The sequence below is a fragment of the Paenibacillus sp. MY03 genome (assembly GCF_002165585.1).
Classification (GTDB): Bacteria; Bacillota; Bacilli; order Paenibacillales; family Paenibacillaceae; genus Pristimantibacillus; species Pristimantibacillus agaridevorans.
In genome coordinates this window covers 1-115,343 of record NZ_MXQD01000010.1, presented here as the reverse complement: position 1 = coordinate 115,343, position 115,343 = coordinate 1, and the positions used below count along the sequence as shown (strand labels likewise).

93 protein-coding genes and 2 pseudogenes (1 of these 95 running past the window's edge) are annotated in these 115,343 nt (G+C 54.1%); 36 read left to right on the top strand and 59 right to left on the bottom strand.

Annotated elements, in window-relative coordinates; translation table 11 throughout:
* On the bottom strand, positions 1 to 295 hold the 5' portion of the coding sequence (locus B1748_RS12140; protein WP_087568286.1) for an ABC transporter permease. The gene continues 590 nt to the left of window position 1, outside the view; the window shows 295 of its 885 coding nt (coding positions 1-295); its start codon is at positions 293 to 295; the stop codon falls past the left edge of the window.
* Positions 296 to 543: 248 nt separating this feature from the next.
* Here B1748_RS12140 and B1748_RS12135 point away from each other — a divergent pair, with 248 nt between their 5' ends.
* From B1748_RS12135 to B1748_RS12125, 3 genes are all read left to right on the top strand, one after another.
* Positions 544 to 2,277, top strand: coding sequence for an extracellular solute-binding protein (locus tag B1748_RS12135; protein ID WP_087568177.1), 1,734 nt, complete (start codon positions 544 to 546; stop codon positions 2,275 to 2,277).
* Positions 2,278 to 2,356: 79 nt separating this feature from the next.
* The gene (locus B1748_RS12130) at positions 2,357 to 4,057 is read left to right on the top strand and encodes a sensor histidine kinase (protein WP_087568176.1); all 1,701 of its coding nucleotides are present in this window, start codon (positions 2,357 to 2,359) and stop codon (positions 4,055 to 4,057) included.
* A gap of 15 nt (positions 4,058 to 4,072) precedes the next feature.
* On the top strand, positions 4,073 to 5,722 hold the full coding sequence (locus B1748_RS12125) for a response regulator (RefSeq protein ID WP_087568175.1): 1,650 nt from the start codon (positions 4,073 to 4,075) through the stop codon (positions 5,720 to 5,722).
* Positions 5,723 to 5,785: 63 nt separating this feature from the next.
* On the opposite strand, the gene B1748_RS12120 is transcribed toward B1748_RS12125, so the two are convergent.
* Positions 5,786 to 6,805 carry a glycoside hydrolase family 2 protein gene (locus B1748_RS12120; RefSeq protein ID WP_087568174.1) on the bottom strand — a complete coding sequence of 340 codons (1,020 nt, stop codon included), beginning with the start codon at positions 6,803 to 6,805 and terminating at the stop codon, positions 5,786 to 5,788.
* Between the two features lie 56 nt (positions 6,806 to 6,861).
* Here B1748_RS12120 and B1748_RS12115 point away from each other — a divergent pair, with 56 nt between their 5' ends.
* A complete protein-coding gene (locus B1748_RS12115) occupies positions 6,862 to 7,710 on the top strand; it encodes a substrate-binding domain-containing protein (protein ID WP_087568173.1) in 849 nt (282 codons plus the stop codon).
* Positions 7,711 to 7,720: 10 nt separating this feature from the next.
* On the opposite strand, the gene B1748_RS12110 is transcribed toward B1748_RS12115, so the two are convergent.
* Positions 7,721 to 8,545: a S1 family peptidase gene (locus B1748_RS12110; protein ID WP_087568172.1), complete on the bottom strand. Its 825-nt coding sequence runs from the start codon at positions 8,543 to 8,545 to the stop codon at positions 7,721 to 7,723.
* 117 nt (positions 8,546 to 8,662) lie between these two features.
* On the opposite strand from B1748_RS12110, the gene B1748_RS12105 reads away from it, so the two are divergent.
* The 6 genes from B1748_RS12105 to B1748_RS12085 all read left to right on the top strand — a co-directional run bounded on the left by B1748_RS12105 (position 8,663) and on the right by B1748_RS12085 (position 14,341).
* Positions 8,663 to 10,198: an AraC family transcriptional regulator gene (locus B1748_RS12105; protein WP_087568171.1), complete on the top strand. Its 1,536-nt coding sequence runs from the start codon at positions 8,663 to 8,665 to the stop codon at positions 10,196 to 10,198.
* A gap of 150 nt (positions 10,199 to 10,348) precedes the next feature.
* The gene (locus B1748_RS37450) at positions 10,349 to 10,474 is read left to right on the top strand and encodes a hypothetical protein (RefSeq protein WP_256975634.1); all 126 of its coding nucleotides are present in this window, start codon (positions 10,349 to 10,351) and stop codon (positions 10,472 to 10,474) included.
* 10 nt (positions 10,475 to 10,484) lie between these two features.
* Positions 10,485 to 11,441: an ABC transporter permease gene (locus tag B1748_RS12100; RefSeq protein WP_087568170.1), complete on the top strand. Its 957-nt coding sequence runs from the start codon at positions 10,485 to 10,487 to the stop codon at positions 11,439 to 11,441.
* Positions 11,428 to 12,384 carry an iron chelate uptake ABC transporter family permease subunit gene (locus B1748_RS12095; RefSeq protein ID WP_087568169.1) on the top strand — a complete coding sequence of 319 codons (957 nt, stop codon included), beginning with the start codon at positions 11,428 to 11,430 and terminating at the stop codon, positions 12,382 to 12,384. The genes B1748_RS12100 and B1748_RS12095 overlap by 14 nt, the downstream gene beginning before the upstream one ends.
* Complete coding sequence (locus B1748_RS12090; protein ID WP_087568168.1) at positions 12,381 to 13,142, top strand: iron ABC transporter ATP-binding protein; 762 nt, start codon at positions 12,381 to 12,383, stop codon at positions 13,140 to 13,142. Before B1748_RS12095 ends, B1748_RS12090 begins: the two co-directional genes overlap by 4 nt.
* A 146-nt stretch (positions 13,143 to 13,288) precedes the next feature.
* Positions 13,289 to 14,341: a siderophore ABC transporter substrate-binding protein gene (locus tag B1748_RS12085; protein ID WP_087568285.1), complete on the top strand. Its 1,053-nt coding sequence runs from the start codon at positions 13,289 to 13,291 to the stop codon at positions 14,339 to 14,341.
* A gap of 77 nt (positions 14,342 to 14,418) precedes the next feature.
* Here B1748_RS12085 and B1748_RS12080 read toward each other — a convergent pair whose 3' ends face one another.
* The 5 genes from B1748_RS12080 to B1748_RS12060 form a co-directional block, all read right to left on the bottom strand.
* Complete coding sequence (locus B1748_RS12080) at positions 14,419 to 14,790, bottom strand: STAS domain-containing protein (RefSeq protein WP_087568167.1); 372 nt, start codon at positions 14,788 to 14,790, stop codon at positions 14,419 to 14,421.
* A 9-nt stretch (positions 14,791 to 14,799) separates the two neighbouring features.
* A complete protein-coding gene (locus B1748_RS12075) occupies positions 14,800 to 15,231 on the bottom strand; it encodes an ATP-binding protein (RefSeq protein WP_087568166.1) in 432 nt (143 codons plus the stop codon).
* A gap of 286 nt (positions 15,232 to 15,517) precedes the next feature.
* Positions 15,518 to 17,134 carry a PP2C family protein-serine/threonine phosphatase gene (locus tag B1748_RS12070; protein ID WP_179215546.1) on the bottom strand — a complete coding sequence of 539 codons (1,617 nt, stop codon included), beginning with the start codon at positions 17,132 to 17,134 and terminating at the stop codon, positions 15,518 to 15,520.
* Positions 17,118 to 18,635: a PP2C family protein-serine/threonine phosphatase gene (locus B1748_RS12065; RefSeq protein ID WP_087568165.1), complete on the bottom strand. Its 1,518-nt coding sequence runs from the start codon at positions 18,633 to 18,635 to the stop codon at positions 17,118 to 17,120. The genes B1748_RS12070 and B1748_RS12065 overlap by 17 nt, the downstream gene beginning before the upstream one ends.
* Positions 18,632 to 20,434 carry an AfsR/SARP family transcriptional regulator gene (locus tag B1748_RS12060; RefSeq protein WP_087568164.1) on the bottom strand — a complete coding sequence of 601 codons (1,803 nt, stop codon included), beginning with the start codon at positions 20,432 to 20,434 and terminating at the stop codon, positions 18,632 to 18,634. The genes B1748_RS12065 and B1748_RS12060 overlap by 4 nt, the downstream gene beginning before the upstream one ends.
* A gap of 246 nt (positions 20,435 to 20,680) precedes the next feature.
* Here B1748_RS12060 and B1748_RS12055 point away from each other — a divergent pair, with 246 nt between their 5' ends.
* Positions 20,681 to 22,225: a copper amine oxidase N-terminal domain-containing protein gene (locus B1748_RS12055; protein WP_087568163.1), complete on the top strand. Its 1,545-nt coding sequence runs from the start codon at positions 20,681 to 20,683 to the stop codon at positions 22,223 to 22,225.
* A 172-nt stretch (positions 22,226 to 22,397) separates the two neighbouring features.
* On the opposite strand, the gene B1748_RS38005 is transcribed toward B1748_RS12055, so the two are convergent.
* The 5 genes from B1748_RS38005 to B1748_RS12035 all read right to left on the bottom strand — a co-directional run bounded on the left by B1748_RS38005 (position 22,398) and on the right by B1748_RS12035 (position 28,182).
* Positions 22,398 to 22,484, bottom strand: a complete 87-nt coding sequence (locus B1748_RS38005; RefSeq protein WP_373271272.1) for a family 4 glycosyl hydrolase — start codon at positions 22,482 to 22,484, stop codon at positions 22,398 to 22,400.
* A 28-nt stretch (positions 22,485 to 22,512) separates the two neighbouring features.
* Positions 22,513 to 24,204 (bottom strand): alkaline phosphatase, encoded by a 1,692-nt coding sequence (locus B1748_RS12050; protein WP_256975633.1) that lies wholly within the window; start codon positions 24,202 to 24,204, stop codon positions 22,513 to 22,515.
* 106 nt (positions 24,205 to 24,310) lie between these two features.
* The gene (locus B1748_RS12045; RefSeq protein WP_087568162.1) at positions 24,311 to 24,904 is read right to left on the bottom strand and encodes a YkoP family protein; all 594 of its coding nucleotides are present in this window, start codon (positions 24,902 to 24,904) and stop codon (positions 24,311 to 24,313) included.
* A 318-nt stretch (positions 24,905 to 25,222) separates the two neighbouring features.
* A complete protein-coding gene (locus B1748_RS12040) occupies positions 25,223 to 26,956 on the bottom strand; it encodes a cache domain-containing sensor histidine kinase (protein ID WP_087568161.1) in 1,734 nt (577 codons plus the stop codon).
* Positions 26,953 to 28,182 carry a response regulator gene (locus B1748_RS12035; RefSeq protein WP_087568160.1) on the bottom strand — a complete coding sequence of 410 codons (1,230 nt, stop codon included), beginning with the start codon at positions 28,180 to 28,182 and terminating at the stop codon, positions 26,953 to 26,955. Before B1748_RS12035 ends, B1748_RS12040 begins: the two co-directional genes overlap by 4 nt.
* Before the next feature lie 329 nt (positions 28,183 to 28,511).
* Between B1748_RS12035 and B1748_RS12030 the strand changes: the two genes are divergently transcribed.
* Genes B1748_RS12030 through B1748_RS12015 form a run of 4 tightly spaced genes read left to right on the top strand, consistent with a single transcriptional unit; the run spans position 28,512 to position 33,179 of the window.
* Positions 28,512 to 29,324, top strand: coding sequence for an ABC transporter permease (locus B1748_RS12030; protein WP_246608392.1), 813 nt, complete (start codon positions 28,512 to 28,514; stop codon positions 29,322 to 29,324).
* Between the two features lie 20 nt (positions 29,325 to 29,344).
* The gene (locus B1748_RS12025) at positions 29,345 to 30,235 is read left to right on the top strand and encodes a carbohydrate ABC transporter permease (RefSeq protein ID WP_087568158.1); all 891 of its coding nucleotides are present in this window, start codon (positions 29,345 to 29,347) and stop codon (positions 30,233 to 30,235) included.
* A 24-nt stretch (positions 30,236 to 30,259) separates the two neighbouring features.
* Complete coding sequence (gene melA, locus B1748_RS12020; protein ID WP_087568157.1) at positions 30,260 to 31,552, top strand: alpha-glucosidase/alpha-galactosidase; 1,293 nt, start codon at positions 30,260 to 30,262, stop codon at positions 31,550 to 31,552.
* Positions 31,553 to 31,574: 22 nt separating this feature from the next.
* Positions 31,575 to 33,179, top strand: coding sequence for an extracellular solute-binding protein (locus tag B1748_RS12015; protein WP_087568156.1), 1,605 nt, complete (start codon positions 31,575 to 31,577; stop codon positions 33,177 to 33,179).
* Between the two features lie 220 nt (positions 33,180 to 33,399).
* Here the strand turns inward: B1748_RS12015 and B1748_RS12010 are convergent, their stop codons facing one another.
* The 15 genes from B1748_RS12010 to B1748_RS11940 all read right to left on the bottom strand — a co-directional run bounded on the left by B1748_RS12010 (position 33,400) and on the right by B1748_RS11940 (position 55,321).
* A complete protein-coding gene (locus B1748_RS12010; RefSeq protein ID WP_087568155.1) occupies positions 33,400 to 34,149 on the bottom strand; it encodes an SDR family NAD(P)-dependent oxidoreductase in 750 nt (249 codons plus the stop codon).
* A gap of 31 nt (positions 34,150 to 34,180) precedes the next feature.
* A complete protein-coding gene (locus B1748_RS12005; RefSeq protein WP_087568154.1) occupies positions 34,181 to 35,134 on the bottom strand; it encodes a helix-turn-helix transcriptional regulator in 954 nt (317 codons plus the stop codon).
* 46 nt (positions 35,135 to 35,180) lie between these two features.
* Positions 35,181 to 36,701: an MDR family MFS transporter gene (locus B1748_RS12000; RefSeq protein WP_087568153.1), complete on the bottom strand. Its 1,521-nt coding sequence runs from the start codon at positions 36,699 to 36,701 to the stop codon at positions 35,181 to 35,183.
* A gap of 455 nt (positions 36,702 to 37,156) precedes the next feature.
* Positions 37,157 to 38,164: an NAD(P)/FAD-dependent oxidoreductase gene (locus B1748_RS11995; protein ID WP_087568152.1), complete on the bottom strand. Its 1,008-nt coding sequence runs from the start codon at positions 38,162 to 38,164 to the stop codon at positions 37,157 to 37,159.
* A 17-nt stretch (positions 38,165 to 38,181) separates the two neighbouring features.
* Positions 38,182 to 38,544, bottom strand: coding sequence for a Rieske (2Fe-2S) protein (locus B1748_RS11990; protein ID WP_087568151.1), 363 nt, complete (start codon positions 38,542 to 38,544; stop codon positions 38,182 to 38,184).
* A gap of 3 nt (positions 38,545 to 38,547) precedes the next feature.
* The gene (locus B1748_RS11985) at positions 38,548 to 39,663 is read right to left on the bottom strand and encodes an amidohydrolase family protein (RefSeq protein WP_256975632.1); all 1,116 of its coding nucleotides are present in this window, start codon (positions 39,661 to 39,663) and stop codon (positions 38,548 to 38,550) included.
* 167 nt (positions 39,664 to 39,830) lie between these two features.
* Positions 39,831 to 41,528, bottom strand: a complete 1,698-nt coding sequence (locus B1748_RS11980) for a glycoside hydrolase family 2 protein (RefSeq protein WP_087568149.1) — start codon at positions 41,526 to 41,528, stop codon at positions 39,831 to 39,833.
* A complete protein-coding gene (locus B1748_RS11975) occupies positions 41,525 to 42,577 on the bottom strand; it encodes an alpha/beta hydrolase family protein (RefSeq protein WP_087568148.1) in 1,053 nt (350 codons plus the stop codon). The genes B1748_RS11980 and B1748_RS11975 overlap by 4 nt, the downstream gene beginning before the upstream one ends.
* Before the next feature lies 1 nt (position 42,578).
* A complete protein-coding gene (locus B1748_RS11970; protein WP_087568147.1) occupies positions 42,579 to 44,207 on the bottom strand; it encodes an extracellular solute-binding protein in 1,629 nt (542 codons plus the stop codon).
* Between the two features lie 70 nt (positions 44,208 to 44,277).
* Complete coding sequence (locus B1748_RS11965) at positions 44,278 to 45,141, bottom strand: carbohydrate ABC transporter permease (protein WP_087568146.1); 864 nt, start codon at positions 45,139 to 45,141, stop codon at positions 44,278 to 44,280.
* Between the two features lie 12 nt (positions 45,142 to 45,153).
* Positions 45,154 to 46,014: an ABC transporter permease gene (locus tag B1748_RS11960; RefSeq protein ID WP_087568282.1), complete on the bottom strand. Its 861-nt coding sequence runs from the start codon at positions 46,012 to 46,014 to the stop codon at positions 45,154 to 45,156.
* 300 nt (positions 46,015 to 46,314) lie between these two features.
* On the bottom strand, positions 46,315 to 50,484 hold the full coding sequence (locus tag B1748_RS11955) for a right-handed parallel beta-helix repeat-containing protein (RefSeq protein WP_179215544.1): 4,170 nt from the start codon (positions 50,482 to 50,484) through the stop codon (positions 46,315 to 46,317).
* A gap of 343 nt (positions 50,485 to 50,827) precedes the next feature.
* Entirely contained in the window at positions 50,828 to 53,158 is a 2,331-nt protein-coding gene (locus tag B1748_RS11950; protein ID WP_256975643.1) for an AraC family transcriptional regulator, read from the bottom strand.
* Positions 53,159 to 53,276: 118 nt separating this feature from the next.
* The gene (locus B1748_RS11945) at positions 53,277 to 54,110 is read right to left on the bottom strand and encodes an AraC family transcriptional regulator (RefSeq protein WP_087568143.1); all 834 of its coding nucleotides are present in this window, start codon (positions 54,108 to 54,110) and stop codon (positions 53,277 to 53,279) included.
* A gap of 185 nt (positions 54,111 to 54,295) precedes the next feature.
* Positions 54,296 to 55,321: a LacI family DNA-binding transcriptional regulator gene (locus tag B1748_RS11940; protein WP_087568142.1), complete on the bottom strand. Its 1,026-nt coding sequence runs from the start codon at positions 55,319 to 55,321 to the stop codon at positions 54,296 to 54,298.
* Positions 55,322 to 55,471: 150 nt separating this feature from the next.
* Here B1748_RS11940 and B1748_RS11935 point away from each other — a divergent pair, with 150 nt between their 5' ends.
* The 3 genes from B1748_RS11935 to B1748_RS11925 all read left to right on the top strand — a co-directional run bounded on the left by B1748_RS11935 (position 55,472) and on the right by B1748_RS11925 (position 60,922).
* A complete protein-coding gene (locus B1748_RS11935; protein WP_087568141.1) occupies positions 55,472 to 56,842 on the top strand; it encodes an FAD-dependent oxidoreductase in 1,371 nt (456 codons plus the stop codon).
* 566 nt (positions 56,843 to 57,408) lie between these two features.
* Entirely contained in the window at positions 57,409 to 59,124 is a 1,716-nt protein-coding gene (locus B1748_RS11930; protein WP_087568140.1) for a proline--tRNA ligase, read from the top strand.
* Positions 59,125 to 59,227: 103 nt separating this feature from the next.
* Positions 59,228 to 60,922, top strand: a complete 1,695-nt coding sequence (locus B1748_RS11925) for a M3 family oligoendopeptidase (RefSeq protein WP_087568139.1) — start codon at positions 59,228 to 59,230, stop codon at positions 60,920 to 60,922.
* A 307-nt stretch (positions 60,923 to 61,229) separates the two neighbouring features.
* Here the strand turns inward: B1748_RS11925 and B1748_RS11920 are convergent, their stop codons facing one another.
* Both B1748_RS11920 and B1748_RS36815 read right to left on the bottom strand, forming a co-directional pair.
* Positions 61,230 to 61,739: a hypothetical protein gene (locus tag B1748_RS11920; protein ID WP_087568138.1), complete on the bottom strand. Its 510-nt coding sequence runs from the start codon at positions 61,737 to 61,739 to the stop codon at positions 61,230 to 61,232.
* Positions 61,740 to 61,800: 61 nt separating this feature from the next.
* Entirely contained in the window at positions 61,801 to 61,956 is a 156-nt protein-coding gene (locus B1748_RS36815) for a hypothetical protein (protein WP_179215542.1), read from the bottom strand.
* 223 nt (positions 61,957 to 62,179) lie between these two features.
* Here B1748_RS36815 and B1748_RS11915 point away from each other — a divergent pair, with 223 nt between their 5' ends.
* Positions 62,180 to 62,647 (top strand): hypothetical protein, encoded by a 468-nt coding sequence (locus B1748_RS11915; protein ID WP_087568137.1) that lies wholly within the window; start codon positions 62,180 to 62,182, stop codon positions 62,645 to 62,647.
* 38 nt (positions 62,648 to 62,685) lie between these two features.
* On the opposite strand, the gene B1748_RS11910 is transcribed toward B1748_RS11915, so the two are convergent.
* From B1748_RS11910 to B1748_RS11890, 5 genes are all read right to left on the bottom strand, one after another.
* Entirely contained in the window at positions 62,686 to 64,362 is a 1,677-nt protein-coding gene (locus tag B1748_RS11910) for a helix-turn-helix domain-containing protein (RefSeq protein ID WP_087568136.1), read from the bottom strand.
* A 118-nt stretch (positions 64,363 to 64,480) separates the two neighbouring features.
* A complete protein-coding gene (locus B1748_RS11905; protein ID WP_179215541.1) occupies positions 64,481 to 65,551 on the bottom strand; it encodes an ABC transporter substrate-binding protein in 1,071 nt (356 codons plus the stop codon).
* 621 nt (positions 65,552 to 66,172) lie between these two features.
* On the bottom strand, positions 66,173 to 68,347 hold the full coding sequence (locus B1748_RS11900) for a carbohydrate-binding domain-containing protein (protein WP_087568134.1): 2,175 nt from the start codon (positions 68,345 to 68,347) through the stop codon (positions 66,173 to 66,175).
* 38 nt (positions 68,348 to 68,385) lie between these two features.
* Entirely contained in the window at positions 68,386 to 69,078 is a 693-nt protein-coding gene (locus tag B1748_RS11895; protein WP_087568133.1) for a DUF4956 domain-containing protein, read from the bottom strand.
* Positions 69,071 to 69,901 (bottom strand): polyphosphate polymerase domain-containing protein, encoded by an 831-nt coding sequence (locus B1748_RS11890; protein WP_087568132.1) that lies wholly within the window; start codon positions 69,899 to 69,901, stop codon positions 69,071 to 69,073. The genes B1748_RS11895 and B1748_RS11890 overlap by 8 nt, the downstream gene beginning before the upstream one ends.
* Positions 69,902 to 70,164: 263 nt before the next feature.
* Between B1748_RS11890 and B1748_RS11885 the strand changes: the two genes are divergently transcribed.
* Together B1748_RS11885 and B1748_RS11880 are read left to right on the top strand one after the other, a co-directional pair.
* Entirely contained in the window at positions 70,165 to 70,842 is a 678-nt protein-coding gene (locus B1748_RS11885) for a response regulator transcription factor (protein WP_087568131.1), read from the top strand.
* A gap of 1 nt (position 70,843) precedes the next feature.
* A complete protein-coding gene (locus tag B1748_RS11880; RefSeq protein WP_087568130.1) occupies positions 70,844 to 72,130 on the top strand; it encodes a sensor histidine kinase in 1,287 nt (428 codons plus the stop codon).
* Between the two features lie 53 nt (positions 72,131 to 72,183).
* Here B1748_RS11880 and B1748_RS11875 read toward each other — a convergent pair whose 3' ends face one another.
* Genes B1748_RS11875 through B1748_RS11865 form a run of 3 tightly spaced genes read right to left on the bottom strand, consistent with a single transcriptional unit; the run spans position 72,184 to position 75,111 of the window.
* Positions 72,184 to 73,185, bottom strand: coding sequence for an SGNH/GDSL hydrolase family protein (locus B1748_RS11875; protein ID WP_087568129.1), 1,002 nt, complete (start codon positions 73,183 to 73,185; stop codon positions 72,184 to 72,186).
* 23 nt (positions 73,186 to 73,208) lie between these two features.
* Entirely contained in the window at positions 73,209 to 74,219 is a 1,011-nt protein-coding gene (locus B1748_RS11870) for an alcohol dehydrogenase catalytic domain-containing protein (protein ID WP_087568128.1), read from the bottom strand.
* A 1-nt stretch (position 74,220) separates the two neighbouring features.
* Complete coding sequence (locus tag B1748_RS11865) at positions 74,221 to 75,111, bottom strand: MDR/zinc-dependent alcohol dehydrogenase-like family protein (RefSeq protein ID WP_143810289.1); 891 nt, start codon at positions 75,109 to 75,111, stop codon at positions 74,221 to 74,223.
* Positions 75,112 to 76,014: 903 nt separating this feature from the next.
* Here B1748_RS11865 and B1748_RS11860 point away from each other — a divergent pair.
* Both B1748_RS11860 and B1748_RS11855 read left to right on the top strand, forming a co-directional pair.
* A complete protein-coding gene (locus tag B1748_RS11860) occupies positions 76,015 to 76,866 on the top strand; it encodes a helix-turn-helix transcriptional regulator (protein ID WP_087568126.1) in 852 nt (283 codons plus the stop codon).
* A 12-nt stretch (positions 76,867 to 76,878) separates the two neighbouring features.
* The gene (locus B1748_RS11855) at positions 76,879 to 77,982 is read left to right on the top strand and encodes an alpha/beta hydrolase family protein (protein WP_087568125.1); all 1,104 of its coding nucleotides are present in this window, start codon (positions 76,879 to 76,881) and stop codon (positions 77,980 to 77,982) included.
* A gap of 77 nt (positions 77,983 to 78,059) precedes the next feature.
* Here the strand turns inward: B1748_RS11855 and B1748_RS11850 are convergent, their stop codons facing one another.
* The 8 genes and pseudogenes from B1748_RS11850 to B1748_RS11820 form a co-directional block, all read right to left on the bottom strand.
* A complete protein-coding gene (locus tag B1748_RS11850) occupies positions 78,060 to 79,949 on the bottom strand; it encodes a CotH kinase family protein (RefSeq protein ID WP_256975631.1) in 1,890 nt (629 codons plus the stop codon).
* Positions 79,950 to 80,132: 183 nt separating this feature from the next.
* The gene (locus B1748_RS11845; RefSeq protein WP_087568123.1) at positions 80,133 to 80,975 is read right to left on the bottom strand and encodes a sugar phosphate isomerase/epimerase family protein; all 843 of its coding nucleotides are present in this window, start codon (positions 80,973 to 80,975) and stop codon (positions 80,133 to 80,135) included.
* 29 nt (positions 80,976 to 81,004) lie between these two features.
* Positions 81,005 to 81,370, bottom strand: a complete 366-nt coding sequence (locus B1748_RS11840) for an MGMT family protein (protein ID WP_087568122.1) — start codon at positions 81,368 to 81,370, stop codon at positions 81,005 to 81,007.
* 237 nt (positions 81,371 to 81,607) lie between these two features.
* A complete protein-coding gene (locus B1748_RS11835; RefSeq protein ID WP_087568121.1) occupies positions 81,608 to 82,120 on the bottom strand; it encodes a C40 family peptidase in 513 nt (170 codons plus the stop codon).
* Positions 82,121 to 82,316: 196 nt separating this feature from the next.
* Positions 82,317 to 82,712, bottom strand: a pseudogene (locus tag B1748_RS37445) (SRPBCC family protein); the annotation flags it as partial.
* Positions 82,713 to 82,784: 72 nt separating this feature from the next.
* Positions 82,785 to 83,210: pseudogene (locus tag B1748_RS37440) on the bottom strand (SRPBCC family protein); the annotation flags it as partial.
* On the bottom strand, positions 83,210 to 83,713 hold the full coding sequence (locus B1748_RS11825; protein ID WP_087568119.1) for a MerR family transcriptional regulator: 504 nt from the start codon (positions 83,711 to 83,713) through the stop codon (positions 83,210 to 83,212). The gene B1748_RS11825 and the pseudogene B1748_RS37440, both read right to left, overlap by 1 nt.
* Positions 83,714 to 83,793: 80 nt before the next feature.
* Complete coding sequence (locus B1748_RS11820; RefSeq protein WP_087568118.1) at positions 83,794 to 85,353, bottom strand: SAM-dependent methyltransferase; 1,560 nt, start codon at positions 85,351 to 85,353, stop codon at positions 83,794 to 83,796.
* Positions 85,354 to 85,470: 117 nt separating this feature from the next.
* Here B1748_RS11820 and B1748_RS11815 point away from each other — a divergent pair, with 117 nt between their 5' ends.
* From B1748_RS11815 to B1748_RS11805, 3 genes are all read left to right on the top strand, one after another.
* Positions 85,471 to 88,602, top strand: coding sequence for a hybrid sensor histidine kinase/response regulator (locus B1748_RS11815; protein ID WP_306299321.1), 3,132 nt, complete (start codon positions 85,471 to 85,473; stop codon positions 88,600 to 88,602).
* A 474-nt stretch (positions 88,603 to 89,076) separates the two neighbouring features.
* Complete coding sequence (locus B1748_RS11810; RefSeq protein ID WP_087568116.1) at positions 89,077 to 90,054, top strand: phosphodiester glycosidase family protein; 978 nt, start codon at positions 89,077 to 89,079, stop codon at positions 90,052 to 90,054.
* Positions 90,055 to 90,067: 13 nt separating this feature from the next.
* Entirely contained in the window at positions 90,068 to 91,087 is a 1,020-nt protein-coding gene (locus tag B1748_RS11805; RefSeq protein WP_087568115.1) for a bifunctional glycosyltransferase family 2/GtrA family protein, read from the top strand.
* 89 nt (positions 91,088 to 91,176) lie between these two features.
* On the opposite strand, the gene hxlB is transcribed toward B1748_RS11805, so the two are convergent.
* The 11 genes from hxlB to B1748_RS11750 form a co-directional block, all read right to left on the bottom strand.
* On the bottom strand, positions 91,177 to 91,737 hold the full coding sequence (gene hxlB, locus B1748_RS11800) for a 6-phospho-3-hexuloisomerase (protein WP_179215540.1): 561 nt from the start codon (positions 91,735 to 91,737) through the stop codon (positions 91,177 to 91,179).
* A gap of 2 nt (positions 91,738 to 91,739) precedes the next feature.
* Positions 91,740 to 92,375 carry a 3-hexulose-6-phosphate synthase gene (hxlA, locus tag B1748_RS11795; protein ID WP_087568114.1) on the bottom strand — a complete coding sequence of 212 codons (636 nt, stop codon included), beginning with the start codon at positions 92,373 to 92,375 and terminating at the stop codon, positions 91,740 to 91,742.
* Positions 92,376 to 92,897: 522 nt separating this feature from the next.
* On the bottom strand, positions 92,898 to 93,248 hold the full coding sequence (locus B1748_RS11790) for a winged helix-turn-helix transcriptional regulator (RefSeq protein ID WP_087568113.1): 351 nt from the start codon (positions 93,246 to 93,248) through the stop codon (positions 92,898 to 92,900).
* 253 nt (positions 93,249 to 93,501) lie between these two features.
* Positions 93,502 to 94,161, bottom strand: coding sequence for an AlkZ-related protein (locus B1748_RS11785; RefSeq protein WP_087568112.1), 660 nt, complete (start codon positions 94,159 to 94,161; stop codon positions 93,502 to 93,504).
* Positions 94,162 to 94,173: 12 nt separating this feature from the next.
* Positions 94,174 to 94,554 carry a VOC family protein gene (locus B1748_RS11780; protein WP_087568111.1) on the bottom strand — a complete coding sequence of 127 codons (381 nt, stop codon included), beginning with the start codon at positions 94,552 to 94,554 and terminating at the stop codon, positions 94,174 to 94,176.
* 113 nt (positions 94,555 to 94,667) lie between these two features.
* Complete coding sequence (locus B1748_RS11775; RefSeq protein ID WP_179215539.1) at positions 94,668 to 95,492, bottom strand: helix-turn-helix transcriptional regulator; 825 nt, start codon at positions 95,490 to 95,492, stop codon at positions 94,668 to 94,670.
* A gap of 380 nt (positions 95,493 to 95,872) precedes the next feature.
* Positions 95,873 to 96,376, bottom strand: a complete 504-nt coding sequence (locus tag B1748_RS11770) for a hypothetical protein (RefSeq protein WP_087568109.1) — start codon at positions 96,374 to 96,376, stop codon at positions 95,873 to 95,875.
* Between the two features lie 26 nt (positions 96,377 to 96,402).
* Entirely contained in the window at positions 96,403 to 96,933 is a 531-nt protein-coding gene (locus B1748_RS11765; RefSeq protein ID WP_087568108.1) for a hypothetical protein, read from the bottom strand.
* A 181-nt stretch (positions 96,934 to 97,114) separates the two neighbouring features.
* Complete coding sequence (locus B1748_RS11760) at positions 97,115 to 97,456, bottom strand: zinc ribbon domain-containing protein YjdM (RefSeq protein ID WP_087568107.1); 342 nt, start codon at positions 97,454 to 97,456, stop codon at positions 97,115 to 97,117.
* A gap of 85 nt (positions 97,457 to 97,541) precedes the next feature.
* Positions 97,542 to 98,024, bottom strand: a complete 483-nt coding sequence (locus B1748_RS11755; RefSeq protein WP_087568106.1) for an SRPBCC family protein — start codon at positions 98,022 to 98,024, stop codon at positions 97,542 to 97,544.
* Positions 98,025 to 98,041: 17 nt separating this feature from the next.
* A complete protein-coding gene (locus B1748_RS11750) occupies positions 98,042 to 98,365 on the bottom strand; it encodes an ArsR/SmtB family transcription factor (protein WP_087568105.1) in 324 nt (107 codons plus the stop codon).
* A gap of 104 nt (positions 98,366 to 98,469) precedes the next feature.
* Between B1748_RS11750 and B1748_RS11745 the strand changes: the two genes are divergently transcribed.
* The gene (locus tag B1748_RS11745) at positions 98,470 to 98,856 is read left to right on the top strand and encodes a DnaJ family domain-containing protein (RefSeq protein WP_087568104.1); all 387 of its coding nucleotides are present in this window, start codon (positions 98,470 to 98,472) and stop codon (positions 98,854 to 98,856) included.
* 62 nt (positions 98,857 to 98,918) lie between these two features.
* On the opposite strand, the gene B1748_RS11740 is transcribed toward B1748_RS11745, so the two are convergent.
* Entirely contained in the window at positions 98,919 to 100,118 is a 1,200-nt protein-coding gene (locus B1748_RS11740) for an MFS transporter (protein ID WP_087568280.1), read from the bottom strand.
* A 135-nt stretch (positions 100,119 to 100,253) separates the two neighbouring features.
* On the bottom strand, positions 100,254 to 100,823 hold the full coding sequence (locus tag B1748_RS11735) for a methylated-DNA--[protein]-cysteine S-methyltransferase (RefSeq protein ID WP_087568103.1): 570 nt from the start codon (positions 100,821 to 100,823) through the stop codon (positions 100,254 to 100,256).
* A gap of 238 nt (positions 100,824 to 101,061) precedes the next feature.
* Between B1748_RS11735 and B1748_RS11730 the strand changes: the two genes are divergently transcribed.
* From B1748_RS11730 to B1748_RS11690, 9 genes are all read left to right on the top strand, one after another.
* Positions 101,062 to 101,727 carry a rhamnogalacturonan acetylesterase gene (locus tag B1748_RS11730; RefSeq protein WP_087568102.1) on the top strand — a complete coding sequence of 222 codons (666 nt, stop codon included), beginning with the start codon at positions 101,062 to 101,064 and terminating at the stop codon, positions 101,725 to 101,727.
* Positions 101,728 to 101,851: 124 nt separating this feature from the next.
* Positions 101,852 to 104,179, top strand: a complete 2,328-nt coding sequence (locus B1748_RS11725) for an AraC family transcriptional regulator (RefSeq protein WP_087568101.1) — start codon at positions 101,852 to 101,854, stop codon at positions 104,177 to 104,179.
* 206 nt (positions 104,180 to 104,385) lie between these two features.
* Positions 104,386 to 105,312 (top strand): ABC transporter permease, encoded by a 927-nt coding sequence (locus tag B1748_RS11720; protein ID WP_246608902.1) that lies wholly within the window; start codon positions 104,386 to 104,388, stop codon positions 105,310 to 105,312.
* Positions 105,313 to 105,333: 21 nt separating this feature from the next.
* On the top strand, positions 105,334 to 106,218 hold the full coding sequence (locus tag B1748_RS11715; RefSeq protein ID WP_087568099.1) for a carbohydrate ABC transporter permease: 885 nt from the start codon (positions 105,334 to 105,336) through the stop codon (positions 106,216 to 106,218).
* Between the two features lie 60 nt (positions 106,219 to 106,278).
* A complete protein-coding gene (locus B1748_RS11710) occupies positions 106,279 to 107,841 on the top strand; it encodes an extracellular solute-binding protein (RefSeq protein WP_087568098.1) in 1,563 nt (520 codons plus the stop codon).
* 184 nt (positions 107,842 to 108,025) lie between these two features.
* Entirely contained in the window at positions 108,026 to 109,297 is a 1,272-nt protein-coding gene (locus B1748_RS11705) for a hypothetical protein (RefSeq protein ID WP_087568097.1), read from the top strand.
* 17 nt (positions 109,298 to 109,314) lie between these two features.
* Complete coding sequence (locus tag B1748_RS11700) at positions 109,315 to 110,016, top strand: DUF1961 family protein (protein WP_087568096.1); 702 nt, start codon at positions 109,315 to 109,317, stop codon at positions 110,014 to 110,016.
* Positions 110,013 to 112,631: an exo-rhamnogalacturonan lyase family protein gene (locus B1748_RS11695; protein WP_087568095.1), complete on the top strand. Its 2,619-nt coding sequence runs from the start codon at positions 110,013 to 110,015 to the stop codon at positions 112,629 to 112,631. The genes B1748_RS11700 and B1748_RS11695 overlap by 4 nt, the downstream gene beginning before the upstream one ends.
* Complete coding sequence (locus B1748_RS11690; RefSeq protein WP_087568094.1) at positions 112,628 to 114,844, top strand: rhamnogalacturonan lyase; 2,217 nt, start codon at positions 112,628 to 112,630, stop codon at positions 114,842 to 114,844. Before B1748_RS11695 ends, B1748_RS11690 begins: the two co-directional genes overlap by 4 nt.
* Positions 114,845 to 115,343 lie beyond the last annotated feature (499 nt).

The following is a 115,343-nucleotide window of genomic DNA, read 5'->3' as shown; positions in this document are numbered from 1 at the left end:
AAAAGATGTGGCGCAGCTCATTTAACAACAATGAAAAAATAAATGGAACAAACAATCCGAAAATGATTTTGAGACCCGCAATAAAGAAGGTGTTGCGAATGACCTGGAGACTGTCCTCCCGGTCCAGCATGCGACGGAAGTTATCCAGACCAACCCATGGCGAATCAAAAAAACCTAGCCACGGCTTAAAATCTTGAAACGAGATGACCAGTCCAAACATCGGCAAATAAAGAAAAATAACAGCCAAAACGATCCCGGGAATAAGCATCACATGGAGCTGCCACATCCGCATCATATTTGATGTTTTTTTGTTTAAATTCAAATTTCCTTCCCCCTAAGCGTATGTTATTTTTATTGTATAGGACGACGTTTTAGGCAGATACGCCAATCTTTCAATAAAAAAAGCAATCTGTTAACTTTATTTTTTCGATTTTTCATTCCCGTTAAGGAATTGCTTTTTTTCTTGATTTTGTTTTCTATTTTCGATATTCATTTTTCGCTATGCTTGGTTTGCACTTACAAAATACATGAGGAGGTCAACAAATGATCAGATTCAAAAAAGGGCTCTCAGCCGCTTTGACCTTGATGTTAACGGTCTCTGTTCTAGCTGCATGCTCAGACAATTCCAACAGTCCTGCCCCTCAGGAAACCAAAGCAAGCGAGACCCAATCCCCCGGAAATGAAGGCGCTCCCAATCAAACCGACGAACAAGGTGTAGAGACCGCGCCGTTTAAGGACGGGAAATACGATCCGGCTATTCCAATGAATATCGTCGTTCCGATCGGCGATGATACGATGTATTTCAACGGAGAAACGGCCGAAAAAAACATATTGTTCGATCAGTTCAAGGAAAATCTGGGTTTGGACATTAATGTGTTGTGGACGGCCCCTACTAAAAATGAAGGCTTTAAAACAAAGTTATTGCTATCTCTGTCCTCCGGCGAGAAGCTGCCCGATGTCATCAATACCATGGGAGATGTCGAATTAACGAATCTATTAATCGAATCCGGAAAATTTATGGATCTGACCGATCACATCGACAAGTATGCATCCGAAGGTGTCAAACGAGTGTATGACGAAAACCCGGAATTGTTCCATTCCGTCACTCGCGACGGCAAGATCATGGCATTGCCGATTCCTGCCTGGGGACCAAACGGAGCGCCAAACATGTATGTTCGCCAGGATTGGTTAGACAAACTGCAGTTGAAAGCGCCAACAACAATTAAGGAATTGGAAGCCGTTATGGAGGCGTTTGTCAACAACGATCCGGATGGCAACAACGTCAAGGATACGGTTGGTTTGGCTGTTCAGCTTAAAAATCCAACCAGCGAAGTCATAGCGGATGCAACCGCTTTGTATGGAGCCTTCGGAGTGCTTCCAAGCAACTGGGCCAAATCGGAGGACGGACAATCATTGATATACGATCCGATCCAGCCGGAAATGAAAACCGCGCTCAGCACATTTAGAAGCTGGATGGAAAAGGGCTATATCTCCAAGGATGCACCACAGCAAGATGGAGGAACTGCCGCACAGCTGTTCACCTCCGGCAAAGCCGGCATTATATTCGGACCGAACTGGCTGCCGTATTGGCCGCTGCCGGATTTGGCAGTCAACGTTCCCGGAGCCGAATTCAAAGTGTATCCTATTCCAGTTGGCGAGAACGGCAAAGCGGAACGCCGCGTATTCTCTCTTGTCGGCGCAAGCGTCTTGGTCAACAAGGATTACAAACACCCGGATGCCGTATTCAAGTATGCCGATGTCATGTTCACGCTTGCCAATGTTGGCGGGATTTGGGATCTGGACACGAAGTCTTTAATGGATAAAGGGTATATGGAGGAGGGGGCAGGCTCTAACTACCATGTAGTTAAATATGGATTTATGCCCAATTATTTCGTCGATCCATGGTATCAGATTGATGGATATTTGGATTTAATGCTGGCAGGAAAACCAGGAAGATCGCCTGGTGAACAGGAAGGGTTCGACAATTGCTTAAGCAATCCGCAATGTATTGACGGGCAAATCGAATCCATGAAGGTTTGGAAGGCACAACAAGATGCCGACGTTATGAGCTTGTACTCGGGGCCAGTGACGCCTACTCAGAAGACGCAAGGCGATTTCCTGAGCAAAATGGAATATGAAACGCAAATGAAAATTATTTTCGGCACGGCTCCGGTTGAGGAATTCGACGTGTTCGTAGAAAAATGGAAGTCCGGCGGCGGAGATAAAATTACAGAAGAAGTCAATGAGTGGTATAGAGCAAATATTTTAAAACAATAGATTGCAATAGGGAGGCGAAAACATCATTCGCCTCTCTTGTTCACATTTAAGAATAAAACATAGATGAGGCGGTTCCTTCATGATTAGAATGAACAATTTCACCAAAGTCAATATATTGATTCTCATTCTGTTGGTCCCCGTCCTCATTTTGTATATCTACTCCAACCAGAAAAACATTGGCGTTATGGAGCAGCATATCCGCGATTCCCAAATAAATCGGTTGTCTTCCCTGCACAAACAGTTGGACGACAACGTAAAACAAATATCGATGATGGCGTACGTGCTTCTCAGAGATCCGAACGTAAAGGAGTTCCGCGACCTGGACTTGTATGCCAAGGACGCTAATTATACCGCGTTCAAGACGGAGCAAATCATTAGCCAGAAGCTGAATTTGCAAAGTGTCGCCAACGCGTTCACGAATTCCATTACGATCTATGCCCCTAGAATTCAAAAGGCGATCGGCCAGCACTCGCTTGTTCATTATAACCAAAATGAGATTGACCGATATGCCATGCCAGACTGGCAGTATAGCCAAACTGATAAGCAATTTACATTATACGCCTTTGATCCCATCCATGAGCATAACCTCGTGGCCAATGCCAGTCTAATCGCCAAGGTCGGTTTCTCGGTGGATAATATTGTAAAGCTGCTGGACAACTTTCATGGCGAAGGGAACGGCGGAACGTTCCTGTATAACCCCGCAGACAGAACTGTGATTCCATCGGGTAGCACGGCAAAGTTGGCAGATGGAATCGCGAATGAGATTTCGAGCTGGGATTTAGGAAATCAAGGCTACGAAACGGTTGATATCGATCAAAGCAATTATTTTATCAATTACGTGAAGTCGGATGGGCTTGCGTGGTATCTGGTCGATTACGTGCCGATGCAAGAAATTATTACCCCCATCACCTCCAGCAACCGTTATTTCTTTTTATTTCTTGGCATTTTAATGTGCGTCAATCTGCTCATTTTATATATATTGCACTCGAATATCCGAAGGCCGATCAAGGAATTGATTCGCGGCGTCCAGCAGATGAAGAAAGGCAACTATGCTGCGAGAATTCAAATAGAATCCGAAAATGAGTTCAAGTTTTTGTTTCAGCGGTTTAACGAAATGGCCGGGGAGATCGAGAATTTGATCGGCAAGGTGTACGCGGAGCAAATCTATTCGCGCGAGGCGACATTAAAGCAATTGCAGTCGCAGATCAACCCCCACTTCTTGTACAATTGTCTGGCTTTCATTAAAAGCATGGCGGTGTTGGAAGAAAAAGAGTCGATCATCGCCATGTCCGTCAGCCTCAGCAAATATTATCGTTATAATACAAGAAACGAGAAGCAGCTCGTTACGATTCGGGAAGAAATGGAGCTTGTAAACAGCTATCTAAAAATTCAGGGTCTCCAGATGAAAAGATTACAGGTGATAGTCGACATCCCTGATGACATGCTAGACCTCGCCATACCGAGGCTGCTGATTCAACCCATTATCGAAAACGCGATCATTCATGGCATAGAGCCGCACCCGGATGGGGGACAGCTTACGATTCGCGGCGAGCGCCGAGAAGGAGAAAACCGCATTATCGTCGAGGATGATGGCCCCGGACTGGATGAACAGGGAAGACTCATGCTGTCGAAAAAGATCAATATGCCTCTGTCAGATGAAATTGGCTGCGGGTTATGGAACGTGCATCAACGGCTGCGGCTTCAATTTAGTCCAGAGTCTGGCTTGCAATTTGAGTCTAATTCTTCCGGAGGTTTAAGGGTTATTCTTTATTGGACATAAAAGGAGGAGATTCGAATGTTTCAAATCCTGATCGTGGATGATCATGAGCATTTGGTCGAAAGCCTGGCGAAATCCATTCCGTGGGAGGAGCTGAATATCGGCCAAGTCTATAAAGCCTTCTCAGGCAAGGAAGCGTTGCAAGTACTGGATACGTATCCTATCGAGATCGTTATTACGGATATCCGAATGCCGGGAATGTCGGGGCTGGAACTGATCGAACGCATTCGGCAAAAGCGGAAAAGAATCAAGTGCATTTTATTAAGCGGCTATTCCGATTTCGAATATGCCAAGCAGGCGATCCTCTATCATACCGCCGACTATATCCTCAAGCCCGCCGACGATGAAGAGATCATCGCATGTTTGCAGAGAGTAACCGAATCCATTAACAAGGAATGGGAGGAGATCAGCTCACATCAACGTACGCTCTACACCCTAAAGGAGAACTTCCCAAAGCTGAGAGACGGCTTGCTCAACGAGCTGCTTCAAGGTCGCAGCTTTCCGCCAGCGGTATTGGAGCAGCAGCTGGAGTCGTTCGAAATTCCGTTTGCAGCAGGAGACGGGGTTACGCTTATGATCGTCCGTATGGACGAATCGTTCTACACTTATAACCGCCGGGATTTTCACTTAATGGAGTATGCGATAGGCAATATGGCCGAAGAAATATTTCAAGATGATTACATGCTGTGGACGTGCAGAGATCCCCATGATTACCTGATTTTTTTGATCAAAGAGAAGGCGGAGCCGCATGATCACCCTCATGCTGGTCATACCTCCACCCCTCTCAGACCTTTGAAACTGGAACGCGAGGCAAGCGAGCTGCAAAACAGTGTCGGAGCGTTCCTTCATGGCCGTATATCCATATTAATCAGCAATAAAGGCCTATTTCCGCAAGATATTCCGAAGCTGTACCAATCGTCTCTGAGCCTGGTCAGACAACGCTTCGGAAGAAACGAGGAATTTCTTATATCAGCGGGCTCGTTTAGCGATTCGCTGCCCGTCGACTCTTCCATCGGTTTGTACGATTCTCCGACGCTTGTTCAGCTTTTGGAATCGGGGCGCTGGGATGCGATAGAGGAAAAGCTGCAAACGGTGTTTCAGATCCATGATCCGGATAACGGGCAGCCCTCTCAAGAGCATATTATGGAAATTTATTTTGCCGTGGGGAGCGCGCTGATTCATCTGTCCCACAAAAACGGGAAGCGGCTCGAGGACATCATCGGCGAAGATTTCGGTTTGCTCCTGCAGCCTGTGCCCTTTCGAAACATCGATCAGCTGCAAGTATGGGTGTCGCGAGTGCTAGAAAAAGTAAAAGCGGATATGAACAGCGAACAAGGCGAAACGTCTGCCTTCCTTGTCAGGCGGGCTCAGGAATATGTCGAGTCGCATCTATCGGGGGATACTTCCCTGCAAGCAGTCGCAGATTTCGTTTATGTTCATCCCGTCTATTTATCCCGCATCTACAAATTCGAGACCGGCGAAGGGCTAAGCGCCTACATTTTGCGTCTGAAGATGATCAAAGCGGAAAAGCTTCTGCTGGAAAGCAATAAAAAAGTCCATGAAATCGCCGAAGAATTAGGTTATGATAATCCGCCCTATTTCATTAAAGTATTCAAAAAACATTCCGGGCTGACCCCGAAGGAATTTCGTGATCAAAGAACAGGGTAAGGCACGCGATAGCGGCTCTCCGCCACCATGGGTGAACACGGAGAGCCTTTTCTTTTTTTCGCCTTAATTCCAAGCGTGCAGCTCGATCTCCCGTTTTTCTTGAGCCCCGGCAATCGAATAGTATGGAACGGTCTTGGACTCTCCTGGCAACAACTCGAAGTAATTGTCGGAGAACACATACTCTCCATGCAGCATAACCGAGTGAGCATAGCGATTTGCGGTGACGATCAATGTGCCGCCCCCTTCTGCGTCCGTCCTCTTTGCGATGCGCGCTTCGGATGGCGCAAGCTGCAGCTCCGCAGGCCGTCCCGTAAACCATACGGAACGGTCAGTGCCGAATGTTCCTTCGATTTCCATAACAAGAACATGACGATTGTCCAAGAACGATCTCAGCTCGGCATCATCAAACGTCGCTGCCGCCGCCGAAGAACCCGGAGCAACAGCGAATTCAAACTCGCTGGACCACATTGCCTTATCGGTTGCTTCCGCATCCAGAGAAAGTACGAACAATCGGCCGATTCCGTTTGATTGCTCCAGTCGTTCATTGCATACCCAACATAGGATGGAACCGTTCGTCCGATCCCGCTCCACCGAAGCGATTACCGGTTTGGAGGCAGCCTTTATTCCATAGTAGCCGCCTTTCGGATAACCATAGTAATCAACCAAACTCCAGCCGCTGGCCGGCCAACAGTCGTTGTACATCCAAAAGAGCAGTCCGCCTGTATAGAAACGGTTGCGCCGATAAGATTCGACGACGATTTGGGTTAGTTCCCGCTGCACGAACGACATGCGGCGAATGCGCTCGACTAGAGTATCCGTGGACGGAGTCAGCTTTTCGCCCAGCAGCTCCAACGCTTTGAATAATGAAAAATCCGTTAGGCCGGGATGGTTTTTTGTATGATATTCAATCATTTTGAAAGTCGGGTCTTGCAATTGCTCCTCGCTCATAAAGCGCCGCATAGAATGAATTTCCGGCGTTCCGAACATCGGAAACTCCGGGCAAAACCGGCTTATAAACGATGAGAAATAGTCGCGGTAATCATCCATGTCATGCGTTCGCAAATATTCGATCATCTCCAACATAATACCGGTCACATGAGACGTGCCGACCGGACGAATCAGAGGAACAACTAGTTGTTCTGCTCGTCGTCGAACGGCACAATTTGACCGATCCGCATTTCACTTCTGTTTATTTGTCCCTCGATCGCGAATTAAAAGCCGGCGGTTGCCGACTCGATCTGCTTCCGGTCGACCTGGCAACGGACACGCCATCAGAATTGAGGCTGCCCGCTGTCAAACCGCATGTGAACTTGCTGTTCGGCTTAATCCCGGAGGGGATTGCGGCTAAGCTGATTCAATCCGGCATACCGTCAATCGCCTTCGACAATGAATATCATCTTGCCCCGCATATCGATTCGATCGGCGCAAACGATTATGCAGGCGCCTATTTAGCCGTACGCCATTTGTTCGAAAACGGACATCGCCATATCGGTTTCATCGGGGATCATAACCTTTCGCCAAGCTTCTGCCAGCGCGGTCACGGCTTCCTGGACGCTATGCGCCGTTTCGGACTGCCGATTGACGAACGATGCATCATAAATTTGCAGCTGCGAAACGCCGATGGGAGCATTAATTTGGATAGCATTCACGAATCGCTCCTGCTGGAGCATATGCCGACGGCCTTCTTTTGCGCAAATGACCCGCTCGCCATTCACGTAAGCCAAAAGCTGGTCGCGCGCGGAATCGACGTTCCCGGCCAAGTGTCCTTAATCGGTTTCGACAATTTGGAAGCGGCCAAGTGGAATGCACCGCCGCTGACCACGATACATTTTCCAAGGGAAAATGTAGGTATACTCGTCATGGAGATGATTCGCCGCCGCCTGGCCGAGCCTAATGGCACTACCATTCGTACACTGCTCAATCCGCATCTCGTCGTTCGACAGTCGGTTGCCGCGCGGCCTCAATCTTCACATCAGTCCGATCATTAAGCGTCAGAGCCTAATCCTCTTCCGGCGGCAACAGTTTTAGCAGCAAGCTCTCGAAGTCGGCGACCGGCACGGCCAAACCGGCCCGCATCATTTGGTCTTGATGCGAGATATCGGTAGTGGCGTAAACAACGGCGATGGCTTTGCCATGCTCGTTGATGACGGGAGAGCCGCTATTGCCGCCATAAATCGGCGCATCAAGGGCCAGGGCCGGCTGTTGACGGCCTTGAATCGGAACCAAGCCGATTACAGCGCCTTCTATGGCGATTTGCGTAAAAAACAGCGGATTGCCAATCACGTTGATAGGATCGCCAGGCTCCCATTGCTTTTGATTCCGCTCCATTTCAATAAACGGCAGCTGTTGATTCCCGATGTCCACCTTCAGTATGGCGATATCCAGATCGGGATCGCTGCCCGACAGCTCCGCTTTATAACTCTGGCTATGCTCCGGAAATTTCACTATGATATAGCCGTTGTCTTCGATTACATGATAGTTTGTCACGATATATCCGCCGTTAATGTGAAATCCCGTGCCTTTGCCATTGTCCGTGCTGACTAAGACAACCGCTTCTTTATAGCTTTGGATTTTTGCCTGGCTGGATAATTCCTTCGATTTGAACAAGAGGGGCAGCGTCTTCATGTTGTAGATTTGCGGCCAAAATGCCAATATATTGCCGACCAGAGCGGCCACCAGCAGAAAAATGATCGTATTTCTGATCCACTTGCGCCGCGTGGCAGATGAACCTCCGTCATCTTCCTCCTCTTCCGACTCAAAGTCCCACTCCTCGTCCTCATATGGGTTGTGATCCTCTTTGTTGTGATTCGGATGATTTTCCATGCGTATCCCCCCTACTCGCCGTTGCCTTGTCCCGTTATTGTAACATCAATCCCGCAGCGATTTGGTTAAAAAAATAAAAGGCGGTACAATTGGGATAACAACACTTCCTTTAGGAGGATGAACGATATTTCTGGATCGCAAGCAACAGCTTTACTTTCATTCCTGCAATCCGAATCCTTTATTCTGAAGGAGGGGGAACGGGTAGACATTGACTGTGGACGTACTTCGGCGTTCGGCTTCGTGCTGCGGGAGAGTGTGCATTGCCTTGCCGAAAATGAAGCCGCCCTGTTCGAGGCAGCGGTGGATGAATGGTTTTATGTCCCGCATCTTTCCGGGTTCTCGATTCGTAACCGGGAGGTAGGCACGGCCGAGGTGCTGATTATCCGATTCGAGGAGTCCGGAGCGCTCGCGCTGGGGGAGCAAAGAACTTACTCTTGCCGTCTGCCGCACTCCCGCATGTGGGCCGAGGCGTTCGCGGCGGCGGTTGACGCTCCCTTCGAGTCGTTGCCGGACGTAACGCGGCTTACGCTGCAGTCGCATCTCTATGCGCTGACAGCCGCTTGGCTGCTGCGGTCGAAGGAGAACGAAGCGGACGGCGCCAAAGCGTTGCTCCGACTGATGGAGAGGACGTACCGCCTGATCGGCAATCGTTTCAACGAGCCGCTGAACCTGGAAGAGATGGCTCGCGAATCAGGAGTCGCAGCAAGTCGATTTTATCAAGCGTTCAAGGAGTATACGGGTTTCACTCCTCACAAGTGGATCACCGCCACGCGTCTTAACGCGTCGTTATCCCTGCTGTCCAATTCGCCTGCCTCGATTATGGATGTGGCGCATTCCGTAGGGTACGCCGACGAGTTGTACTTCAGCAGAGTGTTCAAGAAGCATATGGGGTTATCTCCTACGGAATATGTGGCCCGCGCAAACCGACGTATCGCAAATTTATGTCCGGTCTTCGAAGGGGATTTCAAGGCGCTTGGCATTACGCCCGCATTCTCGCCGCCAAGAGGCTGGACCGAGCGTTGGCAAGAGCTGATGCCAAGACTTCGGGACGCTCAGCCGGACATCATCTTTACGCAGCCGGTGTCGGAGGAAATTTTACTGGAGCTGAAACACATTGCACCGGTCGAGATGATCATCTGGAAAAATTCGAATCTCTCCTGGCGGGATCGGCTTCACCGCATCGGGCAATTGCTGGAGCTCTCCGGCGTCGCGGACCACTGGCTTACGCAATTCAAGCTGAAGGCAGCTAACGCCAGACGACTTGTCCAGCTTGCGCTCGGCCATACCCCTTTCCTCATTGTATCCGCACATTCGAGCGGGTATCGCGTATACGGCCGGCGAGCGAAAAAAATGAGCGATCTGTTCTACGACGCGTTGGGCCTGACATCTCCTGCTGCAGTGCAGCAGATCCGAATTCTCGATACCGAACGGCTGGAGGACATTTCTACGCTTTGCGACAATGCGCTGCTGCTCGTCCCCGACACCTTCTCCGAATGGCAAGAGAGCAAGCTGATAGCAGACTGGAATATCCTGCATCCAAACCGGGCAGAATGTCTGATTATCCGACATCCGGTACCGTCCTTATATAACGCATCGTTTTACGGCGGTCTTGTGGATGAGACGGTGAGCCGGCTGATGGAGGACGAAAAATAATCGCGCAAAAGAAAAATCCATCCCGGCGAAAGGGAAAATCCATTCCTCGGCGTAGAAAAAGATGTAGAATAGGAAATGGTGATAATGATTATCACTAACGAGAAGTCGTGTTTTTGAACGACCGCATAGAGGTAAGGAGAATGAGAACGTATGGCATTAACAGATATAATGAAACATTGGCGTTCTGCCCATAAGTTCCAGGCCGGAGAAAAAATCGCAGGCAGCCTCCATGCCGGTTATCCGGCAGCACTGCTGCTCACGGTAATCGAGAGCTGAAGAGCCGCTCATGAGACTATGGATTGTCATTGTCGCCGCGGTCTTGCTGTCCTTCGTATCCTTATTTCTAGGCGCTATCGATATTAAGATTAGCGATCTTATCAATGGAGATACAGATAAGATTGATATTTTCTTAGTTAGCCGGGTGCCTCGTTTGATGGCCATCATTTTGGCTGGAGCCGGCATGAGCATAGCGGGCTTGATTATGCAGTCCCTGAGCCGCAATAAGTTTGTATCTCCTACGACTGCAGGCACATTGGATGCAGCCAAGCTAGGCATTTTAATATCCATGCTGTTTTTTACGAATGTCACCTACACGGGGCAGATTTTATTTTCATTTGCATTTGCTTTGGCGGGGACCTTCGTCTTTATGCAGATCCTGGATCGAATTAAATTCAAGGATGTCATTTTCGTTCCGCTCATCGGCATTATGTACGGGAATATCTTATCGTCCATCACGACGTTTTTCGCTTACGAGGCCGATCTTCTCCAAAATATTTCGGCTTGGCTGATGGGCAGCTTTACCCTTGTTATTTCCGGCAGATATGAGCTGTTATATATAAGTGTTCCAGCTTTTGTTCTAGCTTATCTATATGCGAACAAGTTTACGGTAGCGGGCATGGGCGAGGATTTCGCAAAAAACTTGGGCTTAAGCTACAAAGCCGTCATGAACATCGGTCTTATATTAGTGGCCATCATCTCCACAACGGTGGTGCTGACTGTCGGAGTTATTCCGTTCCTGGGTTTGATCGTTCCGAACATTGTGTCGCTTTATCTAGGCGATAACTTGCGCAAAACGATCCCTCACACTGCTGCGATGGGCGTCGTTTTTCTGCTCGTTTGCGATATTATCGGGCGGATCGTGATCCATCCTTATGAAATCCCGGTTAATGTAACGGTTGCGGTGATTGGCAGTGCGATCTTCTTAGTGATGTTGATTAGGGGGAGAGCATATGCCAAAAAATAGTATGAAGCTTGTTATTCTCGCGATATTATCGATCGTCTGCATCTTGTTATACGCGTTTTATGATATCAAGGGCGGCTTTGATTACGCTTTTCCCAGACGGATGCTTCGTATTGCGGCTATGGTCGTAACGGCAATCGCGATTGCCTACTCTACCGTCGTATTCCAAACCATCACGCGGAACCGGATATTGACGCCATCGGTGATGGGCCTTGATTCCATGTACGAAGTGGTGCAAACGTTCATTTATTTTTTTGCGGGCTCCTTATCCGTTTGGGTCCTCAACAAGTATTTGAATTTTGGCGCCGCAATAGCTGTCATGGTGTTGTTTGCGCTGATTTTGTACCGGTTTTTGTTCCGGGCCGATAAACATCCGATTTATTTGCTGCTGTTGATCGGGATGATTTTAGGCACGCTGCTGGGCAGTTTCGTCACTTTCCTGCAGGTGCTGATCGATCCGGTCGATTATTTGAGCCTGCAAAATCGATTATTCGGCAATTTTATGAATGTGAAGAAGGATCTTCTGTACATTTCCGTTGGCATCTTGTTTATCGCGTTTATTTACGGATACAGGATCATGGATAAGCTGGATGTCATGTCGCTCGGTCGGGAAAATGCAATGAATTTGGGCATTCCCTATGACCGGATGGTCATGAATATTTTAATCCTCTCCTCCGTGTTGATTGCAACCTCGACCGCGCTCGTGGGACCGATCACCTTCTTTGGACTCATTGTAGCGAATTTGGCTTATCAATATTTAGTGACGTACAGGCATTCTATACTCATCCTGGGAGCCAGCTTGATTGGTATTGTCGCGCTGGTGGGAGGGCAGTTCCTCGTCGAGCATATTTTCGAATTGACGACGACGCTCAGCGTCATCATCAACTTTATCGGCGGGATTTATTTCATCTACTTATTACTTAAAGAAAGCAGGGCAGCGGGATGATCGAGATCAAGGGTTTAACCAAGTTGTTCGGCAAAAAGCCGGTTGTAGAGGATGTTTCCATTACGATTGAACCGGGTACGATTACTTCGTTCATAGGCCCGAACGGCGCCGGTAAATCCACGTTGCTCTCTATGGTGAGCCGGTTATTAGATGCGGATACGGGAGAAGTATTGCTGGATCGCAACAATGTCAAGAAGTGGAACTCCAGCGAATTCGCCAAACGGGTTTCCATTTTGAAGCAGGCCAATCATATCAATGTCCGATTAACGGTACGAGAGCTTGTCGCATTCGGACGATATCCGTATTCCAAGGGACGGCTGACCTCGGCAGACGAAAAGTTTGTGGATCAAGCGATCGCTTATATGAATCTCGGCGAAATGCAGGATAAATTTCTGGATGAATTGTCGGGCGGCCAGAAACAGCGGGCTTTTATCGCCATGGTCATTGCTCAGGATACTGAATATATTCTTCTCGATGAGCCGCTTAACAATCTGGATATGAAACATTCCGTGCAAATCATGAAGATTCTTCGCAATCTTGTAGATGAGCTGGGGAAAACCGTCATTATCGTGCTGCACGATATTAATTTCGCCTCCGTTTATTCCGACCGTATTGTGGCGCTCAAAAATGGCCGTTTGGTCAAGGACGGCCCGACGCACGAGATTATTAAGACGGATTCGCTGCGAGATATCTTCGATATGGATATTCCGATTCAAGATCAAAACGGATGCCGAATCTGCGTCTATTTTAATTCCTAGACGCAAGAGAAGCGGCGGATGCGTAGCCGTAGTTCTAGTGACCATCGAGTGGATTCCTACTTTTCGCGCACCCTTTTTTTGGATGATATTGATAATTGATATCAATTATTTTATATAAAATGATAAACAAGGAGAGATTCGTAATGATGAAAAAATGGAAATTGGTAAGTGCAATCACGGTGATGTCGCTTATGTTGGCAGCCTGTGGCGGAGGTAACAATAATGAGGCCGATCAGAACGCCTCAGGCGGTTCTGCCGCAAGCAATCCGCCTGTTACAGAACAGCCGCCTGCCGACAATGACGCATCGGCTCCCGCATATCCCATGACGATTAGCTCAACTATCGCTTCTACAGAGAACGAAGAAAAAGGAACGATCGCATTCCCGGACGTAACGTTCGAGAAGATGCCCGAAAAAATCGTCGTATTCGATTACGGGTTCCTGGATACATTGGATGCGCTCGGCGTAGAAGGCGTCGTAGGTCTCGCTAAGGATTCCAGCTTGCCGGCTCATCTCGAACATTTTTCGGGAGACGAGTATACGAATATCGGCACGCTAAAAACGCCTTTGTTCGAGGACATCGCCGAACTGGACCCGGACGTTATCTTTATCTCCGGCCGTCAATCCACCTTTTATGAGGAACTGAAAGAAATTGCGGATGTCGTATTTGTCGGAACACAGCAAAACGACTACTGGAACACCTTCCTGGCTTCCGTAGACATCGCAGCTAAGATGTTTGGCAAGGAAGCAGAGGCTGCCGAGTATCTTGCCAGCTTCGACGAAGCCCTGAAAAACATTAATACGTTAGCCGGCAATTATGAAACATCATTGGTTACCATGTATAACGAAGGAAATCTGTCCGGCTTCGCCTCCAACTCCCGCTTCGGCTACATGTATGAAGTATACGGCTTTAAGCCGGTGACGGACGATATCGAAGCTTCTTCCCATGGCTCCAACTTCGGCTTTGAAGCCGTGCTCGAGTTCAACCCGGAAGTGCTTCTCGTCATTGACCGTACCGCGGCAACGGCGGGCAATACATCGAATATCGAGGCCGACATGGAGAACGCGATTATTAAGAAAACAAAAGCGTATCAAAACAACCGCATCGTTTACCTTGATGGTCCGCTCTGGTACCTGGGCGGCGGCGGCTTGCAATCCGAGCTTGCCAAAATCGAAGAAGTATTGGCTGAACTGAAATAATAACAACGCAACAAAGCTGCTCCGAAGTTATGAATCTACTTCTGGGGCAGCTTTTTAATTTGCTTGCCACAACCTTATTAGCGGTTGTCCTGCAAAGCCTCGATACGCTGACCAATGGAATATTCGTCCGGATAGACGGCCATAAACTCGGTTAAGCCCACCATCCGGAACAGCTTCTGGTAATGCGCGGTAACGCCAAAGGCAAAGGTTTGGCAGCCGGCTTTGGCAAGCGATCTTACGATACGGATCAATACGGCTATTCCCATGCTGTTAATGTAATCCACGTGCACGAAGTTGAGTATAAGAAACCTTCTGCCATCCTGCAGCCCTAGTTCCCAATCCTTCATGCCGATCAGGTATTCCTCGGATTGGTTGGACAAGTCGCCGTAAAGGTCCAGGATGAAGGCGTGCGCATTCAATCGGCTTTCCGCTCGGAACGGGTTGTTCATAATGGCCTCCTACCAATAAAAGATAATGTCCAAACAGGTTTTTCCTTCGCATTGCCCAAACTCGCAATGATCGGATAGCCGGCTAATAATCGTCAGTCCCCAGCCCCGAGGGCGGGGCAGCTCCCATTTATCCGAAAGCGGAACATCCGCGTTCTGGTCGATGACAGCCGTGGCGGCGCCTTGATCGTAGATCCGGAACGAAACTTTATCCCGCTCCGCAGTCAATTGAATCGTCACCGTCAAATTCGCATCGCCTCCGTTGCCATGTTCGATGGCGTTCAAGCAAGCTTCGGCGATGACCGTTTTGATATCGTCCAATCGGCTCGGGCTTCTCTCCGGGAAAAGCCGCATCATTTCGGCGGCAGCCTCCTGCATGACCGTTTTTTCGAAGCCATAAACGCTTGGAATGTCCCACCGCTTGAAAACCGGAAATTTATCCACAGCCGCCCTCCTCTCCGCCTCGTCCCGATATCGCGATTATCCCGAACAAAGCTAACAAAATGATTACAAGTTCGTGTTCAAAAAGTTCGGTTTTCAGCACCGAGAAGATGGAATGCAAGTAGAAACTGAGGAGCGGAGCGTAGTGGAAGCTACGTGAGCACCTGCAATGTTTCCGGAGGAAACATACTTCGAAAGCATACGCTTAGTTTCGCTTGCGTTCCATATTCGATGTCGATTAGGCTTCCTGGTATACTTCGTGATCAAAAGCGGACTTTTTGAACAACCTCTACAACCGTCCTTTCCATCGCAGCAGTATAACGGTGCGGTCGTCGTGAAGCTCTCCTTCATGCTCAGAATGCTCCAGCCGCCCGAGCAAGGCTTGAAGCTGATCTTCCGCATGGCGCTCGGGGGACAACCGCCTCAGTTCTTGCTCCCATCGCTCGAAACCGAGCATGTCTCCCGCCGCTTGTCCGCTCTCAATGATTCCGTCCGTATACAAGAGGAACATGTCGCCGGGCGCCCATGCGCGAGACGCTCCATGGTACGCCGTATCTGGGAACATACCGAGCGGGAGCGAGGAGCACGGCCAATCGATCAGCTCCCCTTGCCGAATCCAATAAGGGTCCAGATGGCCTGCGGCGGCATATTCCAGGGAAGCGGCGGACACATCCAGGATGGCAAGCCCCGCCGTCGTGTACATCCGGCCTCTTGTCATCTGATACATGTACAGATTCAACCGGCCAAGCATGTCGCCTGCCGTTCCCCCTTGCGCAACCACCGTGCGAAGCCCTGTCATGGCAGCCGACATCAGCAGGGCGGCGGGCATCCCTTTGCCGGATACATCGCCTATGGCTATACAATAACGATGTTCTCCCAAAGGAATGACATCGTACCAATCTCCGCCCACCTCATGGCATTGCTGGCAAGAAGCGGCGATGTCGAACTCCGGCGTGACCGCCAGCCTTTTTGGAAGCAGCTTCTGCTGCACCGCGTAAGCAAGCCGCAACTGCCGCTCCACCTCCAAATAGGATTGGCCGATCCGCGTTTGAATCTCGTTGACGGCAGACGCCAATCTGCCGACCTCATGGACGGATAAGACCGGAAACGTCCGATGCAGGCTGCTTTTCTCACCGTCGGCCAGCTTCCGCAAGCCGTCGATCAGCAGACGCAGCTCCTTTCTAAGCTCAAGCGCATAGAAGGCAAGAATGCTGGTGGAGAAAACGGCGTATAAGGCGGGCAAGCCCAGTATGGACATGGCGCTCCAGCCCTCTTCGGCCTTGGGAAGAATACGAATTGCGGCGGAAAAGGTGATGATGAAGCCGATTATCGCACCAAGCGTAAGAAGTCTGACCGCCGAATGTTTACGGTTTGCGGGCAGCTTGTCCATTGCAAGGCGGGCGGCATAGGAGCGCAGCCATCTTCTCGTCATGACAAATAGCAGAACCGCCAGTATAAGCGCCAGACTTACCTCCGACAAAACGCTTTGCGCCAAATGTACGACATGCTCCCAGGAATCGACCCTTCTCTGCAAAGAAACTATCTCGATGCCGTGATGCAGGGCGATAAACGCAAGCGCGAGCAAAATCATGCCGCCGGATAACTCCCCGGGAAAGCGCATTAACTTCTCAAAAACAACCTGCTTCGGCAGATCCGCGCCCAGTCTTCGAAAAGAGCGAAATACCGCGCCCAAACGCCAATAGGTAATGGCGTACAGCAGGAAAGCCAAGAAAATATCGCTAATAATCAAAAAAGGGATATTAAACTTCAGGAGTTGCTCGAACGCAATGCCATGAATCACCAAGTTGTTGATCGTTATAAACAACGTGCCTCCGATGAATACGGCGATATAAGCGCCAAAAAGCCGCAAGGGCAGTAAGTCCGCCTTGTTACTGCTCCTCCTCATGTCGCTTCCCCTCTCCGTTTCTGCATGCGGTAATGGAACTGCTGTCCTCGGGAAACATCGCGTCATCCAAAGCCTCTCCGGCCGAAACATCCCCGCCTTCCGTCATTTGCAGCGTAACGCGGCATGCCCCGGCGAGCGGGTATATTTTTTCTGTAACAGAGGCCGGGCTCCTCCTTCCAAGCGGTTCCGCGCCCGACTCCGTCCCCGATGTACTCCCGTTGTGCTCGAGCAGCAGCTGCATTTGTCCCGCCATCGCAACATGCAGCGTTTCGCGATCGTTGTCGATCATTCCAATTCCAATATGAACCCGCATATCCTCCTGCATAATCGGCTTGCACTCCTGATCCAGCCTCGTCAACCACTCGCCCGCCGTTGCCGCATCTTGCATGCGCGAGCGCAGCAGCATCAGAACGGAAGACATCACAAGCGCCGAAGGAAGCCCGTTGCCCGTCACGCAGCCGGCGACAATCGCAGCGCGTCCGCCGTCGAGGGGGATAACGTCATAGAAGCCGCCGCCTACCTCCGTCGCTCTGCGGCATTCTCCGTTAAATCGCCAGTCTCCCAGCGCCGGCTGGAGATTGGACAGCAGCTGCTGCTGCACTTGAACCGCCAGTTGAATATCACGGTCAAGACGCGCATACTCTCGTTCAAATCGGCCTTGCAATGCATTAAACGCCAATGTCAGCTCCCCTGCTTCATACGGCGAACCGATGGGAAGATGCCGCAGCAGCTCGCCCCTCCGAAACCCGGCCAGTTCTCGCAGTCCTTCCGTCAGTCGCTCAATATCACGGAATAAATAACGGGACATGCCGTACACCACGATTAGCGTTACTACGGAGACGATGACTCCGATGGCCGCGAATGTCACGAAATCGGGGGAGTCCCCTTCGCGCCGGGCGGTCCCCGCGTAACGCACCAGACGCAGGAGCATATAGACCTGGCCGCAGACGGCCGCCAAAATGAAGCTCCAGGTCGCGCTTTTAAAGCGAATGTCCTCATGCCGATACAAACGCAGCTCCATAATAAACGGCCGCAAAACCCATCGCGCCGTGCTGTAGAAAATTAAGCCGAGAGCCAAATAAGTCGTCAAATTGGAAAGCGTGCTTTGCGCATATTGATTCGCGGTGTCCATGCTCCACGGAGGCAACCCCAAAAGAATCATATGGCAAATCTGGGCAACCGCCATACTGCTGATAAACGTAAACCAAAGCAATTGTTTTGGAAAACCCGTCAGCAGCTTCCATTGCCGCAGCTCCGCATCCATCGATTTATGCTGCAGCTCTTCCGGACCTCTGTTTTCTAGCCGTTGGAAAGTGAACAAACAGAGCAGCAACAAAATGCCGGCATGACCGGCCAACACCACGGCAACAAGCGTTTGCAGCTCGTCTCCCTCGTGTCCGACCACATATTTGCTTGACAGAAGCATGCCTGCCGATACTGCGGCAAGGATCAGCGCATATAGGACAACCAAACGATTCCCCGGACCGGAGAAGAGACTCATGACCTCCGCTCCTCTAATAGTTGCGCCGTCTCCGCGGAAGGCTCCAAACCAAGCTCCTCCCTGTAATGCCGGGCAAAACGTTCATACAACTGTCTCGCCTCCTGATGCCGTTTTGTCCTTGTCAAAATGCGCAGTTGCTGCTGACAGGCTTCTTCTTGATCCGGCCGCAGCCGCAGCCACTCCCGGCAATAATGCTCCTCCATTATCGCGTCTTGCTTTTCCTCCGCAGCCCGACATAGCTTTCGAACGATGGCCGTCTGCTTATCCAACGCATGCTCCCGCACATTGGCCAGCCACGAAATATAAGGCAGCTCAGGCAGCAGCTCATCGTACAGCGCGTGCGCCTCCTCGTACAGCTCGCAAGCGAGCGGCCGATCTTTGATCCACAATTGATCCGCAGTCCGTATAAGTGCGTAATATTTTTCTACGTCCACATACTCGATGGCATTTTCGCGCAGAGAAACGAGCCCTTCACGAATAAAGACGATGTCCCGAATCCCCAGTTCATCCAGAAAGGTTTGCCGTAACTGATGGGTAATGACGTGCAGCAACCGCACCGCCTTATCGGGAACTTCTCCAAGCTGTAAAATGTCGATAAGCTGATCCCTTGAGCTCATGTAATTGGGCTGCAAAAGCAAATAAACGCAAAGCTCCTGCGCTTTTTTTCGCTTCCACCGCATTCCCCGCACCTCTCTAAAACCGTTCTGGAACGCCAAGCCCCCAAACAATCGAATGCGCCAGACGGCGCCCTCTTCCTCTGCATTCGCCCGGAACGGCCCAACTGGCACCGGGCTGGAGACCTCGCGGACTGACGGCCGGGGCAGCTTTAAATGCCGGGCCAGCCTGTCGAGCTCGGTCGCGGCCTCCTCCGCCTGGGGCGTCTTCCCTGCGCGCCTCAGCCCATCGGCCAAAGCCTGCAAGAGCCTATACTGCAGCAAATAATCCGCACAATGCTTTTGTTGCAGTGCCCGCAAAGCATCGCCGGAGCGGAGAGCCTCCTCGACATTTAACTCCAGCATGGCCCGATAGACGGCAATTTGAATCTCCGCTATATGATAATAGGGCAGTTGTCCGGCCGAGCTTTCGTTTAAAAATTTTCTCAGCGACACGATGGATGGCTCCCCATATCCTTGCCTCAGGTCCCAAAGCGATCCGATCCAAGGATAGAGGTCGCGAACATCATCTGCAGCGGCCGACCATTGACGCAATCTCCATGCCAAATCCTTCCACTCATGCTCCTGTATGGCGTCGCCGCATTGAACGATAAGTCGGGCCAGCGTGCTTGCCGCTTCCGCAAGCCGGCCCTTGCGCTCAAATTGCCCGATCGCCCCGATATACCAGCTTTTTGCGCTCGCTTCCGAATCGACAAGTCGGGCTCCGGCCGCCAGGGCGCGAGGCAGCCTGCCGGCGGCGTCCCCATCGTCATCAGGCCGTTTGTCATATTCGTGCTTCAGAAAAAGGAGCAGCGTTTCCGCAGAAGCGATGTCTCCCGTTCGAAGCTGCAGCTCGGCCAGGGCGCACATGGCTCCAATGAGCCGATCAGGCAGGGATTGCGCAGCAAAGCCTTTCACGGCTGCTTCCAGCCGTTGTTTGGCCTCGGACAGCCTGCCGATGTCGCAGTCGATCTCGGCCACGGCCTGGAGGAGCAACGGCGATGCCTGCAGATGGGTTTCCGGCAGCCGTCTGAGCAGCTGCTCCGGCAATGCCCGACCTTCCAGAATCACGCATTCCATGCGAATGACCGCCTCCCGCATGCGCCCTTGCCCAAGCAGTCCGTCCAGTTCTTCTACCCATGCCATCCTATCGTTTCACCGCCTTCTTGTCCGCCATCCGTTGTCTGTCAATCGTACATTTTCGGTACTTAAATTATAACAGAAGAAGCGCTGCGGAATCCCACCGTTCAGCGCTTCTTCTCTTTCATTTTATTCTTTTTCCTTACAAAAAACTGACAAACAACTACCCTCTCCGCATGTTAGCATCCTGTAATATCCATTCGATATAGTGATGGCAAGAAAGTTACTATACCATTTAGGAGAGACGAAAACATGCGCAAATGGATTACCTCGATTACACTCCTGTTTCTGATCGGCACGCTGTTCTCCGGCGCGTTGTTCCCCGGGAAAGCCCGGGCTGCCGATACGATCGCCTGGAGTGCAAAGCAAAGCGCGGTATATGACCAGATTCATCCGTACACCTTGAACTGGAGCGGCAATCCGCTCGATCGCGGCGGGCTCAACCTGTTGAAGATGGCGTATACAACAAAAAGCGCAGAGACGGATATGGTGATCAACCAATACGGAGACATTGGAGCGGCCGCGATTCTGGATCTGGACGGCGAAGGATTAACGGATCCGACGGATGCGAGCCTTGGCGGCTTCGCGAATTCGCTTAAAATCAAGAAAGGCGCCGTTTATCTCATCGTTCTGCATGACGGCAGTCTTGCGAAAATTCAGATCGACCGCGTTTTGCCGGACAACGGTTCTTCGATAACCAAGGTGATGTTTTCGTATGTACTGGAGCAGCCCGAAGAAGAGAGCCCTACGTCCCCCGGGTCCGGCGGTCTTGAAATAGGCTCCCCTGCCCAGGATGCCAAAAATCCCGCGGCAACCTATGAATTTGTGGGAGACGGCAGCATTACGGTGCCTTGGGCGAAACAAACCGGGCATGTGTCATGGGATATTTACCGTTCCGACAACCAAGCGGCTTATGTAAAAATGACCGACTTCAAGCTGACCAAGCCGGAATTCACCGACCATTACACGTTTGTCGGCCATACTTACCTGTACAAAGTCGTAGCCTATGACAAGAGCGGCAACATCGCGCTCATTTCCGAGGCCATCAAAGTCGTCATCGCGGAGGAGGAAGCGGCTTCGGGCAATCAGATCGTCCTACAAATCAACAATCCTGCCGCTTGGATCAACGGCGACGAGTATAAGCTGGAGGTTGCGCCGTTTATTCATAACGGCAGAACGCTCATTCCGCTGCGTTTTGTCAGCGAGGCGCTTGGCGCCAAGCTGGACTGGGACGGCGCTGCACGAAGAATTACCTTGACCCGGGGAGAAGACGTCATCGTCCTGGTCATCGACAGCTCGGAAGCGACGGTAAACGGAAAAAGAGTTACGATGGACGTGCCAGCCACGATTTATAAAGGCAAGACCATGGTGCCGATCCGTTTCGTCAGCGAGCAATTCAATCAAAAGATTACGTTTGACGATGCCACGCGCAAAATTTACATTGCAGGCCACAGCGGCGAGACCTCAGACGCAAGCGACGACGAGGACACGGACAGCGACAAAGAACCGCTCCCTTCCTTATCGGGCGATTATGAATACTTTATCGGCTCGTGGAATATGTGGGTGCCGGCCGGGCAACAAAGCGCCAGCGGCGGCGTCTTGCAAATTGAAAAGGACGGTACGTTTTCCTATTATTGGAACGGACCGAAAACCGGCACCTGGACCTTCGACGATACTACCGGCAAGCTGCAGCTCGCCAACTATAAGAGCGGCTGGGATTGGACGGCAACCAGAACGAAGGAGGGCATTACAGTGTCGACCTTTGGAGTTTACGAGACAGGCACGCGCAGCCGATGAGAAAAACGCCTATCGGAGACCTTCGGGGCTGAGCGACCGCGTTTACACAAGGCGAAGCGACTAGGCCGTCCTCTGGCGGCGCCTGTTGGCACTAATGGACATCAGCGACTCTTACAGCTTCAAACCAGGGGCATTTCTCCCCATTTGAGCTTCTAAGAGTCGCGTATGTCCGTTACATCGCTTGCGTCTCGACGACCAAGTCGTCCGGCAGTCCCTGGATCGCGCCCCGGTTCGGCAAATTGGCCGCATGGATCTCTATTTCGACGCCGAAGAAGATGCTCTCGCCATTACTCGGTTCTTCTCTTCTCCAGCTTCTCCATAAATGACTCTTCGTTGTCGAACAAGTCGACGCCCATGAGATACGAGAGGATACGCGGAAGGTCGATATTGTCGATCAGGCCTACGAATTCCCCGGAGCCTGCGCCGTATGCGTACACCGGCAGCTCTTCACCCGTATGGTTGCGGGAGCCCCAGCTGATGAGCGCATGCGCGGATACGACCGTACCGATCTCATTCGTCAGCGTCGTGTTGTTGTTCCAGTTGACGCTCGTCAGATAAGCTACGTCTTCGTCAGTAAGCTCGAAGCCGACGATCGGCTCAACCACTTGCTTTACGTCGACAAGATAAGCGGTTGTCTCTTCGGGCTTATCCGCCGTTGTGCCGACTGCAGCTTGCAGCCCGATCAAACCGGCGATTGAAACAAGAGCGATATACGAGGTTCCCTTCTCGATAAACAGATCGGCATCCAGCGTCTGGGAGCCTGCCACGATCTTCTTGTCGCCGAGATCGACGCGGAAGGAAGCCCCTCCGATAGAAACGTCTGCCGCAAAAGCCTGCGCATGGTAGGTCAGCTCGCCGTCCAGCTCCGCTACGATGTCGCGCACCGGAACGTAGTAGCTGCCGTCCACAACCTTGGCGTTTTCGATGCCGACAGTCTGGGCCTCTTCTTTGAGGGTGCCCAGGACCGTATTGGAGCTGCCTTTGGCATTTTTAAGAACTTCGATATTCTCCTTGTAGCCGCCTGGCGTATTGCCGATGTTCATACCGCCAGTCTCGTGATCGCCGACAACGACAACCAGCGTATTTTTGTCCTTCTTCGCGAACTCAAGGGCTACGTCCACCGCTTCCTCGAATGCAAGCATATCCGTAATCAAAGCAGTCGGGTCGTTGGCATGGCCGGCCCAGTCGATTTGGCTGCCCTCTACCATAAGGAAGAAGCCGTCTTGATCCTGGCTAAGCGTCTCTACCGCCAGCTCCGTCATTTCCGACAAGCTTGGGACATTGATCTTATCGCGGTCGATATCGTATTTCATGTCGCTCATGGCGAACAGCCCCAGAACTTTATCCGATGTTACGTCATCGAGTTCACTTCTGTTGGTGATATAATCGTAGCCTGCCGCTTCCGCCTCGGCAACAAGATTACGTTCTGGCTGCTGGCCGCCTTCCGCCTGCGGCAAGAACATATCGCGTCCGCCGCCCAGAATGACGTCGACATTATTGATGTATTCCGTCGCAAGGGCAACTTCGTTGCCTCGGCTCGGATCATGAGCTGTGAATACGGCCGGCGTGGCGTGAGTGATACGAGACGTAGCAACGAGGCCAGTCGACTTGCCTTTGTCTCTTGCGGCGTCCAGAATGGACTCAGGCCGTTTGCCGTCCGGAGTTACCGCGATAACGCCATTGTTTGTTTTGTAACCGGTCGCCATTGCCGTGCCGGCCGCTGCGGAATCCGTAATGTTCGTGTCGTTGGAATATGTTTTCATAAGACCCTTCGCGTAACGCTCGAAGGATAGCTCTTCCCCTTTGTAAATACGCGTTGCTGTCAGATAGCTGATCCCCATACCGTCGGGAATCATAAGAATGACGTTTTTCGTGCTCCCTTTGTCCGCCGCGTGGGCAACCCCCGCCAGACTGCCGAACAGGAGAGAAGCTGCGATCATCACTTTGCCTGCTGTTTTGCCGTTGAAATTACGTAACATGGTTATTAATTCCTCCCTTTGTACAGATAGGTACAATATAGAGGAACAATATTAACGGGTTATTATCGAATTAATAATGTTTGATAAAGATCCATCGTTCCGCTTCCTATCCTATCTTGCGCCCGCCAGATAAAAAACGATTTTTTAGCGAGCCCCGGGTATGAATCAGCATCATGGGTATTAATGCTTCCGTTTTTCGGGCGACGCGCCTTTGGCCTTCCGGATGCATGGCTGTTAACAGCAATCGAAGATAGGCCGTTGTCATCTGCCGAAACACCCCGTATTTCAACGCCTGCTGCTCGAAACCCAAGCCATGTGTCAGCCCCCGATGGAGCAAAGTAATGCCAACCAAAGCTTTTACCTCTCGAAATTCGGGCTGATCCTCAAACGCTTCGCTGATTTGCATCATCGATCTTCGGGCGAGCCGCGCTGTTTTAAGCGCCGCGCGGTCCGGGCCCTCGGCTTTAATCAATGCCAATATCGTATCGTTATTAAGATGAAGCTCCCCGATCATATCTCCGTCATGAATGAGTGTCGAATCTTGACATAGAATGCTGCTTCCCCGATGTCGTTTTATCATAACCGTACATATGCCAAAATGCGTAGTATGCAAGCTGCGAAAGCGTAAAACCCATCCAAAACCTCGTTCCCAGACCATCCAAACGGACTGCATCATGGATTTGCCAAAGCCGACCATCATAAAAAACATCTCCTGTTTTAGATTGAACGAATCATTCTGTCATGCGCAATCCGATGATTTCATTATAGCTGTACAAAGAAACAACCCTAACGGACTGAGGTATAGAATTAGACTACGACTTTAGGCGGAGCAGGCATAGGGGCTGCCACGTTCGTACAACCCGTCCTAACGGCTCCATTAACAAAAAAACTCGCCTTATCCCACGTAAACCGCAAGATAAAGCGAGTTTTGCCCCATTCACTTTGTATGTGTGCCGCTTAGCGCCAGCGATCACGGCAGTCGACAGACGGAGGGCCTCCTCCGCTTCTTCGGCGCCGTCTATTGAAGCGGACACGTAATGACGACCTGAGTGCCGATCCCCGGACGGCTGAACAGAGTGACGCCGTATTCGGGACCGTAAGCCAACTGGATGCGTTCATGCACGTTGCCAATGCCGTAGCCGGCTTCCTTGTCTCTGCGCATAATGTCCGCGGCGCGTTCGGGCGACATGCCCGCGCCGTCGTCCACCACCTCGAAGCGGATCGCGTCGCCGAGCCGGTACAGCCGAATGACGATGTTAAGCGGGTCGTCGTCGCTCCAGACGGCGTGCTGAATGGCGTTCTCCACGAAAGGCTGCAGGATGAGCTTGACCGTCTGATGCCGGAACAGCTCCTCGTCTAGCTGCCAGTGGACGCGGAACAGGTTGTCGAACCGGACGGACTGGATTTCCACGTAATGCCGAGTAATCTCGATCTCCTTCTGGATCAGAATGACCGGCTTGCCTTTGCTCAGCGAGGTCTTGTAGAAGTTGGACAGATGGCGGACGATCTTGCTCACTTGCCGATCCTGATTCTGGACGGCCAACGAGGAGATGACGGCCAGCGTGTTGTACAGGAAATGCGGATTGATCTGGCTCTGCAACAGCGCCAGCTCCGTCTCCTTCCGCATGATCTCCTTCTTGTACACCTCGTTGATCAGCTTGTCGAGCTGGCGTTTCATCGTGTTAAACGATTCCGCCAGCAGGCCGATCTCGTCCTTGCTGTCCTGCTTCAGCTCGAATTGGAATTGCTCGTCTCCTACCTTCCGCACGAACCGCGTCAACGTCTGGAACCGGTTGGAGAAATAACGGGCGGTCATGGCGATCAGACCGACCGACAGCAGGATGCTGATCGCGGCGATGAGCAGAATGCGGCTCGACGCCTTGTTCGCTTCGCTCAGCACGTCGCTCAGCGGAATAATCGACACCGTCTTCCAGCCGATCGGCAGCGTGTCGTAGACGACAAGCGATTCCATCCCCTTAACCGGCTGCTCGAACGTACCGCTTCCTCCACCGCTCCAACCGCCTTCTTCAAGCACCTGACGGAACGGCTGCAGAATCATCGACTTGTCCCGGGTCGACAGGATGGCGCCCTCCTGATTGACCAGATAGATATCGCTCGCCTGCGCCTCTTCGCCGAACAGGGAGTAGAGAGCGCTCTCCTTCACATGGATGGCAAGGACGCCGTACGGCCTCTGCATATCGTTGTTGTTGAGCAGCCTCGCAAGGGTAATAACGGGCTGCTTGCCGCCGTTCTCCATAACGACGCTGTAGACGGCGTTGCCGTAGGATTGCTCCAGCTCCTTATACCACTTCGCCTCTCTCATCCCCTCGTCCACGCGCTGGATGAACATGCCGTCGCTCGGAATCGATTCGTTGAACGGATAGATCGTAATGGAATCGATATCGGTATTGGTGAGCTGAATGCCGAACAGCAGGCTGTTGATGTAATCGTAGGCGTGCACAAAGTCGATCCCCCGCCGGTATTCCCGGGTCAGCCAATCCCGCAGCTCCGAATCCATGTACAGCAGGCTGGAGATTTGCTCGTAATTTTTGAGCTTGTTGTCGATATTGCTGCTGAGCTGGCTGTTCATCGTGCGCATCCGGTCATGCGTCTGCGAGACGAGCTGGTTCTGGAACACCTGATAAAAATATAACGAGATGGCCAGCAGCGGAATGACGGAAGCCAGCAGGAAGAACACCAGCAGCTTGTTGCGCAGCGCCAGATTGTTGATGAACCGCTTCACGGCCTTCATGGCGCCGAATGCCCCGGCTGGCGGTTGCGGTATTGGTTCGGCGTCAGCCCGCGCCTTTTGTGAAAGACGGCGCCGAAGTGGGATGCGCTTTCGTAACCGACGAAGGTTGCGATTTCGTGAATTTTCATATCGGTATCGCGCAGCAGCTCCGCCGCGCGGTCCATCCTTACTTTCGTCATATATTCGAGAACCGTATATCCGGTATATTCCTTGAAAAGCATGCGCAGATGATTGGGCGACAAATAGGCGTATTCGGCCAAATAATCGATCGTCAGCGCGCTGCCGAATTCGAGATCGATCAGCGACTTCACCTGATGGACCATGGCGGCGTGACGGTCGGCTCCCCCCGATGGCGCGGGCGTGGCCTCGATATATTGGCCGCTGCCGTGCTTTGCCATATGGCGGCCGCGGAATTGCTGCAGATGCAGACACGTCTCGTACACCTGGCTGAGCGGAACGGGATGCGGATACAGACAAGTCGTGATCCACGGGCAGACGACCGCGAGCTTCGCGTGCCATTGCTCCGCCAGATGGACTTCTCCCGGCGCGGCCAATACGACCAGGCGATCCTCCTGCCATTCGAACGGCAGCGCCTGGGCATCGGCCATCAGACGCTGCATGCCCTGCAGCACCTTGGCTTTGGCCTGGGCAGGCTCGGACGAATCGCTTGCCGGCTTGTACGCGGCGTCGATCGTCACGAGCATCACAGAATAGACGCCAGTCGCTCCGGGAAGCAGCTCGTCCAGCATTTCCTTCAGCTCGTTTTCGACCGCGTCGGGCGGCTCCTCCTGCAGCAGCTGCTTCGCGTATTGCGAGGCCAGCGCTCGGGAGGACAGCCTGCTTCGTTCCTCTTCGGCGCATTTCTGCCGCACCTTCAACATCCGTTCCTGCAGCTCGTCGATATCCAGCGGTTTCAGCAAGTATCCCGATGCTTCGAGCATCAACGCAGACTTTACATAGGCAAAGTCGTCGTAGCCGCTCATGAAAATAACAATGAGCCGCGGCCAGCGTTTTTTCGCCGCCTTGGCGAATTGGATGCCGTCCATGATCGGCATTCTGACATCGGTAATGACGATGTCGGGAGACAGCTCCTCCATGCGGCTGAGCGCCTCGCGGCCGTTTTTGGCCGTGCCCGCCACCTCGAACCCCATTTCCTCCCAGGGAACGAACCGCTTTAGCGTTTCGATCTCGATATGTTCGTCGTCGACCAGCATTATTTTGTACATGTCCGCAAGCTCCCCCTTGCCTCATCCTGCTGATGATATCAGTATCCCACCCTGCCTTCTTACCGTCAATCGACCCCGGAGCAGGTTCGTTCGAATTCGACAGGAAACGTAAAAACGCGATATGGATTATCGGCAATAACGGGAGTCATAATGGAGATAGCCGGCAAATCCAATACAGAAACGAGGGGAAAACATTGCGCCCAGACCGACATTCATCGACTGCATCACTGGGCAGGAGGCTGTATCGACATCGCTATTTGTACGTGATGCTCATACCCGCTTTCATCTGGGCTCTTTTATTTGCATACGCGCCTATGGCGGGATTGTACATGGCCTTCGTCGACTTTCAGCCGACACTCGGAAACTTCTGGTCGTCCTTTTTCGGCAGCGAATTCGTTGGATTCGAATGGTTCTCCTATTTCTTCAACGGCAGCGACTTCAAGATGATCATGCGCAATACGCTGGTGTCCAGCGTGCTCACGCTCCTTCTCGGATTTATCGTGCCGATCCTGCTTGCGCTGGCGCTAAATGAGGTGCGCAGCCAGGCCTTCAAGCGGATTGTCCAGACGGCTTCCTATATGCCCTATTTTATTTCGTGGGTCATCGCTGCCAATATATTCGTCGCACTGTTAGCATCCGAAGGCGCTGTAAACGAACTGCTACAGCTCGTCGGACTGACAAAAGAAAGCATCCCGTTCCTGCAAGAAGGCAAGTACTTCTGGGGGATCGTGTCGGGGGCCAACACTTGGAAGGAGATGGGATACAATTCGATCATTTATTTGGCGGCCATCTCTTCCATCAACCCCGATCTGTACGAAGCCGCCAAGGTAGACGGCGCCGGCCGGATCAGGCAGATGACTTCCGTAACGCTGCCCCTGCTGCGGCCGACCATCGTCATTTTGCTCATCTTGTCGGTGGGCAATCTGATGAATACCGGCTTCGACCAATATTATTTGCTTGGCAATTCGCTTAACAGGGAGTATTCCGACGTGCTCGACACCTATTCGTTCCGGTACGGTCTGCAGAACAGCATGTTCTCTTATGCCGCCGCCGTTGGCCTGTTCAAGTCGGCCGTCGCGTTCCTGATGGTGCTTGCGGTCAATTCGATCGCCAGGCGCATGAACAGCAACTCATTATTCTAAAGCAAAGGAGTGCAGGCAGGATGACACGAGACCGGATACTGAATCTGACGGGCAATACGCTGCTTTACGGCTTATTGGGCCTCGTTTTTCTCGTCACATTTTTCCCGTTCTGGCAAATTTTCATTCTGTCCATCAACGACGGCACGGATTCCTTGCGCGGAGGGTTCATGCTCTGGCCGAGAGAATTCAGCCTCGATAGTTACGCCACCGTCTTTTCCAACCCTGAAATACTGACGGCGATCCGGACGACCGTGCTCCGGACCGTTCTCGGCGTTCCGTTGACCGTCGCATGCATCGCGATGCTAGCTTACGTGCTCAGCAAACGAACGTTGGCGGGCAGTCGATTTTTGAATCTGTTTTTCATCTTTACGATGTACTTCAGCGGTGGACTTATTCCGACCTATATGGTCATCAAATCGCTTCATCTGATCGACAACTTTCTTGTTTTCCTTCTGCCGGGATTGATCAATATTTTCTGGATGATCCTGGTGCGCACCTTCATGGAGCAGCTGCCGAAGGAGATCGAGGAATCGGCGGAGATTGACGGCGCGAACGACATTCGCATTTTCGTCCAGGTGATCCTGCCCGTCTGCGTGCCCGTGCTGGCCACGATTACGCTGTTCGCGGCAATCTTCCATTGGAATGCCTGGTACGATTCCTACATCTATACGTACAAGCCGGATCTAAAGACGCTGCAAGCCGTGCTGGTCAAAATACTCAACCAATACCAGACAGGCGACATGCTTTCGCAAGCACAGCAGCTTGCCAACGAAAACAAGCGCATTCCCGTTACGGGCGAAAGCATTCGAATGACCGTCACGATGGTCGCGACGCTGCCTATCATTCTAGTCTATCCGTTTCTGCAGAAATTTTTCCTTAAGGGCATGCTGCTAGGCGCTGTTAAAAGCTAAATTCTTTCAAGGGGAGTTATGACAATGGCTAAAATTACATTTATCGGGGCGGGAAGCTCCATCTTCGCAAAAAATATATTGGGAGACTGCATGCGGACGCCGTCGCTGGCCGACGCGCATATGGCGCTGTTCGACATCAACATGGAACGGCTGGAGCAGTCCGAAAAAATGCTGCAAAACCTGAATCAGAATCTCGGCGGCAAAGCAACGATCAAGTCCTACACGGATCGCAAGGAAGCGCTTCGCGGCGCGGATTACGTCATTAACGCCATCGCTGTCGGCGAGCTGATCCCGACGATCATGTCGGACTTCCAAATTCCCGAGAAATACGGCTTGCATCAGACCGTCGCCGACACGCTTGGCATGGGAGGCTTGTTCCGCGGGCTCCGCACGATCCCGGTCATGATCGATATCGCTCGCGATATGGAGGAAGTGTGTCCGGATGCCTGGTTCCTCAACTACACGAATCCGATGGCAATCGTGACCGGGGCCATGTTGCAAGCGACAGGGGTTAAGACCGTCGGGCTGTGCCACAGCGTCCAAACCTGTGCCAAGGAGCTGCTTGAGGGGCTTGGCATGCCGCATGACAATGTCCGCTACAAGATCGCCGGTATCAACCATCAAGCTTGGCTGTTGGAAGTATCGAGGAACGGCATTGATCTGTATCCGGAGATCCGCCAGCGGGCAGGGGCGCGCACGGACCGTCATACCGATATGGTACGATACGATTACATGAAGCTGTTCGGCTATTACGTTACCGAGTCCAGCTCGCACGGCTCCGAATACGTGCCGTATTATCACAAACGCCAATATCCGCACTTGAAGGAACAATATATGCTGCCGACGGACGGATACAAAAACTGGGGCAGAGGCAAAGCTGAATACTGGCAGGAAGTAAACGCGATGATCGACAACGCCAATCTGACCCACGAGCGTTCGCACGAATACGCCTCCTACATCATGGACGCGATGGAAACGAACGTACCGTTCGAGATCGCGGGCAACGTGCTCAACACGGGCGGCCTGATCAGCAATCTGCCCCACAACGCCTGCGTGGAAGTGCCATGCATGGTGAACGGCAACGGCATTTTGCCAACGCGGTTTGGAGCGCTGCCGCCTCAGTGCGCCGCGCTCAACCAAACCAACATCAACATGCAGCTGCTGACGATCGAAGCGGCGCTGACGGGCAAGCGCGAGCATGTGTATCACGCGGCCATGCTGGATCCGCATACGTCTTCCGAGCTGTCGCTCGACGACATCGTGGCCATGTGCGATGAGATGCTGGAAGCGAATCGCGATTTCATCACGATTAAATAATGATTCCGGGGAGGGTCTACACATGAAAAAGAGAACAAAAGCCGTCGCGCTAACGATGGTATCCGCCATGCTTTTGCTTACGGTATCGGCATGCTCCGGCGGCAAAAACGAACCGTCGAACGGAAACGGCAATACGCCGGCCGACAGCGGGCCGATTACGTTGACTTTTTTCGATAAAAACACGGGAGATCTGTTTACGAATCCGGTGGCCGAGGAAATTACGAAGCGCACGGGCGTCAAGATCGAGATCCAACAGCCGACGGGCGATCCAAGCGAGAAGCTGAATTTGATGCTGACCAGCAACACGCTGCCCGACATCGTGCTCATGGACCGGCGCAGCGATATCGTAAACCGCTACATTGCGGCCAAGGCGATTATCCCGCTAAACGATCTGATCGACCAGCATGGCCCGAACATTAAGGAAATGTACGGCGACGTGCTCAACAAGAGCCGACATTCGGACGGCAACAATTATTATTTAAACAACTGGTACGGCATGGACCCCGATCCGGGCTGGAGCTTCAACATGCGCGCCGATATTTTGAAGGAGCTGGGCTACGGGGACCGCATCGAAAGCGGAGAGAGCTTTACGCAAGAGGAATTCGTCGATCTGCTTAAGCAGTTCAAAGAAAAATACCCGCAAGTCGACGGCAAACCGACGATCCCGCTAACGTTCAATGCCGACCATATGCCGACGGTAGTTGGCACGTTTAAAGGGATGTACGGCATGAAATCCTACTACGAATCGGACGGCCAAATCGGCCTGGAGGTTCGAGAGCCGCGTTATAAGGAAATGATGGGATTTATCAACGATCTGCAAGCTTTAGCTCTTCTTGACAACGAATGGGCGATCAACAAAACGCAAATCTTCGATCAGAAGGTGTCCAGCGAGCGCGTATTCGCCGTCGGCGGCGGCGAGCCGCTGGAGCCGAACCGTTTGCTGCGCGAGAAGTACGGCGAGGATACGGATAAGCAATTCCTCGCTTTTAAGGTGACGGCGCCGGGCGTCGATCCGTCCGCGACGACGTACGGACCGCGCAGCTCGCTAGGATGGGATGCCATCGCCATTACGGCGGCCAACAAACATCCGGAGCAAACGATCAAGTTTATGGATTTCCTGGCAAGCGAGGAAGGCCAATATTTACTCATGTGGGGCCTGGAGGGCGAGCATTGGGAGATGGTGGACGGCAAGCACAAGCCGTTCCCGGAAGTGCTGCAGGGCTTTAAGGACAACTGGAACGAATATTCCAAGCAGACCGGCATCCGCAAGTGGACGTGGTTCGTCAAAAACGGCAACGGATCCGACGGCACGCCGCTCGATCTCGTAGCGAAATACGAGCGGAACGCGTACAACCAGCATGCCATCAAGTCCATGAAGGACTCGACCTGGGACACGGCGATCTACGACAATCTCGGTCCGGGCGGCGGCACGCCGGATGCCCTGAACGAGCAGAAGATCAAGGACTTGCTGTCTCAAGGCTTCACCCAGTTGGCTTACGCCGAGAGCAAGGATGAATTCGAAGCACTCTACGCCAAGCTGATGAAGGATCTCGAAGACAACAACGCGCCGCGCATCGAACAGATTTATACGGAAAATTACAAGAAACAAATGGAGCTTTGGAAGTGAGAAATCCTCTATCGAAGCCTTTCAAAGATGAGCGACCGCGGTTAGAGGTAGGATTTATCGCCAATAAGCAAGCTGTTTTCGAAGACCGAAAACTTATACTTTCTTATGTGGTAAGACAGCCATGCTAACGAAACCAACCCGCTTGGAAGAAACCTCTTCCTCGCGGGTTTGTTTTTGGCTTGCTTTGCGAACCATCCTATCTCTACCTTCCTACCTCCTATCACTCCATCGCGAGCCCGCCGGTTACCGGCGTGTAGGTTCCCGTAAGGAATCGGGCGGCATCTCCCGCGAGGAAAGCAACGACCCCCGCCACGTCTTCCGGCTCGGCGATCCGGCCAAGCGGGGTGAAGCTGCCGATCATGCGGCTTTCCTCCTCGGAGACCATCAGGCTATCATCGGATTTGACGAAGCCGGGAGCGACGACGTTCGCCGTTATCCCATAGGGTCCGAATTCCTGCGCAATATATCGGGCAAAGGCATCCAGCCCTCCCTTCGCCGTGCCGAATGCAATATGCCCGGGGACAGGGTCCTTGCCTTCCGTCCTGGACAGATAGACAATCCTGCCGGATTGCTGTGCCATCATCGTCGGGATAACAGCCTTCGTGGCGTGAAAAGCCAATTTCAATTCATCCGTCAACTGTCGTTCGAATGACTCCCAAGAAACCTCGGCAAAGGCGGCGGCATTAACCCCCCTGTCGGCATGGCATACAAGAACATCGATACGTCCGAGCTCCTTTTTTACGATCGCCGCAAGTTGTTCCATCCGCTCTTCGCTGCGGGCATCCGCATGAACCGCAATGGCCTCCCCGCCATTTGCAATAATTTCGTTGGCGACTGCTTGAGCAGCCTGTTCATGACCGAAGTCGTGAACGACAACCCTTGCCCCTTGTCTGGCCAGCTGGATGCAAGTCGCTCTCCCTATACCCCGGGCGCCGCCTGTCACAATCGCAACTTTCCCGCTCACAGACATTCTGTTCAACCCCTTTCCCATTCGCTATCGCCTACCCTTCATCCGATACGTCATACTGCCCGGCAATATCCAATGCAACCTGCCGAACCTTGGCGGCCATAGAAGCAGGTTCGAGCACAATGACATCCGTCCTGTAATGAAGCACCATCCCGATCAGCCAGTTCTCGTTCGAGCAGGTCGTTCGTACAATAATCCTTCCATCCGGCAATCGTTCAATATCCTTCTCGTCGAACCGGTTCATCACAAACACGGCAACCGATGCCTGGAACTGAAGCGTAACCGGAATACCCTCGCGCCTCTCCGGCGCCGCCCACCTGTCATTCAATTGCGCAAGCGAGTCCGTTCGGCGAATGAAAGTGTCGGCTTGAACATGGAGCTCCCGAATCCGCGACAGCTTAAAGATCCGATAATCGCCGCGCAGACGGCAATAGCCGTAAAGATACCAGGAGTAAGCCTTCATCACAAGCACCATTGGCTCCACCACGCGCTCCAGTTCCTCTCCTTTTCTGCTCGTGTATTTGAATGTCAGGAGCTTCCGGTCCTTAATGGCTTGATGAAGCGTATCATACCGCCTCTGGTCCTCCTCGCTATTTTTCCAAGGGGTGAAATCAATCTGAATACTTTCTCCTTCTCCTGCCCGACCTTGCTCAGCCTGCGCAACCATTGCGCCTACTTTGCCGAGAAGGCGGTCCATGATGGAGCGATCATAGGCCTTCGTGGACTCAAGACCGCGGAGCGCGGCGGACAAGGCGGTCAGTTCATCAAAGGACAGCAGCTGCCGATCCAGCCGGAAGCTGTCCATAATTTCGTAACCGCCCTCCATGCCCGTATAGGACACGATGGGAATGCCGGCCTGACCAAGCGAATCGAGATCGCGATAGATGGTGCGCAGCGACACTTCAAGCTGATCCGCCAATTCCTGCGCTTGTACTCGCTTCCGATTGAGCAGCAATATCGTAATGGTCATTAACCGTTCCAGCTTCATCGTCATCTCTCCTATGCCGGCATGCTATTGCTCGCCGATCTATAAATTAGTGGGCGGTTGCGAATTCCTCTCCTTCGACAGCCGGCTCCATCTTGGCTTTCGTCATTAAGAAGGCGGCAAACAACGCCAATACAGCGGGGATGAGGCTCCATGCAAAGACGGTGCCGATCGAGCTCGACAGCCCTGCCGTAATGGTATCGAGCAGCCCGGCATCGACGGATTGGCGAAATGCCGGATTCAGCAGCGAATGGGGATCGCTTAGGTTCAAGTCGGCCGGTACAGCCACGTCGCCTTTGCCGAGCGATTCGGTGAGCTTGGAAAGCAGGCTGTGGCTTTGCACAATGCCGAAAATGGTAATGCCAAGCGCCATGCCGAGCGAGCGATTGAAATTCAAGGTCGAGCTTGCGGCCCCGCGCTGCGCCGGAGGGAACGAATCCATAACGGCGGTGCTAAGCACCGAGAAGGAAGCTCCGATCCCAAGACCGATCAAAATCATAATCATCGTAATAGAAAGTCGAGAAGATTCTACCGTAATTTGCGAGAGAAGAGCAAGACCCGTCAGAAGCAGCGCCAGCGTCCCGATCATAATGGTGCGGTATTGCAGCTTCGTCATCAGGAATCCGCCCAGCGTGGCCGTAACCACCGAGCCCACCATCATCGGCAGTAAAGTCAATCCCGAATTGGAAGCCGAGCCTCCAAGCACGCCTTGCACGTAGATCGGTATAAAGATCGCCGCCGTCATGTACGCCGCGCCGCTGAGCATCGCGACCAGGTTGCTCGTCGTGTATAGCCTGCTGCGGAACAGGCGGAACGAGATAATCGGTTCTGCGGCCCTCTTTTCGACCACGACCAGCAGTAGAACAAGCACGACGAAACCGGCGAACAAACCGAGAATTTGCGGCGAATCCCATGGGTACGTTTTACCGCCGAGTTCAAGTCCGAGCATAAAGCAGACGATAGCGCCCACGAGGAGAACGGAACCCGCCCAGTCGATTTTTTGCCTGGCGTGTACCGCCGATTCTTTGTAAAACAAAGCGATCGCCAGCAATGCAATAAAGCCCAGCGGCAGGTTGATGTAGAAGATCCATGACCAATCGAGATGGTCGGTAATGTATCCGCCCAGCAGCGGGCCTACAACGCTCGACAGTCCGAACACGGCGCCAAACAACCCCATCATCTTGCCGCGCTCCTTCGGCGGCATGACGTCGAACAGGATCGTGAAGGCGATGGACACCATCGCTCCGGCCCCGACGCCTTGCACAGCTCTATAAAGGCTTAACTCGACGATGGATTGCGCCATTCCGCATAATGCCGAGCCGATCATGAACACGATGATCCCGAAGATGAAGAAACGTTTGCGCCCATACATATCGGACAGTTTGCCGAAGATCGGCATGCACGCCATCTCGGCCACCATATACGCGGTAGTGACCCACACGAACTTGTCGAGCCCTCCCATCTCCCCAACGATCGTTCCGATCGACGTTGAAACAATCGTGTTGTCCATGGATGCCATCAAAATAGCTAGCAGCAGCCCTCCGACGATTACTCCCAGTTTGTTTGTCATACGTTCCCATCCCTTTCTTGTACCTTAAGAATTGATTGGCTAACAATCATCTAAGACCATCTTAAGCTACCCTTGTTGACAACAGTGTGTCAGGGAAGAGGGAATCATTTATTTCTTTTTCTCAAGGTTGAAACGGCTGTCGCTGTCCTCGGGCGGCGAAGTAAGTTTCTCGTACGAAGCCCACGCCCGGCTGCTGAGATTGTAACGGACACCGCAGTCGCTATTTCGCAAAAATGGGGCCTGTTCAAATTGTAACGGACACAGACGACCTTACTTCCGTCCAAACCGCATAGAATGGGCGGAAATGCACCAGATAGCGTCATCTGAGTCCGTTAGATTTTCAATATCGCGAAAATGCTGCGAATAGAGGCCCTGAGGTCCGTTAGCGAGAGCAGAACGTCTCAGCTCACCCTTACGGGTGATAGGATGTTACCGTATGCGACAAACGCTAACGTCTAGGCACGCTTCATATGGCTGCTATGTCCCGGGGACAGCTTGGCCGCGGGTTCCACATATACTTTCGCGTTATTGACCGCGGTCGGGGCTTCTCCGAAGCCGACGGCAATCAGCTTCACTTTCCCCGAGTAGGTTGTAATGTCCCCGGCCGCGAAAATGCCAGGAATACTCGTCTCCATTCTTGTGTCTACCGCAATGGCTCCGTCAACGATGTCAATTCCCCACTCCGCGATCGGTCCAAGCGAAGAGACGAAACCGTAGTTGACGATGACCGCATCTACGTCCAGCCGCAGTTCCTCCTCGGTCTTTACGTTCGACAATAAGACCGAGTCAATACTTTCATCGCCGTTAAGCGCTTTGATCTCCATCGGTGTTAATACCTGCACCTTCGATCGTTCGAGCGTATTGACGCTATGCTCGTGGGCGCGAAACTTATCCCTGCGATGAATGAGCGTTACTTGCTCCGCGATTGGCTCCAGCATTAGCGCCCAGTCTACGGCGGAATCTCCTCCTCCGCTGATGAGCACCTTCTGCCCCTGGAATCGACTCAGATCATCGATGAAGTAATGCAAGTTTGCTCCTTCGAACCTTGCCGCTTCCGGCAATTCCAGCCGACGGGGCTCGAACGCTCCAACCCCGCCCGTGATGATAACCGATTTGGCGAAATGCGAGGTTTTGTCCGTCACCACTTCGAACATTCGCTCATCATGCTTAATGACATTCGTTACCTTTTCCTCCAGGCCAATTATCGTTGTTTTAAAGTGACCCAACTGCTCCTTCAAGCGATCGACGAGTTCCTGCGCCGTCACCTTCGGAAATCCCGCAACGTCGTAAATATATTTCTCCGGATATAACGCGGCTAGCTGCCCTCCGAGCTGCGGCATGCTTTCAAGCAGCAAAACCGAGCTGTTGCGCATCCCGCAATAGAAGGCGGCGAACAATCCAGTCGGTCCGCCCCCGATAATGAGCATATCGACAGGATTGGCTTTATGAATGGTCAGTGACATCAACATGAACCTCTTTCTTATAATTTGAGATAAACGCGGCCGTCTTCAACTTCAACCTCGTAACCCCTCAGCTTGACGCTATTTGCCACCAAATGGCGGCCGGTCAATAAGTCGAATTCCCATCCGTGCCAAGGACAGCGCAAAATTTCCTGGTCCCGGCCGTACTTGTATTCATAAACAAGGGAAGGCAGCTTCGTCCCGCATACCGGTCCTTCGCAGACGGGAGCTCCCCCGTGCGGGCACATATTTCGCCAAGCGAAATAGCGATCCCCCACCGCGAATACGCCAATCTCCATTCCACTTACCGTCACAATGACTCTTCCTGACTGTCGCAGCTCCTCTTCCGTTGCAACTGCAAATCGGCTGTTCGTCTGAGCCATCCGTTAAGCCCCCTTGTCCGCTTCGCTTGCCTCGCCGCCGGCGTCAACCCGGTGAGGTGCTTCGTACAATCCGTAAAGTTCCATGGCGTTATCGACCAGTATTCGCTGCCGCAGCTCCTTCCGAATCGGACGCAGCGCCATCTTCGGGTTGTCGAAGTCCCAATGAGGATAGTCGGATGAAAACATAACCGTGTTGCCGGCATCTACCATATCCAATATTTGATTCAGATGTTCCGCGTTGTCTGGTTCTTCGATCGGCTGCGTGGTCAACCGGATATGCTCCTTGATGTATTCCGAAGGAAGACGCTTCAGCCACGGTACAAGATCCCTCAGCCCTTTGTAATTTTTGTCCATTCGCCACATCAGATGCGGGAGCCAGGCAATGCCGCCTTCGATGGCGACGAACTTCAGCTTTGGAAACTTCTCGAAGACGCCTTCGCACACCAACGAATTGATATGCGCCATATAGTTAATCGGGAGAATATTGTGCCACTCGAAATAAGTGGTCGGATAACCCGACGGAGTAGGCGCTCCTGCTATGCCCCTTCCTTCCGTACCGGGATGGACGGCTACCGGCAGCCCATTCCGTTCGGCAGCCTCGTAGATCGGGTGGAAGAACCGCTGGCCATAGAGCATGCGGGAACCGCTGCACATAATGACTTGCACCATATCTTTGTGCGAAGCCATACGATCGATTTCCCGTGCGGCGGCTTGCGGATCGGCGTGGTTGATCAGAATCGACCCTTTGTACACCGGGCTGGCTTTTAACCAGGTCTCGACAAGCCAGTCGTTGTAGGCGCTTGCGACCACATTTCCATAATCAGGATTCGGATTCAAGGATATGCCGAGTATGCCTGAGCCTGTCAATATCCCGTAATCAATACCATATTTATGGAAATGATGCTCCAACATGAATTGCGGATCGCTTCCCGGCGTACCGCCATCCTTCGTTCTGGCATCGGACCGCAGCACTCCGATCGGCGATTGCCAGCCTCCTCCGTATCCCGGTCCTGCCGCCTTCCAATATTCGTGCCATGCACGCGGCAAAAATGGAAGAAGATCCTCTTTGCGCGCAATGGCATTATGCACATCTGCATCTATGATAGATGGAGTGGCCATATTCATCATCCCTTCATTATCGTTGTGGTTACGCCTATAGTTCCACTTTACAATGCCCGGCAGGCCATGGTACATGAACAATACGAACGAGAATCTGGATTATTGTTAGAAGGTCGTTAAAACAAAATTCCCCCGCCGGGTACATGGCGGGGGGAACGGGAATCCAATCATTGCTGCGCAAAGTGTTTCTTTACAACCTCAAAAGCAAGCTTCGGTCTCCGGTAGCGGTCAACAACGCCTTTGTTATTCATGGCTCCCGCGCGCGTAAGCGGCCATAGCCGTCCGTTCGGATCGGGCTCTTCGGTAACGCGACAGTCGCAGAACTGCCAGATGAACACACCGTTTACGTATGGCCGCGCTGCGTAAGCCTCCAGATTGGCTGTCAATATATCGGCTTGCCGCTCCTCCGTTCCGCGCGCCCTCGCAGCGTCGCGCACTCCATACAACCCGTCGGCCCCAAATTCGCTAATGATAAAAGGTTTGCCCCGACCTCCGTGCTCGTCGACCCATTGTTTCAAGCGATCTGTCGTCTCTCCCGGGTCCTTATCTGAATACCAGCCGGGATACTGGTTAAACGAGACAATATCAACGGCGTCCAGAGATCGGTCGGCGTAAGGTTTGTTGGATGCGTACGTCAGCGGGCGGCTGCCGTCCAGCTCTCTGATCTGCGCCAATTGCTTGCGATACATTCGCTCGCCTTCTTGCGTATCGCTCGCGCATTCGTTTAATATTCCCCAGATAATAATGCTGGGATGATTGTAATGGCTCGTGACCATCTCCCGGTTGCAATCCTCGCATTGCCGTTCGAAGTGGACGTTCTGCATCATGGCAAGATCGAGCCCCCGCGCGTGATTCTCCTCCCATACGAGCAAGCCAAGCTCGTCGCATAGGTCGAGAAAACGCTCGTCGTTGGGATAATGGGATGTCCGAACCGCGTTGGCGCCCATGTCCAGCATTAATTGAAGATCGGCAACCATCGCCTGCAGAGGAATGGCCGCTCCGAATTGCGGGTGATCTTCATGGCGACAGAATCCCTTGATCGCAACGGCTTCCCCGTTCAACGTCAATTGGCCGTCTCGCGCCGCCACCGTACGGAAGCCGACTCGTTCAATCAGATCATCAGCCGCTTCCGCGGCGCCATCCAAGTATAGTCTCATCTCCAATTCGTATAGTCGGGGATGCGCGGGCGACCAGGACATGACGCCGGGGAAAGCGGATACGAGTTCGATCATCCGTTCGCTCCCTGCTTCCACACGGATCGTATCCGATTCGAAGGCAATGCCCGCCAACTCCCCGTCGAGCCTGATGTGTCCTGCCTCGGTTCCCGTATTACGCACATGCACGCGCACGTTCGCCGACCACTCGCCATTGGCGAATGCAGGGGTGAAAGCCAGCCGCTCGATAAAGACGTAAGGAATCTTCTCCATGACAACCGGGCGAATGATCCCCCCGTACGTATAATAATCGTTGGAGATATGAAGTGCCGATTGACTATTAAAGCGATTGTCGACGCGAATGAGCAACTCGTGTTTTCCCGGCTCTACATCCGCGGCAACTGCGTTGAACTCCGTGTAAGCATTGTAATGGTCGGCAATCGGCTTTCCATCAAAGAATACGTCCGCCGTATGGCTGACTCCCTTGAACTCGAACCGAAACGTGCTTCTCTCCTGCACTTCAACGACTCGACGGTAGAAACCGATCCCTCGATACCGGTTGAGATCCGGATGAGCCTCCCAGCAGCCGGGCACGGCCAGGCGATAAGGATAAACATCCGGCTCCATCTCTTCGTCCGTTGTTGCGAATTCCCACATCCCCTCCAGTTCCTGCGACTGACGGATCTTGTGCGTCTTAAACAGTCTAATCATCGAACTTCGCACACTCCTTTCTCTACTTGCCCGTCTTCCCATATCAATTCGTAACGGTATGGAGCGGACGCCGAGGCGCGAACGATTCGCCGCTTAAGATCGTAAGTCAGGGAAGCCATGCCGTTGACTGTCTCCAGCAACAAACGAAATGGCTTCGTGTACACATAGCCGCCAACGATAAGCCCGCCTTCGGCCGGGAGCACAGGCTTGCGGCCCTGCTCCCTACGATGGTTCTCGACGGCGGCTCCCATGAAAACCGCTTGTTCCTCTGTCATATTGGTCAGATGACCCCTGCCGCCTACCCCCGGCAACTCTTCGTAGACGATCAGCGATTGCCGGCCTAGCCGACGCATCTCCCGAACATACTCGCGCGAATGTTCCACTGGAACCCGGATATCCCGGTCCCCGTGTGCCATGTAGAGAGGCGTGACCACATTCGCTGCAAGCGCGATGCCACTTCTCGCCCTATAACGCTCCAAGTCCGCTTCCGGCGAACAGCCGACCCAAACATCCATTTCATCGCGGAATTCCCCTGTCGCATCCTGCTCGTACCAGCTGGCATAATCCGAAATGCCGTAAAGAGCCGCCGCGGCGGAGAACAAATCCGGAAATTTGGCGACTGCCGCTAGCACATTGCCTCCCCCGCCGCTGCCTCCTTCCAGATAGATATGCCCGCTGTCGTCCAGCCACTCCGCATACTCCTTGCGGACGAAATGAATCGCGTCATAAATATCGATCAATTCATAGCCATTGCAGTCGGCCGCCCCTTCGGAGAAGGCGCGACCCCGCATATCCACCTGCACGATCAGATAAGGCAAATCGGACGGCCGCTCCCGGTATGCCGGCTTCGGCATGCTCATATGCCAACCGTGCAATTGTACAAGCATGGGGCCGGCTTGCGGCGGTTTAATCACATTCATGCCTAGCCGAACGCCTGGCGATATAGATGACGTATAAATACAAAAGTCCTGATACGGCGACTTAAACGATTGGGGAAGGCCGTGTCGCTTCAACCGTTCGCGATCCTCGTACTGCTCGAATCGAATCATATTACGAGTTCGACGCGTTGGTGCGCCCCCGAGCAGTATTGTACATATCTATTAACTCCTGTGCTCCAAGCTTCTTGCACTGCTCGATAAACGCCTGAATATTAGGGGCAGTAATCGGCGTGCGACCCACAACGAACTCGGTCATTTTCTCTTCTATATATACCGTAAGATTGTTCAGCTTTTCCTTATTGATCTCGTTCTCTTCATCCGTTAATACAAGCGGCGCCGGAGCTGGCAGGACGATGGGCAGATACAGCTCTTCAATCGCCTGCGCCTTCTCGCTGAGTCGTTCGGCTTCACGGGATTTGCCCATATTTAACGATATTTCCGGATACCATATTCCGTATTCCCCGCGCAGCTTGTCATAAGGCGCCGGGCCCAACGATTCCAAAAACTTGGGGGCGCCTTCGGAGCGGTCGTACGTCTCTCCGTCAATGCCCAGCGCCAAATAATCGGAGCCTTCTTCGCTCAGCAAGTAATCGAGCAGCTTCACGGCCGCAACCTTGTCTTTTACATTAGCCGAAATCGCTATGCCGCCCGTCGAAAAAATGTCTCGTGAATATTGATATTTTTTAATGCCGGACGCGGCAATTTCAAGCATGGCATTGGCATTGTAGCCCGGTATCAATCCGGCCTCAGCCGCCCGATCCGTCAATAGCTGATTCCTTGTTTTCCAATGATAGGTGACAAAGGATTTGCCCGTCAGCATCCGCTCTTCCCACTGAGCGCCGTTTAAAATAGCGAACTCGGGATCGAGCAATTTCTCGTTGTACAGCTTGTTCATGTATTCAAGCGAATCGACAAAGCCGGGATGGTCCCCTGCAAATTTATATTCTCCGCTCTCCGGCTCCAATTGAATATAACCTTCAATGCCCGTGAACGCTCGCAGCATTACCTTATACAACCCGGTCGTGCCGCCGACTCCCTGCGTAACCAGCGGATATTTGTCTGGATTGCGTTCCTTGAACGCCTTCAGCATTTCGTACAGCTGCTCAGGCGTGTCAGGCGATTTCAGCCCATATTCCTCCATCAAATCCTGACGAACGATCCAGTTGTAGTTAAATCCGAGCCCTTCGAGGCCGGGTACGGAATAGACGCCGCCGTCTTCTCCCGTCACCAGTGCCTTGGCTGCCGGATATTCCTCGAAGTAGGCCTTAATGTGGGGGGCGTGCTCGTCGATATACGAGCTTAAGTCCAGGAACACGCCTTCATTGCCGTACAACCTCGCATCCGCATGCGGAACCGTCATAAAATCGGTAACCGAGTTTGTCGCGATCATAATTTGTTTTTTCTCCGTTACGCCGTCCGACGGCACGGGCTCGAACTCGATCCGGGCATTGGTGCGTTCGAAGATGCGATCGAAGATGGCCCAATCCTTCCGTACGGGCGCCTCTCTACGATCGGGAACGAGCCACTTGAACGTAATCGGCTTATCCGATACAAGCGCCGAATCGGTTTGCCCTCCTTCGCCTGGCGCATTCGAATCGCTTCCCTCGATTTTGGCCGGACTCGTATTCCGGTTTCCTCCATTCCCGCCGTTCTCCCCGCTGCAGGCCGAAACCAGCATAGCGGTCATCGTGATCAACAGCGCGGCACGTCCGAAATGTCGGCTCCCTTTTATCGTCTTCATCTTTTTTGCAAGCCTCCCTTTTATTTTTGTAATTATATAGAAACAGTGCCCGATTGACGAGCATCTGCCGCTAGCCTTTAATTCCGCCGATCATGCTGCCTTGCACAAAATATTTTTGAATAAACGGATACACGCATAAAATCGGCAATGTCGCAATAATCATCGTCGAATATTTGACCGTTTCCACAAATGTGCCGCCGCCTTCGTCCACATACGACTCCGAGCCCGATCCCGCGATAATAATGTTGCGCAGCAAAATTTGCAGCGGATACATGGAGCGGTCGTTTAAGTAAATTAACGCGTCGAAGAAGGAATTCCATTGTCCCACCGCAGTAAACAGACCCACGGTCAGCATGACCGGCATGGAAAGCGGGATAACAATTCGAAGCAGCACCCCGAACGAGCCGCAGCCGTCAATTGTAGCCGCATCTTCCAGTTCGGACGGAAGCGCCTCAAAAAATGTTCGCATAATAAACAAATACCAGGTGTTTACAAGCGTCGGCAAAACGATCGCCCAAATCGAATTCAACATGCCCAGCTTCTGTACGACCAGAAAGGTCGGAATCAGTCCGCCGTTAAACAGCAAGGTAAAGGCAGCCAGCAACAGAATGATTCTTCTGCCAGGCAGCCACCGCTTGGCCAGCGGATACGCCATCATGGATGTGACCAGCAGCGTAAGCGCTGTCTGCACTACGGTATACCGAATCGTGTTCCAGTAGCTGCTCCACAGCTCGGGCAACGCCAATATGCGTTCATAGGCAATCCAGGTCAGGCCTTGCGGCATCAGCTTGACTTGACCGCTGGATACGAGCGCGGGAGAACTGATCGAAGCCGAGAAAACAAATACGATCGGATAGATCATCGCCGCGCACAGCAGCAGCATAAACAGAACGTTCCCCGTATCGAACAGACGAGAACTCCAGCTTACTTTCATGTTCGTCCCCCCTTACCACAGACTCGTATCCGAATATTTCCGGGCCAAACGGTTCGCCATAACGACAAGCACGAAGCCGATCGCCGACTGGAAAAGGCCAACGGCGGTCGCAAAGCTGAAGTCCGCCCCCAAAATGCCTCTTCGGTACACGAATGTATTAATAACATCGGACGTTTCGTAGATCATCGGATTGTACATCAAAATGATCTTCTGATAACCGATTTCCATCATATTGCCCAAATTAAGCACGAACAAAATAATGATGACGGGCATCATGCCCACCAACGTAATGTGTCTGATCTGCTGCAGCCTGCTTGCGCCGTCCATCTTCGCCGCCTCATACAAAGTCGGATCGATGCCTGCAATGGCCGCAAGGTACAGAATCGTTCCCCAGCCAAGCTTTTGCCATACTTCCGAGCCAATATAGACGGTTCGGAACCATTCCGGCAAACCAAGGAACATAATGGGCTTCATGCCAAACCACGATACGAGCAGATGGTTCACAATACCGTCCTGCGGCGAAAGAAAATTGACAACCATGCCCACTATGACCACTGTAGACAGAAAATGCGGCATGTAACTGATTGTTTGCACTACACGCTTGAACAGCGCATTTTTCAGCTCATTCAACAGAATGGCCAATATAATCGGCGCCGGGAAGTGAAATAAAATATCGTACACATTCAGCATCAGCGTGTTGCGGATTAACCGCCAAGCGTCGGGCGTCTCGTAAAAAAACTTGATAAAATGAGTGAATCCCACCCACTCGCTGCCAAGCACCCCTTTTACCACGGAATACTTCTGGAAGCTGATCAGAATACCGTACATCGGCACATACTTGAATAAAATGTAATAAGCGATTCCCGGCAGCATGAGCAAATATAACATTTTATATTTGAGCAGGCTGCGGAACAACCCGCCTCGGCCGCGTTCCGGCTGCGGAGCGGGCGCTCCGGCTGCGGCTGGTTGATTATTCATGCGTTTCTCCCCCTTTCACTGACCGCGCCGGCAATTGCCGCGTCATTGCCGGTCGGTATGCCACTCTATCCTAATCTCATCAAGAGCCGGGGGTAAAGGCTCCATATTATCGCAGAGGGTCTTCCGTTTGATCCCTTATCTCCACCGGGATTTCCAGGCGTCAAGTGTCCATCTTTGCTTGCAGTGTCCCTCGTTTCAACAGCCGAGATCGAAGATAGATACCGGTTCGCTTTGTGCAGAAGCGTTTCCTGAACTGCCGACTGCCCTGACGACGAAAGTATGCGTCTGTCCGGATGCAAGCGGCCCAATGACCGTCTCGAATCGATCTCCGTTCTTTTGAACATGAAGGTCGTCCACTATGCTTCCGTTATGATATACGACAAAATCCATTGCCCCGTCTTCCGTCTCCAATTCCCATCCAAGTGTGGCCGACGCATTTCCGTCCAGGCTGATCTCTACTTCACCGGGTGCATTCGGAACACCGCCAAGCAGCCAGCCGATGCCGGCATCGAACAGTGTCCAACCCGCCTCCGTCAGCTTCAGTGCCGTCGTTTCCTGCATAAACGTCGCAAGTCTTCGGGCCGGGGCAATATGTCCGAGCGCCATCTCCGCTCCCGCTTCGAAGCCGAAGATGGACGCATGGTCCGTACCCGGAATAACCGCGATTTTGATCGCATCGACGGGAGGTTCCCCATACGAGAATCCGACCGGGCCGTTCGTCGCATCAACGGTGCCGGACAGCCCGCCCGCAAGCTCCGAGACGGGATCCGTTATGACCAGTTGCGTCTGATCATGCATCGTTCGGCCTTGAAGCGGGGCTTCAACGAATCGCATATCCCGGTGCAGCCCGTAGTCAGAATTCAACAGCGGGACGGCAGCGTTATTAAATAGATTGCTAATCCTGCTTACATAGACCGTCGCCGAAATATAAATCAGATCGAAGCCGTCTCCTTCATTGCCGGTCAAGTTATCGTGATTACGGATCGTCACTGCATAACCCAATGTTTCCAATCGGGCTTTGATCGCCAGGTCCGCTTCGGTATGATTGCCCGACATGACGAGCAGCAGCGCCGCCTTGCGCCATTCATTCGATACGGATAACTGAGCGATTCCCGCCGGCGCCGACTCGAAGCCGTTCCAATCGACGGCCGCGATTTTGTAGTAATATTGCGTACCCGCAGCCGCCGTTTCGTCGACATAATGGCTGGATGTCAGACTGTCGGCAATTCGGTTGGAGACATTCGGGACGAAGGAAGGCTCCTCGCTCCGATAGAGACGATAAAAGACAAAGTCCTCTTCTCCGCTGTCCTGCCAGTCCAGCAAAACATGGCCTTCCTCGTTCGTTCCCGCGATTAACGATCCGGGAGAAGCCGGAGGCTCCGTATCGGCCGGCGGCGTCGCAAGAACGGCCGCAGACGGAACGGAATTCCGGCCAAACGAATCTACCGCCGTTACAACGTAGTAATAATCGGTTTCCTGCTCCAGCAGCAGCTTGTCCGTATAAACGGAACTCGCTACCCACGTAGCGATACGATTGCCGATCGTCGGCGTAACGTCCGGTGTCAGACCGCGGTAGACGTTATAACCTCGCAAGCTTCCTTGCTCCGGATGATCCGCCCAATCCAGCTTGACAGAGTAAGGCGTAACCTCCGTTGCTTGCAGTTGCAGCGGCTGCGTTGGAGGAACTCCAGGCGCAGGAGCGGTTCCGGTCAATTCGTAACGCCCGATATCCGGCATGCCGTCACCCGCCCCGACCGAATCCGGCCAACCTTGCTCGATGACGGTAAGCACGCCCGCATCGCGCGCCGGACTATCCGGCTCCAACATCAAATCATTGTTTGCGCCATTGCTTTTATCCAGCGCAGCGAACCTCGGATCCGCCTGAATGCCAGCCGTCTCATACTCCGGACTTTTGACCCGGCATTCGGCCAATGTCAGGCAATACCCCCTGCCGTTCCAATCGGAGAATAGACGCGGGGAACGTTCGCTGTAATACAAATTGCCGTTCCACCGATTTCCGTCCGCATACCGTTCGTTGCTGCCCAGTTGGGAGTTCTCTACCGTCCCCTTCTCGTCTCGAATGCCTTCCGTATAAAAAATGTTGTTGTAGTATTCAAAGCCGTTCCAATCGTACGTCGCTTCCCCGTCGAACAGATTGGTACGTTTGTCGAAGAACGTATTATGATACACCTTCACATTTTCCGCTCCCGCTCCCCAATCGCGCCCGTTCTTGATGGAATAGCCGTAGCGGTACGTTTCCCCGGTCTGGGGCTTGAAGTAGCTCAGCTTGTTCGTCGAGAAGATGTTCCGGTATATATAGATAGGCCCCGGCGTATCGGACACGATGCTGAAGCCGACGAACACATCGTAAAGCCGATTCTCGTAAAATTCCAAATAGGCCGAATTGTTGCTTTCCAGTTCCACGCCGTCGTCTTTCATATTGCTGATCGTATTATGATGAATTTGGATATGTTCTCCCTGCACTTGCATACCGTCCCAGCCGCCGGTTATTTCATTGTGGTGAATTTGCGAATGAGACGCTTTCATCACGATGCCGTGGCCCCTCATCGGCGCCAGCAATTCGTTCGAAGAAGAGCCGGCGTCCACATAACCGTCCCATCGCCAATCGGCAGGCCAGTTGTTCGCAATCAGATTGTTCGAGATGGTGACATGCGATCCGGAGTCTTCTTCATCGTCCGTGCTGATGCCTCGAAAGCTGTTCCTGATCGTCAACCGGTCCAGACGAATATGACTATAAGCTTCTCCTTTCATATAGACACCGGCGAAACCGCCGCCCCTAATCTCCATATTTTCAATGGCGATGTGCTGGCTGTCCTGAATACGGAACACGCCGTCGGAGATGCCGATTAGCAAGGGCACTTCGTTTGGATCGGCCCCGTTGTCCAACTTGATGCGCACCGTCGAGCCGGCCCGATACGTTTTGTCGTCGCCGCGCGCGCCCGTGTTGAACAACTCCAAATTGTAATGGGCGGCCAAGAGCGCTCCGTCAATGCGCGAAGCCCATGTGAGCAGGGCCTTCTCCGGATCGCCCGTCCAAGGCACGGTTGCCGTGTAGACTCCATCGCCAAGCGGCGTCCACCTGCCGTTATTCGGCGATGCGATCCCCGGGTCCGCACCGTTTACAATGACGGTTTCGCCCGGCGCTCCCATGATCGTAAAGGGAGCGGTCTCCGTTCCCATGACGCCGTCTATGACGATATTCTCGTAATATTGTCCTTCCCGAATAAGGACGGTATCTCCCGCTTGGGCCGCGTCGACCGCTTCCTGTATCGTCTCGTAGACAGCCTCGACGTTGCCGCTGCGGATCAATTCCACTTCAGTGCCGGAAGGCATTTCTTGCCGGACAGTAACCTGCCATATCTGCTGTTCGCCATTGTCGGCCGTCACCGTGTAGGCGACCGTCCCGGAGGTGAAATCAACCGACGCTCCGCTTGGGGGATCGATCGCCGCTCCTTCCGACAACGTAATATTCGGGACGATCGCTCCAAGTCCGCTGCCCGCAGGCATCGTAAAAGAAACCGTGTGCGCGGAGGAATCGATTACGCTTGGGCCGAGCTGTCCGGCAACCTCAAAGCCGGTGATGGAGCGCCCCGTTAGCGGATTCAATTCGGTTGCCCACTGCACGGCCGCGTCGAACAGGCTCCATCCGTCCGCCGTTACCGAAAACATGCTGCTGCTCCAAGGCAAGGCAACCCGCCGCGCCGGGGCAATAAAGCTTGACGCCATCTCGGCCCCGACGTCGTAGGCAAACAATACGGGCTGCGCCGACGTGACGCCGGTTGCAACAATCGCCGCCTCTGCAGAAGGCTCCCCCCAACCGAGCGTGGTCGTTCCATGTATAACCACCGTGCCGCTCAAACCCGCGGCGAGCGGGTGTTCCTCCGCTTCCTCCACGATATAAATAGAAGTTTGCGACGGCAATTCGCCGTAATCCGTTCCTTCCGTATTGCCCGTCAAGCCCAGCATCGGATATAAGCTTGGTCTTGCCGCGACAAGCGGAACTGCCGATTGCTTGACGGCAACGGGAATGACGGATGTTGTCGGCGAGACGACAATCACCCCGAATTCGTTTACAACCGCCTCAGTCAGGCCGCTCGACATAATGGCAACCTCATAACCCAGTTCATTCGCCAATCTCGTTTGAACGGCGCGGTCCGTACCCGTCAGTGAAGAGGCGTTCTTTACGACAAGCAGCGCCGATGCCCCTTCATTGTGCGACGCTTGGGCGATATCGGATTGCCAGATGCCCGTTCCCAAGCCTCCGGACAGCCCTGCAGTCTGCAGCAGCAAGCATGCCGCCAGTATCGTTCCCAACCGCTTTACCCACCGGTTTTTCGTTTTCAACTTGACCCCTCCCTCAATTATTGTCCTGCCTAAGCCTAGAAAAGAATGCGCTTTCAAAACTTCCCGTTCAGCATATCCGCTCCTCCGCCTTTGCGTAAAGATTCCATTTTCTCGCGCGTGTTCGTCATTGACTTGCCGCGCCCCATCCCGCGAGTAGCGTTTCATGTGTCCATAGTTGCTTAGAGATCAAATTTGCGCTCCGCACAAAGTGAAACGGCTGTCGCCTTCCTTCGGCCGTGCAGCGCGCTTCATTCCGATTTACTTTCCTGTAATAGGAAAAAAGCCCCGTTGCGACAACGGAGCTCCTGCTCGTTTCCTTCCAGCTTATCCCTGTCCGGTACCTCTAAGGTTTACTCGATTCGCGATATTTGCCGGGGGTCACCCCTTCGTTTTTGCGGAATGCCTTAATAAATGAATTTCGGCTCAAATAACCGACTCGCAAAGCGATATCGTCGATTTTCAGATCCGTCCCCAATAGAAGCCGCTTGGCCTCATCCAATCTTCTTCTGAGCAAATAATCCATATACTTCTCACCTACCGCCTCCTTAAAGCTGCGGCTGAAATGACCGACCGACATATTCATTTCTTTGGCGAACTGCTCGATCGACAGCTCGCTGCCGTAATGCATGTCGATCTTGTCCAGCACAGTCTCGAACCGCTGCGGCAGCGGCTCCTGAGGAGTCGACGCGAACAGTTCGGCATGCGCCCGTTCCAGGAAACGATAAAGATCGCCGGCCGTCGCGCACTCGTTCAACTGCTTGAATAGCAGCGCATTTCTCTCCAGGCTGTAATCTTGTTTGTTGTCGACGCCCGTCGCCCGCAGCCATGTATTCAATATGTCCACGCACAACTGCTTGATCTGGACGGCAGGCATGTCGTCGCGGATACGGCTGTCCAGCCATTCGCACACCGCCTCCAGCATCTGATCTCTTTGGCCGGACTTGTACATATTGAGCATTTGATTTACTGCTTGCGCCGGCAGGAAGCTGTCCTGCGCCGCCCGTTCTTCGCCTTCGGATTGATCGACGCACAGTTCGACGTCATCTCGCAGCCTTCTTAGGCCAAGTACGTACAGCGCATGACGGTAGGACTCGCTGAGCCGCCATACGCCTTCCACCGCCCTCCCGACCCCCACGGCCGAATGGTAGCGATCCAGTTTGTCCGTCAGGACGAGCCGGACCGTCTCCGCCGCTTGCAGCGCTTCTTCCTCGTGCTCCGACAGATGTACGATGCAAGCGAGCAAATCTTTGCGAACGAGACAAAACCATACTTCATGATCGAGCGCCCTCGTCAGATCATTTTTTAAATCCACCATATAAAACGACTTGTCCGTTTCCGTCAAGGCGCCCTTCTCCGGCTCGCGATATTGAATGTCCACGCCCAGGACGGCGAGCCGCCCATTTAACCTTCTGTCGAGATCGATTTCCTTCGCGTAATATTCGACGGCCAGTTCATCCTTCAGTTCCCCGGACAGCACCTTCTCCAGAAAATGCTCATGAATCGTCGGAGTAATACCTTCAATGAGATTGCTCATCCCTTTATGCTCTTGTACCAGCAGCCGGGACCACTGTTTGATCAGATCATATTCGTTGCCGCTATCCGGCCGGTCGGAAGAAGACGAGACGGGGCGGCCTTCCGACAACTCCGTTGTAATATGCCGGATCGGCATATACATCCGTCTGCTTAAATAATAGGAAACAACCGCTCCCGCAACGAGGAAAAAAATAAGAAACGCCGCGCTGCCCAGTTTGATCCAATCGGATGATTGGCGAATCTGCTTCGAATCCGCAAGCGCCACATAGATCCAGTCGTTCCGGGCCGAATGGTCGAATTTGAGCGAATAGTCGATACCGTCCATCGTCAGATTGGACAGTTCTTTGTTGTCCGCCCGATATGCCTCCAGCAGGTCCTCGCCCTCGAGCTCGTGGCGGCCCGTATACGCGATTACCTCCCCGTCTTTATTCATGATAGCTGCGTCTATCAGATGTTCCTCCGGAATCGTAATCTGTTCTTTAAGCTTCTCCAGATTAATCGCCGCCACCAAATAAACGGAAGGGGAGTTCGAATTGAACGGATAACTGATTGCTGCGGATATATAACGACCCGTCGTCAACACTTGACGCGACAACAGTTTGTGTTCTTCGATCGTTAGCGGGCCGGTCAAGGCCATCATTTTACGTCCGGCGAACATCGCTTCCCTCTGCGAAGGCGCAAGATCCGTCATCACATGCGTATAGTCGAAAAACATCTGCTCGGGAAAATGTCCGTTGCGGCTGTCGATTACGATGCCTTCGTGCGGAAAATACAAATATACCGAGCTGACCAGCTCATTCTCAAGGATGGGAGCAAGACTGTCATGCAACCCGAGCAGCGTGCTGTCGCGCTCGAAAGCCGGCATCGTGTCTTGCGAGCGAATAAACCTGTCAAGCCCGGGGTAATTCAGCAGCTTGATCATGTCATTTTGCAGCGATTCTATCAACTTATCCGTTTCTGACGTATAATGACCGATGACAATGCCGCTAGAACGATTAACCTCGCGTTCAATGATACCGACAATATGGAAGTAAACCAGCAGACTTGCCAAGATAGACGGCACAAGCACAAGCAAAAAAAAGATGGCATAAAATTGTCTAAACAGCGCAAATCGAAACGCGCCTCCGTTTATTCGCTGCATCACCAGCATAACCCCCTGTTGTCGGTAACGCTTTCATTCTTTCGAATGTACAACGAATCGAAACCGCCGTACATAAAGAAAAAGTATGAGAAACTGGATTATTGTTCGCTTACCGCCATTATCCGTTCCGGTAATCCCGAGGGCTTATTCCCGTCTCCCGACCGAAGATTCTGGTGAAATAAAAGGAGTCGCTGAATCCCGCTTGCTCGGCGACTTCGCGAATCGGGAGTCTGGAGCCGCGAAGCAGCCTCTTGGCGTGGTCCAAACGGATGCGGGTCAAATATTGAATAGGTGTCAGCCCCGTATATTGCTTAAAAATGACGGAAAAGTAGCCCGGCGAAAGCGACACATGCTCCGCCAGCTCTTCGCGGGTCAATGTCCTCCCGTAATGGGTCAGCATGTACTCAACGGCTTTTTGCACGATTGACTCCATCGGTTCCTGCTCCAGACTCAAGCTCTTGGACTGCCCTTCCATCATCGACTTGACCAGCTGCAAAAATCCGGACTTCACTTGCCATTCGTATCCGATCCGTTTGCTGTTCCAGTCCGCGTACAGGGCTCCGAAGGTCTCGCCAAGAAAGGAATGCTCCCGCTCCGTCCATACATCCGGCAACGGCAGCGGCTTCTCAGCTTCATTCCAGTCGGCCTTCAGGCCATCCCATTGCAAATCGCCGTAACGGTAATGAACGGAATAGAACTTTAACGTGTCCTCGGATGAAGTTTGCACGCGCATGCGTTCCCCCGCTCCGATTTGGAACATGGAGCCGGCTTCCAGCTGCCACGCCTGTCCGTTTCTCTCAAGCGTGCCACGTCCGTCATACACATAGGAAAACGTAAAAAAGCGGGTCCGCTCCCGCTCCAGGCGAAAATTCCACCTTTCCCAGAAAGAACGGTCGCGATGGACCACATCGAATATGCGCGGGGCAAAACCCAGCAAAAATTCATAATCCATAAAACCCCTCCTGCATAAAGCAAGAAGACGCCCCCCTATTCGTCATGCTGTAGCGAGCAGCATCACTGGAGGCGTCAACCCACGTGTATGGCCATTTTATCAGATTTCTTGTAGGCTGAGAAGAAGTTAGAAACCGGCGTGTTTCGTTAGGAGTGCGGTAAGAATCCCTTGCCCCGCCGCTGCAGTTAGCTCTCTAAGCGTCTCGCGGTCTCTCCTTCAATGAACGGTCCGGCAATGCGGATATGCTCCCAGGGCTCGCTCCCGTTGGCGAGCCGCCATAGCAGCTTGTCCGCCGCCTTATAGCCGGTCTCCCGGATAAGCAGCTCCGGCCGGCTAAGACCAGGTACGGCGGCTACCGGGCCGTTGGCCAGCCCGATGACGGAGAGCCCCTCCGGCACGCGATACCCAAGTTCGTCTAAGTTGCGGAACAGCCTCTCGATATCTTCGTCGATACCGGCAATGATGGCGGTAGGCTGCACTTCTTCCAGCTTGTCCTGCAAGGTTTCGGCGTCCCAATCTCCGGTTAGCTGCGATTCAAGACCGCAAACCAGTCCATGCTCGCCCATCATCTCCTGAAATGCCTGCCAGCGCCTTGCGAACCCCCGTTGGCTGCCGATGTCGCCCACATACATAATACGCTTGTGACCCAGCCGGACCAGCCTGTCTACGGCCATGCAGACAGCCTCGTAAACGTCCCAGATGACGCTGTCGAGCTCCGACAATGGCCTGGGATAGTTGATGAGCACCTTCGGCAGCGACAGACCGAAGAGCTTGCGCTCCGTCGTATCCGACAGCAGCCTGGGAGCAATGAACAAGCCGTCTGCCGTAGGCAGGCTTATACGCTCCATCCACTCTTCGAATGCGCTGTCGGACAAATCTTCATCCAGCGTATGACACTCCAGTCGGTGGTCCAGCAGCTCAAGCCGCTGACGCAGTCCTTCGGCCAGCAACGTGTTGTAATTCGTCGATTGCCGCGACTGGATAAGCGCGAAGCGCAGCTGGAAGGTCGGGTACGGCGCGATGCCCCGGCTGGCGAGCTCCCTCGCCTGGGCTACGGTCAGGTAGCCGCGCCTATACGCCGTGCGGGCGATCCGGGCCCGGGTCTCCTCGGACATGCCGGGCTTGCCGCCCAGCGCCTTCGATATGGTCTGTATGGAAAGGCCGAGCTCGGCCGAAAGATCATGCAGCGTAACCGTCTTGCGTGTTCCCAAAGCGAGTTCCTCCTTACGTTCAGCTGCCGCTGCCGACTGCCCGAGAATATTCGGATCATATCGTTGTTCCTCTATTTTAAACTAAAGTTAAACTACTTTTGAAGCCATATCCTCCCTATACTGAAGGTACTTTCGAGGGAGGGATAACGGATGAACAGAATAGATGCGGATGTAGTGGTATGCGGTGGCGGTCCGGCGGGCATTAACGCGGCGCTCGCGGCTGGAAGGACAGGCGCAAAGACGGTGTTGATCGAGCGTTACGGCTTTCTCGGCGGCATGTCGACGGCGGCGCTCGTCTATCCATGGATGACGTTTCATACGACGGGGGGCAAGCAAGTCATCGCGGGCATTGCGCAGGAGATTATCGACCGGCTGATGGCGGAGAATGCATCGCCCGGCCATGTGCGCGATACGGTCGGCTTCGTGCGGACGATTACGCCGTACGATCCCGAAGTATACAAGGTGCTGATCGTCGACATGCTGCGGGAAGCAGGCGTTAAGGTGCTGCTGCACAGCCTCATGGACGAGGCCGTCGTCGAAGCCGACCGGATCGTCGCGGTGAGACTCGCTACCAAGTCCGGCAAATACGAGGTAACTGCGAAGCAGTTCGTCGATGCGACGGGCGACGCGGATCTCGCCTATTTGTCAGGCGTGCCGTGCCTGCAGGGCCGCGACGGAGACAGCTTGACCCAGCCGATGACGATGAAATTCCGCATGCGCGGCGTCGATCTCGCCAAGGTAAAGCGGTATATGATCGATCATCCGGATGAGTTTTACAAAAAAACGCCGTTCGACGAGCTGGAGCACTTGCCGTTATCCGGCGTGCTGGGCTACTTCAAGCATTGGCAGGAAGCCGAGCTGCCCATTAACCGCGACCAGGTGCTCTTTTTCACTGGGCCAGGTCCGGATGAGGTGCTTGTCAACACAACGCGCGTGCAAGGGCTCGACTCTACGAAGCTGGAGGACCTTACGGAGGGCGAGATCCAGGGCCGGAAGCAGGTGCGCATGGTGGCCGACTTCATGACCCGCAATCTGCCAGGCTTCGAGAACGCGTCCATCTCGTCGGTCGGGGCGCAGATCGGCGTTCGCGAAAGCCGCAGAATCGACGGCCAATACACGCTGCAAGTCGATGATGTCGTGAGCGGCCGAACGTTCGACGATTGCATTGCGCGCAGCGGGTATCCGATCGACATTCACGATCCGTCCGGCAAAGGCGTGCAGGCCGCATGGGTGCAGGGCGACGGCGCCTATGACATCCCGTACCGCTGCCTCATTCCGAAAGGCATCGTCAATCTGCTCACGGCGGGACGCTGTATCTCGACGTCCCATGAGGCGCTGGCGACAACGCGGCTTACGCCAAGCTGCATGGCGACGGGCCAAGCCGCGGGCACGGCCGCCGGCATGGCTTCTGCGCAAGGCATTTCTCCGGCCGAGATCAGCGTTGCGCAGCTTCAAGAGCGCTTGATCCGGGACGGCGCGCTGCTCAGCAGCGAACAGTCGTCCACTTACAACGTAATTTAATGAACGAACCTTTGCTGGCCATAGGAGTCGTGTATCGGGGCGGAGCCGCTTGACATTTGCTCCTTGCGTCCACTATGATCAATAGCAATAAAGCGTCAATAGCGTTGATCAAGGAACATGTTACCGAAATCGGGGCTCAGAGAGTGACCAGGCTGGTGAAAGGTCTCCTCCGAACGTAGCATCCCCGCCTTGCCAGCTGCAGCGGCCAAAACGACACGTCTGTCGCCTTCCCTTGGCGGCCCGACAGGTTCGTCCAACAGTAACCGTTGCCGGCCCCGGCCGTTATCCGGATAAAGGATTGCTGCCGCGCGCGGCGATCGAACAAAGGGTGGTACCACGACACATTCGTCCCTGAACGAATGTGTCTTTTTGTTTTATGCACTAGGGCGTGTCTGAATACTCCGAGGGTAGCAGATTTTGCCGAATTTTCGTTCCATGCAAGGAACTTTTGTGAAGGCGTACCGGGGGTACGTCAAGCAAAAGTGACGAGGCAGGGGGCGGAAAGGCGGTGAAAGATGCCCCTGAGCGGGTTTTCAGACACGCCCTAATAAAAGGAGGCAACGTACATGCGTCAATCCCAATTATTCGCGACTACCTTGCGAGAAGCGCCCGCGGAAGCGGAGGTCGCCAGCCATCGCCTGCTGCTCCGGGCCGGTTACATTCGCCAGCTGGCTGCCGGCATCTATACGTATATGCCGCTCGGCCGGCGTGTTCTTCGCAAAGTCGAAGCCATCGTACGGCAAGAGCTGGAACGCGCGGGCGCGCAGGAACTGCTCATGCCGGCACTGCAGCCCGCCGAGTTATGGAAGGAATCCGGGCGTTACGAAGCCTACGGCCCCGAGCTGATCCGCCTCTCCGACAGGCATGGACGCGAGTTTGCGTTAGGCCCGACGCATGAGGAAGTCATTACAACGCTAGTCAAAAACGAGATCGGCTCCTATCGCCGACTGCCCGTTACGCTGTACCAAGTGCAGACGAAGTTCCGCGACGAACGACGTCCGCGGTCCGGCTTGCTCCGCGGCAGGGAGTTTCTTATGAAGGACGCGTATTCTTTTGACGCCACGTTGGAGGGTCTGGACCACTCTTATCGCAAAATGTACGACGCCTACCACCGTATCTTCGAACGCTGCGGATTGACGTTTCGTGCGGTCGAAGCAGATGCGGGCGCGATCGGCGGGGAAGGCGGCACGCATGAATTTATGGCGCTGGCCGACATTGGCGAAGATATTGTCGTCGTATGTCCTCATTGCGATTATGCCGCGAATCTGGAGAAAGCAGCGTCGAAGGCGGAGCACTCCGAGCATCGCGGCAAAGCGGTTCCCGCAATCGAGAGAATCCATACGCCGGACGTACGCACGATCGAACAACTGACCCGGCATCTTGCGATCCAAGCCGGCGATGTCATCAAAACGATTATTTACTCGGCCGACGGGAATCCGGTCGCCGTCCTTGTACGAGGAGACCATGAGGTCAACGAATTAAAAGTCAAAAACGTCTTGGGCGCTAACGAAATCGTTCTGGCCGACTCAGAAACGGCCATGAAGGCGACGGGAGCGGGGATCGGATTCGCCGGGCCTGTCGGGTTGACGATCCCCGTTCTCGTCGATGAAGCCGTCGCCGCCATGGAACGGGGCATCGCCGGTGTCAACGAAACCGACTATCATGTCCGCAACGTCGTTCCGGGCAGAGACTTCTCCGTCGAACGTTCGGGCGATTTCCGATCCGTTAAGGAAGGGGAGCTCTGCTCCCGCTGCGAAGAAGGCCGCCTTCAATTCGTGAAGGGAATCGAGGTTGGCCATGTGTTTAAGCTCGGCACCAAATATAGCGAGGCGCTGGGAGCCGGCTATCTGGATGCGAACGGAAGAGAGCAATCCATCATTATGGGCTGCTACGGTATCGGGGTATCCCGTGTCGTCGCGGCGATCGTGGAGCAGCATCACGACGAGCGCGGCATGGTCTGGCCGGCTTCCGTCGCTCCGTACCTAGTCCACCTCGTGCCCGTCTCCGTCAAGGATGAAACACAGCGGCAAATCGCCGAGAATTTATATGTAACGTTGCAGCGCAAGGGCATCGAGGTGCTGATGGACGATAGAGACGAACGTGCCGGCGTGAAGTTTAAGGATGCCGATCTGCTTGGGCTGCCGATTCGCATCGTCGTCGGCAAAGACGCCGCGAATGGCAACGTCGAATATGCAGAGCGACATTCCGGCGAGAAGCGGCTTGTAACGGTCGCGGAAGCGCTGGATCGCATTAGCGGCGCCAAGGCGGCTTCGTTGCTCTAACACGGCCGCGAACGGTTATATCTATTTGATATTCTGTATCCGTTCCGATATTGGGGTATAATGGAAGAGGGATTGCAATCCAAACGAAGGCGGTGCCGAAATCATGAAATTTAGCGAGTACACATACGAGAGACCGGACGTGAAGGCGTTCGAGGGAAGGTTCAAAGAGCTGCTGGCTGCGTTCGAGGCAGCGGACAGCTACGACAAACAAGATGCGGCGATGGCGGATATGAACAAGCTGCGCAGCGAGTTCGATACGATGCAGACGATCGCGAGCATTCGCCATTCCATCGATACGAACGACGAGTTCTACAAAGCCGAACAGGATTTTTTCGACGAAAACGGACCGGTCGTCCAGGAGTTCGTGACGGACTACTACCGGGCGCTTGTCGGCGCCAAGTACCGCGCGGAGCTGGAAACCAAGTGGGGAAGTCAGCTGTTCCGTCTCGCGGAACTGTCGCTCAAGACGTTTAGCCCCGAGGTCATCGAGGATCTCCAGCAGGAGAACAAGCTGTCGACGGAATACTCCAAGCTGATCGCCTCCGCGAAGATCCCGTTCGAAGGCGAAGAGCGCACGCTGGCGCAGCTTGGTCCGTTCCAGCAGTCGACGGACCGCGATATGCGCAGACGCGCCGCGGAAGCCTCCTCCGGCTTCTTGGCGGAGAACGAGACGACGCTCGACCGCATCTACGACGATCTCGTCAAAGTGCGGACTCGCATCGCGAAGAAGCTCGGCTTCGACAACTTCGTGGAGCTCGGCTACGCGCGCATGAGCCGCACGGATTACGACGCGGCTATGGTTGCGAACTTCCGGGGCCAGGTGCTGGACCATATCGTTCCTGTAGCGACGAAGCTGAAGGAACGTCAGAAAAACCGTATCGCGATCGACCAACTGCTCTACTACGACGAGAATCTGGCTTTCCTGTCCGGCAACGCGACGCCGAAGGGCGATCCGGACTGGATCGTAGCGGGCGGCGCCAAAATGTACGAGGAGCTGTCCCCGGAGACGGACGCGTTCTTCCGCTTCATGCAGGACAACGAGCTGATGGATCTCGTCGCAAAAAAAGGCAAGCAAGGCGGCGGCTATTGCACGTATATCAGCGAGCATAAAGCGCCTTATATTTTCTCCAACTTCAACGGCACTTCCGGCGATATCGACGTGTTGACGCACGAGGCCGGCCATGCGTTCCAGGTGTATGAGAGTCGCGGATACGCCGTTCCGGAGTATGCCTTCCCGACCTATGAAGCATGCGAGATCCATTCCATGAGCATGGAGTTCCTGACATGGCCATGGATGGAGCTGTTCTTTAAGGAGGATGCCGACAAATACCGCTTCCATCATCTCGCCAGCTCGCTGATTTTTATCCCGTACGGCGTGACGGTCGACGAATTCCAGCATTACGTCTACGAGAATCCGGACGCGACGCCGGCTGAGCGGAAACAAGCGTGGCGCGAGATCGAAAAAAAATATTTGCCTCATCGCGATTACGGCGACAACGCCTATCTGGAGGCAGGCGGCTTCTGGCATAAGCAGGCCCACATTTTTAACTCGCCGTTCTATTACATCGACTACACGTTGGCCCAGCTCTGCGCGTTCCAATTCTGGAAAAAGTCGCGCGAGGACAGCACAGCCGCATGGAACGACTACCTCAGTCTGTGCCGTCTTGGCGGCAGCCTTTCCTTCACGGAGCTGGCGAAGTCAGCGGGACTCGACTCGCCGTTCGAAGACGGCTGCGTATCGTCCGTTATCGGTTCTATCGAGGCGTGGCTGAACAGCGTGGACGACAAGGCTCTATAAAGCGGCGGCAGGGATGGGCTTCGCCCCTAAGAGACATGAGCGACGCTAATCATCGTATTATTTAGGTTTTCAGGTTTTTAAAGGACACCACAGACCCGTTTCCCTATTTTGAGACTGTATAAGGATTCTGATGTCCTCTACATTTCCCAAATGGGGTAAAGCGTCGAATTAGGGTCGCTGTTGTCCTTTAGATTGGAATAAAAACCAGCAGCATCCACGAACGAATGAGTTCTGGATTGCCGCTGGTTTTTTCGTATTCGCTAATGGTGCTGGTCTGGTAGATAAGCGTTGATAGCCTGTTCTGCCATTATAATTGCGGCAACAATTTCTCCAGCTTTTCGATAAAAGAGTCCCAATGACCCGAATTTGAAAATCCGATTCCCCATTCTACATCCCGCAGGGCTCCCCTTAGTTGAAGGAGTTTATCGATCTCCTCCGCGCTTAGTTCGTTTATCGGCTCCACCATATTATCATGGGGATAGTTACTAAGCTGATCATATAGTGAGTTCAATAATACGCTTTCCGCATTGGTTATAAAACCCGCTCCCGAATTCAAATCTCTAATGACCATAATATCTTGCAAAACATCGCCGAGTTTCTCTCTTACATGCGACGGCTGCGTCCATTTTGACCCGATCTGATAGGCTATAGCGCCTTCCAGTTGATCGAGATCCCACTGAATTTGGGACAGGGTCAACTCATGCTTGACGGATGTTACCCGTTCCTTCAATTTGTAATTCTGATTGACAACCAGTATGAGTGAGACCACCAATACGGCAAGGAGTATCGGCACTATCATTTTAGTCGTTTTTTGCATAGGAACACTCCCACCTTTAGACATAATTGAATCGTTGGTCGTATTCTCCGTGGGTTGCCTTTTACTCCACTTGATCCATCAGAACAACATCTCTGGGCACAGAGGCATTGGCCATTGTGGTGCTTAATCCATCTAATCGATATCCGCTCATGTAAACGATGAATAGCAGACAAGCTGCGATGACAACAGTACCCTTCAATCTGGGTTTTAGCTTCATCACGTTCCACCATCCTTACTTCATTATACAATTCAACCCATAACTTACCACTAAAATGTGTGCTGCGCAGACGTACTTAAAGCGCTGCAGCACGAAATAAAGCGTCCGAAATTAGTGGGAGATATTAAGTTGCACCGTAACAATACGCGCCTTGCTTACGTTAAAGTTGGGAAATGCATGGAAATTACTGAGGCATTCACTTTCTATACGAGGAGGAGGCAGAATGAAGAATCGTTATCCGTGGATAAGCACGACCTTAATGACCGGATTTATGTTCGTGGGCTTTTACATCCTGACCCTTGTGGTTATCTCGCTCAGCTATAACTTTTACTTTGATCGGCCTGCGGATCAGTCCCGCGAAATTTCGGCCGTCTATTACGGTCTGGCGTTTTCGATCGTGCCTTACCTGCCGTTAGGCTGGATGCTGTATGCATATGTCAGGGAGCGACGAATACTGCTAACCTTGCACGGAGTCGGAATCGGTATGCTGATAGAGAAAGTCGCGTTTGTTTATCTGGGAACGCTTCTAGGCACGGGATACCCCTGGTACGGTAGAGGGTTCCCGCAGAGCGGATATGTCGTATTGTGCGAGGAATTGCCCATGTTCTGCCGTACCGATTACGTCCTGCACGATTATCTTTGGGGTCCTTTGCTCGCGTTTGGAGCTTCTATTCGGGAACAAAGCTGGTAAGACTCGGCAGAAGCAAGGAGCTTTCTCCATGAAGAGACTTAAGCCCGCCGCCGAACCTGCAAACATCGTGCCAGATGATCGAGATGTTTGTCCAGCGTAATGGGATTGTAATTTGCCCAGTCGTCGCTCACGACGTAGCTCTTTCCTTCCTGGACGGCAGGCAACTCCTGCCAAGCCGGATGCTGCAGCATCCGGCAGCCCGCTTCTGCCATCCTTCCCGAATGGGCCAAGGCAAAAAAGACGCGATCCCCTGCATAATAAGGCAGGTCAACAGGCTCAATGCGCTTCCACTTCGTGTTGGGATCGCGATCCATTAACGATCGGACGCCGGCCGTCGGTTCGAAGCCGATGCCCTGATATAAGGAGTGGCCAAAGTGGTGGCCTGCATAGACGAACAACCCGTCGTCGTGATAGATGAACGCCGCCGCGGTCTCCCCCTCTCGAACGCAATGCTCCAGTCTGTCTCTCGTTCGTATGGCCTTTCTTTCGTAACGCTCAATCCAGCATTCCGCTTCTTCCTCCCGCTTAAGCAAACGTCCCATGGCGCGCAGACGCGTGTAGACGTCGCTATCCCAATCGACCTTCACGGCATCGGCGATCCCCGACAGTTGGTCGGCAGTGGGCTGATCCAGGTAACTCGGGAACAGGATTAAGTTCGGCGACAGCCCCGACAGCTGATGCAGATTAATCTGCGGCAGGTCCTCCACGCCCCGAATAGATCGCGGTGCTTCAGGTATCGTACGCAACAGCGCGTTGTTGGAGCCGACCGGCAGCACGCCCAATGCCAGCAGCTCGCCAAGATACTGAATAGAGAATATGCGTTGTTCCGCTCCACAGCAGCCATGCGCATAACGGGATGGAGGCATGCCGAACGCCTGCTTGAACTTGCGGCTGAAATAATATTCGTCGCGATAGCCTACCAATGCGGCTACCTCACCAACCCTTCGTTCCTGACTGGACAACAGTTCCTTGGCCTTACTCATGCGCAAAACCGTCAGATAGTCGAGAGGCGAGCGGCCCGTCAACGCCTTGAAATGACGCTCGAACCGCCAACGGCTGAGTCCTTCTCGCTCGGCAAGCCCGCCGATCTCAATATCCTCTCCGTAATGTTTCTCCAGGTAAGCGATAGTCCGCTCGACCGCCAAACGCGGATCCTTATCCGCCTTGGCGGCATTTCTCGCAGACAATACGTCATAAATCAGCTCCTGAAATCGAACATGACGATGGAGTGACAAAAGCGCATCTTCCGCGCTACTCTCTTTACTATCGCTAATGGCCCCGGGCAAAGGTGAACGCAAGCTCGCGTCGCTCTGCTTCCCTTGTAACGCCAGCAGCTCCGCCAGTCTGATCTCAAGCCGATGCACGGGCTCGCTCGGAAAGGGCTGACGGCCGGCTGCAAGCAGCTGCAGACCTTGGCCGCCACTTGGTATATGAAACTTCAGCAGGTATACTTTAAGCTCCGTTTCGCTAACCACTTTGAGCTCCGTCTCGGCGCCTGGCGACAGCAACAGACAATGCCCCCGATCCAGAAGATGCTTCCCGCCGTCTGTGTGGGAGATAATGAGGCCGGCTCCGTCCATGGCGGCCAGCAGCGTATATTCGTCCGCCTCGCCTAGCGACCACGCCCGGTCGCCGAAGTAGCTTTCCGCCGCGATTCCCGTCAAATAAACCTGCGGAGGCAAAGCTGCGGGTGTTGCTCTATTCATACCAGGCATTATAACCCCACCTCAAGTGATAACGATTATCAATTAATGCGATTATAACGAAAATAGCCAAGTCACGCAACGTAAAGCTGCGCCCTTGGCTATTATTGTCCAAACAACAACCGTAGTCCTACTTGGCGGTCAACACGGCAGCCATCTCGTCCAGCAGCCACTCCAGCGACAGCGGGTCGTTCATGGCCCAGCGCGAACCTACGATATACGCCTGGTTGTTCTTCACTGCAGGAAGCGTGCTCCACACAGGACCGTTTAACACTTCATTAAGCACCTTTTTGGATTCTTCGTCATCGCCTGGACCTACCAGGAAGATGCGATCGCCAACGTATTCCGGCAGCTTCTCCAGCGAGATCTCCGCCCACAGCTGCGACGGATCGCTTGCGAACAGCTCCGTTACCTTGGCGGGAATCTGGAAGCCGAACGCATCGTACATAGTCGGACCCAACCGTTGTTTGTTGTATACATACAGCTTCTTGTCCGAGTAAAGGACGAATGCCGATGCCGTCTCTCCTTGTTTAATATGAGCCTGGACGACTTCGCGTTGCTTCGCCACTTTCTCGTCATAGCCCTTCTGCCAGGCCTCCGCAAGCTCCGGCTTGCCCGCCAGGTCAGCCGCCTCGCGAACATGCTCGAATGCGTCAGCGCCATAAGCGACAACGACCGTCGGAGCGACTTTGGCCAGAGCATCTATGTCAGCTGCCTCCAGGAAGTCAGGCACCACGATCAGGTCGGGCTCCAGCGCCAGCACCTTCTCGATGTTCGGCACAAGTCCGTCCCCGCCGATGTCTTCAATGCCCTCAAGCTGGTCTTGCGTCAACACCAGCTGCGCGTTCAGATAGTTCGTTCCGACGATAGGAACGCCGAGCGCCGTAAATTCGGAAGCGTAATAGTGGGCGATAATGCGCTCCGGACGGGTCGGAATTTCGACTTTGCGCCCCAGCGCATCCTCGTATTCGCGCGTGCCGGACTTCGCTGACGGAGAAGTCTCCGCCGACGACGTCGGCGACGCTTCTTGCGATGGCGATGGGGAAGGCGAAGCGGCAGGCGCGTTATTTGATCCGCAAGCGGCCAGCATAAGCGCCGTCAGCAGCAGGACGAGCAGGGTGATCCCATTTTTTTGGCGTGCAGGGGTATACATCGTGTGATTCCTCCATTTGATAAACATTCTCATTATCGACGTATTCATCTTACTCCCCTCCATCCGCTTAATCCATGGACATTTCCCGCAAAAAAACTGGACAAAATGCGCGTATAGGCTCTTATGTCGAAAGCTCAACGAACACCGTCGATCTTATTGCCGTAGCGCGCTCCGTGAGAAAAACGCCTGGCGGCGTCCTTTTCTATAGTCTCCTTCGTTCGTCGAAACCGCATAGAGAAAGTTTGGGTACACTTATGTTTTCCTCTATTTGAACAGCAGCCTTCGAGCATAATTGTACATATATACACAAATTCATGATCTGAGATCGGCCACGTGAAGTAAATTGTTCAATTATACACAAATTTATGTTGAAACTCCCCGCCCAGGGGTCCGCAAAGTCAATATTTGTGTAGATATACACAAATAAACCGAAAACTAACGCTTCTGGGCTAATATTTGTGTATATTCGTACAATTGTTATCGCACGCTTATGTTCCGAGGACATAATGACAGAAAACCGCCAGGCACAAGCTGTTAATTCCAGCCGATTGCCTGACGGTTCATGTACACGAATGAAGGCCTATACCGCTTTTCGCTCCATAATCATTGTTACATCATATGCATTCTGCCGGCAACGCTATTGCGTCTGCGGACTTCCTTTCGGCAACGCTACTGCGTCTGCGGACTTCCCGCAGCCGGGGCTTTCGCTCCAGCGGGCGGAGCCGCTCCATCAGCCGGCGGCTCGAAGCCCTCTGGCGGTTGACCGCCCTGGTCCCCTTCAGGACGCTGGCCGCGATCCGGGCGCTGGCCGCCTCCGCCTCCCATACCGCCGCCGGGACCGCCCATGCCCATGCCGCCACCGGTCGTAATGCCGGATTCGTTCACCCAAGTGACTGAGCTCGTCACCTCGAACTCTACGATCTTCGTGTCCCCGGAGTAGATGACGTATGTGCTGCCTTGCTTAATGTCCGGAGAGCTGAACAACACGGATTGGAACGTCTTCTCCGGAGCGAAGGCCGCGATCTCGTTGCCGTCGCCGTCGACCAGACGCACACTCGTGCCGCCTTGCAGCGACTGCGGAAAGGTCATCAGGATCGACTGCTGCGTAGAGGTCTCCGACGTTGCCTGCACCATGCCGGAGCTGCCCGCCGCGATCAGCAAACCCCCGCTGATGTCGAACGTGCCGTCGTAGTCGAGCGAGCCGTTGCCGTTGCCCGTCGGTCCGTTCACGTATACCGTTCCGCCGCTCATTACAATGGAGCCGTTGGCATCCAGCCCGTCGCCGTTCGCGTTTACCGCGATCGTGCCTCCGCTGATCGTCAGCAACCGATCGGAGCCTGCCGCAAAGCTGTCCTGCGAAGCACGGCCCGGCATACCTGCATTGGAATCGTTGCCTCCGGCGACGTTGAAGCCATCATCCGATGCCGTTAACGCAATCTCCCCGCCCGAGACGGTAATCGTCGAGCCTTCTATGCCTTCGTAGCTTGTCGTAATCTCGATCGCGCCTCCGGCAATCGTGACCGAAGCGTCGGCGTGAATACCGTCATCACCGCTTGCTAGCAGGAATGTGCCTCCTTTAATGAGCAGGCTGCCGTTCGTATGCACGGCATCGTCCGCTGCGTCGACTTCGAACGAGCCTCCGTTCACTTGCAGACTTCCGCCTGCCTTCAGCGCTTTGGCGCTGGTCGACTCCGTCTCCGTCGCAGTCGTTACACCGTCGGAGGTGCTGGAGGGAAGAGCCTCCGTTTCAACATTATCCGCATTTAATGCAGACGTACTCGCAGCGGCTCCCGTTGTTCCAGCGCCACCGGGCGTTGTACCAGTAGCGCCTCCTGTACCGCCTTGCCTGCCGCCCATCATGCCTTGGCCGCCGCCCCAACCGCCGCGTTCCTCGACATGCGTCTCGCCGTTCGCGCTACCGCCGCCGCTGACCAGTTTGAACGCGCCGTCTTCGACGAGCAGCGAGGTCTCCGCTTGAATCGCGTCGTTGCCCGAGACGATATCGAATGCCCCTCCGCCGATCGCGACAATACCTTTGCCCTCTTCCTCCGCGTTCGTCGACTTCAAACCGTCTCCGCCCGCATCCACGGTCAGCGTCACACCATCCAGCGCGGCTACCCTGTCCTTGCCCACCAGCCCGTCATCGACGGACTTTACGTTGATTTCGCCGGACACAAGCAGCAAATCATCCTTGCTTTTGATGCCGTCATTATAGTTGCCCTTCACGGTAAGAGAACCGGTGCCGTTAATGATCAGATCCGCCTTGCTGAACAGCGCCGCATCCGGCTCGTCCGCCGTTGCATCTGCGTAGACATAATCCGCGCCGTCGGTGAGCGTATTATCAGTCCCTTCTTCCAGCGTGACGATAACCTTTCCAGCCTCAACGATGTAGAAGGGCGAATTGTCCTTGTTGCTCAACCCAACACCGTTTAGTACGACATGAACAGTCTCGTCCGGCGCATCGATCGTAACCTGTCCATTGTTCAGCTGCCCGCTCAGCACATAGGTGCCCGCAGCCGTTATGCTGACCGATCCGTCTTCCCCCGCCTTCGCCCCGCTGCCGCTGACGGCAGCGCTCTCTCCCTCGAAGGTGATGCTCGTCGCCGAGTCCGCACTCCAGGCTGTATCGTAGTCCTCATCATCGAACGTGACGAGATCATCCATCGTAAGATTAACCTGCTCCTGAGCTGCTGAACCCGCAGATCCTTGGGCTGCCGCCTGCTCCGTCGATGGGACAGCCGTAGCCGCTGCCGCTCCGTCGTCATTTTTGCTGCAAGCCGACGTCAAAAGTACGGCGCACAATGCGATAACGCCTATATAATGTTTGATCTTTGCACTCTTCATCTGGTATCCTCCCTTTCCGAATCTCCGAAATATAAAAGTTAATAATCCGCCACTACGGTCGGCGTCATGGTCAGGGACACATCCAGATTGCCGTTCCGGCAGCGAATCGCGTCCAGCAGTTCCTTCTGGTTCACCGACTGCCCGAGCGTTACTCCATATACTAGCTCGTACAGACTTCCCAGCTCCGTCGTGCGGACTCGCTTTAACTCATACGCCACCCCGAATTGCTCGAACACTTCGCGGAATGCTTCCTCGTAGCCCAAACTCTCCGGAATCGTGACCTTCAATTGCTTCTGCTCGGCCTTCCTTGCGCCATACTTGATCTTGCTTAGCACGAACATGAGCACGCACAAAATAATCGTAAACAGCACCCCATAGCCGAAAGCTCCGACGCCGCATGCAAGTCCTGCCGCCATCGTAAAGAGCACGTAAGCAATGTCCTTGGGATCGCCGGGCGCGCTGCGGAACCGGATGATGGAGAAAGCGCCCGCGAGGCTAAACGCCCGCGCGATGTTGCTGCCGATGAGAAGGATAATAATGGCGACGATGACGGGAAGAATAACCATCGTGAGCGTGAAGTTCGGCGAATATCCACTCTGGTTCGTGCGCATGTATGTCATGCTAATAATAACGCCCAGCGCGATCGCGATCAAAATGGTGGCTACCGCCGAGCCGAAAGTCATCGTCGTCTCTGCCGTCGTTGGATTAAATAAACTTTGAAAATCAAACATATAAGACACGCTCGCTTTCTTGTTGAGGTATAGAGTGGGATTGGCTGGACGCTGCGGCTGCGAGGCCCGCAGTCGTGACGAAATTGCCTCCCGGAACGACAATGCTGCCCAGGCCGCCGCGCACCGTTTTTTTGTATTCGTTGCCGTATTTGGAGAAGCTCGTACGGTACAAGCCATGCTCCGAAAGCAGCCTCGACAGCCACATCGGAACGGTTTTCTCCGCCTTGACCTCCATCAGCCACTTGCCTTCGGGATTTAGAGGCTCGCCATGATCGCCGAGCTCCAACCCCAGATCGTAACGCCGGTGGCGGATGTTGGTATCGAAGGTAATGCGCAGATCGCGGCTCTCCTTGCTGAACATCGCTTTACGCTCGTAGGCCAGGTATACCTTGGGCTCCAGCTCATAGCGGCTCAGGAAGTAAGCAATCTCGGCAACCACCTGCTTGTTCATGTAGGACTGGTGCTCCGGGGCAATCCCCGTACGGACGAAGTCGTACGCCTCGGCCAGCTTCAATCCCGTTCTGCGCTTGTTGACGAGGCCGAACACCTTCTTTTTGAGCTCCAGATACACCTTCGCTTCCTCGCCGGGTACGCCGTAGGCTCTCAGTCTGAGCTTCTCCCTGTACTTCGGCTTGGACAGACTGGTGCGGATGAGCGAATCATGCGCCGTATCAAAATACAAATTGCAGATCGAATAGTATTCATGCTGCTTGTTATAGTCATCCAGCTCCATATGGTCGAGCAGATCGTAGTAGAAGCTCCGATATGCCGCATCGTCGAGCAAATATTTATTTTCGTATCGGTTAAATACCTCAATGGCCATTGCCGATCCTCCCTTTCGTCGATTGCCGTGTTCACAGTGCCGCTTGCCTTGTCTGTATATTAGCCCTTCAACCTTGAATGAACCTTAAACACCTTTACAATTCCTCCAAAAAGTTTCCGTTTCATTATATGGGGCCGTCCGCAAGCACCCGCGCAAACTCTTTGTTATCCGATGCGGGCCGCAATGCAAAGTTAAGGTTGATTCAAGGTTGAATTGCTATAATGAGATAACCAACAAAGACTTCAAGCAAGGGATGATACACGATGAGGATATTGATCGCGGAAGACGAAACTCATTTGGCCGAGGCCTTATCACAAATATTAAAGAAACAACATTACTCCGTAGACGTCGTGCATGATGGCCGTTCCGCCTACGATTACGCCCTGAGCGGCATCTACGACCTGCTGTTGCTCGACATCATGATGCCGGAGATGGATGGCATGACGGTGCTTCGCAAGCTGCGGGGCGAAGGCATGCCCACACCGGTCATTTTGCTGACGGCCAAAGGCGAAATCACGGATAAAGTAACCGGGCTCGATCACGGTGCCGACGACTATATCGCCAAGCCGTTCTCTACCGAAGAGCTGCTGGCGCGAATTCGGGCGGCGCTGCGCCGCAAGGGCGAGGTCATCCCCGAGGATGGCATCTCCTTCGGAGATATCGAGCTGAGCACGGCCCAATTAAAGGTCACCGTTAAGGGCAAGGAGCTGAAGCTTAATCTAAAGGAATGCGAGCTGCTGGAGCTGCTGGCGACACGGAAGCAAGCAGTCACGTCGAAGGAACAAATTATCGAGAAGCTGTGGGGATTCGATTCGGAAGTAGAATATAACAACGTGGAGGTGTACATTTCGTTCCTGCGGAAAAAGCTGACCTTCCTCCACTCCGAGGTGAAGATCAACACGATCCGGGGCGTCGGCTACGTGCTGGAGGTGGCCAAATAACATGTTTAAAAAGCTGAAAAACCGTTTCCTCCTGCTCAACCTTGTGACGATCTCCGTCATGATGCTGGTCGCCTTTGTCACGATCTATACGATCACGTATCAGGATGTACGGAGAGATATCGATATTGAGCTGCATAAAACATCCGAGTTTTTCCGGATGCCTCTCGGCGGAGACGGCAAGCGGCGGATGCCGGGCGGCGGCCTCCAGAACGTTCTGCCGGGCAATCTGCCGATCCTATCGGGCTACGGCGGACCGCCCCCGGGCAGAACCGTCTCGTTTATGCTGCTGGCAAGCGCGGACGGCACGATTAAAGCGGCGGATTCGCCGTTCGATCTGGAAGATGGTTTTTACGAGGAGGCGCTGCGCAAGGCACTTGCGAGCGGCGGAGAGACCGGACAATTCGCGCACGACGGCAATGACTGGGCGTTTAACGCGCAGGAGACGAACGTAGGCACGTTGTACGTATTCATGGACGTCACCGCGCAGCAGGCTATTTTGACCAAGCTGATCTACACGTTCGCGGCCGTTGGTCTCGGGATGCTGATCGTCATCTATTTTATCAGCCGGTTCTTCGCCAATCGATCCATCCAGCCTGTTAAACAAGCATTCGAAAAGCAGAAGCAGTTCATCGCCGATGCTTCGCATGAGCTCAAGACGCCGCTGGCCGTCATTCAGACCAATACGGATGTGTTGCTCGCCAATCGCGAGGATACGATCGCAAGCCAGGAGAAGTGGCTGCACTACATCAAGCAGGAGACCCACCGGATGGCGAAGCTGACGGGCGATTTGCTGTACTTGACGGAGATGGACGAGGCGCGTTCCACCATGATGCACGCGGAATTCGATCTCAGCGACACGCTGGAGACGATCATGCTGACGATGGAGGCGGTGATTTTTGAGAAGCAGCTTCGATTGGATTACGACATCGAGCACGGGTTAAAGACGGTCGGCAGTCCCGAGCAGATGAAGCAAGTCATCATGATTCTCCTGGACAACGCCATCAAGTACGCAAATCCGCGCGGCGAAATTACGATCGCGCTAAAAAAACAACAGCACGATGTCGTGCTGTCGGTCACCAATACCGGCGAAGGCATCGCGCCGGAGCATCTCGGCCGGATCTTCGACCGCTTCTATCGTACGGATACCTCGCGTACCCGCTCGCAGGGCGGCTACGGACTGGGCCTTGCGATCGCGCGGTCCATCGTGGATCAGCACGGCGGCAAGCTGCAGGCAAGAAGCACGGTCGGCGAATCGACGACGTTCCTGCTGCAGCTGCCGGCTCACTAAGAGCTAAAGTGTGCGTTCCATACATGGGAGAGGCTGTAACTTATGCCGATCCCCTATCGCTTTTTCAGCATCGGAGAGAGAGCTTTGCTGTAGATCCAATGGCCGTAATCGTTCGGATGGTTGATGTTGTTGAGCAGCAGGCTCTCATGCGTCTTGCCGGCGGCAAGCTCAGCTGCCCAGGTGGCATGCGCGTCTAACACTCCGATGCCGTATTCGTCGCCCAAGCGGCGAATGACGTCGGCATACAGAGCGGTTTTGCCGCTCGTATGCTGCCAATTCGGATTGGGCTCGCATGGCGTAACGAGAAGGATATCGCTATCGCCGGCATTGCGGATCGTATCGATCATAAATCGAAGGTTCTTCTCGAAATCTTCAAGAGTCGTCGTATGGCCGTCCGCCTGCTTGTTCTGATCGTTCATGCCGTAACCAATAGAGACCAAATCCGCGTTGAGAGGAACGACGTCGCTAGCCACTCGTCTTACGCCGCCGCTTGTATCCTCGCCGCCGATTGCTTTGTTTACAATCCGAATACGGCCTTCTTTATATAAGTTTAGCAGTGTGTCCCTAATTCTGCCGAAGTACGCCAAACCTTCTTCGCTGGCTTCTCCACCCGTGCTGATGCTGTCCCCGTAGACGACGTAGACGGCTTCTTCTCCCGCTTCCAGCTTGCCGACCAACCGCCTCAACAAGCCCGAACGGTCGATATCTACGGTCGTCAGGCTGCGGTCCTCCGTCACGGACTCCGTAGAGTAATCCAAGTAGACGGTGTATGCCTGATTGCTGAAATCGGAGTAACGATTGTGATCGAACTCGCTTACCCCGTACATCGGATGAAGGGAACCATCAGGAATACGGCCGCCGTTCGCGCGGCGAATCGTGCCTTCCCCATAGTCGACAATATAGTCCTTGCCTTCCTCGTAATGAATCGTATCCGCGAGATCCTTTCTCGAACGGTTTCGCATAGCTGTAGACTCGCCGGCCAGCGGTTTGTACCTGAGGGGCAAGGCTTCTTCTTTCATAAATACGAATGTTTCCGCTAGTTGTTTGTTTGTCATCTAACGACTTCACTCCTCATTGATCAGGCCTCTCCTGATTCCTTCCCCTTCGACCATTCGAGCACGATGCCCAGAAAAAAATCGGATTTGCCCATGATGATGTTCCAGGCTTGTTCCGCGTCTTCCGCCTTTATCCTGTGGGTGATAAGAGGCAGCGTTTGCAGCCAGCCATCGCGTATCCCGATTATCGTATCGTCCATTCGCTGTTTTGTCCACCCGGAGGGGCTGTGCAGCGTGATCTCCTGCGCCCGCAGTTCCTGGATATCGACCATCCCCTCGGTTCCGAGGAAACCGGCCGATACAAGATGACTATTCAGCTTCATCGCGGGTTTCAGCTCACGAAATGTATCCATAGCTCCGACCGTGTCGACGACTACAGCAATATCCGTGCGATCGCCGATCCAATCCGACAAAGCCTGCCGTTTCAAATTGAAGGAGCCAATCGACGAAGGCAGCAACGCCAATCTTTGATCATGCCTGCCCAGAACGGTCACGTCGGCTCCCCTATGAGCGAGCGTCTGCGCGGCCCATTGACCGACCATCCCGTCTCCGATGACGACGGCGATATCGCCGGGCGTCACTGCGGGACGTGTGCCGCAATTGTATCCGACCTGGGTGAGAACCGCCCCGCTGTATGCGATAGGCTCAGCATTCGCCGGCAGCTTCCAGACTTGGCTGGCGTGGGTGACAGAAGGATTGATGTGGCCGCCGGAGTCAAACTTCATTCCGTTTACCCTGCTGATCGAAGCAAACACCCGATCCCCGGGTACCAGGTCCGTTACTTGTTCGCCGACGCTTCTAATGATGCCAACCTTCTGATAACCGGCCACTTGGGGGAACGGCAGCACATCCCCGGGCCGTGTGACTTGTTCTCCGGAAATTCTCTCCCCGTACAGGAAGGAGGATTCCGTGCCATTGCTGATCCAGGAATACTCGAGATCGATGACGACATCCTCGGGTCCCGGCTCGGGAACATCAACTTCCATATAATTAACTTGTCTTACGCCTGTAAATACGACGGCTTCGGCTCGCATGTTATCCCTCCTTCGCATCGGCGGCAAAATCGACAGGAGGGTATGCGTACACTTTGATCGCCTCTTGTTTTTGCAGCAGCTCGACTGTTTCTTGGTAGCGGTATAGAGGAATGTGGTGCGTTTGCAGGCATTCCGTGTTTAATCCTTTATGGATGACAAGGTCAAGGAGCAGCTCCTGATCGCTTTCCCCGAACTTCCGGTATCGATAGGATTCCAGCTTCATCCCCTTTAACCAGAGATGATCGCCATATCGGATTTCGCCCTTGAGCACGCCAAAGATGACTACATGCGAATCTGTTCGCTCTAACAGACCCTGTACGGAAGGCGCAGCCCCTACGCAATCGTAGCCGAGGTCGAAGCGCTCACCCTCCAGATCGTCCAAGTGCTTTGCCAATCCGATTCCGAGTTCATTTACATAAGCGATCCGATCGCGGTTAATATCAACGGCGACAACCCTTGCAGCTCCCATTAATCGGGCGGCCTGCATCGCAAGCATACCGGCAGGACCCAGTCCGGATACGAGCATCGATTTGCCGGTAATATCGCCAAATTGCAGCAGTCCGATCAATACGCACTTAAGCAATTCAAAGGAAACGGCTTGTTTCCAACTCACTTCATCGGGAAGTTTAATCAACTCATGAGTGCGGTAATTCAAGTACTCCGCATAGGCGCCGTTGCCTAGCAGATGCTCCAATGCCGCCACTCGGTCTCCAACCTTAAGCGACGTCACCTTGCTGCCAACCGCAACAACGGTTCCTGCCATCTCATGCCCGGGGAATCCTGGCAGCAAAGGATAGTCCGGTTCCTTGGTCGCATCAAACATATCCTTGCCGCCCATCATATTCATATCCCATCGCGGGCAGGTGGACACGATCTCTATGCGTACTGTCACTTGATCTTCTTGCGGAGCTTCCGATGGAATCGTAATAATTTCGAACGCGTTCTTTCCCGTTATCTGTAGCGCTTTAATTGAAATCAGCTCTCTTTCATTTGCAGAATATGATGCTGTATGGGTCTAGTGTACAACAGAACAGGTAATAAGTATTTGCAGGATATACTCCTATTCAATTAAATAATTTCCTTTAATTTCGGTGCCCGATAGACATTTATCCGAATCTCATTTGTACATTATTGACATCTATTAATTCAACTTTTCGCCTCCGCATCTCCTTTCCGCAAAAGTTGGCATGCCAATCCTCCAGTTTCATGAACCATGTTCGCCGGCAAATCCAATATGAACTGTAGAAAGTGGCAAAAAAAAGATTTTACATCCTAGGTAAGCGTCTAACGGACAAGAGCGTCGCTATTCTACGAATAAATGATGTTTCTAAAATCTAACGGACACACGCGACCCTATTTGCACCATTCGAGCAGCTTTTCGCTATATTTCGGCCATATAACGGCGCTCCTGTCCGTTAGCATTTGATCCTTGAGCAAAGCAGGCTAATAATGTCTCGTGAGTCCGTTAGAACCGACTGCACCGTCCTTTGAGGGTGCAGCGCGTTTCATTCCGCTACAAATCAGCAATTACCGTTTTTTTGATTGGTCTGGCTCCTCGGAAAATAAACGATTATCCCCCCCTATTTTGGAAAGCAATTGGAATTGTGGGGGCATCCGGGATGCTTTATTGTGTTTGCTAATAAACGGATTGGCTGTATACTAGGGTAAGACAAAAAACATCACATTATTGCCCTTTTATTATTTTGATATTATCTTTACACTCAGTGGTTATCCGGATTTTTATCAATCAACCATTTGAACAATATTGACATTGTTTTCGGAAGGAGGGATCTTGTTGAAAATTAGAAATTGCGGAGTAGGAACCTTATCCAGGTCGGCGGAGCTGCCTGGCGGGGGGATGCACCCGTCCAGTTATGAAATTCTCTATATTACCGAAGGAAAAGTAAGGTTTATGTGGAGAGCGAATATATGCGAAGCGGAAGCGCCGGCCGTGTTTATCTTGGCTGCCTCGACGCCGCATGAGCTGGAGAGCCTGCAAGCGGAAGCGAAATTCCGTTTTCTGGAGCTTGATGAGATCGAGGAGTTCCCGTTCACCGACCAACAAGTGGATGAGTGGAATTTCATGCAGGCCCATAAAGGCATCTATTCCAAAACAATGCTCGCATCTTCGATCCTTCAAACCCTCGATTTTGTTTATCATCTCCAATCGACGGGCCTGGCCGGACAAGATTCGAATCTCGGGGATGTATGCTTGCTGGAGATTCGCAAGACGTACAAGCTTATCGCCCACATGATCGAGGATCCGGAGAAATCGGCTGGCGAAGAACGCAAGGTGAAGCACAAGTCGCGCGCCGCGGTTGATTTGCTGATTGATTACATGGATTGGCGGTATAAAGAAAACGTTACGCTGGAAGCTCTTGCGGAAGTCGTCGCCCTGGACCCCTCTTATCTCGTGCGGCTATTTAAGAAACATATGCAGATGACGCCGTTTGAGTATCTTCGGGACCTTCGTTTGAAGGCGGCTGCCAGCTACTTGTCCGGAAGCGATCTGCCGATTAGCGCTATCGCCCAAGATACGGGATTTGCCAGCGTTCATTACTTTTCCCGGATATTTAAAGCCCACTACGGGCAGAGCCCGGCGGAATGGCGCAAGCATCTGAAAGGACCGAAAGGAAAATCAAACTGAGGAGGGTTTTGGATGGATCAGGAACGCTATACCGAACAAGTAACTGAAGGCTATGGATACCGTAAAAAACAAAAAGATGAATTTGAAGCATTGATTGAACGGATGCGCAACGATTCGGCAGCGAAACGCACTGCTTTTTTTCAACCAAGCACCGCAAGCGTAGCTGCATATGAGCAAGATGCTAGACGAATGCGAGTACAGGTAAAAAATATGTTAGGATGGCCTTTGGGCGAGGAGTATGCGGCTGATTTCCAATCGCCCCCCGACGTTAAAGGGGTTCCTGAAGCGAATGTAATTTACGTGTCCAAAGACGCGCTGGGAAGCATTTATCGTGTCGAAGTCGCGGCTGGCTACGGTTTAACGACGTATGGCATCTTGTTCCTTCCGCATACGCCGGGGCCGTATCCTCTTGCCATCTCTCAACATGGCGGAGGGGGTACGCCCGAGCTCTGCTCGGGATTTTATGGCGATAATAATTATAACGATATGACACGCAGGGTATTGGAGCAAGGAGTGGCTGTTTTCGCGCCGCAATTAATCCTTTGGAACGATACCTACGGCCCTGAGCATCAGCGAAACGTATACGATAATCAACTCAAGCATTTGGGAAGTTCCATTACCGCGGTTGAAATATTTAAAATCCAAAGGGCGCTTGACTACTTAACTTCCCGGCCGGATATCGATCCTTCCAAAATCGGGATGATCGGATTATCTTACGGCGGTTTTTATACCCTGTATACCGCCGCGCTAGATACTAGAATAAAGGCGGCCTATTCGTCCTGCTTTATCAATAATCGATTTGTTATTGATTGGCCCGACTTCACTTGGTTTAATGCGGGGAACCGATTTCTGGATGCCGAGATAGGCGCGCTGATCGCTCCGCGGCATTTATATTTGGAAGTCGGCATCCGGGACGAGCTTTTTCAATATGCGCATGCCCGGCCGGAAATCGATAAGATTGCCGCGCTTTATCAGAAGTTGAACATTGCGCATCGGTTTTATGCAAAAGCTTTTGACGGGGAACATGAATTGGATTTGGCGAACGATGGGATTGAAAGCTTCTGTAACGTGCTTAAAGGAGATTCAGGAATTGCGCATTTTCCTGAACAGGATTAACAACAAAATAGGTAAAGCAAGCCTCCTGGAATGCCCATCGGCATCCGGGAGGCTTTATTGAGTTTTCCTAACACGTTTTATTGCTCTGCCACATCAGACGGGGCTGCTTGTCCCTGCACCCCTGTCTGCTCGTCAGTCTGGGCCGGTGTCTGCCCATCGGTCTGCGCCCCTGTCTGCCCCTCAGTCGGGGCCGTTTGTCCGCGCGCTCCCGCGTTGCCTGGCATCCGGCCTACGGGGCCGCCTTGACCACCAAAGCCCTGACCTCCGCCAAATCCGCCGAATCCCATGCCTCCCATTCCGCCGCGGCCGCCCGGACCGTTTTCGCCCAGCTTCGAGAGATCGACCGAAGACGCATCGACGAGAAGGTCCGGCGCAGCCTGCTGCCCTTCCGACGTCGACGGGATCTCGCCATCCAGCTGACCCTGTATGCTCTCGGCACGCAGCGTGCCAAGCTTGATCAGCTCCGCCACAGCCGTTTCATACTCTTCATAGGTGTTGAAAGCGCTTGGATCTTGTTTCACGCACTCCGCGATCAGCTCGTTCAAGCTCTGCACCTTCTGCTCGAACTTGCCGTCCGCGAAATAGCCGTCGACGATCTCCTGCAGGTACTCGTGATATTTCGCCTTATACGCCTCCACTTCCAGCAGCTTGCCGAGGATAGGACGCTCCTCAAGCGTTACGCCGGTCACCGGCGTGTCGATGGGCTGGTTGACCACATCCGAAGCCGAGCCTCCCATAAAGCCGCCGAACGCCATGTTGTAATCCCATGGCAGCATGCTGATCTGTCCGTTATTTTCGTAAAGGTAGTAGTTGTGTGCCATGTTGGACGTATAGCTGTCCATATTGACGACAACCGTATGAGCCGCAAAATATCGCAGAACGGCGTCAACGTCCACGTACTTCTCCAAATCCGTACCGCTGCTTAAATTTTTCAGCGCTTCAATGACACGCTTATGGTCCTCCTCCGTCGTCTTTGTCTCCGCGTTGTCGAAGATCGCGGAGTAGCTGGCGATCTCGTCGTCGGTATACACCAGCGAGACGCCGTTGCCTCCCCCGTTCATACCGCCGCCACCGCCGCGGTTGGCACCGCCCATGCCGCCGAACTCTCCTTGCGGAGGCGCTCCATTCACTCCGCCGGTGCCCGGAGCCAGCTGCCCCTGAGCTCCTGTTGCCTCATCGGCTGTTTCTCCGCTGCCAGCTTCTCCGCCGGGCATAGCCGTTCCGTCGTCCACGGGCCTGTTACCGCCCGGCATGCCCATTCCTTCGCCAGTGGGCCAGTTGCCGCCCGGCATGCCCATTCCTTCGCCCGCGGGCCAATTGCCGCCGGGCATGCCCATCCCGCCGCCCATGCCGCCGTCGTCGTTGTTCGGCTTGTACAGCTCGCCCTCGTCTCCCTTGGCGCGGGCAAGATAACCGCTGTCGATGTCTTCGACGGCGAGATAGAAGCCCCATGCCTGGCCGTTCACCTGTATGTCGGCGAAGGCAAACAAGGGGGCGTCCACGCCGATATAGCTCATAATGTCGTAACTGAGATACTCCTTCATGTAGCTGTTGTCCGTAATCATATTATTGACGACCAACTTGTCGAGACCCATCCAGGTCTGATCCTTGACGTATTCGTCGAACTTGATCTTGAAGCTGTAGCGATCCGTCGTATCGTCGCCCGCCACTTGCCTTAAGCTGGAGTTGCCCTTCGGGCGGATCCCGACATTCTCGATCGTGGATCCATTGATTGTAATATTCGCCGAAATATACTGCTCCTCCGTGGCCGTATCCAGCATTCCCTGCCACTCTGTCTCGTCCGCCTCAATAGCGATCGACATCACCTCCGTCTTTTCCATCTCCGCGGCATAACCCGCCGCCGATGCCGTACCTGATTGGCGGTTTCCTCCGAAGCTGCATGCCGCCAGCATGGCCAAGCACAAAAAAGCCGCCATGATCTTATTCGCTCCACCCCATCGTTGCATTTGCGATCGCCCTCTTTCCATACTTATTTGGTCATAGCTCCATCGTAACCCCCTATTCTTAAATGAATCTGAACCGCCCGTACTAATAACGGCAGACGTTTGAGCATTTCCAAATAGAAAAAAACTCCGGCGCAGACAAGCGCATCGGAGTCTTCGTTGTTATCTATGTACCGTCGCCATCCCTCATTGAGAGAGTCGAACCCGAGCGGCGCGTCGGCCCTCCACTACAAACCGGGCTGCGGCCGGCAACTGCGCCTCATTTACGTCTTCCAGCGTAACGAAGCCATGAGGCTTGTAGCGCTCCAGCAGCTCCCAGAACAATGGGTATTGCAGCTCGCCGAGGCCTGCGGCCGTCCCTTGCAGCTTGTTCCCGTCCTCGGAACGAACACAATCCTTCGCATGGGCGCTAACGATCCGGGGCCCCAGCAATCGGAACGCCTCACGCACGATATCCTCCTGCCGCTCGAAGTTGCCGCCGTTCATCAGGTTGCAAGGATCAAGTACGACGCCTACGCAAGACGATGGAAATCGCTCGATCGCAGCAGCAAGCGTCTCCGAAGAATCGATCAGATGGCCTTGCGCCGCTTCCAGTCCGATCGTGACTCCCCAGCGCTCGGCTTCCTCCACCAGTTCGTCCAGGGCGCGATCCAGCCGTTCGCGATATAGCGGGATAAGCGCGGCATCCTGCGGCGTTCCCACTTCTGTTGCGACGATCGGCGCTCCGAAGTGGCGCGCATGGCGCAGATGCTCCTTAAAGCGATTCACATTGTGCCGGTAAGTCTCGTCATCCAGGTCGATCAGACTTGCGTAACAGCCCAGCACTGCGATTCCGACGCCATGCTTCGCGAACGCGCCCCCGACTTCATTGGCAAGTCCCGGACTCAGCGCCCCAAGCGGAAACTCGATGTCCGAAATCGCCTTGCTGAGAGCGAGCTGCACATACGAGCAGTCCGTTGCGGCTACCTTGGCCGCGAGTTCCTGAAACGGCTGCCTGCCTAACAAATGAGCTAATATGCCTACCGACATCCTTTTCCCCTCCATATCCTGCTTGTCTGTTATTCATCCTTGTTCCGCATGTCCTCGGCAGCCACAGAAAAACCCTCTTTAAATCCTTCTTCGGGCCAATGACGGTAACGATTCAAGTCGATCCGTCCTCCCCGCTCCACCTCGATGCCTTCTTCACTGAGGTAAAGCTCCTGTTGAAAACGCGCTTCGTCGTCCTGCACCGCGATTTCTCCCTTCGCGTTGACGACCCGATGCCAAGGCAGCCCATGCGCCGAACTCATGCTGTGCAGGATTCGCACGACCTGCCGCGCTCCTCTGGCACTGCCGGCTTGCTCCGCGATCTGGCCATATGTCATCACGCGTCCTTCCGGTATGCTTTTAATGACGTCGATAACGGCTTTCGTGAAAGGCTGCATGGTTCCCCTCCCCCTGATCTTCTTCCAACCTTCTACAGCTTTTCGAAAAAAACGAAGCACCGGTAACTTGGTAACGTGGTAACTTACGCTCATTACAGATAATCGGAATTTTTGAACTCGAGCTTGTTGTCACCCTCCACTTTAACATCAAGAGAAAACCCTTACAACCGGATAGCCGGCCGCAAGGGCTTCAATTGTTGTCTATTTGATGCATGCTCATGGATATGACGGGTAAGACTACAGGACTCTTCTTGCCGTGGAATAACGTTTCGAGTAATCGCTCAGCTTATTAATGCGAACGCCGTTGAAGGTGCTGCTGATCGTGTTGTGAATGAATTGTCCGTTGCCGATGTAGATGCCGACATGGCTGACCGCGGACGACTTGCCGTTATTGAAGAAGATCAGATCGCCCTTTTGCAGATTGCTCTTGGATACGTATTTGCCCGCATACTTCTGGGAAGCCGTTCCCCACTTGAGACTTACGCCGTATTTGCCGAACACGTACTTGGTGAACGAGGAGCAGTCGAAGTAGAGCTTGCTTGGATTATTAACACCGTACTTGTACTTGACCTTGCCTTGCAGCGACTTGGCAGCTGCGATAATGCCGTCTGCCTTGGCGGAAGCCGAAGCTGTGGCCGCCTCAGCTTGTCCGATATGGGAAGTGCCGAAGGCCGCGTGACCCGACACGAGAGTTGCGCATACTGCCGTTGCGATAACCGTCTTCTTGAGCCAGTGGTTTTTGTTTGTCATAGGATGATATACCTCCTGATGTCTGATTTGCTACATCCGGAGTATAGCATGCCTAACTGGGCACAAGTGGTTTCTTAATGCTTTCTCATTAGACAATACTTGCCCATGCGGGCGATTATTTCCAACGAAGAAAAAGAGACCGATAGAATCAGTCTCTGCTTTTAACACTTTTTCATGCAATCAATCCGCCCTGAAATTACAAGCTAAGACGCTTGGCATTCTCCAGCACCCTGCCCAAACGATCCAGGTTCTGCTCGTTGCTTTTCTCGCACATAACCCGGATGGGCTCAAGCTCTTCCGCATGCCGGAAGCATTGACGAAACGTTACCCGCGTGCCGCCTTCCGCATCCTCGAACAAGGCCGTTACGCGGAACACAGGCGCCTCGGCATGCTCCAGCACGATCCGCTCGTTCGGCACAATTTCGATGAACGTATTCCGGTTAGGGTAGTCCGTCCCATCGGGCCCGTGCATAGTGAGACGCCATAAGCCGCCGGGACTATAGTCGATTTCGTGGAACGTGTTGGTAAACCCTTCCGGTCCCCACCACTCGGCCAGTTGGTCGGGCGTCGTCCATGCCGCGAATGCCAGCTCGCGAGGCACATCATAGATCCGTGATGTTATTAATTCGAGACCGTCATCCGCTGCAGCAGGCTCCGTCAAGGAACGCCCGAGCGCATCCAGCAGCTCGCCCGTGCCATGCTCCCGAATCTCCACCGTATCATGCCCGTCGAGGAACGCGCCTTGCTCCGTGAATATCAGCCTTGTGCCCTCTTCGACATCCAGCAGCTCGATCGTTGTAATGGAGGCCGAGATGCGAACGCCACCCATGTCCATGATGTAGGTATAGATAATCCGCTCGTTCGGCACAATATCCTGATAGACGGCGTCGTACACGAAGAGAGGTCCGCCCTCCGCTATTTCGCCGCTGCTATACTCTCGTCCTCCGATGCGGAATTCGAAAATATCCGGCTTCGAGAACCACTTCACTTTAGCATCCAGGTCGGCCCATGCCTGATACACCCTTTCCCGCGTCGCGGGGTAAGTCCGTTCAACTACAAAAGTGCCGTGCTTGACAAAACGTTCGCTCATTACGATTCCTCCTTAGAGCCAGGCATTCCGCCCCTCCGGGCCAGCAATGCGCCCAACAGATTCAGCTGCCCCTCCCATTTGTTCTGCCGATCCATGATCGGTTTGTCATACTCCGCCTTCATCGTCTGCAGCAAGCCGGTGAATTCATCCGCCGATACCTGCTTCTTGCCTTGCAGCAGCTTCGCCACGTAGCGGAGCTGGCCAAGCATCTTCTCCTGCCGCCGGATGTCTTCTTGCACCCGATTCATTTGCAGATTCACCACGTCCAGAGGCTGCATGCCGCTGCCGGACATCGCCGCCTTCACTTCCTCCAGCGACAGGCCGAGCTCCTTCAGCGACACAATCTGGTAGAGGCGCGTAACGTCCTCCTCGCTGTACAGCCTATGGCCCGAATCTGTCTGCGAGGATGGAGAAAACAGTCCGATTCCGTCATAGAATCGCAGCGTACGCACAGTTAACCCCGTCAGCTTGGCCAGATCGCCGACCTTCCACTGCTTCTTCATGGCTTCATCCCCACTCACCGGCGCCGGCTTGCTGCCGGTAACCCTATTATAAAACCTTACGTTACGTAAGGTGCAAGCCTCTATTTTTCGAATTCTTGAAGCAACGCCGATGCTTCCTCGTGATCCGGCTCCAGCTCCAGCAACAGCTTCAAATAACGCACGGCTTCCTCTTCCTGCTCCTGCTCGAAGCAGCAAATCGCCAGACAATAATAGACAGTCGAGACAACCTCGTCCTTCTCGGCCTCGACAGAAGCCTCAAGAAATGTTTTCGCTTCTTTGTAGCGATCCATCTCGAACAAAATCAGACCGGCATCCAGCGCCAGATCATATTTTTGCTCCATGACATAATAAGAGGACCACATCAGCTCGATCCCCCTTGTTATATCGTCCAGCTCATCCTCATACGCATCCGGCAGCAGCTCGGAGATCCGCCTCGCGCTCTGGGCGAAAAACTCCGCGTCGTAGCCGCCAAGCCTCCAGAAGCCAAGAAATTGCTGAAGGCCCATCGTATCCAAGTGGCCGTCCAGCCATTCCTTCAGGCTATAGAATTCGTCCGGCCCGAACCGCTCGACCACGCGACGGTACGCTAGGCGAGTTTGGACGTAGGCCTTCGGCCGATCCAGACGGAGAATGCAGCCTACGTTAATATTCTTGTAATGCTGCGGAGGAAATAACGCAAGCGCTCCTTGCCGCTCGAACACGTATTGAAACGCGTGGTAATTGGCCGTAAAAGAGAACCCGCCATGACGGATCAGCTCCGGAGGCGGAGCGTTCCTCCAATTGTCGATTCTATGGTCGCCCTTATCGGCCGTGATTAATGCAGACCCTGCGGTGGACAATGCGTGTAATCGCTCCAGGCAAACGAAGCCCGAGGATGGGAACAGCAGATGGGACTCGTCCAATTCCTCCTGGTAGAAAGCAATTAAGTCGCGATAGAAATAGTCTTCCCGCTCGTATTCGGGCGCCGGACGATGCTCGTAGCGCAGCGACAGCCGGTCGAGCTTCGCCGCCGCTTCTTCTCCCTCGTTTTCTCCACGCTGGGCAGAACGGATAAACACGTCGGTCTCGTAGACGCGGCCGTCTCCCATATAGAGCAGTTCCTGAGGGATGCCATCGAAGAAGTAATTCGCCACGATGACAAGGGGCTGCTTCAATGCGCCGGCGACGATTCTCTCACCGGACACCAGCAGATGAAGCTCCGTGTCCTGGACAGCATCGAACCGGGCCACATCAAGCGTGCCGTCCTCCAGAAAAGGTTGCAAGGCAGGATGTTCCTTCCACGCAAGCACGTTGCTCATCGCCAGATCCGTCATCCAGTAGCGAAATGGCGGCAGCGGGATATCCGCATATTGAATAAGCGATCGCAGCTCGTGCAGCACATGGCAAGCAAGCCTACCCACGCCTGCGCCCACCTCCACGATGCATACGGGCTCTTCTGCGAGGCCCTGCGCTGCCCGGTCCATCAACAGACCGAAGATCATCTCCGCATATGCACCGCCGATCATCGGATTGCTGGTTATGTATTGAGGAACCTGGTCGTTATGCCAGGCCGTCACCCCCGCCTCTTCGTAATATTGCCGCTGAATCTCCCAGATCGGCGCCTCGCTGAACCGGTATCTCCGTTCGTTCGTAACGCTCATAATTATGTTGCCCCCGCTCTCTTATGGTTTCCCCTTGTCATCATACCTTTTTTTGCCCTCCAGCACGAATATCTCTTTACAGGACAAAACGCGATTCATGTCGAATTAGGAGAGATGATGAAAATACGACCAACAACAACCTTCAAATATATGATTATATTAACCATCCTGTTCAGCGCGCTCATCGGACTTCGATGGGCCTGGTCCGAGCTGTTCCATACCGAAGATCTGCCCCGCCCCGTCGTCGACGGGCAGCTCGACATGCGCGGCATCGATTTGTCCGACTCTCCCGCTTTCTTTTTAAACGGCGAGTGGGAATTCTATCCCCATCAATTACTTCGTCATGAAGACTTTGCGAGCGGGAACGAGGAGCATTCCTCCGTCATGGTTCAAGTGCCTGGAGACTGGAAGGACGCTTTGGGGGCGGATTCCGGCACCTCTTACGGCTATGGAACCTATCGCCTGCGCGTGCTGATCGATCCCTTGAACCGCCCCATTACCATGTGGCTAAAGAACGTTCAAGCAGCTTCCGAGGTCGAGATCAACGGCTTTACCGAGGGGCCGATAGGCGTTGTTGCCGCAAGCAAAAATAATTACGAGCCGAAGAGCATTTCTTATACGGCTTCCTACTACACCACCGGTACGACCGAACTGAACATCTTGATTCGAGTCGCAAACCATGACGAGCCGTTCAAAGGGGGCATTACCCGCTCCATTCGCTTCGGCTCCGCCGCCGCGGTCGACATGATCCGCTGGTACTCTATCGGCTTCCAGCTTGTCACATTCGTCGTCCTGGTGCTGTACGGCACCCTTGGTTTTATTTTATACGCCTTTAACCGGAAGGAACGCACCTTGCTTTCGCTGGGGATGCTGACGATGACAGTTGCGATTGCCATTACGACCGGTCAGGACAACCTTATGCTTCTCTGGCTGCCGATCGACTATGCCTTGGGCTTCAAGCTGCGAATTATTTCACTCCTTTGGCAGAATGTGTTTATTTTGCTCATATTCCGAAGGTACGTCCCCGCCCCCGCCGGGCGCTCATTGCTGCGCGGTTATGTCGCTTTGCTCGCCGCCGTCACCTGCGTCCTGCTCGCGGGCCCGGATTCGTGGACATATGGCTTCCACGATCTGTATGGTTTTATGGGCTTGTATCTCTTCTCCTTCTTCTGGTTCCTCTTTACGACAGGCAAACTCTTGTTCCAGAAAGGGGGAGACCGCGACGTCGTCTTTCTGCTGCTGACCGCAGCCGGCATTACCTCCAATCTAACCTGGAGTATAATGGAATCCAACTACGATGTGACGACGGTCTATTATCCTCTCGATATACTGGCTACGATGATCGGCTTCTCGGCTTATTGGTTCAAGAAGTACTTCCGTCATGCCAGGAACAACGCCATACTCAACGAACAATTTCGGATTGCGGACAAACTCAAGGATCAGTTCCTTGCCAATACTTCGCATGAGCTCCGAACGCCGTTGCATGGCATTATCAATATTGCGGAGACCGTTGTCGCCAAGGAGAGGGAGAAGCTTGATGAAGGCAGTCTGAGGGATATGGAGCTGCTCGTCACGATTAGCAAGCGAATGTCTCATACGCTTGGCGATCTGCTCGACGTCGTCCGGCTGCAGGAGCACCGCATCATGCTGCAACAACGGGCTGTCCCCATACAATCGATCGCGCCTGGCGTCGTCGGCATGCTGCGGTACTTGACGCGAGGCAGGCCCGTCACGATTACGATCGATATGCCTGAGTCCTTGCCCCCGGCTTGGGCGGACGAACAGAGGCTCGTCCAGGTGCTGTACAATTTGCTGCATAATGCGTTGAAATATACGGAGTCGGGGACGATATCGTTATCCGCCAAACATCGCGGCGGCAAAATTGTTATCGCCGTTGCGGATACCGGCGTCGGCATGGACGAAGATACGGTATCCCGCATCTTCCTCCCCTACGAGCAAGGTACTTACGGTCGTCAGGATGGAAGGGGCATCGGTCTGGGCCTCAGCATCTGCAAGCAGCTCGTCGAGCTTCATGGCGGAGAGTTGACCGTACGCTCCGTGCTCGGGCAAGGTTCCGTGTTCAGCTTCGCGCTAAAGACGGCGCAGGGCGATTCCAGCCGCGTCCCCGAAACCGCCGCTTCATTGGAACAGGATCCTGGCACAGCTCCCCTGCCCAAAGAAAGCAATGACTTATTGAGGCCAGATCTTGACAGCGCGGAGGCGCCCTCCGACTTTCCGCCGTTGCTGAGCGATGGCACCATCCGTATCATCGCCGTGGACGACGATCCCGTCAATCTCAGCGTGCTTGCCGGCATTTTGTCAACGGAGCCTTACACGATAAAGACGGTCAGCAGCGCGGGAGAAGCGTTGGAGCACATTCGAACCGCACCATGGGATCTGCTGATTGCCGATGTCATGATGCCTGTTATGTCCGGCTATGAGCTGGCTCAAGCCGTTCGCGAGCATTACAGTCTCTCCGAGCTGCCCATCTTGCTGCTTACGGCAAGCAGCCAGCCTGCGGATATCTATGCCGGCTTCCTGGCCGGCGCCAACGATTATGTGACCAAGCCCGTCGACGGCATGGAGCTGAAATACCGCATACGGACTCTCATCGAGCAAAAGCGCTCCGTTAACGAGCGGCTGCGGATCGAGGCTGCATATCTGCAGGCCCAGATTCATCCGCATTTCCTGCTGAATGCGTTGAATTCCATCATGGCGCTCGGCGCCATCGACACGGACAAGATGCAGGAGCTCGGCAGTATGTTCGCCTCTTACCTGCGCATCAGCTACAACTTTATCAATACGAATGAGCTGGTCCATTTAACACACGAGTTGGAGCTTGTGCAGGCCTATCTGTATATCGAGAAGGTACGGTTCGGGGATCGTTTGATCGTCGAATGGGAGGTTGACGAATCCATCCATTTGTCCATTCCTCCCCTGTCTATTCAGCCGCTGATCGAAAACGCCGTCAAACATGGCATTATGAGCCAGGACAGCGGCGGGACACTCCGCCTCTATATCGAATCCACCGAAGCCGGAGCCTGGATCGAAGTGCAGGATGACGGCAAAGGCATGGAGCAGGAAGCGGCTTTCCGATTGTTAAACAAGGGGATGAATCGTCAGGGCGGCATTGGCCTTGCCAACACGAACCGACGGTTGTTGCAGCTGTACGGCCGCGGCTTATCCATCTCAAGCCAGCCCGGGAAAGGCACAACCGTATCGTTTTTCGTCCCGTTTGCCGAGCGTTAATAAGCGGACCGCGCGCCAGGGTTAGCGAGCGACTATAGCTCGCTATAGCCATATCTCGGGCAACGGCCAGTTTTAGTGTCAGGAGCCATGGCTGTTGCTGCAGCCGGCCACAGCATAGGCTATCGAAAAAGGGAGAATCCGCTGCCGGATTCTCTCTTTCCCGTTATACCGTTATATGTAACCTGACACGGGCCAACGCTAGACACACGCATCCACTGATCTCCAACCGGCACCTGGCAACTCCCGCCAATCCCCCGCTTTCCGCTTACCGCGCGCTTCGGACATGAGAGAGCTTATATGAGCAACAAGGGGCGTCTTTGGGCCTTCTTGCAGACACCAGAGACCCTATTCCATAGAAAAAACCTCCGTGCATGACATGGGCCAGCACCAGTCCCCCATTTAAGATTCATTCAAGGTCGCCGCTTTAAGATAAGGGTCTAGTAACCCGCAGGAGGAGTGATTGCCTTGATACGTATGAGCAAACAAACCATGATCATTACTCTTATAGCCATCGTGCTCTTAACCGTCACTTTCATCGTGTACCGGCTGGCGGATCGCTATCTCATCGAGCACTTCGAGGTCATTGTCGAACCGAGTACGCAGACCCCGAGCGCGGTCACAAGCCAGGGCTCAGACAATGAAAGCACATCAGACGCTGCAGAGCTCTCGAATGTCGAGGATAAGCAGACCACGGCGCATTGGGATGACTGGAGCTACGAAGACGAGACTCAGACCATCCAGATCGAGAAGGTGCAGACCGGCTCCGGCGAGGATAAAATTACCTACTACGTGGCGGATGTTACCTTCCAAGACGAGGCCAATCTCGACACCGCCTTCGCCAAGAACGCCTTCGGCACCAACATCATAGAGGACACGTCGACGATCGCGGAGAACAACAACGCCATATTCGCGATTAACGGCGACTATTACGGCTTCCGTAGCGATGGCGTCATTATCCGCAACGGGACCTTGTTTCGCGACGAACCCGCTCGCGAAGGTCTGGCGCTATACAGTGACGGATCGCTGCAAGCCTACGCCGAAGAAGCGATCTCTTCTGACGCACTGCTGGAGGCGGGGGTCACCGACACGTTCTCCTTCGGGCCGGCTCTCGTGACGGAAGGAGAGATTGCTGGCGACTTCTCCAGCGTGAAGATCGACAAAAACTTCGGCAACCGCTCCATTCAAGCCGCCAATCCTCGTACAGGCATCGGTATGGTCGCACCGAACCGCTTTCTGTTCGTCGTGGTCGACGGACGCAGCTCCAAGAGCCGCGGCATGACGTTGACAGAGTTCGCTGAACTATTCCAAGATCTCGGCGCGGTCGAGGCGTACAACCTGGATGGCGGGGGTTCTTCGACGATGTATTTTATGGGCAGGGTTGTCAATGATCCGCTCGGCAAGGGCAATGAACGCGGCGTCAGCGACATTATCTATATTCCGAAGTCCGTATAAGGAGACAGCCATCATGACCATACTCATCCCCTCTTACGAGCCTGACGAGCGGCTGATCGCCCTTGTTCGCAAGCTCAAGCAAGTTAGCGAGGACGACATCCTGATCGTGGACGACGGCAGCGGCGAGGCATACAAAAATATCTTTGACTCCGCAGCGGCAGTCGGCTGCACCGTGCTGACACATCGGAGCAACCTGGGCAAGGGCAGTGCGCTTAAGACCGGCTTCGACTATGTGAGGCAGCTAGGCGATTGCGACGCCGTCGTTTGCGCAGACAGCGACGGCCAGCATCTGCCAGGCGACATAATAAGAGTTGCGGCGGCGATCCGCGATCGGCGAGGGCATATCGTGCTGGGCAGCAGACAATTTACGGGCAAAGTCCCGCTACGCAGCCGCATTGGCAATACAGCTACCCGCATGGTGTTTAAGCTGGCGACCGGCCAGTCCATCCAGGATACGCAGACCGGCCTGAGAGGATATTCGCCGGATCTGCTGGACTGGCTATGCCAATTGCCCGGAGACCGATTCGAATACGAAATGAACATGCTTCTGGAAGCACCAGGCGCAGGCTACGAGCTTGTGGAGATGCCCATCGACACCGTCTATCTGGATGAAAATAAATCATCGCACTTCCGCCCGATCGCCGACTCCGTTCGCGTCTACATGCCGTTCTTAAGGTTCTGCGCATCGTCCGGTCTCGCTACCGTCCTGGATTTTGCCTTGCTGCTTCTGTTGCAGTGGCTGACCGCTAATCTGCTTTTCTCCGTGGTAGGCGCCCGCGTGTTCAGCTCTCTGATCAATTATGCGATCAATCGACGATTTGTGTTCTCCAGCAGCTCAGGCCATGCAGCGGCCATGCGGAAGTCCATGCCCCGTTACTATACGCTGGCTGCGGTCATAATCGCCCTTAACTATGGCATGCTCCACTTGCTCCACGAGAATGTCGGCATCTCGCTCGTAGCAGCCAAGCTTGTCACAGAAGTATCCTTGTTCGCGTTGAGCTATTGGGCGCAGCGCAAGTTCGTGTATGAATAACGCTCCTATATAGCAAGAAAGGCGAGGACATCCCTTGGACGTCCTCGCCTTTCTTCGTGCGCGCGGGAATTGAATTGCCGCTGTTTTGTCTATTCCAGGTTAGCGTGCTGCCTGAACATCGCCCCGGTGCCTTGCGCCAGCTTCTCCATAAGCCGCAAAATCACCGCGTCGAACTGAATCAGCAACGTCTGCTCGAACAGCGAGCCCATGGGTTGACTGGTGACGCGATCATCGCCCGACTTTTCCTTGGACACGCCCGGCAGCTTGACAATCAGGTCCGCCAGACGTCCGATCGGGGAATCCGGAGCCAGCGTCAGCGCCGCTACGGAAGCCCGCAGCCGCTTCGCCTTCTCCGCCATGGCGACGAGAGTGCGGGTCTCGCCGGAGCCCGACCCGATAATTAGCACGTCGCCTTCCGAAATTCCCGGAGTAATCGTCTCTCCCACGACGTAAGCGTCGAAGCCCAGATGCATGAGACGCATCGCGAATGCTTTGGCCATCAAGCCGGAGCGGCCCGCGCCGGCCAAGAACACGCGCCGCGACGCCAGAATCGCTTCGGCAAGCCGCTCCTCTTGCCCGCCATCGAGCTGTGCCGCGGCAAGCCGCAGCTCTTCGACGATATCGACGGCGTACGCCTTCTTCGAGGCCACGGTTAGGCTCCTTGCTCGATGAGCTGGCGCATCTCCGCCGCGGCTGCCTGCTTATCCGCTTGTCCGGTAATACCGCCGCCGACGATAACGAGATCCGGGTTCGCTTTGATGACTTCGGGAAGCGTGCTTAATTTGATGCCCCCGGCGATCGCCGTTTTGGCATGTTTGACGGCGGATTTGATGGTGAGCAGATCCGCGAACGAATTTTGACCCACGGCTTGGAGATCATATCCCGTATGCACGCAGATGTAGTCGACGCCGAGCGCATCCACTTCCCGGGCACGGCCCGCGAGATCCTTAACCGCGATCATGTCCACCAGAATTTGTTTGCCTTGCTTGCGCGCTTCTTCGACGGCGCCCTTGATCGTCATATCTTCGGATGCGCCAAGCACGGTCACGATGTCGGCTCCCGCCTCCGAAGCCTTCATCACTTCATAGCCCGCTGCATCCATGACCTTCAGATCGGCGAGCACTCTCAGATGAGGGAACGCCTCCTTGATTTCCTTCACCGCGCGCAACCCCTCGTTAATGACGACGGGCGTGCCGATCTCCACGATATCTATATAGGCTTCGACTTCCTTCACCAGTTGTTTGGCCTGCGGAATATCGACCAGATCCAATGCCAATTGCAATTCCATGTACAAGTCACTCCTCGCGTTTATCTTAATAAGTGTGGACCACGCAACTTATTGTATGACGACGGGGAAGACTTGAACAGTACGCACTATTCGGTGACGTAGTTCCCAATTGTATACCAACAGCGTCAATCAAGGTGAAACGGCTACGCCGACCTTTGGCGGCGGAGGACGTTGCATTCCGACTTTGCCGGGGCTGTACATGGCATGGCCGAAAATCGGCCTCTCTGCACATTTTGTGCATTTCTCCCCAATTTTTTAAACAAATGGAACCCCAGCACAGCAAATTGTACGAAAATACACAAATTCTCGCTTCATATCTTCGTTCGGGACCTTTTTGAACCAAAATTTGTGTATATATGTACAAATGTACGATTAGATTGCCCCTACCCATCTTAATTGTGTATATTCGCTCAATTGTTCTACCGTTTGTAAAAATATCCAAGGGCTCACACTAGCACCAGTACTCCAGTGCCTATCATGGGAACAAGACCTCTAACGAGTCGTTAGAGGGGCCACTGCTTATCAATGATCGCTCGAGGTTGGCGAAGCCTCCTTGTCCACCCGTTCTTGATGCTTCAGCCCCCAGTCGGCCAGCAGATGAAGCACCTCCCCCATCGTCCCTCCGTATGGGGTCAAGGAATATTCGACCTTCGGAGGCACCTGCATAAAGACCTCCCGATGAATAATGCCGTCTTCCTCCAATTCGCGGAGTTGCTGGGTCAACATCTTCTGAGTAATGTCCGGCATGCCCCGCCTTAATTCGCCGAATCGCCTGGCGCCGTCCATCAGATGGCATAATATGACCAGCTTCCATTTGCCTCCGATCACCTTTAGCGTCGTCTCGACGGAGTCCTTAAACAACTGATCGCCCATAATGTCGCTCCTTCCACCGTTCGTCGCAAGCTATCGCCGCCAAGCGACGATAGGCAGCCTGTTTGCCAGAATCGTCCTTCCATGATAGCCGACTCGTCCCGCAATCACAACAGCCCACAGACAGATCCCGAGGACGAGGCTAGCGAAGTACACGATGGCAAGTCGCCCCTGGGCAATGGAATAACAACGGGCAGTCCGCAGGCCGATGAGTCGACCGTGCGGAACTGCCCGTTTCGATTGATTTGCTCTTGCCCTATCGCGTCGCCAACCCCAGCTTCTTCGCAAAATACGCAAAAGCCTTCTCGGAGCAGACTGGACCGATCGCTTGGCCCACCTCTGCCTTCGCTTCTTCCACCGACAGCTGCCGGACATCGCCGAGAACCGATCGCATCCACGAATCCGAAGTCTGATAACACATGCTGCTCCAGCTCTCCTTCTGCTTGGCCGAGCCGGTAATGACGATGTAGCCGCCGCTTTGAAGTTCGTTCAGCGCCTTGTCGTACTCCTTCTTATCCTCTTTGGCATCGAGTCCCGCTTCCTTCCGCAATTGACGGGAGTCCGTATTGCCTTGCTCGCTCAAAATCCCGTAAATCCGATGAGCGGCCCGCGACATGGAGCCGGCTTCGAAGAGATCGCGGACGGACTGGTTGCCGGTTAGAATCGTCCGGACCGCGGGATACAAGGCGCTGTCGATAAACGAAGCCTTTGTCCCGAAGAACCTGCCGTATGCGGCCACGCCTTCCTGAGCGATCCGAATGCGCCAAAGCCAGGGATCGGTAGCCTGTTCCGTATGCCAGGCGCTGTCTTCGGTAACGACGGTCAGCGCTGGATGCTCGGGAGCCAGCTCCGCGAAAGGAAATATCTTATATTTTTTTACAAGTTGCACGAATTCCTCATATTCAGTTATCTTCATCGCTGAGCTCCCCTATGCAAACAGACTGATCAAATTGCCGTCCGGGTCCTGCACGATGGCATAACGTTGTCCCCACACCGCATCCCACGGCTCGCGATGTCCGCCGTAACCGCTCTCCACAATTCGTTGATACAGCTCGTCCACCTCTTGCGCGTTCCCGCAAAGAAATGCAAGCTCGATACGATGGCCCGCGGGCTCTGTCCAACCGCCATAGATATCCGCTATCATCTCTTGTTTGTCGAACGCCAAGCGGACGCCGTCCTGCGCCTCGACCTCTACATGCATATCGTTATCCTTGTTCTCCGGGATGCTGAGGCCCAGCAAGCGGTAGAAGGCAAGCGCCCTGCCCATATCCTTCGTCACGATGCCTACCATATCCAATCGAATGCCCATCCGTTCATTCCCCTTTCGCTGCATTCCGTATTACTGACGCATAATCATTGTCGCCAGTTCTACACCGATCATACCTCAATTCCAGCCGGCATAATAGGAAAAAACGGACATGTTCATTCCTTCGCCCACACTTGCCCCGGCGGTAACCCGTAATATCGTTTGAAAGTCTTGATGAGATGGGACTGGTCGTAATAACCGTATTTCGCTGCAAGATCGGCGTAGCTCATCCTGGCTCCCGCACCCCCATAAATCTCCCGCAGCATGCTCTGGAACCGGATAATGCCAAGCATCTCCTTCGGACCGACGCCAATCTCCCGTTCGAAAACCCTACGCAGATGGCGTTCGCTGAAGCCCAGCTTGTCCGCAAGCTGGGCAGGGGACAGTATGCCTTTGTAGTCGTACATATAGTTTAACCCGTTATAAAGCAAGCCGGGCATCGGGACATCCAAGCGAGAAAGCAGTCCCGAAAGCTGGATTTCTACAAGTTCGATCAGCTGCGATACATCCTTGGCGTACAGCAGTTCCTCCGACAGGGAAAGACCCTCGGCTCCCCACATGTCGTACAGATACACCCGCTCCGAGGCAAAAGCCGAGACCGGAACGCGAAGAATGGAGCGAGCGGACTCCGTATACATGCGAATGCCAAAGGAGGATTGCTCCGAGGCGAGATCGATAACGAGGCAGTTCGTCATCAGACCCGTGACGAAGGCGGCATGGCTGGCGGAGGACGCCCTGCGATCCACGATAATATCGACGCAGCCGTCGGGAATAATCCGGTGCGGTTGGCTCCCCGATCGCGCGTCGAAATCCACCGTCCAATAACAAGCCACATGGGGCGCCAAGAAAGCGCTCGGCGCGTATTCCCTGTAGCTGTAGCCGGAATGCTGCCGCTCGCTTTGCAAAGTCGGCGACTGTATGGGACGGAACAGGTTTGACATGCAGCGGAGGCCTCCCTGCTTTTTAGAATCGTCGTTACTAGCGTAACATAGTGTCGCCATGCAAGGAAACGTCAGGCAGAACCCTCTATGCGCCATTGCATCGCGGGGAATTGGGCCTTCGCTTACACCTCCGGGCCGCCCCACGCCAAAAACCTGTCCGAATGTTCGGACAGGCTTTGCGCTCCCTTGCAGAAGCGGCGGTCTGCGCAAGAAATTACTTTGCGGCGGCGGCGGAAGTTCTAACTTGCTCGCTCGCTTTCAGCGCTTCTTTCAGGCTGATTCTGCCTAGTTTGCTACCGTTCTTTTTGTCAATGCTCGGAGGCATAACGACCATGGATTTCACCCCCTTTCGAGATTCATGCTTTTCCGGCAATATGGATTTACTTCCGTTCCCCTGCCTTCAGATAGGCCCAAAGATCGGCAAACGCCGTCTCGTAGACGACCTCTCGGCCGGTGCCGCCTTCGCGTTCCCCGACGTACTTCGCAAATTTGGCATAGAGCCGATTCAGATACGTTTGATTCGCAAGCACATAAAATCGCACCAATCGAACACCGCGATTATCTTTCTCTACCTTCCTGACCCAATCCCCGAACCCGCGATAGAAGATCCAACTGCTTCGATAAGGTTCGGCCAATATCGCGGACTCGATAAAAACCGTTTCTCCATCACTCTCGTAGCGGTATTGAAGGTAGGCCGCGAGCTCGCCCTGTTCGTTCTCGTACAGCATAAAGCGGCTGTCTTGAAGCGTCGTCATGAGATGCCCGATTGTCTCCAGCAGAGAAAGCTGCCGATCGAACTGATAGCTCTCGGCGATGTAGAACTTCGCGAACCGCGCATAATCGGAGTCCGTCTCGCAGTTTTTCGCGTACAGCCGCTTTGACATGCTATTTCCTCCATTTGGTTGCAAGATCAGGAATCGATCGACCGGGACGCGAACCGACCTAGATATGCTTTTAGTTGTGCCAAGGTGACCCGATAGGCGTACAAATCGCCGGCAGCCGTGCCCGATACGCTTGTCCTCTCCGCGAACTTCCCGAACAGTCGTGCCAGATAGGCATCCTGCTTCGTCCAGAAAACAAGCTCCGCAACCTCTTCCGTCTCTTCTTCGAGATACTCCGTTAGAAACTGCAAACCTCGCAAAAAAACCGGCGTTCTCCGGCATTTCTCTACCAAATAAGCAACCTGCAGCTGCAAGATATGGCGATCCTCGTAATCGCCTTCTCCGGTCCCGCGAATGTAACCTAAAGCGCCTACGGCTTCTCCGTCGTCGTCGAGGCAGAGGATGCACCGAGAATCCTCCATCAGCAGCGGGCTTGCTATAAAGTTAAACGAAACGGGGAAAGAATACGGCATGCCGAGCCCCTCGTAGTGACTGAGCAGAAAGTCCAAATATTTTCTGTGGTACATGTGGCTCGCGCTCACGGAAAAAGTATAGTACATAGAAACGCCGCCTCCATGCTTTTGACATTATTTTAATACGTTTCCACCGTTTTGCCTATTTACTTTTGTAAGTTTTCCCGAAAGATTGTCGAAATCGAGGAAAATAGCTCTCATGACAAAACGGACGACATCGTTTGTCCGATGTCGTCCGTCCTATAATGCTCTCTGAAGGAACAAAATGTTAGTTCTTCTTGACGAATTCCGACTTCAGCTTCATGGCGCCGAAGCCGTCAATCTTGCAGTCGATGTCATGATCGCCGTCAATGAGCCGAATGTTCTTTACCTTCGTGCCGATCTTTACGACAAGCGATGTGCCTTTGACCTTCAAGTCCTTAATGACGGTGACGGAATCGCCATCCTTAAGCACGTTCCCGTTCGAATCCTTCACGATTTTCTCTTCTTCGCCGCTCCCTTCCGCGTCGTTCGGGTTCCATTCGTGGGCGCATTCCGGACAAACAAGCAAGCTTCCGTCCTCGTACGTATAAGGCGAATCGCACTGTGGACAATGGGGTAACGTAGACATAATTCAAAAACTCTCCATTCATTTAAGTTAATTAGATATCGTAACCGTTCATTTTCAGATGGGCGGGTTCGGCTTGTTCAATTCATTACGCGCGCGGCAACTCGCCGATGATTCCGGCATAATCGACGCGTCTTTTCTCCCAGACTTCTTTGCGAGGCTCGGGTTCGCGCCCGTCAAGCAGCGCTTCGACGACGTCGAGACAAACATGCCAGCCTGCAAGATCACGATGCGAGTGATCCGTAATCTTCGTTATTTTCTCAATAAGGAGAAGACGGCAGCCATCCTCTTCGGGGTAGAGCTCGAAGCGCACACGATCCTCGCCCCACGTATATTCCAGCACGGACTGCCGTTTCACTTCCAGAATAGCCATCTCTTCGAACGTGCCATCCCCCATGTCGAACTTAATGACGCTTCCCTCCCGGAGTTCTTCGACATGCAGCTCCGAGAACCACTTCTTCAGCTTGTCATTTTCGGTCAGATACGCCCATACCTTCTCGACTGGATGCTTCAGCTTGCGCTCGAACCTGGCCTCGTATCCTTCTTCGGTTTGTTTGACAACGGCTAACATCGTTTGCCTCCTCTTCGCTATAGCGGCTTTTTGTCGTCCTGCTCCAACGCCATCTCCAGCTCGTCCAGCTTGTCGCTCCAGAACCTCTGGTACGGCGCAAACCAATCATGGACTTGCCGCAGCGGCCCTGGATTCACCCGGTAGATGTGCTGCTTCGCTTCCTTCCTCGCCGTAACCAGCCCCGCTTCCCGCAATATTCTCAGATGCTTGGATATACCCGGCTGGCTAAGGGGCAGCAGCTCCACCAGCTCTCCGACGGATCGTTCACGAACGAGCATCAAATCCAGCATCGTCCTCCTATGCGGCTCCGCCAACACTTCAAATAGTTTGTCGCTGTTCATACAAACATATTACTATTCAGTTATATTTCCGTCAAGTTATGTGTTTGGCCTGCCACTCGCCCCGCCTCCTTCCTGTGCTACAATGAACGAAAGGAGCTGATAGCATGGATATTCTGCGCCTAATGGCCGAAGAGAAAATCAAGGAGGCTATTCGCCGAGGCGAGTTCGATAATCTTCCCGGCGCGGGCAAGCCGCTCCCGCCTGACGACATGGAAGGAGTCCCCGAGGACTTGCGGGTCAGCTACCGACTGCTGAAGAATGCCGGCATCGTGCCGGAAGAGATCCAGCTGCGCAAGGAAATGGTGACGCTCGGCGACCTCCTTGCTGCCTGCCGGAACGATTCCGAACGCGAGAAGCTAGAGCGGGAATTGTCACTTAAGAAGCTCCGCTACCAATCGCTGATGTCCGAGCGCGGCTGGCAGGCATCCGGCGCCTTCGCGGAATACGAAACCAAGGTGCAGCAGAAATTGACGGAGAACGGATCCGAATAGAACCGATAACGACTGCGGCTTCGCCCCCGATAACAGAGTGCGAAGCCGCTGGATCATTACCCTTATATAACTTCCTTCCTTCTAGCCAACAGCCCATACAAGATGATCCCCGAGGCCGCGCTTAACGCCGCGCATAGCGCGATCACGCCGTAGCCGGCCTGAAGGCCCCGGAACAGCCCCTCTTGCGTCTCCGCGCCTACCATTCCCTTAACAAGCTCGATGACGCCTCCGATCAAATAGTTGCCCAGCACGCTCCCGACGCCCATAACCGTCACCGTGAACGTAATGGCCATGTCGCTCTCGCGAGGGTACCTGCGCGCAATAAACGCCATAACCGTAGGATAGATCATCGCAATGCCTACCCCGCCCGCAGCAAAGAAGAACGCCAGCTTTTCCCCGCCGAAGATGGCGACGAACGTGCATGCCGCAGAGAACGACGAGAACAGGATCAGCGACACCGTGAAGCCGATTCGGTCTGTCAGCGGTCCTAGCAGCAGCCTTGCCAGCGCAAAACAAAGGAAAAACGCGGACAGCATGCCCGATGCGCTGACCGTGTCCCAGCCGTAAGCCTTCTCCAGGAAGTTAACCAGCCAGCCTCCGACCGCCAGCTCCGATACGACCCCGAAGGTCAGCACGCAGATCATGAGCCAGAGAACCGGGTCCCTCATAAGCCGCTTTAACGGAATACGTTCCTCATGCCGAACCTCGTCGCCCGGGAAAGTCGTAAACATGGCGATGGCCAGCGGTATGACAGAGAGCAGCAGGACGACGAGGTACATCCCGCGCCAATCCAGCGTGTGGCCATTAACGGTCACCGCCATCAACCCGGTCGCCATCAGAGGCGCGACCGTCGAAGCGAGTCCATAGAAGCCGTGCGTCAGGTTCATCATCGTTCCCGTATTTTTGACGAAGATGCGCGCTCCCAGAATAGCCAGGCCGATCTCCAGCATCCCGTTGCCGATGTACATCAGGAAGTAAGAAGCCGAGAATGCAGGATAATATTGCGAGCCGAAAATAAATACGCCCGACGCCGCCATTACCGCGAATGCCGCAACCGTAACCCATCTGATTCCCCATAATCGGGTCAAATAGGCGGTAAACGTACAGGCGAGCAAATAGCCGAGCGAATTAAGCGCCAATAAGGTGCCGAGCTGCGATTCATTAAGCAGGAAGTCGAATTGAATGCGCGGTATGGCCGGCCCTTTAATATTTTCCGAAAAACCGAAGATAACAAAGCCAATAAAAATCGTTGCGAGCTGCATGACATAAATCTTGTTGTATTTTCTCTTGCTCTTACTCTTCCTGCTGCTGTTGGTGCCCTCCACGTTGTCCCTTCTCCCGTTGTTTATCTTCTCTCTATGGTTGAAGCAAAATGACTGGGCTTGCCCCTGCTGCCCCTAAAAAAAGTAGCGTTGATGCCCTTTCGCTTTATACGACCCGGCGCCTTCCAGTCGAAGCAGCGTTTCCTTGATGGCGAGCCCGCCGCGGAAACCCGTAAGCGTGTTGTTCTTCCCGATAACCCGGTGGCAAGGAACGACGATGGGCACGGGGTTGGCGCCATTGGCGGCGCCGACGGCCCGCACGGCCTTCCCTCTGCCGATCGCGATAGCGATATCGGAGTAGCTTCGAGTCTCTCCAAAAGGAATGCGGACGAGTTCGCGCCAGACGTCATTCTGAAATTCGGTGCCCCGGAAATCCACCGGAACCGTAAATGCCTTGCGTTCGCCTTCAAGATACTCCTTCAATTGCGTGCAATAGGGACGCAACTGCTCCATGCTTTGGACCAGTTGGGCATCCGCCACTCGTTTCTTAACAGAAGCAACCAAATATTCGAACGGCTCATGCGGAAAGGTGATCTGGCACAAGCCTTCCTCCGTCGCCGCTACATAGATCGGCTGATCCCCGAATGCGGGATGGATAAACATATCCCAATACACGCTCGTACGTTGTCTCGATTGCGATGTCATGCCACCATCTCCTCTGCTCGATAGGATAGATCCTTTAACGTCCGATTAACCCACAATACCAGCTAATAAACATCCAAGCAAGAAGAGAGACTTATATTTGTCCGCATGGGGGTTGGATTGGCTAACGGAACGGCGCGGCGCGTTTCCAATTGCAAAAAAGTGCAATTGCAGGGGATCGCTCATACGCTTACAATATGCGCGTAATCATGTAATCAATAGTCTTTATAGGGGTGAAGTGATGCAACATACAGTTAACGTCTTTCTAGCAGGAGATTCCACGGTACAAACCTATGAGCCGGAGCATGCGCCGCAGGCGGGCTGGGGCCAATATATCGCCGAATATTTTACGAAGGAGGTTCGCTTTGCGAACCGCGTGATTGGCGGCAGAAGCTCGAAGACGTTCGTTGAGGAAGGAAGGCTGCAGACCATTCTGGAAGAGATCGGCAAGGGTGATTATTTGTTCGTCCAGATGGGTCACAACGATTCCACGAAGAGCAGGCCGGAGCGTTATACCGAACCTTTCTCGACTTATGCATCTTATTTAAAGATGTACATCGAAGGCGCCCGGAGCCGGGGGGCCATCCCCGTGCTGATCACGCCGGTCGGCCGGCTGCACTATGAAAACGGAGAGTTCTTAAACGATTTTCCGGACTACTGCATGGCTATGAAGCAGCTTGCTGCCGAAGAGAATGTCCTCCTCGCCGATCTGATGACGGAAAGCCTGGCCTATTACTCTTCTGTCGGCTACGAGGAGACAAAGTCGTTTTTTATGGTTTCCGTAAACGGGACCGACCACACCCATTTCACCGAAATCGGGGCACGCCGAATGGCGAATCTCTTAGCGGATCAACTGAAGAGCTTGCGGATCCTGCCCCGTTTATACGCTGCTGCCGATACCAAATGATCCCTCCAATTATTTCATGGAAAGAACCACTTTGATCGGATATACTTTACAAGCACAGGCGGGATAGATTCCTGCCTGCGCTTGTAAGCGGTTCCCTATAATTGATTCGGAACGGAGGGAGTTCATGCTCCAGCGAATGGGCGGCTACGCGAGAACGGGAAGAAAGAATAGAAGCTTTTACCGAAAAAGCTTTACTTGGTTCTTATTCGCCGCAAGCGTACCGGGGTTGATCATCGCCCTAGCGACATACGGTTTCGCGGTAGGGCCGATGCAAAAGAACATCAGCGACCTGCACCAGAATCAGATTAAGGAACGCGCGCAGAACATCGACGACCAGTTCGGATCCGTGGAGCTGGACATCTCCCATTGGGCGTTTAATCCACGATTCGGATCCGGCCTGAAGGATATGAATTTCATCTACGAATTCAGAGAAACCTACGATATTACAAAGACGTTATTTATGCTGCAAGGCTCCCACCCGCTCATCAATCAAGTGCAGCTCTACATTAACGGACACAATACGGTGCTGTTCCAGCCCGAGTTCTATAAGCTGAGCGACCGCGACCAGATTGACGGCTTTGAGCGGATCATAGCGGAGGGAACCAATATTTATTGGACGGATTGGCTGCCTGCCGCCGAAGGGAACGCGCAGGACGCGGACACTCCGATCGTGCTGGTTCACAAAATTCCGGGAGACAGCAGCTCGCCGTTCGGCGTGCTCGTCACGGAGCTTAAGCGGGAAAAAGTCATGAACCTGCTCAAAACCATGACTCCCTACAACCAAGGCTTCACGATGCTGCTCGACAAGAAAGGCGAGCTGCTCGTCGCCGACCATGCCGAAGAAAAGGCCGTCAACGAGCGTCTCCGCGCGGAAGTGCTGGACCGGGAGGAGCCTTCCGGCACCTTCCTGTTCAACCGGGACGACGTCACGTATTCCGTATCCTACGGGAAGCTGACCCGCCTGTCCACGGAGTGGACGTATATTTCGGCTACGCCGATCACGACCATCACGTCCTCCGTGGTGAAGCTCTCCAACACGATCTTCCTCGTCAGCGCATCGGGACTGGTCCTGGCGCTGCTGCTCTCTTGGCTTGCTTCCCGGCGGGTCTATCTGCCGGTCGAACGGCTGCTGAACAGCCTTAAGTGGCATAAGGGCGAAGATCTTGCCCGTGGCATGGACGAATTTCAATTTTTGGAGAACCAGTGGAACCAGCTGCACGACGAAAGCTTGAATCTCCGCAATCGGCTCGACGAACAACGGACCCATGTCCGTTCGGGCTTCCTGCTTCAATTGCTGCAAGGACATCTCGCTTCCTACACGGAGAAGGACTTGAAGAGCAGAATGAAGCTCTACGGCTGGGATACCGACGACCATCAATTCCGAATTCTGCATATCCAGCTGACGGGGTACGACATTCTGACCGAGCGGTTCTCGCAAGGGGACGAAAGTCTCGTGACCTTCACGGCCTCCAATATTATCGAGGAGCTTGCCGCTCAGCACTTCGAGCAGTTCAGCGTCATGAACTTCCATGACTTGACGGTAGCGGTGCTCGTCATGCATCCGGACGGAGAGCCCATCGGCGAACGGATTCAATCGCTGGGGACGGAAATTACGAAAGCCATCAACGGCATTATCCATATGCAAGTCACGATTACGTTCAGCGGAGCGATGGAGAGGATTCAGCTCATTCCCGACATGTATATGGAAGTGGAACGCGCGACGGGCTACCGCAAATTCGTCAATCAGAACCAGTTGATCGATATGGAGCAATTGACCGCCCATGCGGACGGCAGCGAGTTCCATTACCCGTTCGCGCTGGAACGGGACATCGTCCATGCGATGAGAGCGAGCGACAAGGAGGAAGCGGAGCGGCTGATTACCTTGTTCCTGGAAGAGGTGCTGTCCGCCCGCGGCACCGAAATTTTGGTCCAGCAAAGCATGCTGCAGCTATTCGCGACGATCCAGCACGCCATTCTGCAGTCCGGCCTAAGTCCCCATCAGCTGTTCGGCGGAGAGAATATGTTCGGCCAGCTTTCGCAAATACGCGAGCCGGAGAAGATGCTGGGCTGGATGAAGCGGAAAGTCATTCTGCCTTTCATCGACGAGAGGGACGCCAGAGCCAATATCGAGCTCAAGCGGCTCGTGGAGTCGACGATCGACTATATCCACGCCCATTACGCTTCGGATCTTTCGCTTGAGCAATGCGCGGATTTGGCCGGGACGAACAGCTATACGCTCAGCAAATATTTCAAGCAATTCATGGGCATCAATTTCATTGATTACGTAACGGAGCTGAGGATCGATAAAGCCAAGACGTTGTTGCGCGAGACCGATCTCAAAATCAACGACATCGCCGGCGAGGTCGGCTATCAGCAGCGCTACTTCAACCGCATCTTCAAGAAGCAGGTCGGCCTTACGCCGGGGCAGTTCAGAGAGCAGACGGAAGGCTGACAACAAGAGAGTACCACCCCGGCAACAAAGTTCCATACCTTCGAAAAAGCCTTGATAATCAAGGCTTTTCTTATGCAAAAATGTGAAATTGATTGTCTTTCGCCATGGAGCGATACTGGGAAATGTAAGCGATGACATCTTGGCGCGATCGATACAGAAAGGGTGAGTGAATGAACACGGCGCTTCCTTCCGATTCCAAAATATCCATGACGCGGGGCAATCCCAAACGGAGACGCTGGCTGTCGAGGCTGAAAAAAGACAAATGGTTGTACCTCTTGTTGCTTCCGGGGTTGCTGTACTTCCTAGTGTTCAAATATTTGCCCATGTGGGGCGTGCTTATCGCCTTTCAGAACTACCAGCCGTTTCTGGGCTTCTGGAACAGCGAATGGGTTGGATTCGAGCACTTCCGCAATTTTTTCGCCAATCCCGACTTCTTCCGGCTCCTGCGGAACACGCTGATCCTGGCCGTATACGATCTGATCTTCTTCTTCCCGGCGCCCATTATTCTGGCGTTATTATTGAACGAAGTGAGATTGGCCTATTTCAAAAGAATCGTTCAAACGCTCGTCTACGTGCCGCACTTCGTCTCCATGGTCATCGTGGCCAGCATGACCTACGTGTTCCTGACCACGTCGGGCGGCATCATCAACGAGCTCGTCGCCTCGATTACGGGCAAATCGATCAACTTTCTGGCGGATCCGTCCTGGTTCCGGCCCATGATCATCCTTCAGATGATGTGGAAGGATTCCGGCTGGGGCACGATCATCTTCCTGGCCGCGCTCGCCTCCGTCGACATGGAGCAATACGAAGCGGCGGTCGTCGACGGCGCGAACCGCTTCCAGCGTCTGATCTATATTACGATTCCCGCCATCAGCAGCACGATCGTCATCTTGTTGATCCTGCGGCTGGGAAGCTTCCTGGACAACGGCTTCGAGCAAATTTTCCTGATGACCAACTCGCTCAACCGGTCCGTCGCGGACGTCTTCGATACGTACGTCTATTTCGTCGGCATCACGCAAGGAGCCTTCAGCTATAGCACCGCCATCGGCTTGTTCAAGTCGGTCGTCGGCATTCTGCTCATCTACGGCAGCAACCGTCTCGCCAAGCGATTCGGACAAGAAGGCATATTCTAGGGCGGAGAGGAGGAGACAAGAATGAACAGCAAGCACGACTCGCTCGGAGAGAAATTGTTCGACGGCTTTAATTACCTGCTTCTCGGCCTACTGTCGCTCGTGACGGTATTGCCGTTCGTCTACATTATCGCCGGCTCCTTCGCAACGGAAGTGGAGCTGATGGAACGCGAATTCTTTATCTTCCCGAGGGATCCGTCGATCGCGGCGTTCCAATACATTTTCTCGACGGATACGATTAGCCGCAGCTTGATCAACTCGGTCATCATTACGATCGCCGGCACGCTGGCCAATCTGGCGTTTACCTTCACGATGGCCTATTCGCTCTCCCGCAAGGATCTGATGGGACGCAACGTCATCATGAACCTCGTAATCTTCTCGATGCTCTTCAGCGGCGGCATGATCCCGGGTTATCTCGTCGTGAAGGAGCTCGGGCTGCTGGATTCCTATGCCGCGGTCATTCTGCCCGGCGCCATCAGCGCGTTTAACATGATCATTATCAAAAACTTCTTCCAGCAGCTTCCTCCCGGCTTGGAGGAATCGGCCCGGATCGACGGCTGTACCGACCTTGGCGTCCTATGGCGCATCGCGCTGCCGCTGTCGAAGCCTATCATCGCCACGTTCGGCCTGTTCTACGCGGTCGGCCACTGGAACAACTTTTTCTCGGCGCTTCTGTTCCTGAACGATCACACCAAGTGGCCGCTCCAGGTCATCCTGCGGGAGATCGTCATGCTGTCGCAGCTGGCCGCGGGCGATATGGGCGCCATGGATCCCAATTTCATCGAGCCGCCGGATCAATCCGTCAAGATGGCCGTCATCGTCGTCGGCACGCTGCCGATCCTGCTGGTCTATCCGTTCCTGCAGAAGCATTTCGCCAAGGGCGTGCTCTTGGGCTCCATCAAAGGCTAGATGAGCGCATTCGCGTGAAATCTATAGAAAACAACCATTCAATAATGAGGAGGGTTATCAATGAAACAGAAAGCAACCGGTTTGAAAAAAAGCTTGGCATTACTCGCCCTGTCTTCGGTTATGGCCATATCGGCCTGTTCCGGCGGGAACGGGGGATCGAACGGCGAATCGGGGAGCACTCCGCCGCAAAGCACGAACGCCAATTCCGAAGGCAACGGGAACGCAAAGGAAGAACCGTTCAAGATCAGCATCATGATGCAATCCTTCGATACCAATCTGCCGAAAGCCGACAGCCCGGTCATCAAGAAACTGGAGGAGTATACCAACACCGACCTGGACATTCAATTCGTGCCGAACAGCTCCTATCCCGACAAAGTCAACATTACGCTCGCCTCCGGCCAGCTGCCTACGATCATGGTCGTGGACAAATCGCCAAGCTTTATCAGCTCGGCCCGCGCAGGCGCGTTTTGGGAGGTGGGTCCTTACCTGAAGGATTACCCGAACCTTAGCCAAGCCAATGACATCGTGCTGAACAACTCCTCCATCGACGGCAAAAATTACGGCGTCTACCGGGGCCGCGTGCTGGGCCGGATGGGCGTTACTCTTAATCAGGTTTGGATGGAAAATCTCGGATTGCAGCCTCCGAAGACGATCGACGAGTTCTACAACGTGCTGAAGGCTTTTAAGGAAAACGATCCCGATCAAAACGGCAAGGACGATACGTACGGCGTCGTCATCACGAAATACGCGGGACCTTGGGACATTATGCAGGTCTGGTTCGGAGCTCCGAACGGCTGGGGCGACGACGGAAGCGGCAATCTGGTGCCGACGCACATGACGCCGGAATACCGGGAAGCGCTGCAGTTTTTCCGCAAGCTGTATGAGGAAGGACTTGTGAACGAGGATTTCGCCGTCATGGATTCCGCCGTGTGGAACGATCCCTTCGTAAACGGAAAAGCCGGCGCCTTTGTGGACGTGGCGGATAATGCTCGCCGCCTTAATAGTCCGATGCAGGAAAAGGCGCCAAGAGACAGCTCCTACACCAACGTCTACCAAGCGCCGGTCGGGCCGAAGGGCCATCGGGATATGCCGACAACCGGTTATGCCGGCATGCTCGCGATATCGAAATCCGCCGTCAAGACGGAGGAGGAATTGAAGAAGGTTCTGACTTTCATTGACAAGCTGAGCGACGTGGAGATGCAGGATCTGCTCGGCTACGGCATGGAAGGCGTTCACTACGACATGGTGGACGGCTATATCGCGCCGAAGGAGAATCTGGATGCCAGTCTCATTCAGCAATACAACGGTTTGAACCAAATGCTGACGTTCATCGGTCCGGTCGGGGCAACGCTGGAGCAAACGGATATCAACAAAATGATCGCGGAGGTGCAAGCGGCCAACGAAAGCATCGTCGTCGCCAACCCGGCGCAGCCGCTGGTCTCCGAGGTGTACGCGCAGAAGGGACAGCAGCTTGACAACATCATCGCGGATGCCCGCATCCAATACATCGTCGGCCAAATAGACGACGCGGGCCTCGACAAGGCCATCGAGCTGTGGAAGACGACAGGCGGAAACGATTATATCGCGGAAATCAACAAGCTCCACAAGGAATCCCAGCAATGAGAAAACCTCTATCGAGGCCTTTCAATGATGAACGACCGCGTTCAAAGGTAGGTTTTATCGCCAATAAGAATTTGTTTTTCGGCAAAGCCGAAAACTTATAAATTCTTATGTGGAAAAAATGACGATGGACAGTGCCGCGAGCAACTCGCCGCACTGTCCATTGCTACATCGGAGGCGAATCGGCATGAGCCAGCAAGATAGAATTCCCGTTCTAGTCCGTCAATTGGACATTAGTCAGGCAGGGCTGCGCAACAAAATGCTGCTCGGCGATCTGGACGGAGACGGCCGCATGGAAATCGTCATGGTCCAGCCCGACGGGGGCATCGATGACCGGTACGTACCCCATCAGGTCCAATGCTTGACCGCTTTCGATCTCGACGGCCGCCTCCTGTGGCAGGTCGGAACGCCCGATCCCAATTGCGGGGGACCGGGCTCGGATTATCCGGCGCAGCTCTACGATATTGACGGCGACGGCTGCTACGAGGTGCTGTGCGTCATGAACAAACGCTTCTTCATCCTGGACGGTCGTACCGGTCAGGAGAAACGTTCCTTCGGGCTGCCCTCGGAGCTCGCGCATGATTGCATCATCCTGGCTAATCTCAGCGGCGGGGCCTATCCCTCGGATATTATTCTGAAGGATCGGTACCGAACGTTATGGGCGCTTGATCGCGAGCTCAACCTCTTATGGACGTACACAGGCAACCCCGGCCACTTCCCTTGGGTATTCGATGCCGACGGGGACGGCCGCGACGAAGTCATGGCGGGTTACGACCTGCTGGATCATGACGGCAAGAAGCTTTGGTCGGCACGGAAGCTGGAGGACCACGCGGATTGCATATGGGTCGGTGACGTTCTGGGCAGAGGAGATGTACAGATCGTCATTGGCGGGAGCGTAACCGTCATGTATGACGTCCAGGGCAAGGAGCTATGGCGTTATGAAGGGTCGATCGAATCCCAGCACATTGCGCTTGGCAAATTCAGGTGCGACCTGCCGGGACTGCAAATTGCCGGTCTCGACCGGATTAGGCGCGGGGACACGGGCGAGGCATTCTCCGAAAGCGGCAAGGACGGCCTGTTTTTGCTGGATTCCCAAGGCGCGGAAGTGTGGAAGGAAGACCGGCAGACCAGCGGCTGGCTGACCATCATCGAGACGCTCTCCCGTTGGGATGACGGGCCGCTGGATTATATATTGGCCTACCGCCGGGGAGGCGGCGTCCCGCCAACGCTGTATGACGGCCATATGGAAGCCGTAGTCGAGTTCCCGGCCGACGGGTATGTCGCGCACGCGGACTTGGCAGGGTCGGGGCGGGAGCAGGTGTTGGTCTATAACCATTCTACGGCCTGGATTTATGCCGGCATGCCGATGGAGCTGACTCCACGTCGGCCGGGAGAGCCATTGCCCCAGCCCAAACGTCTGTACAGCTCTACGCTATATCCTGGCGGAGAGTACCGCTGAGGAAGGGGGCATGGGCAATGGACGATCGGGACGACGCCGAGCTTGGGGAGCTGCTCTATGCCAACCCGCTGGGTTGCGCCGAAGACGTCGCGGACTTCGTCATGGAGGGCGACGGGATGGCCAGCTTCCCGCTTGGAAGGCTTCGGCTCGAGAGCAGGCGGGACCCGAAGGACGGGCAAGCCGCCAATATCGTGTACTGGTGCAGGGAGCACTTCCAGGGCGACATCGCCATCCGATGGAAGTTCTGGCCCATTCGCCAGCCCGGGCTGTGCATCCTGTTTTTCTCCGCCGCAGGGAGAGGCGGCGAGGACTTGTTCGACCCCGCTCTGCGTCCCAGAAGCGGCGAGTACGACCAGTATCATAGCGGGGACTTGAACGCTTATCATATTTCTTATTTCCGCAGGAGCTATGCCGAAGAACGCCGCTTTCAGACCTGCAATCTGCGCAAAAGCCACGGCTTCCATCTCGTGGCGCAAGGCGCGGACCCGCTTCCCGCCATCGCGGACTGCGATCCGCCTTACCTCATGCAGGTAACGAAGCGCGGATCCCTGATCCAGTTTTACATCGATGAGCTTCTGTTATTTCAATTTCTTGACGACGGGGTGACTTATGGTCCCGTGCTGGACCGCGGCCTGCTCGGCTTCCGGCAGATGGCGCCCATGATTGCGGAATATTCCGAGCTGGAAGTGTACCGGCTGCAAAGGAGCGATATGGAATGACAGGTAACAGCGGAAAACTAGCCTTGTCGTGGCTTGAAGGGCGGCCCGCCCTGCCTGCGGGCGTCGTCTGGGGCGCGCCCTGGAAGCAAGGCGAGCTGGATCGCCGCACGCCTATCAGGCTGCGCGGTCTGCAAGGCGCCAACGTGGCTATGCAAAGCTGGCCAACGGCCTTTTGGCCGGACGGCAGCGTGAAATGGACGGCTCATGCGGCATCGCTTCAAGAGGATCGGGAGGACGGATATATACTGGAGCAGGGACAAGGCTCTCCCCTTGCGCCTGCCGAAAGAATCGTCATACGGAAAACGGCGGAGCATATCGAGGTGGACACCGGCGCCATCGTCTGCCGGGCGAATCGTTCGGGGCCCTCCGTGATCCAAGAGATGCGGATCGGCGGAAGAACGGTATGCTCGGACGGCAGGCTGGTTGGCATGCGCGAGGAGCATCATGCCGTCTCGGGCCATAGAACCGTCGTGGAAGAGCCGATGAACAGCGTCGTCGAGCATGCAGCCGTGGAACAGAGCGGCCCCATTCGCGCGGTTATTGCCATACGGGGCCGCCATCAATTATCGATAAGCGGCCGCAGGTGGCTCCCGTTCACGCTGCGACTCGTATTCTATGCCGGGCAGCGGTCGATTTCCATCGTTCATACCTTCCTCTATGACGGCAACCCCCATCAGGACTATATTAAAAGCTTGGGCATTACTTTCTCCGTTCCGATGAAAGGCCTGTTATATAACCGTCATGTCCGCCTTGCCGGGGACACGGGCTGGTTCGGAGAGTCCCCCAAGGGACTCATGACATTCCGCTTGCCGGGGAGGCAGCGCGAGCTGTACGAGCTTCAAGCCGCGGGATTACCGATTGCCCTTGACCCTGCGCAGGATGCCGAACTGCCGAGTCTCCTTGCGGATTCGCCGGAATGGGGAGATTTCAAGCTGGTCCAGTCGTCCTCCGACAGCTATGACATCCTGAAGCGGACGAAGGAAGGCTGCAGCTGGATCCGTTCCGTATCCGGCAGAAGAGCCGCCGGACTGTTATATGCCGGCGGGGACCATGGAGGACTGGCAATAGGCGTGCGCCGCTTCTGGGAGAAACACCCTTCCGCTCTGGAAGCGAAAGGACTAACGGGAGACGAGGCGAACCTCACCTTCTGGCTCTGGTCGCCGGACGCCCCGGCCATGGATCTGCGGCACTACGATACCGATACGCACGTCGTCTCCTGCTACGAAGGAGCGGATGAGCTTCGCAGCACGCCTTACGGCATTGGCAACACTTCCGAGCTGACGCTTTGGTGCTGCGAGTCTACGCCGAATCGCGATATGCTAGATGCCATGGTACGGATGAAGGATTCTCCGCCTCTGTTGGTCTGCGAGCCCACGCGCTACCGGGAAACACGCGCACTGGGGTCCTGGAGTCTGCCGAATCGCTCCACGCCCGTGAAGTCCCAGCTGGAAGACACGCTGGATGGCTTGATCTCCTTCTACCAGGAGGAGATCGAGCAGCGCCGCTGGTATGGCTTCTGGGACTACGGCGACGTCATGCACAGCTATGACCCCGTGCGGCACACTTGGAAATACGATATCGGAGGCTGCGCCTGGCAGAATACGGAGCTCGCTCCGAACATCTGGCTGTGGTATATGTTCCTCCGCTCCGGCCGGGGCGATATCTTCCGTCTCGCGGAAGCGATGACCCGCCATACGAGCGAGGTCGACCTCTACCACATCGGCGAATACGCGGGGCTTGGCTCCAGGCACAACGTGCTCCACTTCGGCTGCGGCTGCAAGGAGGCGCGAATCGGCATGGCGGGGCTGCATAAGTTTTATTATTATTTGACGGCGGACGAGCGGATCGGCGATATCATGGACGAGGTCAAGGATTCCGATTACGCGACGCTTCGGCTCGACCCCATGCGGTCTTATTTCGCCAAGGACGAATTCCCGACGCATACCCGAAGCGGGCCGGATTGGGCGGCGTTCTGCTCCAACTGGCTCGTCCAGTGGGAGCGGTACGAAGACGCTGCCTACCGCGACAAGATGCTGCGCGGCATCGCGAGCTTGAAAGCCGTGCCCAACCGGCTGCTGACCGGTCCCGTCTTCGGGTACGAGCCGAAGACCGGCGAGCTCCTGTTCATGGGCCATGAAAATTACGGCCACCACCTCATGATCTGCATGGGCGGGGCGCAGGTCTGGGCGGAGATGGCCCATCTGCTGCAAGATCCGGACTGGGACGCCATGCTGGCCGAATACGGGGAATTCTACAATTTGCCGAAGGAAGAGAAGATCCGCCGTTCAGGCGGCACGCTGCAGGGCAAGGATTGGAACATCCCCATGCTGTCGACCGCCATGATGGCTTTCGCGGCCCGCCGGACGGGGAACGGCGAGCTTGCCAGGCAGGCATGGGAGTATCTGCTGGGCAGCCCTTACAATTGGAGCGTGGAAATCCCGCTCGAGACGCGGGAAGTGCCCCGCCAGTCGTTTGTCCGGGAGATTACCGAAATACCTTGGATCTCCACGAACACGGTCTCGCAATGGTCTATTAATACAATCGTCTGTCTGGAACTCATCGGGGACGAAGTGCCCGAATCCATTGCCGAGCATAAGGAGGAGAATCTAACATGATGCAGATGGAGCATTTGGACCGGGGACTGGTCGCCATGTGCTCGTCCGAAGGCGTCTTCCTCAGCTGGAGGTTGCTGACGAGCGAAGCCACGGGGCATGGCGAACGCGGTCTGACCGGCACGGACTTCCATGTCTATCGCGACGGTGCCCTGTTGGCTGCCGTGAACGACAGCACCAATTATCTCGACCGCGGCGGAAGCGCGGCATCGGAATACGAGGTTCGCGCGGTTGTAGACGGTCGCGAGACGGAGCGCGGCGAGACCGTTAAGCCCTGGCGGGACAATTATTATGAATTGCCGCTCCGTAAACCCGCGGACGGCGTTACGCCAAGGGGAGAAACCTACACCTACTCCGCCAACGACATGAGCGTCGGGGATGTCGACGGCGACGGGCAATATGAGTTTTTCGTGAAATGGGATCCTTCCAATGCCAAGGACAATTCGCATTCGGGCTACACCGGGCCCGTCTATATCGATTGTTACAAGCTGGACGGGACGCTGCTGTACCGCATCGATCTCGGAGTCAACATACGTGCCGGCGCGCATTATACGCAGTTCCTCGTCTTCGACTTCGACGGCGACGGCCGCGCGGAGCTGATGATGAAGACGGCTCCCGGCACGAAGACGGTACGCTACGAAGGACAGGATAACAGAGCCGCGGAGACGTACATCACCATGCCCGAAGAGGATCTCGCCGCCGGCTATAGCCACCAGGACGATTACCGGATGAGCAACTCGGACTACTATGCTCATATCGTAGCGCTGTTCATGCGCTGGCATCGGCACGAAGAGGTGACGGACGGCCATTGGCCGGCTACCTTGGAGGCATGCTTCGGCATCGAGGAACAGTACGATTATCCTTTGACCCGCGAGGATGCGGAAAAGCTGGCGGATTATATGATGGATGTCTACGCGCCCGGCCGAAGCAGCCGCAACGCGCTGCGGGGAATCGAAGGCTTCGTGCTGGACGGCCCTGAATATTTGACCGTATTCCGCGGCGGGACGGGTGAAGAATTGCAGACCGTCCGTTACAAGCCCGGCCGGCATGACGACGGGCTGATGTGGGGCGATTATGCGTGGAATCGCATCGAGCCCGGCAACCGGGTCGACCGTTTCCTCGCCGGCGTTGCCTACTTGGACGGCGAGAAGCCGTCCGCCATCTTCGCGAGAGGCTACTACACGAGGTCGACGGTCGTCGCTTACTCATGGGACGGCCGCCAGCTTCGGGAGCAATGGATCGCGGACAGCGGCTGGGTGACGATGAACAACCCCTTCAACGATTCGCTCCACCTACCGGACGGGCGCGATGAGTCATTCGGCGCGCTGGCCAGGCAGGGAGCGCATTCCTTGAGCGTGGCCGACGTGGACGGCGACGGCTGTCAGGAAATTATATACGGCGCGGCGACGATCGACCATGACGGGTCCCTTTTATATAGCTCCGCGGATGTCATGCCCCAAGCAGGCGCTTCGTCGGGGGCCGGGGCGGATAGAAAGGTAAAGCTCGGCCACGGCGATGCGCTTCACGTCGCCAATATCGATCCCGATCGGCCGGGACTGGAAATATTCATGGTCCACGAGGGAGGCGCGTCCGTGCCGTACGGGTACACACTGCGGGATGCGAGGACGGGCGAGGTGTTGTACGGCGCTCCGGCGGATGGCGATGTGGGCCGCGGGATGATCGGTCAAGTGGATCCCGAATGTCGCGGCCTGCAAACGTGGTGCAGCGAGGATATCCACAGCCGGCAGACGTTCGGCTTAATGACTGCGCAAGGCGAGCAGATCGACAAGAGGGCGCCCGGCACGAATATGAACATTCGATGGGCCGCCGACATGACCACTCAAATCATTAGCGGCTCCTTCGATGAACCCGTTGCCATTGACGATTGGAAGAGGGGCCGGCTCCTTACCGCCGCAGGCTGCCGATCCAATAACGGCACGAAAGGCAATCCCTGCCTCGTAGCCGACATCTTTGGCGATTGGCGCGAGGAGCTGCTGGTCAGGACGGCGGACAGCTCCGCGATTCGGATCTACGTCAGCACGGAGCTTACCGACCGCAAGCTGTACACGCTGATGCATGACGCCCAATACCGGGTCGGCGTCGCCTGGCAGAACGTCGTGTATAACCAGCCTTGTTATCCAAGCTTCTATCTGGCATCGGATCTCGATTGGCGCGCGGTGCCTCTTCGGCGGTCGGCGGTGACTCCCGAATCGTAACGGAGGCGTCCCTGTCCGTTAGAATTTGAAAGGGGCTGTCCAAAACCGATTTGTGAATTTTGGAGCCTCACATTAAACCGATTTTCCCAAGGTGAAACGGCTGACGCCGTCCTTTGGCGGTGCAGCGCGTTTCATTCCGAGAAATATAAGCCCAGTATAGAGTGAAACTTATACTTTCTTATCTTTCAAGAAAAGGACCTCAAAACCCACTTTGCAGTAGGATTCGAGGTCCTTTCACGTATAAATCGGGAGTAGTGTTGTGTGGGTCGTGCTCGTTCCCCCTTCTCGCGATTAAGGGGAAAAACGCCCTCTAATGTCTCCGTCTCCGCCCTTGTTTGCGCTTTAGAGGGAAATCCTCCCTATAATACCGACCGGATCGCTGTATTCGGGCATAATCCCCCCGATTAGAGGGAGGTTTTCCCTCTATGCCTAGCCGATCGCCAGATTTATTCAGATTAGCGGGAGCTTTTCAGACTGTTGAGAAACCCACCAATCTTTA

Bases quoted from the DNA above. Each gene is read 5' to 3' on its own strand.
- B1748_RS11690 (WP_087568094.1), top strand. From the start codon at position 112,628: ATGATGCAGATGGAGCATTTGGACCGGGGACTGGTCGCCATGTGCTCG.
- B1748_RS11875 (WP_087568129.1), bottom strand. From the start codon at position 73,185: ATGACAAACAAACAACTAGCGGAAACATTCGTATTTATGAAAGAAGAA.
- B1748_RS11970 (WP_087568147.1), bottom strand. From the start codon at position 44,207: ATGAAGACGATAAAAGGGAGCCGACATTTCGGACGTGCCGCGCTGTTG.
- B1748_RS11710 (WP_087568098.1), top strand. From the start codon at position 106,279: ATGAAACAGAAAGCAACCGGTTTGAAAAAAAGCTTGGCATTACTCGCC.
- B1748_RS11805 (WP_087568115.1), top strand. From the start codon at position 90,068: ATGACCATACTCATCCCCTCTTACGAGCCTGACGAGCGGCTGATCGCC.
- B1748_RS12105 (WP_087568171.1), top strand. From the start codon at position 8,663: ATGAACGATATTTCTGGATCGCAAGCAACAGCTTTACTTTCATTCCTG.
- B1748_RS11930 (WP_087568140.1), top strand. From the start codon at position 57,409: ATGCGTCAATCCCAATTATTCGCGACTACCTTGCGAGAAGCGCCCGCG.
- B1748_RS11885 (WP_087568131.1), top strand. From the start codon at position 70,165: ATGAGGATATTGATCGCGGAAGACGAAACTCATTTGGCCGAGGCCTTA.
- B1748_RS11695 (WP_087568095.1), top strand. From the start codon at position 110,013: ATGACAGGTAACAGCGGAAAACTAGCCTTGTCGTGGCTTGAAGGGCGG.
- hxlA (WP_087568114.1), bottom strand. From the start codon at position 92,375: ATGGAATTGCAATTGGCATTGGATCTGGTCGATATTCCGCAGGCCAAA.
- B1748_RS11900 (WP_087568134.1), bottom strand. From the start codon at position 68,347: ATGAAGAGTGCAAAGATCAAACATTATATAGGCGTTATCGCATTGTGC.
- B1748_RS12110 (WP_087568172.1), bottom strand. From the start codon at position 8,545: ATGGAAAATCATCCGAATCACAACAAAGAGGATCACAACCCATATGAG.
- B1748_RS12055 (WP_087568163.1), top strand. From the start codon at position 20,681: ATGCGCAAATGGATTACCTCGATTACACTCCTGTTTCTGATCGGCACG.
- B1748_RS11775 (WP_179215539.1), bottom strand. From the start codon at position 95,492: ATGTCAAACCTGTTCCGTCCCATACAGTCGCCGACTTTGCAAAGCGAG.
- B1748_RS12030 (WP_246608392.1), top strand. From the start codon at position 28,512: ATGGCCTTCGTCGACTTTCAGCCGACACTCGGAAACTTCTGGTCGTCC.
- B1748_RS12010 (WP_087568155.1), bottom strand. From the start codon at position 34,149: ATGTCTGTGAGCGGGAAAGTTGCGATTGTGACAGGCGGCGCCCGGGGT.
- B1748_RS11855 (WP_087568125.1), top strand. From the start codon at position 76,879: ATGGATCAGGAACGCTATACCGAACAAGTAACTGAAGGCTATGGATAC.
- B1748_RS12135 (WP_087568177.1), top strand. From the start codon at position 544: ATGATCAGATTCAAAAAAGGGCTCTCAGCCGCTTTGACCTTGATGTTA.
- B1748_RS11880 (WP_087568130.1), top strand. From the start codon at position 70,844: ATGTTTAAAAAGCTGAAAAACCGTTTCCTCCTGCTCAACCTTGTGACG.
- B1748_RS11920 (WP_087568138.1), bottom strand. From the start codon at position 61,739: ATGCAAAAAACGACTAAAATGATAGTGCCGATACTCCTTGCCGTATTG.
- B1748_RS11945 (WP_087568143.1), bottom strand. From the start codon at position 54,110: ATGGATTATGAATTTTTGCTGGGTTTTGCCCCGCGCATATTCGATGTG.
- B1748_RS11750 (WP_087568105.1), bottom strand. From the start codon at position 98,365: ATGAACAGCGACAAACTATTTGAAGTGTTGGCGGAGCCGCATAGGAGG.
- B1748_RS11760 (WP_087568107.1), bottom strand. From the start codon at position 97,456: ATGTCTACGTTACCCCATTGTCCACAGTGCGATTCGCCTTATACGTAC.
- B1748_RS12050 (WP_256975633.1), bottom strand. From the start codon at position 24,204: ATGTTACGTAATTTCAACGGCAAAACAGCAGGCAAAGTGATGATCGCA.
- B1748_RS11895 (WP_087568133.1), bottom strand. From the start codon at position 69,078: ATGTTTGATTTTCAAAGTTTATTTAATCCAACGACGGCAGAGACGACG.
- B1748_RS12120 (WP_087568174.1), bottom strand. From the start codon at position 6,805: ATGTTGGAGATGATCGAATATTTGCGAACGCATGACATGGATGATTAC.
- B1748_RS12090 (WP_087568168.1), top strand. From the start codon at position 12,381: ATGATCGAGATCAAGGGTTTAACCAAGTTGTTCGGCAAAAAGCCGGTT.
- B1748_RS11965 (WP_087568146.1), bottom strand. From the start codon at position 45,141: ATGAAAGTAAGCTGGAGTTCTCGTCTGTTCGATACGGGGAACGTTCTG.
- B1748_RS11980 (WP_087568149.1), bottom strand. From the start codon at position 41,528: ATGATTAGACTGTTTAAGACGCACAAGATCCGTCAGTCGCAGGAACTG.
- B1748_RS11950 (WP_256975643.1), bottom strand. From the start codon at position 53,158: ATGCAGCGAATAAACGGAGGCGCGTTTCGATTTGCGCTGTTTAGACAA.
- B1748_RS12080 (WP_087568167.1), bottom strand. From the start codon at position 14,790: ATGAACAACCCGTTCCGAGCGGAAAGCCGATTGAATGCGCACGCCTTC.
- B1748_RS12025 (WP_087568158.1), top strand. From the start codon at position 29,345: ATGACACGAGACCGGATACTGAATCTGACGGGCAATACGCTGCTTTAC.
- B1748_RS11725 (WP_087568101.1), top strand. From the start codon at position 101,852: ATGCTCCAGCGAATGGGCGGCTACGCGAGAACGGGAAGAAAGAATAGA.
- B1748_RS11735 (WP_087568103.1), bottom strand. From the start codon at position 100,823: ATGACATCGCAATCGAGACAACGTACGAGCGTGTATTGGGATATGTTT.
- B1748_RS12045 (WP_087568162.1), bottom strand. From the start codon at position 24,904: ATGATGGTCGGCTTTGGCAAATCCATGATGCAGTCCGTTTGGATGGTC.
- B1748_RS37450 (WP_256975634.1), top strand. From the start codon at position 10,349: ATGGCATTAACAGATATAATGAAACATTGGCGTTCTGCCCATAAGTTC.
- B1748_RS11720 (WP_246608902.1), top strand. From the start codon at position 104,386: ATGACGCGGGGCAATCCCAAACGGAGACGCTGGCTGTCGAGGCTGAAA.
- B1748_RS11730 (WP_087568102.1), top strand. From the start codon at position 101,062: ATGCAACATACAGTTAACGTCTTTCTAGCAGGAGATTCCACGGTACAA.
- B1748_RS11850 (WP_256975631.1), bottom strand. From the start codon at position 79,949: ATGCAACGATGGGGTGGAGCGAATAAGATCATGGCGGCTTTTTTGTGC.
- B1748_RS12015 (WP_087568156.1), top strand. From the start codon at position 31,575: ATGAAAAAGAGAACAAAAGCCGTCGCGCTAACGATGGTATCCGCCATG.
- B1748_RS11985 (WP_256975632.1), bottom strand. From the start codon at position 39,663: ATGGCCACTCCATCTATCATAGATGCAGATGTGCATAATGCCATTGCG.
- B1748_RS12085 (WP_087568285.1), top strand. From the start codon at position 13,289: ATGAAAAAATGGAAATTGGTAAGTGCAATCACGGTGATGTCGCTTATG.
- B1748_RS12130 (WP_087568176.1), top strand. From the start codon at position 2,357: ATGATTAGAATGAACAATTTCACCAAAGTCAATATATTGATTCTCATT.
- B1748_RS11785 (WP_087568112.1), bottom strand. From the start codon at position 94,161: ATGAAGATAACTGAATATGAGGAATTCGTGCAACTTGTAAAAAAATAT.
- B1748_RS11975 (WP_087568148.1), bottom strand. From the start codon at position 42,577: ATGATTCGATTCGAGCAGTACGAGGATCGCGAACGGTTGAAGCGACAC.
- B1748_RS11740 (WP_087568280.1), bottom strand. From the start codon at position 100,118: ATGCAGCTCGCAACGATTTTTATTGGCTTTGTTATCTTCGGTTTTTCG.
- B1748_RS12070 (WP_179215546.1), bottom strand. From the start codon at position 17,134: ATGAGGAGGAGCAGTAACAAGGCGGACTTACTGCCCTTGCGGCTTTTT.
- B1748_RS11960 (WP_087568282.1), bottom strand. From the start codon at position 46,014: ATGCTGCCGGGAATCGCTTATTACATTTTATTCAAGTATGTGCCGATG.
- B1748_RS11910 (WP_087568136.1), bottom strand. From the start codon at position 64,362: ATGCCTGGTATGAATAGAGCAACACCCGCAGCTTTGCCTCCGCAGGTT.
- B1748_RS11700 (WP_087568096.1), top strand. From the start codon at position 109,315: ATGGACGATCGGGACGACGCCGAGCTTGGGGAGCTGCTCTATGCCAAC.
- B1748_RS11915 (WP_087568137.1), top strand. From the start codon at position 62,180: ATGAAGAATCGTTATCCGTGGATAAGCACGACCTTAATGACCGGATTT.
- B1748_RS11765 (WP_087568108.1), bottom strand. From the start codon at position 96,933: ATGTACTATACTTTTTCCGTGAGCGCGAGCCACATGTACCACAGAAAA.
- B1748_RS12100 (WP_087568170.1), top strand. From the start codon at position 10,485: ATGAGACTATGGATTGTCATTGTCGCCGCGGTCTTGCTGTCCTTCGTA.
- B1748_RS11825 (WP_087568119.1), bottom strand. From the start codon at position 83,713: ATGAAGAAGCAGTGGAAGGTCGGCGATCTGGCCAAGCTGACGGGGTTA.
- B1748_RS11810 (WP_087568116.1), top strand. From the start codon at position 89,077: ATGAGCAAACAAACCATGATCATTACTCTTATAGCCATCGTGCTCTTA.
- B1748_RS12000 (WP_087568153.1), bottom strand. From the start codon at position 36,701: ATGACAAACAAACTGGGAGTAATCGTCGGAGGGCTGCTGCTAGCTATT.
- B1748_RS11715 (WP_087568099.1), top strand. From the start codon at position 105,334: ATGAACAGCAAGCACGACTCGCTCGGAGAGAAATTGTTCGACGGCTTT.
- B1748_RS12065 (WP_087568165.1), bottom strand. From the start codon at position 18,635: ATGAGTCTCTTCTCCGGTCCGGGGAATCGTTTGGTTGTCCTATATGCG.
- B1748_RS11925 (WP_087568139.1), top strand. From the start codon at position 59,228: ATGAAATTTAGCGAGTACACATACGAGAGACCGGACGTGAAGGCGTTC.
- B1748_RS12005 (WP_087568154.1), bottom strand. From the start codon at position 35,134: ATGAAGCTGGAACGGTTAATGACCATTACGATATTGCTGCTCAATCGG.
- B1748_RS12125 (WP_087568175.1), top strand. From the start codon at position 4,073: ATGTTTCAAATCCTGATCGTGGATGATCATGAGCATTTGGTCGAAAGC.
- B1748_RS12040 (WP_087568161.1), bottom strand. From the start codon at position 26,956: ATGAAGGCCGTGAAGCGGTTCATCAACAATCTGGCGCTGCGCAACAAG.
- melA (WP_087568157.1), top strand. From the start codon at position 30,260: ATGGCTAAAATTACATTTATCGGGGCGGGAAGCTCCATCTTCGCAAAA.
- B1748_RS12060 (WP_087568164.1), bottom strand. From the start codon at position 20,434: ATGGCATGGGTAGAAGAACTGGACGGACTGCTTGGGCAAGGGCGCATG.
- B1748_RS11770 (WP_087568109.1), bottom strand. From the start codon at position 96,376: ATGTCAAAGCGGCTGTACGCGAAAAACTGCGAGACGGACTCCGATTAT.
- B1748_RS11790 (WP_087568113.1), bottom strand. From the start codon at position 93,248: ATGGGCGATCAGTTGTTTAAGGACTCCGTCGAGACGACGCTAAAGGTG.
- B1748_RS11835 (WP_087568121.1), bottom strand. From the start codon at position 82,120: ATGACAAACAAAAACCACTGGCTCAAGAAGACGGTTATCGCAACGGCA.
- B1748_RS11840 (WP_087568122.1), bottom strand. From the start codon at position 81,370: ATGCAGCCTTTCACGAAAGCCGTTATCGACGTCATTAAAAGCATACCG.
- B1748_RS11905 (WP_179215541.1), bottom strand. From the start codon at position 65,551: ATGAATACGTCGATAATGAGAATGTTTATCAAATGGAGGAATCACACG.
- B1748_RS11755 (WP_087568106.1), bottom strand. From the start codon at position 98,024: ATGTTAGCCGTTGTCAAACAAACCGAAGAAGGATACGAGGCCAGGTTC.
- B1748_RS11845 (WP_087568123.1), bottom strand. From the start codon at position 80,975: ATGTCGGTAGGCATATTAGCTCATTTGTTAGGCAGGCAGCCGTTTCAG.
- B1748_RS11815 (WP_306299321.1), top strand. From the start codon at position 85,471: ATGAAAATACGACCAACAACAACCTTCAAATATATGATTATATTAACC.
- B1748_RS11820 (WP_087568118.1), bottom strand. From the start codon at position 85,353: ATGAGCGTTACGAACGAACGGAGATACCGGTTCAGCGAGGCGCCGATC.
- B1748_RS12095 (WP_087568169.1), top strand. From the start codon at position 11,428: ATGCCAAAAAATAGTATGAAGCTTGTTATTCTCGCGATATTATCGATC.
- B1748_RS11780 (WP_087568111.1), bottom strand. From the start codon at position 94,554: ATGGGCATTCGATTGGATATGGTAGGCATCGTGACGAAGGATATGGGC.
- B1748_RS12035 (WP_087568160.1), bottom strand. From the start codon at position 28,182: ATGTACAAAATAATGCTGGTCGACGACGAACATATCGAGATCGAAACG.
- B1748_RS11870 (WP_087568128.1), bottom strand. From the start codon at position 74,219: ATGCGAGCCGAAGCCGTCGTATTTACAGGCGTAAGACAAGTTAATTAT.
- B1748_RS11935 (WP_087568141.1), top strand. From the start codon at position 55,472: ATGAACAGAATAGATGCGGATGTAGTGGTATGCGGTGGCGGTCCGGCG.
- B1748_RS36815 (WP_179215542.1), bottom strand. From the start codon at position 61,956: ATGAAGCTAAAACCCAGATTGAAGGGTACTGTTGTCATCGCAGCTTGT.
- B1748_RS11990 (WP_087568151.1), bottom strand. From the start codon at position 38,544: ATGGCTCAGACGAACAGCCGATTTGCAGTTGCAACGGAAGAGGAGCTG.
- B1748_RS11745 (WP_087568104.1), top strand. From the start codon at position 98,470: ATGGATATTCTGCGCCTAATGGCCGAAGAGAAAATCAAGGAGGCTATT.
- B1748_RS11995 (WP_087568152.1), bottom strand. From the start codon at position 38,164: ATGTCACTGACCATTCATAAAGCCAATCCTGTCGATATGCTCATTATC.
- B1748_RS11705 (WP_087568097.1), top strand. From the start codon at position 108,026: ATGAGCCAGCAAGATAGAATTCCCGTTCTAGTCCGTCAATTGGACATT.
- B1748_RS11890 (WP_087568132.1), bottom strand. From the start codon at position 69,901: ATGGCCATTGAGGTATTTAACCGATACGAAAATAAATATTTGCTCGAC.